Origin of the sequence: Nonomuraea muscovyensis (assembly GCF_014207745.1) — a bacterium.
GTDB classification, from domain to species: Bacteria; Actinomycetota; Actinomycetes; order Streptosporangiales; family Streptosporangiaceae; genus Nonomuraea; species Nonomuraea muscovyensis.
Genome location: NZ_JACHJB010000002.1, coordinates 2,432,674 through 2,546,122, shown reverse-complemented (window position 1 = coordinate 2,546,122; position 113,449 = coordinate 2,432,674). Strand labels below are relative to the sequence as shown.

At 73.5% G+C, this 113,449-nt stretch carries 106 protein-coding genes and 1 riboswitch (2 of these 107 running past the window's edge); of the genes, 53 read left to right on the top strand and 53 right to left on the bottom strand.

The features are described 5' to 3' along the window. On the bottom strand, positions 1–106 hold the beginning of the coding sequence (locus FHU36_RS28535; protein ID WP_246502592.1) for a neutral zinc metallopeptidase. 731 nt of this gene lie to the left of the window's left edge; only the first 106 of its 837 coding nucleotides appear in the window; it begins with the start codon at positions 104–106; its stop codon lies beyond the left edge, outside the window. A gap of 147 nt (positions 107–253) precedes the next feature. Here FHU36_RS28535 and dxs point away from each other — a divergent pair, with 147 nt between their 5' ends. Next, positions 254–2,140 (top strand): 1-deoxy-D-xylulose-5-phosphate synthase, encoded by a 1,887-nt coding sequence (gene dxs, locus FHU36_RS28530; protein ID WP_185087699.1) that lies wholly within the window; start codon positions 254–256, stop codon positions 2,138–2,140. A gap of 67 nt (positions 2,141–2,207) precedes the next feature. Then, positions 2,208–3,686 (top strand): amino acid permease, encoded by a 1,479-nt coding sequence (locus tag FHU36_RS28525; protein WP_185086867.1) that lies wholly within the window; start codon positions 2,208–2,210, stop codon positions 3,684–3,686. A 63-nt stretch (positions 3,687–3,749) separates the two neighbouring features. On the opposite strand, the gene FHU36_RS28520 is transcribed toward FHU36_RS28525, so the two are convergent. From FHU36_RS28520 to FHU36_RS28505, 4 genes are all read right to left on the bottom strand, one after another. Then, on the bottom strand, positions 3,750–4,130 hold the full coding sequence (locus FHU36_RS28520) for an SSI family serine proteinase inhibitor (protein ID WP_185086866.1): 381 nt from the start codon (positions 4,128–4,130) through the stop codon (positions 3,750–3,752). A 252-nt stretch (positions 4,131–4,382) separates the two neighbouring features. After that, entirely contained in the window at positions 4,383–6,476 is a 2,094-nt protein-coding gene (locus FHU36_RS28515) for a 3-hydroxyacyl-CoA dehydrogenase NAD-binding domain-containing protein (protein ID WP_185086865.1), read from the bottom strand. A 59-nt stretch (positions 6,477–6,535) separates the two neighbouring features. Further along, positions 6,536–7,699, bottom strand: a complete 1,164-nt coding sequence (locus FHU36_RS28510; RefSeq protein WP_312891972.1) for a thiolase family protein — start codon at positions 7,697–7,699, stop codon at positions 6,536–6,538. Positions 7,700–8,143: 444 nt separating this feature from the next. Next, positions 8,144–8,869 (bottom strand): SDR family NAD(P)-dependent oxidoreductase, encoded by a 726-nt coding sequence (locus tag FHU36_RS28505; RefSeq protein ID WP_185086863.1) that lies wholly within the window; start codon positions 8,867–8,869, stop codon positions 8,144–8,146. Positions 8,870–8,941: 72 nt separating this feature from the next. Between FHU36_RS28505 and FHU36_RS28500 the strand changes: the two genes are divergently transcribed. From FHU36_RS28500 to FHU36_RS28490, 3 genes are all read left to right on the top strand, one after another. After that, positions 8,942–9,508: a TetR/AcrR family transcriptional regulator gene (locus FHU36_RS28500; RefSeq protein WP_185086862.1), complete on the top strand. Its 567-nt coding sequence runs from the start codon at positions 8,942–8,944 to the stop codon at positions 9,506–9,508. A gap of 205 nt (positions 9,509–9,713) precedes the next feature. Beyond that, positions 9,714–10,856 carry a hypothetical protein gene (locus tag FHU36_RS28495; RefSeq protein WP_185086861.1) on the top strand — a complete coding sequence of 381 codons (1,143 nt, stop codon included), beginning with the start codon at positions 9,714–9,716 and terminating at the stop codon, positions 10,854–10,856. A gap of 253 nt (positions 10,857–11,109) precedes the next feature. Beyond that, complete coding sequence (locus tag FHU36_RS28490; RefSeq protein ID WP_185086860.1) at positions 11,110–12,102, top strand: LacI family DNA-binding transcriptional regulator; 993 nt, start codon at positions 11,110–11,112, stop codon at positions 12,100–12,102. Positions 12,103–12,174: 72 nt separating this feature from the next. Here the strand turns inward: FHU36_RS28490 and FHU36_RS28485 are convergent, their stop codons facing one another. Then, positions 12,175–12,744, bottom strand: a complete 570-nt coding sequence (locus FHU36_RS28485) for a helix-turn-helix domain-containing protein (RefSeq protein ID WP_185086859.1) — start codon at positions 12,742–12,744, stop codon at positions 12,175–12,177. Positions 12,745–12,945: 201 nt separating this feature from the next. On the opposite strand from FHU36_RS28485, the gene FHU36_RS28480 reads away from it, so the two are divergent. From FHU36_RS28480 to FHU36_RS28465, 4 genes are all read left to right on the top strand, one after another. After that, the gene (locus FHU36_RS28480; protein ID WP_221496611.1) at positions 12,946–14,049 is read left to right on the top strand and encodes an alpha/beta hydrolase family protein; all 1,104 of its coding nucleotides are present in this window, start codon (positions 12,946–12,948) and stop codon (positions 14,047–14,049) included. Between the two features lie 63 nt (positions 14,050–14,112). Further along, positions 14,113–14,895, top strand: coding sequence for a sugar phosphate isomerase/epimerase family protein (locus FHU36_RS28475; RefSeq protein ID WP_185086858.1), 783 nt, complete (start codon positions 14,113–14,115; stop codon positions 14,893–14,895). Further along, positions 14,892–15,809 carry an alkaline phosphatase family protein gene (locus FHU36_RS28470; protein WP_221496610.1) on the top strand — a complete coding sequence of 306 codons (918 nt, stop codon included), beginning with the start codon at positions 14,892–14,894 and terminating at the stop codon, positions 15,807–15,809. Before FHU36_RS28475 ends, FHU36_RS28470 begins: the two co-directional genes overlap by 4 nt. 75 nt (positions 15,810–15,884) lie before the next feature. Beyond that, the gene (locus tag FHU36_RS28465) at positions 15,885–18,551 is read left to right on the top strand and encodes a PEP/pyruvate-binding domain-containing protein (protein WP_185086857.1); all 2,667 of its coding nucleotides are present in this window, start codon (positions 15,885–15,887) and stop codon (positions 18,549–18,551) included. 194 nt (positions 18,552–18,745) lie between these two features. On the opposite strand, the gene FHU36_RS28460 is transcribed toward FHU36_RS28465, so the two are convergent. Then, positions 18,746–19,072, bottom strand: a complete 327-nt coding sequence (locus tag FHU36_RS28460) for a rhodanese-like domain-containing protein (protein WP_185086856.1) — start codon at positions 19,070–19,072, stop codon at positions 18,746–18,748. Positions 19,073–19,108: 36 nt separating this feature from the next. Here FHU36_RS28460 and FHU36_RS28455 point away from each other — a divergent pair, with 36 nt between their 5' ends. Beyond that, entirely contained in the window at positions 19,109–19,723 is a 615-nt protein-coding gene (locus tag FHU36_RS28455; protein WP_185086855.1) for a TetR/AcrR family transcriptional regulator, read from the top strand. 34 nt (positions 19,724–19,757) lie between these two features. On the opposite strand, the gene thrC is transcribed toward FHU36_RS28455, so the two are convergent. Further along, entirely contained in the window at positions 19,758–20,822 is a 1,065-nt protein-coding gene (gene thrC / locus FHU36_RS28450) for a threonine synthase (RefSeq protein WP_185086854.1), read from the bottom strand. 65 nt (positions 20,823–20,887) lie between these two features. Here thrC and FHU36_RS28445 point away from each other — a divergent pair, with 65 nt between their 5' ends. Together FHU36_RS28445 and FHU36_RS28440 are read left to right on the top strand one after the other, a co-directional pair. Next, complete coding sequence (locus FHU36_RS28445) at positions 20,888–21,721, top strand: MurR/RpiR family transcriptional regulator (RefSeq protein ID WP_185086853.1); 834 nt, start codon at positions 20,888–20,890, stop codon at positions 21,719–21,721. A 39-nt stretch (positions 21,722–21,760) separates the two neighbouring features. Then, complete coding sequence (locus FHU36_RS28440; RefSeq protein WP_185086852.1) at positions 21,761–21,916, top strand: hypothetical protein; 156 nt, start codon at positions 21,761–21,763, stop codon at positions 21,914–21,916. On the opposite strand, the gene FHU36_RS28435 is transcribed toward FHU36_RS28440, so the two are convergent. From FHU36_RS28435 to FHU36_RS28400, 8 genes are all read right to left on the bottom strand, one after another. Further along, the gene (locus tag FHU36_RS28435) at positions 21,909–22,448 is read right to left on the bottom strand and encodes a hypothetical protein (RefSeq protein ID WP_246502591.1); all 540 of its coding nucleotides are present in this window, start codon (positions 22,446–22,448) and stop codon (positions 21,909–21,911) included. The genes FHU36_RS28440 and FHU36_RS28435 overlap by 8 nt on opposite strands. Positions 22,449–22,554: 106 nt before the next feature. After that, positions 22,555–23,595 (bottom strand): NAD-dependent epimerase/dehydratase family protein, encoded by a 1,041-nt coding sequence (locus FHU36_RS28430; protein WP_185086851.1) that lies wholly within the window; start codon positions 23,593–23,595, stop codon positions 22,555–22,557. A 155-nt stretch (positions 23,596–23,750) separates the two neighbouring features. Further along, the gene (locus tag FHU36_RS28425) at positions 23,751–24,659 is read right to left on the bottom strand and encodes a sugar phosphate isomerase/epimerase family protein (RefSeq protein ID WP_185086850.1); all 909 of its coding nucleotides are present in this window, start codon (positions 24,657–24,659) and stop codon (positions 23,751–23,753) included. Further along, positions 24,656–25,819, bottom strand: coding sequence for a dihydrodipicolinate synthase family protein (locus FHU36_RS28420; protein WP_185086849.1), 1,164 nt, complete (start codon positions 25,817–25,819; stop codon positions 24,656–24,658). Before FHU36_RS28420 ends, FHU36_RS28425 begins: the two co-directional genes overlap by 4 nt. Then, on the bottom strand, positions 25,816–26,961 hold the full coding sequence (locus FHU36_RS28415; protein WP_185086848.1) for a Gfo/Idh/MocA family protein: 1,146 nt from the start codon (positions 26,959–26,961) through the stop codon (positions 25,816–25,818). Before FHU36_RS28415 ends, FHU36_RS28420 begins: the two co-directional genes overlap by 4 nt. A gap of 104 nt (positions 26,962–27,065) precedes the next feature. Continuing rightward, positions 27,066–28,280 (bottom strand): ribonuclease D, encoded by a 1,215-nt coding sequence (locus FHU36_RS28410; protein ID WP_185086847.1) that lies wholly within the window; start codon positions 28,278–28,280, stop codon positions 27,066–27,068. A gap of 45 nt (positions 28,281–28,325) precedes the next feature. Next, complete coding sequence (locus FHU36_RS28405) at positions 28,326–28,922, bottom strand: DUF3000 domain-containing protein (protein ID WP_185086846.1); 597 nt, start codon at positions 28,920–28,922, stop codon at positions 28,326–28,328. Between the two features lie 60 nt (positions 28,923–28,982). Continuing rightward, positions 28,983–29,198, bottom strand: a complete 216-nt coding sequence (locus tag FHU36_RS28400) for a hypothetical protein (RefSeq protein ID WP_185086845.1) — start codon at positions 29,196–29,198, stop codon at positions 28,983–28,985. Between the two features lie 412 nt (positions 29,199–29,610). On the opposite strand from FHU36_RS28400, the gene hemE reads away from it, so the two are divergent. Further along, entirely contained in the window at positions 29,611–30,570 is a 960-nt protein-coding gene (gene hemE, locus FHU36_RS28395; RefSeq protein ID WP_312891970.1) for a uroporphyrinogen decarboxylase, read from the top strand. On the opposite strand, the gene FHU36_RS28390 is transcribed toward hemE, so the two are convergent. Continuing rightward, positions 30,558–31,283, bottom strand: a complete 726-nt coding sequence (locus FHU36_RS28390; RefSeq protein WP_376774175.1) for a DUF4349 domain-containing protein — start codon at positions 31,281–31,283, stop codon at positions 30,558–30,560. The two genes, hemE and FHU36_RS28390, sit on opposite strands and share 13 nt — an antisense overlap. 334 nt (positions 31,284–31,617) lie before the next feature. Here FHU36_RS28390 and hemG point away from each other — a divergent pair, with 334 nt between their 5' ends. Both hemG and hemQ read left to right on the top strand, forming a co-directional pair. Next, positions 31,618–33,021, top strand: coding sequence for a protoporphyrinogen oxidase (gene hemG / locus FHU36_RS28385; RefSeq protein ID WP_312891882.1), 1,404 nt, complete (start codon positions 31,618–31,620; stop codon positions 33,019–33,021). 13 nt (positions 33,022–33,034) lie between these two features. After that, entirely contained in the window at positions 33,035–33,736 is a 702-nt protein-coding gene (hemQ, locus tag FHU36_RS28380; protein ID WP_185086841.1) for a hydrogen peroxide-dependent heme synthase, read from the top strand. Between the two features lie 65 nt (positions 33,737–33,801). On the opposite strand, the gene FHU36_RS28375 is transcribed toward hemQ, so the two are convergent. Continuing rightward, on the bottom strand, positions 33,802–33,993 hold the full coding sequence (locus tag FHU36_RS28375) for a hypothetical protein (RefSeq protein WP_185086840.1): 192 nt from the start codon (positions 33,991–33,993) through the stop codon (positions 33,802–33,804). A 270-nt stretch (positions 33,994–34,263) separates the two neighbouring features. Here FHU36_RS28375 and FHU36_RS28370 point away from each other — a divergent pair, with 270 nt between their 5' ends. From FHU36_RS28370 to FHU36_RS28360, 3 genes are all read left to right on the top strand, one after another. Continuing rightward, positions 34,264–34,932, top strand: coding sequence for a hypothetical protein (locus FHU36_RS28370; RefSeq protein WP_185086839.1), 669 nt, complete (start codon positions 34,264–34,266; stop codon positions 34,930–34,932). 122 nt (positions 34,933–35,054) lie between these two features. Further along, the gene (locus tag FHU36_RS28365) at positions 35,055–35,654 is read left to right on the top strand and encodes a hypothetical protein (protein ID WP_185086838.1); all 600 of its coding nucleotides are present in this window, start codon (positions 35,055–35,057) and stop codon (positions 35,652–35,654) included. Beyond that, complete coding sequence (locus FHU36_RS28360) at positions 35,651–36,547, top strand: hypothetical protein (protein ID WP_185086837.1); 897 nt, start codon at positions 35,651–35,653, stop codon at positions 36,545–36,547. Before FHU36_RS28365 ends, FHU36_RS28360 begins: the two co-directional genes overlap by 4 nt. 256 nt (positions 36,548–36,803) lie before the next feature. On the opposite strand, the gene msrB is transcribed toward FHU36_RS28360, so the two are convergent. Further along, on the bottom strand, positions 36,804–37,205 hold the full coding sequence (msrB, locus tag FHU36_RS28355) for a peptide-methionine (R)-S-oxide reductase MsrB (RefSeq protein WP_185086836.1): 402 nt from the start codon (positions 37,203–37,205) through the stop codon (positions 36,804–36,806). A gap of 311 nt (positions 37,206–37,516) precedes the next feature. Between msrB and ligD the strand changes: the two genes are divergently transcribed. After that, positions 37,517–38,524, top strand: coding sequence for a non-homologous end-joining DNA ligase (gene ligD / locus FHU36_RS28350; RefSeq protein WP_185086835.1), 1,008 nt, complete (start codon positions 37,517–37,519; stop codon positions 38,522–38,524). Positions 38,525–38,889: 365 nt separating this feature from the next. Here ligD and FHU36_RS28345 read toward each other — a convergent pair whose 3' ends face one another. Continuing rightward, entirely contained in the window at positions 38,890–39,882 is a 993-nt protein-coding gene (locus FHU36_RS28345; RefSeq protein ID WP_185086834.1) for a tetratricopeptide repeat protein, read from the bottom strand. Between the two features lie 18 nt (positions 39,883–39,900). Further along, the gene (locus tag FHU36_RS28340) at positions 39,901–41,340 is read right to left on the bottom strand and encodes an aldehyde dehydrogenase family protein (protein WP_185086833.1); all 1,440 of its coding nucleotides are present in this window, start codon (positions 41,338–41,340) and stop codon (positions 39,901–39,903) included. Positions 41,341–41,398: 58 nt separating this feature from the next. Between FHU36_RS28340 and pgeF the strand changes: the two genes are divergently transcribed. The 3 genes from pgeF (at position 41,399) to glgX (ending at position 44,824) form a co-directional block, all read left to right on the top strand. Further along, on the top strand, positions 41,399–42,106 hold the full coding sequence (gene pgeF, locus FHU36_RS28335) for a peptidoglycan editing factor PgeF (RefSeq protein ID WP_185086832.1): 708 nt from the start codon (positions 41,399–41,401) through the stop codon (positions 42,104–42,106). Positions 42,107–42,241: 135 nt separating this feature from the next. After that, on the top strand, positions 42,242–42,667 hold the full coding sequence (locus FHU36_RS28330) for an OsmC family protein (RefSeq protein WP_185086831.1): 426 nt from the start codon (positions 42,242–42,244) through the stop codon (positions 42,665–42,667). A 33-nt stretch (positions 42,668–42,700) separates the two neighbouring features. Beyond that, entirely contained in the window at positions 42,701–44,824 is a 2,124-nt protein-coding gene (gene glgX, locus FHU36_RS28325; RefSeq protein ID WP_185086830.1) for a glycogen debranching protein GlgX, read from the top strand. Between the two features lie 25 nt (positions 44,825–44,849). Here the strand turns inward: glgX and FHU36_RS28320 are convergent, their stop codons facing one another. Continuing rightward, the gene (locus FHU36_RS28320) at positions 44,850–45,254 is read right to left on the bottom strand and encodes a hypothetical protein (RefSeq protein WP_185086829.1); all 405 of its coding nucleotides are present in this window, start codon (positions 45,252–45,254) and stop codon (positions 44,850–44,852) included. A 131-nt stretch (positions 45,255–45,385) separates the two neighbouring features. Here FHU36_RS28320 and FHU36_RS28315 point away from each other — a divergent pair, with 131 nt between their 5' ends. Beyond that, complete coding sequence (locus tag FHU36_RS28315; RefSeq protein ID WP_185086828.1) at positions 45,386–46,108, top strand: pyrimidine reductase family protein; 723 nt, start codon at positions 45,386–45,388, stop codon at positions 46,106–46,108. Then, positions 46,105–47,268, top strand: coding sequence for an ATP-dependent DNA ligase (locus FHU36_RS28310; RefSeq protein ID WP_185086827.1), 1,164 nt, complete (start codon positions 46,105–46,107; stop codon positions 47,266–47,268). The genes FHU36_RS28315 and FHU36_RS28310 overlap by 4 nt, the downstream gene beginning before the upstream one ends. 115 nt (positions 47,269–47,383) lie before the next feature. On the opposite strand, the gene FHU36_RS28305 is transcribed toward FHU36_RS28310, so the two are convergent. Next, complete coding sequence (locus FHU36_RS28305; protein WP_246502590.1) at positions 47,384–48,733, bottom strand: ankyrin repeat domain-containing protein; 1,350 nt, start codon at positions 48,731–48,733, stop codon at positions 47,384–47,386. Between the two features lie 109 nt (positions 48,734–48,842). On the opposite strand from FHU36_RS28305, the gene FHU36_RS28300 reads away from it, so the two are divergent. Further along, complete coding sequence (locus FHU36_RS28300) at positions 48,843–49,544, top strand: DUF1707 SHOCT-like domain-containing protein (protein WP_185086826.1); 702 nt, start codon at positions 48,843–48,845, stop codon at positions 49,542–49,544. A gap of 201 nt (positions 49,545–49,745) precedes the next feature. On the opposite strand, the gene FHU36_RS28295 is transcribed toward FHU36_RS28300, so the two are convergent. The 6 genes from FHU36_RS28295 to FHU36_RS45895 all read right to left on the bottom strand — a co-directional run bounded on the left by FHU36_RS28295 (position 49,746) and on the right by FHU36_RS45895 (position 53,517). Next, complete coding sequence (locus tag FHU36_RS28295; protein ID WP_185086825.1) at positions 49,746–50,588, bottom strand: sirohydrochlorin chelatase; 843 nt, start codon at positions 50,586–50,588, stop codon at positions 49,746–49,748. Beyond that, positions 50,570–51,298: a phosphoadenylyl-sulfate reductase gene (locus tag FHU36_RS28290; protein WP_185086824.1), complete on the bottom strand. Its 729-nt coding sequence runs from the start codon at positions 51,296–51,298 to the stop codon at positions 50,570–50,572. Before FHU36_RS28290 ends, FHU36_RS28295 begins: the two co-directional genes overlap by 19 nt. After that, complete coding sequence (locus FHU36_RS28285; RefSeq protein WP_185086823.1) at positions 51,295–51,465, bottom strand: Insertion element protein; 171 nt, start codon at positions 51,463–51,465, stop codon at positions 51,295–51,297. The genes FHU36_RS28290 and FHU36_RS28285 overlap by 4 nt, the downstream gene beginning before the upstream one ends. Continuing rightward, positions 51,462–53,135: a nitrite/sulfite reductase gene (locus FHU36_RS28280; RefSeq protein WP_185086822.1), complete on the bottom strand. Its 1,674-nt coding sequence runs from the start codon at positions 53,133–53,135 to the stop codon at positions 51,462–51,464. Before FHU36_RS28280 ends, FHU36_RS28285 begins: the two co-directional genes overlap by 4 nt. Before the next feature lie 108 nt (positions 53,136–53,243). Continuing rightward, entirely contained in the window at positions 53,244–53,330 is an 87-nt protein-coding gene (locus FHU36_RS46935) for a putative leader peptide (RefSeq protein ID WP_357903709.1), read from the bottom strand. Between the two features lie 61 nt (positions 53,331–53,391). Further along, positions 53,392–53,517, bottom strand: coding sequence for a hypothetical protein (locus FHU36_RS45895; RefSeq protein ID WP_281394348.1), 126 nt, complete (start codon positions 53,515–53,517; stop codon positions 53,392–53,394). Positions 53,518–53,562: 45 nt separating this feature from the next. Here FHU36_RS45895 and FHU36_RS28275 point away from each other — a divergent pair, with 45 nt between their 5' ends. Together FHU36_RS28275 and FHU36_RS28270 are read left to right on the top strand one after the other, a co-directional pair. Continuing rightward, positions 53,563–54,360, top strand: a complete 798-nt coding sequence (locus FHU36_RS28275) for a TIGR03084 family metal-binding protein (RefSeq protein ID WP_376774159.1) — start codon at positions 53,563–53,565, stop codon at positions 54,358–54,360. A gap of 32 nt (positions 54,361–54,392) precedes the next feature. After that, positions 54,393–54,764, top strand: coding sequence for a YccF domain-containing protein (locus FHU36_RS28270; protein ID WP_185086821.1), 372 nt, complete (start codon positions 54,393–54,395; stop codon positions 54,762–54,764). 65 nt (positions 54,765–54,829) lie between these two features. On the opposite strand, the gene FHU36_RS28265 is transcribed toward FHU36_RS28270, so the two are convergent. Both FHU36_RS28265 and FHU36_RS28260 read right to left on the bottom strand, forming a co-directional pair. After that, positions 54,830–55,804, bottom strand: coding sequence for a TAXI family TRAP transporter solute-binding subunit (locus FHU36_RS28265; protein ID WP_185086820.1), 975 nt, complete (start codon positions 55,802–55,804; stop codon positions 54,830–54,832). Beyond that, positions 55,804–57,831: a TRAP transporter permease gene (locus FHU36_RS28260; protein WP_221496608.1), complete on the bottom strand. Its 2,028-nt coding sequence runs from the start codon at positions 57,829–57,831 to the stop codon at positions 55,804–55,806. The genes FHU36_RS28265 and FHU36_RS28260 overlap by 1 nt, the downstream gene beginning before the upstream one ends. A gap of 257 nt (positions 57,832–58,088) precedes the next feature. Here FHU36_RS28260 and FHU36_RS28255 point away from each other — a divergent pair, with 257 nt between their 5' ends. From FHU36_RS28255 to FHU36_RS28245, 3 genes are read left to right on the top strand one after another with little or no spacing between them, the layout of a single operon-like run. Next, positions 58,089–60,794 (top strand): nitrate- and nitrite sensing domain-containing protein, encoded by a 2,706-nt coding sequence (locus FHU36_RS28255; RefSeq protein ID WP_185086819.1) that lies wholly within the window; start codon positions 58,089–58,091, stop codon positions 60,792–60,794. Position 60,795: 1 nt separating this feature from the next. After that, complete coding sequence (locus tag FHU36_RS28250) at positions 60,796–61,455, top strand: response regulator transcription factor (RefSeq protein WP_312891968.1); 660 nt, start codon at positions 60,796–60,798, stop codon at positions 61,453–61,455. 1 nt (position 61,456) lies between these two features. Next, positions 61,457–62,416: a TAXI family TRAP transporter solute-binding subunit gene (locus FHU36_RS28245; protein ID WP_185086817.1), complete on the top strand. Its 960-nt coding sequence runs from the start codon at positions 61,457–61,459 to the stop codon at positions 62,414–62,416. On the opposite strand, the gene FHU36_RS28240 is transcribed toward FHU36_RS28245, so the two are convergent. Further along, positions 62,352–63,779: a sensor histidine kinase gene (locus tag FHU36_RS28240; protein ID WP_185086816.1), complete on the bottom strand. Its 1,428-nt coding sequence runs from the start codon at positions 63,777–63,779 to the stop codon at positions 62,352–62,354. The two genes, FHU36_RS28245 and FHU36_RS28240, sit on opposite strands and share 65 nt — an antisense overlap. Positions 63,780–63,924: 145 nt before the next feature. On the opposite strand from FHU36_RS28240, the gene FHU36_RS28235 reads away from it, so the two are divergent. Continuing rightward, positions 63,925–64,872, top strand: coding sequence for a YihY/virulence factor BrkB family protein (locus tag FHU36_RS28235; RefSeq protein ID WP_221496607.1), 948 nt, complete (start codon positions 63,925–63,927; stop codon positions 64,870–64,872). Between the two features lie 32 nt (positions 64,873–64,904). Beyond that, positions 64,905–64,979: riboswitch (ZMP/ZTP riboswitch) on the top strand. A gap of 23 nt (positions 64,980–65,002) precedes the next feature. After that, positions 65,003–66,256, top strand: a complete 1,254-nt coding sequence (glyA, locus tag FHU36_RS28230) for a serine hydroxymethyltransferase (protein WP_185086815.1) — start codon at positions 65,003–65,005, stop codon at positions 66,254–66,256. A gap of 271 nt (positions 66,257–66,527) precedes the next feature. On the opposite strand, the gene FHU36_RS28225 is transcribed toward glyA, so the two are convergent. The 3 genes from FHU36_RS28225 to FHU36_RS28215 form a co-directional block, all read right to left on the bottom strand. Continuing rightward, on the bottom strand, positions 66,528–67,859 hold the full coding sequence (locus tag FHU36_RS28225; RefSeq protein ID WP_185086814.1) for a CHRD domain-containing protein: 1,332 nt from the start codon (positions 67,857–67,859) through the stop codon (positions 66,528–66,530). A gap of 136 nt (positions 67,860–67,995) precedes the next feature. Further along, complete coding sequence (locus FHU36_RS44945; protein ID WP_185086813.1) at positions 67,996–68,763, bottom strand: anti-sigma factor family protein; 768 nt, start codon at positions 68,761–68,763, stop codon at positions 67,996–67,998. Continuing rightward, positions 68,760–69,308: a sigma-70 family RNA polymerase sigma factor gene (locus FHU36_RS28215; RefSeq protein WP_246502589.1), complete on the bottom strand. Its 549-nt coding sequence runs from the start codon at positions 69,306–69,308 to the stop codon at positions 68,760–68,762. Before FHU36_RS28215 ends, FHU36_RS44945 begins: the two co-directional genes overlap by 4 nt. A 302-nt stretch (positions 69,309–69,610) precedes the next feature. Here FHU36_RS28215 and rsgA point away from each other — a divergent pair, with 302 nt between their 5' ends. Further along, on the top strand, positions 69,611–70,738 hold the full coding sequence (gene rsgA / locus FHU36_RS28210; protein ID WP_185086812.1) for a ribosome small subunit-dependent GTPase A: 1,128 nt from the start codon (positions 69,611–69,613) through the stop codon (positions 70,736–70,738). A gap of 127 nt (positions 70,739–70,865) precedes the next feature. Then, positions 70,866–71,492: a phosphoribosyltransferase gene (locus tag FHU36_RS28205; protein ID WP_185086811.1), complete on the top strand. Its 627-nt coding sequence runs from the start codon at positions 70,866–70,868 to the stop codon at positions 71,490–71,492. Positions 71,493–71,570: 78 nt separating this feature from the next. Here FHU36_RS28205 and FHU36_RS28200 read toward each other — a convergent pair whose 3' ends face one another. Further along, positions 71,571–71,900 carry an ATP-binding protein gene (locus FHU36_RS28200; protein ID WP_185086810.1) on the bottom strand — a complete coding sequence of 110 codons (330 nt, stop codon included), beginning with the start codon at positions 71,898–71,900 and terminating at the stop codon, positions 71,571–71,573. A 257-nt stretch (positions 71,901–72,157) separates the two neighbouring features. On the opposite strand from FHU36_RS28200, the gene FHU36_RS28195 reads away from it, so the two are divergent. Then, positions 72,158–73,066 (top strand): Sco1979 family transcriptional regulator, encoded by a 909-nt coding sequence (locus FHU36_RS28195; RefSeq protein ID WP_185087691.1) that lies wholly within the window; start codon positions 72,158–72,160, stop codon positions 73,064–73,066. Positions 73,067–73,180: 114 nt separating this feature from the next. Further along, entirely contained in the window at positions 73,181–73,414 is a 234-nt protein-coding gene (locus FHU36_RS28190; RefSeq protein WP_113700679.1) for a DUF397 domain-containing protein, read from the top strand. 195 nt (positions 73,415–73,609) lie between these two features. On the opposite strand, the gene FHU36_RS28185 is transcribed toward FHU36_RS28190, so the two are convergent. The 4 genes from FHU36_RS28185 to FHU36_RS28170 form a co-directional block, all read right to left on the bottom strand. Beyond that, entirely contained in the window at positions 73,610–73,921 is a 312-nt protein-coding gene (locus FHU36_RS28185; RefSeq protein WP_101784355.1) for a WhiB family transcriptional regulator, read from the bottom strand. 101 nt (positions 73,922–74,022) lie between these two features. After that, positions 74,023–74,892 (bottom strand): sucrase ferredoxin, encoded by an 870-nt coding sequence (locus tag FHU36_RS28180; RefSeq protein WP_312891880.1) that lies wholly within the window; start codon positions 74,890–74,892, stop codon positions 74,023–74,025. Positions 74,893–75,000: 108 nt separating this feature from the next. Then, positions 75,001–76,662, bottom strand: a complete 1,662-nt coding sequence (locus tag FHU36_RS28175; RefSeq protein ID WP_185086808.1) for a glycerol-3-phosphate dehydrogenase/oxidase — start codon at positions 76,660–76,662, stop codon at positions 75,001–75,003. Then, positions 76,637–77,164 (bottom strand): TetR/AcrR family transcriptional regulator, encoded by a 528-nt coding sequence (locus tag FHU36_RS28170; RefSeq protein ID WP_185086807.1) that lies wholly within the window; start codon positions 77,162–77,164, stop codon positions 76,637–76,639. Before FHU36_RS28170 ends, FHU36_RS28175 begins: the two co-directional genes overlap by 26 nt. Before the next feature lie 32 nt (positions 77,165–77,196). Here FHU36_RS28170 and FHU36_RS28165 point away from each other — a divergent pair, with 32 nt between their 5' ends. Next, positions 77,197–78,903 (top strand): FAD-binding oxidoreductase, encoded by a 1,707-nt coding sequence (locus tag FHU36_RS28165; protein ID WP_185087690.1) that lies wholly within the window; start codon positions 77,197–77,199, stop codon positions 78,901–78,903. 125 nt (positions 78,904–79,028) lie between these two features. Here the strand turns inward: FHU36_RS28165 and FHU36_RS28160 are convergent, their stop codons facing one another. Continuing rightward, on the bottom strand, positions 79,029–79,445 hold the full coding sequence (locus FHU36_RS28160) for a tetratricopeptide repeat protein (RefSeq protein ID WP_185086806.1): 417 nt from the start codon (positions 79,443–79,445) through the stop codon (positions 79,029–79,031). Positions 79,446–79,573: 128 nt separating this feature from the next. Here FHU36_RS28160 and FHU36_RS28155 point away from each other — a divergent pair, with 128 nt between their 5' ends. Continuing rightward, positions 79,574–81,076, top strand: coding sequence for a metallophosphoesterase family protein (locus FHU36_RS28155; RefSeq protein ID WP_185086805.1), 1,503 nt, complete (start codon positions 79,574–79,576; stop codon positions 81,074–81,076). A 20-nt stretch (positions 81,077–81,096) separates the two neighbouring features. Beyond that, positions 81,097–82,746: a bifunctional 3'-5' exonuclease/DNA polymerase gene (locus FHU36_RS28150; RefSeq protein ID WP_376774158.1), complete on the top strand. Its 1,650-nt coding sequence runs from the start codon at positions 81,097–81,099 to the stop codon at positions 82,744–82,746. Between the two features lie 33 nt (positions 82,747–82,779). Here the strand turns inward: FHU36_RS28150 and FHU36_RS28145 are convergent, their stop codons facing one another. The 6 genes from FHU36_RS28145 to FHU36_RS46555 form a co-directional block, all read right to left on the bottom strand. Beyond that, positions 82,780–84,045, bottom strand: coding sequence for an MFS transporter (locus tag FHU36_RS28145; RefSeq protein ID WP_312891879.1), 1,266 nt, complete (start codon positions 84,043–84,045; stop codon positions 82,780–82,782). A gap of 79 nt (positions 84,046–84,124) precedes the next feature. Beyond that, a complete protein-coding gene (locus FHU36_RS28140) occupies positions 84,125–84,940 on the bottom strand; it encodes an MOSC domain-containing protein (protein ID WP_185086803.1) in 816 nt (271 codons plus the stop codon). Positions 84,941–85,031: 91 nt separating this feature from the next. Continuing rightward, positions 85,032–87,473: a serine/threonine-protein kinase gene (locus FHU36_RS43790; RefSeq protein WP_221496606.1), complete on the bottom strand. Its 2,442-nt coding sequence runs from the start codon at positions 87,471–87,473 to the stop codon at positions 85,032–85,034. 143 nt (positions 87,474–87,616) lie between these two features. Next, positions 87,617–89,008, bottom strand: coding sequence for a YlbE family protein (locus FHU36_RS28130; RefSeq protein WP_185086802.1), 1,392 nt, complete (start codon positions 89,006–89,008; stop codon positions 87,617–87,619). Further along, the gene (locus FHU36_RS28125; RefSeq protein WP_185086801.1) at positions 89,005–90,435 is read right to left on the bottom strand and encodes an AllF/FdrA family protein; all 1,431 of its coding nucleotides are present in this window, start codon (positions 90,433–90,435) and stop codon (positions 89,005–89,007) included. The genes FHU36_RS28130 and FHU36_RS28125 overlap by 4 nt, the downstream gene beginning before the upstream one ends. A gap of 22 nt (positions 90,436–90,457) precedes the next feature. Continuing rightward, a complete protein-coding gene (locus tag FHU36_RS46555) occupies positions 90,458–91,309 on the bottom strand; it encodes an oxamate carbamoyltransferase subunit AllH family protein (RefSeq protein ID WP_185086800.1) in 852 nt (283 codons plus the stop codon). Positions 91,310–91,440: 131 nt separating this feature from the next. Here FHU36_RS46555 and FHU36_RS28115 point away from each other — a divergent pair, with 131 nt between their 5' ends. Then, complete coding sequence (locus tag FHU36_RS28115; protein ID WP_185086799.1) at positions 91,441–93,141, top strand: PucR family transcriptional regulator; 1,701 nt, start codon at positions 91,441–91,443, stop codon at positions 93,139–93,141. Positions 93,142–93,207: 66 nt separating this feature from the next. Here FHU36_RS28115 and FHU36_RS28110 read toward each other — a convergent pair whose 3' ends face one another. Further along, positions 93,208–94,173 carry a C39 family peptidase gene (locus tag FHU36_RS28110; protein ID WP_185086798.1) on the bottom strand — a complete coding sequence of 322 codons (966 nt, stop codon included), beginning with the start codon at positions 94,171–94,173 and terminating at the stop codon, positions 93,208–93,210. A gap of 68 nt (positions 94,174–94,241) precedes the next feature. Continuing rightward, positions 94,242–96,716 carry a ligand-binding sensor domain-containing protein gene (locus tag FHU36_RS28105; RefSeq protein WP_221496604.1) on the bottom strand — a complete coding sequence of 825 codons (2,475 nt, stop codon included), beginning with the start codon at positions 96,714–96,716 and terminating at the stop codon, positions 94,242–94,244. A gap of 192 nt (positions 96,717–96,908) precedes the next feature. Between FHU36_RS28105 and FHU36_RS28100 the strand changes: the two genes are divergently transcribed. The 7 genes from FHU36_RS28100 (at position 96,909) to FHU36_RS28070 (ending at position 104,171) form a co-directional block, all read left to right on the top strand. Next, positions 96,909–97,112, top strand: coding sequence for an RNA-binding S4 domain-containing protein (locus FHU36_RS28100; protein WP_312891878.1), 204 nt, complete (start codon positions 96,909–96,911; stop codon positions 97,110–97,112). Positions 97,113–97,400: 288 nt separating this feature from the next. Next, positions 97,401–98,780, top strand: a complete 1,380-nt coding sequence (locus FHU36_RS28095; protein ID WP_185086795.1) for a uracil-xanthine permease family protein — start codon at positions 97,401–97,403, stop codon at positions 98,778–98,780. Next, entirely contained in the window at positions 98,777–99,721 is a 945-nt protein-coding gene (locus FHU36_RS46550; protein WP_185086794.1) for an FAD binding domain-containing protein, read from the top strand. The genes FHU36_RS28095 and FHU36_RS46550 overlap by 4 nt, the downstream gene beginning before the upstream one ends. Positions 99,722–99,729: 8 nt before the next feature. After that, entirely contained in the window at positions 99,730–100,209 is a 480-nt protein-coding gene (locus FHU36_RS28085; RefSeq protein ID WP_185086793.1) for a (2Fe-2S)-binding protein, read from the top strand. Further along, entirely contained in the window at positions 100,206–102,581 is a 2,376-nt protein-coding gene (gene cutA / locus FHU36_RS28080; protein WP_185086792.1) for an aerobic carbon-monoxide dehydrogenase large subunit, read from the top strand. The genes FHU36_RS28085 and cutA overlap by 4 nt, the downstream gene beginning before the upstream one ends. Positions 102,582–102,611: 30 nt before the next feature. Then, on the top strand, positions 102,612–103,670 hold the full coding sequence (locus FHU36_RS28075) for a leucine-rich repeat domain-containing protein (RefSeq protein ID WP_312891876.1): 1,059 nt from the start codon (positions 102,612–102,614) through the stop codon (positions 103,668–103,670). Between the two features lie 78 nt (positions 103,671–103,748). Then, positions 103,749–104,171: a hypothetical protein gene (locus tag FHU36_RS28070; protein ID WP_246502588.1), complete on the top strand. Its 423-nt coding sequence runs from the start codon at positions 103,749–103,751 to the stop codon at positions 104,169–104,171. 279 nt (positions 104,172–104,450) lie between these two features. Here the strand turns inward: FHU36_RS28070 and FHU36_RS28065 are convergent, their stop codons facing one another. The 3 genes from FHU36_RS28065 to FHU36_RS28055 form a co-directional block, all read right to left on the bottom strand. Then, positions 104,451–104,864, bottom strand: coding sequence for an SSI family serine proteinase inhibitor (locus tag FHU36_RS28065; RefSeq protein WP_185086789.1), 414 nt, complete (start codon positions 104,862–104,864; stop codon positions 104,451–104,453). A gap of 306 nt (positions 104,865–105,170) precedes the next feature. After that, positions 105,171–106,103 carry a cytochrome d ubiquinol oxidase subunit II gene (gene cydB / locus FHU36_RS28060; RefSeq protein ID WP_312891875.1) on the bottom strand — a complete coding sequence of 311 codons (933 nt, stop codon included), beginning with the start codon at positions 106,101–106,103 and terminating at the stop codon, positions 105,171–105,173. Between the two features lie 10 nt (positions 106,104–106,113). Further along, a complete protein-coding gene (locus FHU36_RS28055; RefSeq protein ID WP_185086788.1) occupies positions 106,114–107,457 on the bottom strand; it encodes a cytochrome ubiquinol oxidase subunit I in 1,344 nt (447 codons plus the stop codon). 293 nt (positions 107,458–107,750) lie between these two features. Here FHU36_RS28055 and FHU36_RS28050 point away from each other — a divergent pair, with 293 nt between their 5' ends. From FHU36_RS28050 to FHU36_RS28040, 3 genes are all read left to right on the top strand, one after another. Beyond that, a complete protein-coding gene (locus FHU36_RS28050) occupies positions 107,751–108,521 on the top strand; it encodes an SRPBCC family protein (RefSeq protein ID WP_185086787.1) in 771 nt (256 codons plus the stop codon). Positions 108,522–108,652: 131 nt separating this feature from the next. Further along, positions 108,653–109,549: a hypothetical protein gene (locus FHU36_RS28045; RefSeq protein WP_185086786.1), complete on the top strand. Its 897-nt coding sequence runs from the start codon at positions 108,653–108,655 to the stop codon at positions 109,547–109,549. Between the two features lie 42 nt (positions 109,550–109,591). Then, positions 109,592–110,263 carry a DsbA family oxidoreductase gene (locus FHU36_RS28040; protein WP_185086785.1) on the top strand — a complete coding sequence of 224 codons (672 nt, stop codon included), beginning with the start codon at positions 109,592–109,594 and terminating at the stop codon, positions 110,261–110,263. Between the two features lie 16 nt (positions 110,264–110,279). Here FHU36_RS28040 and FHU36_RS28035 read toward each other — a convergent pair whose 3' ends face one another. After that, the gene (locus FHU36_RS28035; RefSeq protein WP_312891874.1) at positions 110,280–110,861 is read right to left on the bottom strand and encodes a thymidine kinase; all 582 of its coding nucleotides are present in this window, start codon (positions 110,859–110,861) and stop codon (positions 110,280–110,282) included. A gap of 125 nt (positions 110,862–110,986) precedes the next feature. On the opposite strand from FHU36_RS28035, the gene FHU36_RS28030 reads away from it, so the two are divergent. The 3 genes in view from FHU36_RS28030 to FHU36_RS28020 are tightly spaced (at most 5 nt apart) and all read left to right on the top strand, a layout consistent with a single transcriptional unit that may run on beyond the window. Beyond that, entirely contained in the window at positions 110,987–111,361 is a 375-nt protein-coding gene (locus tag FHU36_RS28030; RefSeq protein ID WP_185086783.1) for a hypothetical protein, read from the top strand. 5 nt (positions 111,362–111,366) lie between these two features. Further along, complete coding sequence (locus FHU36_RS28025) at positions 111,367–113,388, top strand: hydantoinase/oxoprolinase family protein (protein WP_185086782.1); 2,022 nt, start codon at positions 111,367–111,369, stop codon at positions 113,386–113,388. Then, a protein-coding gene (locus FHU36_RS28020; protein WP_185086781.1) for a hydantoinase B/oxoprolinase family protein crosses the window boundary here: on the top strand, positions 113,363–113,449 show its 5' portion. The gene runs 1,740 nt beyond the window's last position; 87 of the gene's 1,827 nt are visible here — the first part of the coding sequence; it begins with the start codon at positions 113,363–113,365; the stop codon falls past the right edge of the window. The genes FHU36_RS28025 and FHU36_RS28020 overlap by 26 nt, the downstream gene beginning before the upstream one ends.

Below are 113,449 nucleotides of genomic sequence, written 5' to 3'. Positions count from 1 at the left end.
CCTGCTCCTTCTGGGTGACGGTCTGGGCCTGGGCTGACGTCGCCGTGCCGGCGCCCGCCAGCGTCACGATCACGCCCGCGGCCACCAGTGACGTCAGTCTTCTCATGGGGAGAGTGTTCATAGTGAGGGAAAGACTAGGTCAAGATCGGACAAATGTGAGCGGATTTGACTCGATGGAGTCAGTCGGCCCCTCACGAACTAGACTTCACCCCGTCGGTGCAAAGCAGCAGAGGGGAACGCGTCCGTGAGCGGGTTGCTGGACTCGGTAGAGGGACCGCACGACGTCAAACGGCTCGATGCCGAGCAACTCCCGGAGCTGGCGAGCGAGATCCGCGACCTGCTCGTCGACTGCTGCTCCCGCTTCGGCGGGCACCTCGGGCCCAACCTCGGCGTGGTCGAGCTGACGATCGCCGTCCACCGCGTCTTCGACTCGCCGCGCGACCCGGTCATCTGGGACACCGGCCATCAGGCGTACGTGCACAAGCTGCTCACCGGCCGGCTGGCCGGCTTCGGCGCGCTGAAGCAGGAGGGCGGCCTGTCGGGCTACCCGAGCCAGGCCGAGTCCGAGCACGACTTCGTCGAGAACTCCCACGCCTCCACCGCGCTGTCCTACGCCGACGGCCTGGCCAAGGCGTTCAAGCTGCGCGGCGAACGCGAGCGCACCGCGGTCGCGATCATCGGCGACGGCGCGCTCACCGGCGGCATGGCCTGGGAGGCGCTCAACAACATCGCGGGCGTCAAGGACCTGCCGGTCGTCATCGTCGTCAACGACAACGGCCGCTCCTACTCGCCGACCATCGGCGGCCTCGCCTCCCACCTGTCGAAGCTGCGGGTCACCCGCCGCTACGAGGACTTCCTCGACTACGTCAAGGACAAGATCGGCAACGTCCCGGTCGTCTACGACGCGCTGCACGGCTTCAAGAAGGGCGTCAAGGACATCCTGGCCCCGCAGATCATGTTCGAGGACCTCGGGCTCAAGTACATCGGCCCCGTCGACGGCCACGACGAGCAGGCCATGGAGGCGGCGCTGCGCACCGCCCGCGACTTCCGCGGCCCGGTCATCGTGCACGCCCTCACCCAGAAGGGCCGCGGCTACTCTCCGGCCGAGAACCACGACGAGGACCAGTTCCACTCGCCCGGCGCCTTCGACCGCGCCACCGGCGCCGAGAAGCCCAAGGGCCGCATCTGGACCGACGTGTTCAGCGAGGAGCTCGTCCGGCTCGGCAAGGACCGCGAGGACATCGTCGCCATCACCGCGGCCATGCTGCACCCGACCGGCCTGGCCGCCTTCGCCGACGCCTTCCCCGAGCGGGTCTACGACGTCGGCATCGCCGAGCAGCACGCGCTCACCAGCGCCGCCGGCCTGGCGCTCGGCGGGCTGCACCCGGTCGTCGCCGTCTACGCCACGTTCCTCAACCGCGCCTTCGACCAGCTCCTCATGGACGTGGCCCTGCACCGGCTGCCGGTCACCGTGGTCCTCGACCGGGCGGGCGTCACCGGCGACGACGGCGCCAGCCACAACGGCATGTGGGACCTGTCGATCCTGCAGGTGGTGCCCGGCCTGCGCATCGCGGTGCCGCGCGACGGCGAGCGGCTGACCGAGCTGCTCGGCGAGGCCGTGGCCGTCACCGACGGCCCCACCGTGCTCCGCTTCCCCAAGGGGCCCGTCGCCGAGTCCGTCGAGGCGGTCGGCAAGCTGGGCGAGATGGACGTGCTGCGCGCCGCAACCGGCGAGCCCGACGTGCTGCTCGTCGGCGTCGGCCCGATGGCGCAGTCCTGTCTGGAGGCGGCGACCCTGCTCGACGCCCAGGGCATCACGACCACCGTCGTCGACCCGCGCTGGGTCAAGCCGCTCGACGAGGCGCTCGCCCTGGCGGCCCGCGCCCACAGGCTGGTCGCCGTGGTCGAGGACAACGGCCGCGTCGGCGGGGTCGGCGACGCCGTGGCCCGCCTGCTGCGCGACGCCGACGTCGACGTGCCCGTGCGCACCTTCGGCATCCCGCAGGAGTTCCTCGACCACGCCAAGCGGGCGGCCATCCTCGGCCGGATCGGGCTCACCGGGCAGGACCTCGCCCGCCAGATCACCGAGGCGGTCGCCAGGCGCAGCCAGCAGGTCGAGACGCCGCCCGCCCGCCGCTGAGCCCGCTCGCCGCAGGGGTGCTCCGGAGGTGGCATGGACACCTCCGGTGGGGGAAGGCTCACAGATCGTGGACATCCTTCGCACCAAATCCGTTGAGCAGTCCATCCGTGACACCGAGGCTCCGGAGCACCGGCTGCGCAAGAGGCTGACCGCCGTCGACCTGACGATCTTCGGCATCGGGGTGATCATCGGCACCGGCATCTTCGTGCTGACCGGCCAGGTGGCCAAGCTCACGGCCGGTCCGGCCGTGGCCCTCTCGTTCGTCGTGGCGGGCATCGTGTGCGGTCTGGCGGCCCTGTGCTACGCGGAGTTCGCCTCGACGATCCCGGTGGCCGGGTCCGCCTACACCTTCTCCTTCGCCACGCTCGGCGAGTTCCCCGCGTGGATCATCGGCTGGGACCTGATGCTGGAGATGGCGCTGGCGGCCGCGGTGGTCGCGGTCGGCTGGTCCGGCTACTTCGCCTCGCTGCTGGAGTCGATCGGCCTGCCGCTGCCGGCCGCCATCGCCGGCGACGACCCCGTGGTGAACGTGCCGGCCATGGTGATCGTGTTCATCCTCACCGCGGTGCTGGTGGCCGGGATCAAGCTGTCGTCGCGGGTCAACACGGTGATCGTGGCCATCAAGGTCGCGGTGATCCTGCTGGTGATCCTGGCGGGGCTGTTCTTCGTCAAGGCGCAGAACTACACGCCGTTCATCCCCGCCCCGGTGCCCACGGAGCAGGTCGCCGGACTCAAGGCGCCGCTCATCCAGGTGCTGTTCGGCATCACGCCCGTGTCGTTCGGCGTGATCGGCATCTTCTCCGCCGCGGCGATCGTGTTCTTCGCCTTCATCGGCTTCGACATCGTGGCCACCGCCGCCGAGGAGACCATCGACCCGCAGCGCGACATGCCGCGCGGCATCATCGGGTCGCTGGTCATCTGCACGATCCTGTACGTGGCGGTCTCGCTGGTCGTGGTCGGCATGCAGAAGTACACCGAGCTGAGCACCTCCGCGCCGCTCGCCGACGCCTTCGCCGCCGTCGGCCAAAATTGGGCGGCCGGCCTGATCAGCCTCGGCGCCATCGCCGGGCTCACCAGCGTCGTCATGATCCTCATGATGGGGCAGACCCGGGTGCTGTTCGCCATGTGCCGCGACGGGCTGCTGCCCCGCAAGCTGGCCAGGGTGCACCCGAAGTTCGGCACGCCGGCCCGGCTCACCGTCGTCATCGGCGTGGTGTCGGCGCTGCTGTCCGGCTTCATCTCGCTGGGGGCGCTGGCCGAGCTGGTCAACATCGGCACGCTCTTCGCGTTCGTGGTCGTCTCGGCCGGTGTGATCATTCTGCGCCGCACCCGGCCCGACCTGCCGCGCGCGTTCCGCACCCCGCTGGTGCCGTGGCTGCCGATCCTGTCGGTGCTGGCCTGCCTCTACCTCATGCTCAACCTGCCGGTCGAGACGTGGCTGAGGTTCGTGATCTGGATGATCGTCGGCGCCGTGCTCTACTTCGCCTACGGCTACCGCCACAGCCGGATGGCGCGACAGGACGCCGGGCAGGCCCCGCAGGCGTGAGCACCGGGTGCGGGGTCACACCGGGCCGTGGCCACGCCCGGTGGGACCCCGCAGGGGGACGCGTCAGAAGGCGAACACGCCCGCTCCGGCCGCCTTGGCCCGGCACGCGTTGGTGAAGGTCCCGTTGTAGGTGACGTTGCGGCCCTGCCAGGTGCCCGTGACCCCCACCTTGTACGGCTGGTAGACCCACCCGCAGGAGGTGGCCGGCCCGCGCAGCCCGCCGAGCTTGCCGCCGGCGGCGCGCAGCCGGGCGCAGGCCACGGCCGCGGCGGGGTGGTCGCCCCCGTCGGGGTCGCAGGTGAGCTGGTAGGTCCGGGGCGCCTGCCCGGCGGTCGTGATGGTGATCGTCAGGGCCGACGACCGTACGTCGTCGTCGGCCACCGCGGGCGCCGCGGCGAGCACCAGGAACGCCCCGCACAACGCCGTTGCCGTCATTGATCTCATGTGTGTCCTCCATCGCCAGCGCGAGCCTGGTGTGCACGGACGTGCCAGTGTGGCCGGTGTGCACGGTATCCGCGTGTGTGTGCTGATGTGCACGGTGTGCATGGTGTGCACGGTGTCGCACGGTTTAGGTACCCGGGCCCTCGTCGGTCGCGGTCATGGATCGGTACCGGGTTCGGCCATGTGATCGGCTGTCCGGCAAAGGGCACAGAAAAGGGGACCCGCATCGCGCGGATCCCCTTCTCCCGACCGGTGTCAGGCGGGCAGCGAGGCCACACCCGGCTCCAGGAAACGCGGCCGGGCGACGCCGGCCCGGTCCAGGTACGGCGTGACGCCGCCCAGGTGGAACGGCCAGCCCGCGCCCAGGATCATGCACAGGTCGATGTCCTGGGCGGCGGCGACCACGCCCTCGTCCAGCATGATCCTGATCTCCTGGGCCAGCGCCTCCAGCACGCGCCGGCGCACCTCCTCGGCGGTGGACGGCCGGTCGCCGCCCGCGAAGAGCGCCACGGCCTCGGGGTCGAGCGAGAAGTCGGCCGCGTACACGCCCGGCTTGCCGGAGGCCACCAGCTTGGCCATGTTGGCCGAGACCCCGAACCGGTCGGGGAACGCCTCGTGCAACGTCTCGGCCACGTGCAGCCCGACGGCCGGGCCGACGAGCTGCAGCAGCGCGAACGGCGTCATCGGCAGGCCGAGGTCGTCGAGGGCGTGCTCGGCGGTCTCCAGCGGTGTGCCCTCGTCCACGGCGGCGATCACCTCGCCCATGAAGCGGGTCAGCAGCCGGTTGACCACGAACGCCGGGGCGTCCTTGACCAGCACCGCCGACTTCTTCAGCGACTTGCCGACGGCGAAGGCCGTGGCCAGCGTCGCGTCGTCCGTCGCGGCGCCCTTGACGATCTCCAGGAGCGGCATCACGGCGACCGGGTTGAAGAAGTGGAAGCCGACCAGCCGCTCCGGGTGCGCCAGGTCGGCGCCCATCTCGGTCAGCGACAGCGACGAGGTGTTGGTGGCCAGCGTGCACCCGTCGGGGACGACGGCCTCCACCTCGGCGAACACCTTCTTCTTGACCGCCATGTCCTCGAAGACGGCCTCGATGACGAAGTCGGCGTCGGCGAAGGCGTCCTTGGTCAGCGAGCCCGTCACCAGGCCCTTGAGCCGGTTCGCCTGGTCGGCCGAGATCCGGCCCTTGCCGAGCAGCTTGTCCACCTCGGCGTGCACGTACCCGACGCCCTTGTCGAGCCGGGCCTGGTCGAGGTCGGTCAGCACGACCGGCACCTCCAGGCGGCGGGCGAACAGCAGCGCCATCTGCGAGGCCATCAGCCCCGCGCCCACCACGCCGACCTTGGTCACCTTGCGGGCCAGCGACCTGTCGGGCGCGCCCGCCGGGCGCTTGGCCCGCCGCTGCACCAGGTCGAACGCGTACAGCCCGGCCCGCAGCTCGTCACCCATCAGCAGGTCGGCCAGCGCCTCGTCCTCGGCGGCGAAGCCCTCGTCGCGCGAGGCCGTCCGGGCCCGGGCCACCAGGTCGAGCGCCCGGTAGGGGGCGGGGGAGGCGCCGCGCAGCTTCATGTCCACGAGGAACCGGGCGTCGGCCACCGCCTTGTCCCAGTCGTCGCCGTCGCGGGACGGCCGCTCGACGGCCACCTCGCCCGCGACGACCTTGGCGGCCCAGCGCAGCGACTCCTCCAGGAAGTCGGCCGGCTCGAACATCGCGTCGGCGACACCCAGCTTGTACGCCTGCGCGCCCTTGATCATGCGGTTCTGCGACAGGGGGTTCTCGATGATGAGCTTGAGCGCCTGCTCCGGGCCGATCAGGCGGGGCAGGAGCTGCGTGCCGCCCCAGCCCGGCACCAGGCCGAGGAAGCACTCGGGCAGCGCCACCGCCGGCACGCCCGAGGAGATCGTCCGGTAGGTGCAGTGCAGCGCGATCTCCAGGCCGCCGCCCATGGCCGCGCCGTTCACGAACGCGAACGACGGGATCGGCAGCTCGCCCAGCCGCCGGAAGACGTGGTGGCCGAGCCCGCCGATCGCCAGCGCCTCCTCGCGCGAGGCCACGGCGGCGGCGCCCTTGAGGTCGGCGCCGACGGCGAAGATGAACGGCTTGCCCGTCACGCCGACCGCCGCGAGGTCGGTGCGCTGCGCGATCTCCGACAGCGCGCCGTTCAGCGCGAACAGCCCGCGCGGGCCGAACGTGTTGGGCTTGGTGTGGTCGAAGCCGTTGTCCAGCGTGATCAGCGCCATCGTGCCGGCGCCGCCGGGCAGCTCCACGTCGCGGACCAGCGCCTTGGTGACGACTTCGTCGGCGTCGCGCTCGCTCAGCACCGCGCGCCAGGTGTCGACCTTGCTCACAGGCCCTCCTTGGCCGGGCGCATGCCGCTGTGTCTCATCGGTTCCCTCGCTCCGCTCGCTCACGCCAGGTTCTCCCAGATCACGGTGCCGCCCATGCCCATGCCGACGCACATGGTGGTGATGCCGTAGCGCACCTCGGGGCGCTCGGCGAACTCGCGGGCGAGCTGCGTCATCAGCCGCACGCCCGAGGAGGCCAGCGGGTGACCGAAGGCGATCGCGCCGCCGAAGGGGTTGACCCGGGGGTCGTCGTCGGCGATGCCGAAGTGCTCCAGGAACGCCAGCACCTGCACGGCGAACGCCTCGTTGATCTCGAACAGGCCGATGTCGGAGATCGACAGTCCGGCCAGGCGCAGCGCCCGCTCGGTGGACGGGATCGGGCCCACGCCCATCACCTCGGGGTCCACGCCCGCGAACGCGTAGGACACCAGCCGCATCTTCGGCGCCAGGCCCAGCTCGTCGGCGACCTCGCGGGCCGCCACGACGCAGCCGGTCGCGCCGTCGTTGATGCCGGAGGAGTTGCCGGCCGTAATGTGGCCGTGCGGGCGGAACGGCGTCTTCAGGGCGCGCAGGCCCTCCATCGTGGTGCCGGGCCGGGGCGCCTCGTCCTCGACCGCGAGCCCCCAGCCCTTCTCGGCCGTCCGGACGGCGGTCGGCACGAGGTCGGGCTGGATCCGGCCGTCGGCGTAGGCCTTGGCCACCTTCTCCTGCGAGAGCACCGCGTAGGCGTCGGCGCGCTCCTTGGTGATCGTCGGGTAGCGGTCGTGAAGGTTCTCGGCCGTCATGCCCATGACGAGCGCGCTCGGGTCGACGAGCTTCTCCGACAGGAAGCGCGGGTTGGGGTCGACGCCCTCGCCCATCGGGTGGCGGCCCATGTGCTCGACCCCGCCCGCGATGGCGACGTCGTACGCGCCGAAGGCGATGCCGCCCGCGACGGTGGTGACCGCGGTCATCGCGCCGGCGCACATGCGGTCGATCGCGTAGCCCGGCACGGACTTCGGCAGGCCGGCCAGCACCGCCGCCGAGCGGCCGATGGTCAGGCCCTGGTCGCCGATCTGGGTGGTCGCGGCGATGGCGACCTCGTCCACGCGCTCGGGCGGCAGGCCGGGGTTGCGCCGGAGCAGCTCGCGGATGACCCGCACGACCAGGTCGTCGGCGCGGGTCTCCGCATACAGGCCCTTCGGCCCCGACCGGCCGAAGGGCGTGCGCACGCCGTCGACGAACACGACGTCACGAGAGGAAGGCACGGATTCGCTCCTCGTTGGCAGGCAGTTGACGAGGCCATGCTACTCGTCAGTAACTACTCGCCGCGCAAGGGCCCGCGACCGGGATCCGCCGCCCGCCACACGGGGCCTTTCAGGGGGATCTGTTACGGCACAGCCATGGACACGCCGCCCGCCGCGGGGTCTTTCGGGGGGATCTGTTACGGCACAGCCAAGGACACGCCGCCCGCCGCACGCGGCCGGGGGCCTCCAGGGAGACGGCCGCTGACCCGCACGTGGCCGGTCGCCGCGACGACCCCCAGTGGGCCGCCACCGGGGCGTGCCGGGCCATGGGGCGTTTGTGCAAAGGCGGGCTGCCGGTCAGGCAGTCAGGCGGTCAGGCGGTCAGGCGGTCAGGCGGTCAGGCGGGCTGCCGGGCTGCCGGGCTGCCGGGCTGCCGGTCTGGGGTCAGGCGGTGGTGCCGGCGTCGACGGTGATGGCCGTGCCGGTGATGTTGCGGCCCGAGTCGCCCGCCAGGTGTGCCACCGTGGCCGCGACGTCCTCGGGTGCGCAGTAGCGTCCGAGGGCGGTGAGGGCGCGCTCGTCGTCGGCCCACGGGCTGCCGGCCGGGTTCATCTCGGTGTCGGTGGAGCCGGGATGGACGAGGTTGGCGGTGATGCCGCGCGGGCCGAGGTCGCGGGCCAGGCCCTTGGTGAGCCCGGTGAGCGCCGACTTGCTCATCGCGTAGAGGGTCCAGCCGGCGTACGGGACGCGCTCGGCGAGGCTGCTGCCGATGGTGATGATCCGCCCTCCCTCGCCGAGGTGCCGGGCGGCGGCCTGGGCGAGGACGAACGCGGCGCGGGCGTGCACGGCGAGCGTCCGGTCCACCTCCTCCAGTGTCACCTCCGCCAGCGGCCCGGACGGCGCGATGCCGGCGTTGCTCACCACCACGTCGAGTCGGCCGAAGGCGCGCACGGTGTCCTCGACGGCGCCGGCCAGCGCCCCGGCGTCCGCCGCGTCGGCCCGCAGGGCCAGCCCGCGCCGGCCGGTCGCCTCGATGTCGCCGACCACCTCCGCGGCCCGGTCCGCCGCGCGGGCGTAGGTGATGGCCACGTCCAGGCCGTCCGCGGCCAGGCGCCGGGCGATGGCGGCGCCGATGCCCCTGCTGCCGCCGGTGACGAGCGCGACTCTCATGATGCCTCCCTTAACCGGAACTGATTCCGTTTGACCATAAGCGGAATCGGTTCCGGTTGGCAAGATGGCAGGATGGCGGTCGTGAAACGCGAGCGCAGCGACGCGGCGCGCAACCGGGCGAAGATCCTCGCCGCCGCGGCGGGGATCGTCGCCGTGCACGGCGTCGAGGGGCTGTCCATGGCCGAGGTGGCCGCCGCCGCGGGTGTCGGCGTCGGCACCCTCTACCGGCGCTTCGGCGACCGGTCCGGGCTGGCCTACGCGCTGATCGACGACCGCGAGCGCGCGTTCCAGGCGGCGTTCCTGGAGGGGCCGCCGCCGCTCGGCCCCGGGGCCGAGCCGCGCGAGCGCGTCCGCGCCTTCCTGCACGCGCTCGCCGACCGCACGGTGGAGCAGCTCGACCTGCTCCTGATGGCCGACTCGGCCGCGCCGCTGTCCCGCTTCGGCGGCGCCTACGCGGCCCACCACGGTCACCTGGCGATGCTGGTCGCCCGGCTGCGGCCCGGCGCCGACGCCGCCTGCCTGGCCGACGCGCTGCTCGCGCCCCTGGCCGCGCCGCTCGTCGCGTATCGGACGCGGGAGTGCGGGATCGGGCTCGACCGCGTCAAGGCCGCGCTCGACGTCCTGGTCGACGGCCTCTGATCCAGACTGTCCTGCCCTGTCGCCGTCCGGGTGAAACAGGTGGCGTGTAAGGGCTCGACAACAATTCGTGGTGATGATGTGAAATATCCGGACAACTGGGGTCGGATCTGTTAGTAAAGGTGACGTTTCGGAGTCGTATGAGAGAGGTTCTGTAGTGGCGCGCGACGAGAACGACAGGTCATACGAAGATGGCCAGGGGAGGTCGTTGAACCCGGAGCTGACCGGAGACGTCCTGTCGCCGCGGTGGAGCACGGACGACACCGACGAGCAACCCGCCATCGTGGTGTCCGGCAACGAGACGTACATCATGCCGCCCGGCGGGGGCCCGGCCGAGCCGTACGTCCCGCCGAAGGACGCCTTGGACACCTCCTACCCCGCGGTGGACGGCGGGGACGCGTTGGACACCCCCTCCTCCGCGGCCGGCGGGGTGGACGGCGCCGCCCTGGGCCAGGCGGCCGGGTACACCGGCGCCGAGACCGGGCCCCGGGTCGAGGTGGGCGGGTACGCCGACGCCGACAGCGGTGCGCACCGGGTCCAGGACGGTGCCGTCCCGTACGCCGACAGCGACAGCGGCGCCCACTACGTCACGGGCGAGATGGGCGGCTACGCCGACTCCGACAGCGGCGCGCACCTCCTGCAGGACGTCGGTCACGACGACACCCCGGAGCCGCACGACCCCGCCTACCTCCCGCTCGACAAGGGCTATGACGGTCACGACGACGACGGGTCCGGCGAGACCCGGCGCGGATTCCTCGGCTCCGGCTGGACCGACGCCGGCGACGACCGGGAGGCCGGCGACAAGGAGGTGCGCCGCCGGACCAAGGTGCTGGTGGCGGGTGCCGTCGCGGTCGTGCTCCTCGGCGTGGGAGCGGGCTGGATGCTGACCGGCACGTCCTCCGACGACCCCTGCCGGGGGGACCGGTGCGCGAGCGCCGGGCAGGTGAGCGCGCCGGCCGCGGAGTCGCCCGCTCCCCAGGAGACGGACGAGGCGATCGACGACTCCGCGGACACGCCGACGACCGAGCCGACGGCCTCGCAGACCACGGCCCCGACGCCCACCACCGTCAGGGCGCGCGTCACCCGTACGCCGACGCCCCGCGCCACCCGCACCCGGGAGACCGAGCCCACGGTCCGGCCGACCAGGAGGGCCACTCAGGAGCCGGACGTCATCGAGGACACCGGCACGGACAGGCGGCAGGCCGCCACGCAGCAGCCGGAGCCCCGGGGGACCGGGCAGCCGCAGGAGCCGACGACCCAGCCCACGCAGCCGTCGACCCAGGCGCCGGCGCCGGCCCCGACGAAGAGCAGCGGGGGAGGGCTGTTCGACATCCTGTTCCCCTGGGCCTGACCGGGCGGGACCCCGAAGACGCTCCCGCCCGCCGGGTCGGGAACCCTCCACGGCTTCAACGAACCAGGAGGCTCCCGGGGGCCGGCGCGGAGTTGACCGGCCGGACCGTGAATCTTCCTCTGGGTCCGGACGGCAGGCCGGGAACGGCTGGACACCGTGCCCGGGGTGGGCTGTCCCCCGGGCGCGCGGCATGTAAGGATGCGTTCCCGGGACAGGTCTGACAAACTTTGGAAACCGCTTTCCGGGAGGTGTCGTGGTCACGCTGGAGGACGTCGCCAAACAGGCGGGCGTCTCGCTCGCGACCGCCTCGCGCGTGCTCAACGGCAGCACCCGCCAGGTGGGCGCCGCCCTGCGCGCGCGGGTCGAACGGGCCGCCGACGAGCTGGGCTACCGCGCCAACATGGCCGCCCAGACGCTGGCCCGCGGGGCCAGCAACGTCATCGGCATCGTGGTGCACGACCTGACCGACCCCTACTTCGCCGCGCTCGCCGACGGCGCCATGCGCGCCGCGGCGGGCCAGGGCCTGCTCGTGATGGTGGGCACCACCCACCGCGACCCCGAGCAGGAGATCGCCTACGTGGCCACGATGAACGCCCAGCGCGTGCGGGCCGTGCTGCTCGCCGGCTCGCGCGTCGACGAGCCGGACGTCACGGGCCGGCTGCGCCGCGAGCTCGACCGCTACCGGGCCAGCGGCGGCCGGGTCGCCTGCGTCGGCCAGGACCTGCTCGGCGTCGACACGGTGGCGCCCGCCAACTACGAGGGCGGGGCCGCGCTCGCCCGGTCGCTGGCCGCCCTCGGCCACACCCGTTTCGCCGTGCTGGCGGGGCCGCCCCACCTGATGACCGCCCGCGACCGGTGCGCCGGTTTCATGGCGGCACTGGAGGAGCTCGGGCTGCCCGAGCCGCGTGTCGTCCACGGCCCCTTCGACCGCGACGGCGGTTACGCGGCGGCGCGGCAGACGGGCGACGCGACGTGCGTGTTCGCGGTCAACGACGTGATGGCCGTGGGCGCGCTGGCCGCCTACCGCGAGCAGGGCGTGCGGGTGCCCGACGACGTGTCCGTGGCGGGCTTCGACGACATCGCCACGCTGCGCGACCACGTGCCGGCGCTGACCACCGTGCGGCTGCCGCTGGCCGACATGGGTGCCCTGGCGCTGGACCTGGCGCTGGGCGAGGGCGACACGGCGGTCGTCGAGCACGTCGCCGGCGAGGTCGTCCTGCGCGAGAGCGTCCGCGACATCCGCTGACGCCGGGTCACCGCTCGCCCTCGCGGGCGGCGACGGGGAGCGGACCCCGTGACGGCCCCGGGCCCGGACCCGTCATCCGCTCTCGTCATCCGCTCTCGTCGTCCGCCCCTGGGGCGGCTCGTCGAGCGGGAACAGGATGGGGCTGAGCAGGTAGGGGCCGCGGTCCGGCGTGGGGGGATTCGCCAGCACGGGCGCGATCGCCGCACGCAGGCGGCTGATCATCTGGAGCAGTTCGTCACGGCTGAGCCAGACGGCGTGCTGGCGGTAGCCGACGAGGTCGGCCACCGGGTCGGCGTGGTCGCGGTCGAGGTAGGCGTCGAACTCCGCGATGAGGGCGGCCATGGCGGCGGCGAAGCCGCGCCGGTGGTCGTCGGGAGTGAGCGAGGCGATCGTGTCGTCGTCGATCGTGGCCCGGTCCTGGCGAAGCCGGTAGTGGCGCTCCACGGCGCCCCTGACGCGTCGTTCGCCGGCCACCTCCAGGACTGCGCCCCTCGCGAGCAGGTCGATGTGCCGGTAGACGGTGGCCTTGGAGACGTCGGGGATGCGCGCGCACAACTGGGCCGTCGTCAGCGTGTGCCCGCCCCGCATCGCGTGGACGATCCGCAGCCGTACCGGATGCCCGAGAAGTTCAAGAGGATCCACCCCTATACGATCTCACGTTGTGCTACCTTTCTCGCCAATTGAGAAAGGTAGGTGGGGAGATGGTGGCGTCCGAGCCGGGGGAGACCGCGCGGGCGGTGGTGAGCATGCTGGGAGAAGGACGCTTCGCCGAGGTCGTGGATCTCTTCGCGGCACCGTTGCGGGCGCTGGTGTCCGCGGCGGCGCTGGAGGAGGCGTGGGCCGGTGCGGTGGCCGGGGCGGGGGGCGGTCTCGGCCGTCGGCGAGCCGGACGGCTCGGGGCCGGCCGGGGTGAGGGTGCCGGTCACCTGCGAGCGCGGCGGGTTCGCAGTGGTGCTGTCGCTGGACGAGGCCGGGCTGCTCGACGGTCTGCGGCTGGCGGCCGCGGACTGGACGGCTCCGCCGTACGCGGATCCGGAGACGTTCCGGGAGCAGGAGGTCACGATCGGCTCCGGAGCGCTGGCCGTGCCCGGCACGCTGAGCGTGCCGCGAGGTCGCGGCCCGTGGCCCGGCGTGGTCCTGCTCGGCGGCGGTGGGCCGTTCGACCGTGACGCCACCAGCGGGCCGAACAAGCCGCTCAAGGACCTGGCGTGGGGGCTGGCCGGCCGTGGTGTGGCGGTGGTGCGGTTCGACAAGGTGACCCACGCGCACGCCGCGCGCGTGGCCGCGCTCGAGGGTTTCACCATGACCGAGGAGTACGTGCCGCACGCGGTCGCGGCGGTCCGCCTGCTGCGGGACCGGCCGGACGTGGACGCGGCGCGGGTGTTCGTGGCCGGGCACAGCATGGGCGGCAAAGTGGCGCCGCGGGTGGCGGCGGCGGAGCCGTCGGTGGCCGGGCTGGTGATCATGGCGGGTGACGCCGAGCCGATGCACCGGGCCGCCGTGCGGGTGGTCCGCCACCTCGCCTCGGTGAGCGGGGACCCGCGTGCGGCGGATCTCCTGGAGACCGTCACCCGGCAGGCCGCGCTGGCCGACAGCCCGGAGCTTTCTCCCGCCACCGCGGCGGCCGATCTGCCGTTCGGCTTGTGGCCCGGTTCCTACTGGCTGGACCTGCGCGGCTACGACCCGGTGGGCACGGCCGCGGCACTGGAGCGGCCGATGCTCATCCTCCAGGGCGCCCGGGACTATCAGGTGACCGTCGAGGACGATCTCGCACGGTGGAGGGCGGGACTGGAGCACCGGCCGGACGTCACGATCCGCGTCTACGACGCCGACGATCATCTGTTCTTCCCCGGCGCGGGCCCGTCCACGCCCGCCGACTACGCCCGGGCGCAGCACGTCGACCCCGATGTGGTGGAGGACGTCGCCCGGTGGCTGGCCGAATCGTGAGGAAACCTCCGCGATAGCGTGCGGACGGGAGAACGTGACGCGAGAACGTGATGTGGAGGCGCGGTGAAGCTGGCGGTCAGCACGCTGGGAATGCCCGGCGAGGGGCTCGACAGGGCGGTGGAGGCGGCCACCGAACACGGCTGCCAGGGGCTGGAACTGCGCCTGCACCCCGACACCGGGGTGCACGCGGGACTCGGCCCGGAGGAGCGGCGGTCGGTGCGCGAGCGGGTGGCGGCGGCCGGCCTGGAGATCGCGGCGCTCGCCGGGTACGCGGGGGTGTGCGAGCCGGGCCCCGACGAGCCGGTGGTGGAGCAGATCCTCGGCGACCTGGCCCTCGCCGCCGACCTCGGCGCGCCGGGCGTGCGGGTCTTCCCGCGCGGTGCGGACCCCGCCGTGGGAGCGCGCCGCCTGAAGGCCGTCTCCGGTGCGGCCCGTGACCTGGGCGTGCGGGTGCTGGTCGAGACGCACGACGCCCTGGCCACCGGCGCGGGCGTGGCCCGGGTGCTGGACGAGGCGGCCTGCCCGGAGACCACGGGCGTGATCTGGGACCTGCTGCACCCGTGGCGGCACGGCGAACCGCCCGCCGAGACGCTGCGGGCGCTCGGCCCGTGGCTGGCGTACGTGCAGGTCAAGGACGCCGTCTCGGCCGAGGACACCACCCCGGTGCCGATGGGGACCGGCTCGGTGCCGCTGGAGGAGTGCGGCGAGCTGTTGCGCGGGGCCGGCTACGAGGGGTGGGTGTCGCTGGAGTGGGAGCGCACCTGGTACCCCCACGTCGCCCCGGTCGAGGAGATCCTGCCGGGCGCGGCCGCCTGGGTCCGGCGCTTCGGCGGGGCCCTCCGGTGAGGCCCAAGGTCCTGGTCGTCGGCATGGACGGCCTGCGCTTCGACCGGCTCACCGCGCTCCGGCCACCGGTGCTCACCGCCCTCATCGAGGCGGGCGCGTACGGCACGAGCCTGCTCCCGTACGGGGTGACCGGCGAGCCCCGCACCGAGTCGCCCGGTGAGGTGGTCCCCGAAGGTCACCACAGCGGAGTCGCGGCAGGTGGGCGGGTCATCTCGGCGCGGACGGACTCCGGGCCGGGATGGTCGTCGGTCGCGACGGGCGTGTGGCCGGACAAGCACGGCGTGGTGGACAACGGTTTCGCGGGTGCCCAGTTCACGAAATATCCGGACTTCCTGACGCGGGCGCAGGAGGCGCGCTCCGACCTGGTCACCGGGGCGTTCTTCTCCTGGCCCGCCCTGGACGAGCACGGCGCCTTCGGCCCCGGCATCGGCGCCCGCGGCGTCTACGACGGCTACGCCACCACCTGGGGCGCGGCCGACGAGCAGGTCGCCGCGGCCGCCCTGCGGCACCTGGCGGACACGGCCGCGGACCTGTCCTTCGTGTACCTGGGCGACACCGACGAGGTCGCCCACGCCCTCGGCCCGCTCGGCCAGGAGTACGCCGACGCCCTCCGCACCCAGGACGCCCAGTTCGGCGCGCTGCTCGACACGGTCCGCGCCCGCCCCTCCTACCCGGAGGAGCGCTGGACGGTGCTGGTCACCACCGACCACGGTCACGTGGACGGGGGTGGTCACGGCGGCGTCTCCGACGCCGAGCGCACGGTGTTCGTCGTCGCCGGCCGCCTGGGCGAGGACCTGGGCGGCGTCTCGCTCGGCGCGCCACGGCCGGTGGACGTGGCGCCCACCGCGCTGGCCGCCCTCGGCATCGACCCGGACCCGGCCTGGGACCTGGACGGAGAGCCGCTGAGATACTGAAGTCATCAGGTGTTGAATTTTAGCGCGTCTCGGGTGACACTCGTAACGACGACACCGGACGCCTGGAAGTGACCTATGACCACCGTGCTGCAGTTCGCCGAGATCGACGCCGGGATGGTGGCCGAGGTGGGCGGCAAGGCCGCCAACCTCGGCGAGCTGACCAGGGCCGGCCTGCCCGTCCCGGCGGGCTGGGCGCTGACCACCGAGGCCTACCGCCAGGTCGCCGAGGCGGCGGGCCTGGCCGAGGTCATCGCCGCCCGCCGGCAGGCGGGCGGCCGGACCGAAGGGCAGGCGGCGGAGGGCCTGGCCGAGGCGGCCCGGTCGCGGCTGCTGGAGACGCCCGTCCCGGACGAGGTGGCCAAGGCGGTCGCGGCCGCGTACGAGGGGCTGGGCGGCGGTCCGGTCGCGGTGCGCTCGTCGGCGACGGCCGAGGACCTGCCGTTCGCCAGCTTCGCCGGGCAGCAGGACACCTACCTCAACGTCGTCGGCGCCGACGACGTGCTCGACGCCGTCCGCCGCTGCTGGGCGTCGTTGTGGACCGACCGGGCCGTCGCCTACCGCGAGGCCAACGGCATCGACCACGCCGGCGTGCGGCTCGCGGTGGTCGTGCAGGTCATGGTGGACGCGCGGGTGGCGGGGGTGATGTTCACCGCGAACCCGGTCACGGGCAGGCGGCGCGAGGCGGTCATCGACGCCGCCCCGGGTCTCGGTGAGGCCGTGGTGTCCGGCGCGGTGAACCCCGACCGATTCGTCGTGGACACCGTCACCGGCCGCGTCCTGGACCGGCACGAGGGCGACAAGCGCCTGGCCATCCGTGCCGCCCCCGGCGGCGGCACTCTGCGCGACACCCTGCCCGGCGCCCTGCGCGACGGGGACCTGCCCGCCGGCCTCTGCCTCACCGACACGCAGGCGCGCGAGCTGGCCGAGCTGGGCGCCCGGGTGGAGCGGCACTACGGCGCGCCGCAGGACACGGAGTGGGCGGTGGACGGCGACGGCACGCTCTGGCTCACCCAGGCCAGGCCCATCACCACGCTCTACCCGCTGCCCGAGGCCACGCGCGAGGGCCTGCGGGTCTACTTCAGCTTCAACGTGGCCCAGGGCGTCATGGGGCCGATCACGCCGATGGGTCTGGCCGCGTTCAAGCTGGCGGGCGCGGGCGCGGCCCGGCTGTTCGGCCACGGGCCGGCGGAGCTGGGTGACGGGCCGGCGTTCATGGCGGTCTCGGGCGGGCGGCTGTGGCTCGACCTGACGACGGCCCTGCGCAGCCGGGCGGGCCGGACGATCCTGCCCAGGCTGCTGCGGATCGCCGAGGCCAGGACGGCCGTCGTCGTGGACCGGCTGATGGCCGACCCGCGCCTGCCGGTCATCCACACCGGGCGCCTGCCGGTCGTGCGGGCCGCTGCCCGCTTCGCCCGCCGGATCCACGCGCCCGCCCGCGTGCTGCTGGCGCTCACCAGCCCCCGCCGGTCGCTCGGCCACGTCCGCGACCTCGGCGAGCGGATCGACCGGCGGCTGCGTGTGCCCGCCGGGGCCACGCCCGCGCAGCGCCTCGACCACGCCGAACGGGTGCTCGCCGGCACGTTCCCGCTCGCCGTGTCCGTCATGCCCATCGCCATCACCGGCTACGGCCTGTTCGGGCTGGCCTCCCGGCTGTCCGGGGTGCCCGTGGGGGAGATGCAGGACGTGCTGCGCAGCCTGCCCGCCAACCCCACCACGGAGATGGACCTGGAGCTGTGGGGGCTGGCCGGCCGCATCGAGCCCGAGCCCTTCCGCGAGCTGCCGGTGCACGAGCTGGCGCGCCGCTACCGGGAGGGCACGCTGCCCCCGAAGGCGCAGCGTGAGATCACCGGCTTCCTGGACCGGTACGGGCACCGCGGCGTCGCCGAGATCGACCTGGGGCTGCCGCGCTGGTCGGAGGACCCCGCGCACATCCTCGGCGTGCTGGCCAACTACCTGCGCACCGGCGCCGCGGGCGGCGTGCCGGCCATCGCCCCCGACGCGCTCTTCGCCCGGGGTGCCGCCGACGCGGAGACGGCCATGGCCGCCGTCGTGACCCGGGCCCGTCGCAGAGGGCGGCTGCGGGGCGCGGTCACCCGCTTCGCGCTGCGCCGGACGAGAGCGTACGCGGGGCTGCGGGAGATGCCGAAGTTCTTCCTCGTGCAGACGCTCGCCGGGGTGCGGCGCAGCATGCTCGCCGTCGGCGAGCACCTCGTCGCCACCGGGGTGCTCGCCGAGTCGCACGACGTGTTCTTCCTGACCTTCGCCGAAGCCAGGGCGGCGCTGGCCGGCGGCGACCGGCGCGAGCTGGTCGCCGAGCGGCGGGCGAGCCACGAGCGGGAGGCGCGCCGCAGGCACGTCCCCCGGGTCATGCTGTCCGACGGCACCGAACCGGAGGCCCAGGCCGCGACCACCGCCGACCCCGGCTCCCTGAGCGGGAGCGCGGCCTCGGCGGGGACCGTCACCGGCCCGGCCAGGGTGGTGCTCGACCCGGTCGGCGCCCACCTGGAGCCCGGCGAGATCCTGGTCTGCCCGTCCACCGACCCCGGCTGGACCCCGCTCTTCCTCACCGCCGGCGGGCTGGTGATGGAGATGGGCGGCGCGATGTCGCACGGCGCGGTCGTCGCCCGTGAGTACGGCATCCCGGCCGTGGTCGGCGTCGCCGACGCCACCCACCGCATCGGCACCGGGGACCTCATCACCGTGGACGGCGCCGCCGGCACCGTCACCCTCCAGGAGGACTGACCGGGCGCCCGTGCGCGGCTTCTGGACGTTTCCTGTGCGCCTCGCCCGCATCCTGGTACCGCAGCGGTACGTACCAGGACCGCCCGGCGCCCCCCTCCTCACCTCGCCGGGCCCGCGGACCGCCCGGTTCACCCTCCACGGGCCGGGCGGTCCGCCCGTCTGCGCCACGGTGCGATGCTCGACCGCCTGGTGGCTCAGGCGGACTCGGTGGGCAGGCCGGCCTCCACCCAGTCCTGGATGCCCTCCTTGTAGGTGCGGACGTTCGTGTAGCCGAGAGCGGTGAGCCGGCCGGCCACCTGGCCGCTGTTGGGGCAGGCCGGGTTGGAGCAGTAGGTGACGATGGCGGCGTCGCGGTCCGGCAGCAGGTCGGCCGCGCGGGCGTCCACCTCCGCCGGGGCGAGCGGGACGGCGCCCGGCAGGTGTCGCTGGGCGTGGTACTCGCCGCCCAGCGCGTCGACGACGGTCACCGTGCCCGCGTCGATCGCCGACCTGAGCTCCTCGCGGGTGATGCGTGCGTTCATGTCGTTCCCTCCAAAGAATCGGACTATAGTCCGGCTATGGCTCAGGACAATAGCGGACTGCGGTCCGGTTCTGCAATCCCGCTGGAACTGCTGCGCACCCCGCCCGTCAAGGAGCGGGCGGACGCCTCCCGCAACCGGGCCGCCGTGCTGGAGGCCGCCGCCCGGCTGTTCGCCGAGCACGGCGTCGAGGCGGTGTCCATGGACCAGGTGGCCGCGGCCGCCGGCGTCGGCAAGGGCACGCTGTTCCGCCGGTTCGGCGACAAGGCGGGGCTGGCGGCGGCGCTGCTCGACACGCGCGAGCGGGTGCTGCAGGAGGCGATCCTGTCCGGCCCCGCGCCGCTCGGCCCTGGCGCGCCGCCGGCCGAGCGTCTCGCCGCGTTCGTCGACGCCTACCTCGACTACCTGCTCAGGCATCTGGCGCTGGTGCGCATGTCGGAGACGGCCGCTCCCGGCGCCCGCTACCGCATAGGGGCGTACCGGTTCTGGCATCGGCACGTGGCGATCCTGCTGGACGGGACGCCCGACCCCGAGCACACCGCCCACGCCTTGCTCGCCGCCCTGGCGGCCGAGCACGTGAGCGCGGTGCTGCCCGAGCTCGGCGAGCGGCGCATCCGGGCCGGCCTGCACCGGCTGGCCCGCTCCCTGGGGTGACCCCGGGCGGCCGAGAGGCCGGGCCCCCGTCGCCTCAGGCGGCCAGGTGGAGGGCGCGGGCCACGTCCGCGGTGGCGGCCGACGTCTCCACCGGCTCGTACCCGTCGCGCAGCGCGGCGTCGCCGTCCTTGAGCCCGTTGCCGCTGAGTGTGATCACGACGCGCAGCCCGGGGGAGAGGAGCCCCCGGCGGTGCCGGTCGAGCAGGCCGGCGATGCCCGCCGCCGAGGCCGGCTCGGCGAAGACGCCGTCGTGGCGGGCCACCATCCGGTAGGCCTCGAAGATCTGCTCGTCCGTCACGGCGGCGATGAGTCCGCCGGACTCGTCGCGGGCGCCGACCGCGCCGTCCCAGGTCGCCGGATGCCCGACGCGGATGGCGCTGGCCGCCGTCACCGGCTCGGCGACGGGCGCGCCGTGGACGAGCGGCGCCGCGCCGGCCGCCTGGAACCCCCACATGCGCGGCACCCGTCCGGCCAGGCCCTCGGCGGCGTAGGCGCGGTAGCCCTGCCAGGTGGCGGTGATGTTCCCGCCGTTGCCCACCGGCAGGCAGTGCACGTCCGGCGCGTCGCCGAGCGCGTCCACGATCTCGTACGCCACCGTCCGCTGCCCCGCCAGCCGCAGCTCGTTGCGCACGGAGTTGACCAGCGCGACGGGATGGTGCGCCGCCAGGTCGCGGGCGGCGCGCAGGCAGTCGTCGAACGTGCCGGCGATCTCCACGATCCGCGCGCCGTAGCGGACGGCCTGGCCGAGCTTGCCGAGGGCGACCGCGCCCCTGGGCACCAGCACGGCCGCGGCCAGGCCGGCGCGGGCCGCGTAGGCCGCTGCCGAGGCGCTGGTGTTGCCCGTCGAGGCGCACAGCACCAGCTCCGCGCCGGACTCGGCGGCCCTGCTCACGGCCACGGTCATCCCGCGATCCTTGAACGATCCGGTGGGGTTGGCGCCCTCCGCCTTGAGCCACACCTCGCAGCCGGTCAATGCGGACAGGTGAGTGGAGCGCAGCAGTGGTGTGGCGCCCTCGTGGAGGGAGACGGACGGGGTGGCGTCGGTGACGGGGAGCCAGCGCCGATAGCGGCTGTCGATCAGTCCTTGCCAGGTGCTCATGTGCCGGACCATAACATTCGTTTCGCCAAAGACGTCAATACGGGGTTGATGTAACATTCGTCAACATGGAAGCGGACACGCCGGTGACCCGGCTGGGCGAGATGTATCCCGGGTTGCCGCCGGGGGAGCGGGCCATCGCCCGGGTGCTGCTCGACGACTACCCGTTCGCGGCCCTCGGCTCGCTGCGCGCCCTCGCCGAGCGGGCCGGGGTCAGCCCGCCCACCGCCTCGCGCCTGGTCGGCCGGCTCGGGTTCGCCGGCTTCGCCGACTTCCAGGCCGCCGTACGGGCCGGCGCCCGCGAGCACGACCGGTCGCGGCTGAGCGAGTTCGTCACCCGGCCACCCGACCCCCACGGGGCGGCCGAGGAGCTGCGCTCCGGCCTCGCGGGCACGCTCGCCGCCATGACCGGGCCGCTGCTCGACGCCGTCGCCACCCGCCTGGCCGAGGCCGGAGCGGTGTGGGCGCTCGGCGGGCCGCTCAGCGAGCTGGCCGCCGACTACCTCGTCCGCCAGCTCGCCGGCCTGCGCCCCGGCGCGCACCGGGTCCCCGAGCAGCCCGCCGCCCGCGCCCGTGTCCTGCTCGACCTGGGGCCGCCGGACGTCGTCGTCGCCTACGACTTCCGCCGCTACTCCGCCGCCACGGCCCGGTTCGTCGACGCCGCCCGCGCGCGCGGGGCCCGGCTGGTCCTCGTCACGGACGCCTGGGAGTCACCCCTGGCGGAACACGCCGAGGTGCTGGTCCGCCTGCCCCGCGAGGCGGGTGGCCCCATCGCGCCCCTCACCCACGAGATCGCCGTCACCGAGCTGATCCTCGTCGCCGCCGCGGCCCGCCTCGCCCCGGCCGCCCGCCTCGCCGACCTCGACGCCCTCACCCGCGACCTGTCGTCACCCGACGCCTGACCCTGCCCTGCCCCTGCGTCAGGGGCCGACAGCCGCCTCATGGCCGCGTCCATCGAGACCGGCCCGCCGCTGGGCCGCCCTGCCGGGATCGCCCGGTCCGTACGTGCACGTCGCACCCCCTCGGCGGCGGCTACGCGCGCCGCCCGGTGGCGGCTGATGACGCTGCTGTCCGGCCGGGCCCGGCCGGTCAGTTGACGCAGTCCTGGTTCTTCAGGCCCAGGGCCAGCGCCTCGACCTTGCCGCGCCGGTTGACGCCGAAGTAGTAGTACGCCTTCGGGTTGCCCGGCGCGGTGGCGTACCAGCCGCTCACCTCCTCCTTGACGCCCGGGTACGCCTTGCGGACCTGGCGCAGGGTGGCGCCGGTGCCGATGCCCCGGGGAGTCCGGACGCCCTTCGGCGCGAAGATGACGGCCACGCCGCGCCTGGCCGAGATGTAGAGCCCTATCTCGTCGCGCGGGTTGCGGTGGGCCTTGTAGTCCCAGCCGGAGCAGTGGTCGCGCCACTTCAGCACGATCTTGCCGGTGGCCTTGGCCTGCTTGGCCGTCATGCCCAGCCGGACACCGCCGTAGCCGTACGGGCCGAAGGTGCCCTTCGGGGCGGCGGTCGCGGCTTCGGCCGCGGCGCGTGCCGCTGTGCCGGCCGCCGCGGGTGTCGCGGTGGCCAGCAGCGCCACACCCGTCGCCAGCGCCGCGATCGCCAGCGCCGGTCGGCTCGTTCGGTGATTCATGGTGCCCCCGCATCTCGTGGCAGGTGATCTGTCCTTGGTTGGATGAGCGGGAGCGGCGGAAGGTTCGCGACATCGCGGTCGGGTCACGTCACGCCGCGCCTCCCGCCTACCGGTGCGGGGCCGTGCCCTGGTCTCCGTGTGCGCCCGTGCCCGTCCCGTCGAGGCCGAGCGTGTCGAGCAGCTCGCGCTCGCGACCGGCGCTGAGCCCGGAACGCCGTGGCCGGTCCAGGCCCTGCTCTCGTTCCCATCGCAGCGTGTCGGCCAGCACATCCGTCCGCGGCCGGTGGCGCAGGCCCGCGGCGCGCGCCGCGGATCCGTCACGGGCCGAGAACCCCTCCCAGCCCGGCTCGGCCAGCCACATCGGCAGCGACTCGGGCCCCATGTACCCGGCCACGCCGTTGGCGCGCAGCCACGCCGAGCCGGCGGTGACCATCGGCCCGGTGTGCCCGCCGACGGAGCGGGACAGCTCGACCCACTCCCCGAACGGGACGACCGGGCCGACGGCGTCGTACGTGCCGACGGTCCCCTTCTCCGCGGCGTCGAGCAGCCAGGCGGTGAGGTCTCGCACGTCCACCGCCTGCGTCGGCATGGCCGGCTCGTCGGGAACCAGCATCGGCCCCCGCGGATCCCGGGCGGCCCGCGCCACCCAGTAGCCCGAGCGCCCGCTGTGGTCGCCCGGACCGCCGATCAGGCCGGCCCGCGCGACCAGCAGGCGATCACCCACGGCGGCCGCCGACGCCTGCTCGCAGGCCACCTTCGCCTCCCCGTACGCCGCGCGATCGACCTCGCTCCGGTCGTCCGGCGGCAGAAGGGGCGCGGACTCGTCGGCGCCCGGTGTGGCATGTGAGGCGTAGGCGCTGACGGACGAGACATAAGCCCAGTGGCCGGCCCGGTCACCCAGCGCGTCGAGCGCCGCCCTGACGAAGCCGGGCTGCCAGGACACCTCGATGACCGCATCCCACTCGCGGCCGAGCAGCGGCGCGTACGCGGCAGGATCACGCCGGTCGGCGGCCACCAGCGTCGCTCCCTCCGCGACCGCTCCGCTCTCGCCGCGCGCCAGGCACGTCACCCGATGGCCACGTGAGAGCGCCTGCCGCGAGGCCTCCCGCCCCACCCACGCCGTCCCGCCCAGAACCAAGATCTCCATCCTGACATTCAAGCACCGCGGGCACCGGACGGGTGAACCTGATTGTGGACGCGGAAGGACGCCTGCACGTGGCCAAGCTGACCGCGCCCCGGAACTGCCGTTCCTGATCGGCCCGAGGTGGCCACCCGCTCACGGGACTTTCCGTGGCGATCCGGTCAGGCCGGGAGCACCACGTCGGCGTAGCGGGCCTTCATCGTGGCGAGCACCTCGTCCGGGTCGGCCGCCCACACGTCGGCGTTGAAGATCTCGACCTCGACGTCGCCCCGGTAGCCGGCCTCCAGGACCGCCCGGGTGATCGGCCGGAAGTCGATCACCCCGTCGCCCATCATGCCGCGCCCCAGCAACACGTCGGCCGGGAGCGGGTGCAGGTAGTCGCACACCTGGTAGGAGGCGATCCGGTCGCCCGCCCGGGCGATCTGCTCGAACAGCTGGGGGTCCCACCACACGTGGAAGGTGTCGACCACCACCCCCACCTGCTCCTGCGGGAACGGCAGGCTCAGGTCGAGCGCCTGGCCGAGGGTGGAGATGACGGCCCGGTCGGGGCAGTAGATCGGGTGCAGCGGCTCCAGCGCCAGCTTCACGCCCCGTTCCCCGGCGTACGGGGCCAGCTCGGCCAGCCCCTCGGCCACCCGTTCGCGGGCGCCCGCGAGGTCACGGGAGAACGGGGACGGCTCGGCCGGGCCCTCGCCCGGCGTCCGGCCGATGCGCTCGCCGAGCGGCTCGCCGGGACGCACGCCCGGCAGCCCGCCCACCACCATGACCAGGCAGGCGGCGCCCAGTTCGGCCGCCTCGTCCACGGCACGGCGGTTGTCGTCGAGCGCCTCGGCGAACGCCCGGCGGCCCTCCTCGCCGGGCAGCCCGCCCGCGGTGAGGAACCCGCCCCGGCACAGCGACGACACCCGCAGCCCGGCCGCGCGCACCAGCTTGACCGTCTCGGCCAGGCCCTGCTCGGCGACGTCCTGCCGCCACAGGCCGATGGCCTCCAGGTCGTGGCGCACGCAGCCGGCCACGGCCTCGGCCACGGACCAGCGCCTGGTCGTCCACTGGTTCAGTGACAGGCTCACAGTCCGTTCACCGCCAGCAGCGCCTTCATCCGGTGGACGGCCAGCTCGGGATCGGCGAGCAGCCCCGCCTGGTCGGCCAGGCGGAACACCTCGGCCAGGTGCGTCAGGGAGCGGGCCGACTGGGCGCCGTTCACCATGGCGAACGCGTCCTGGTGACCGTTCAGCCAGGCCAGGAAGACGATGCCGGTCTTGTAGTTGTAGGTCGGGGTCTCGAAGATCTTGCGGGACAGCGGGACCGTCGGCGCGAGGATCTCGTCGTAGGAGGCGAGCAGCCGGTCGCGCCCGGCGGTGTCGCAGGCGGCCTCGGCCGCGTCGAGCACCTGCAGGGCCGCCGCGGCGGCCGGGGCGATCGCGTCGAAGATGCCGAGCAGCGCGTGGGAGCCCGTCCTGATCAGCGACGGGTAGTTGAAGTCGTCGCCGGTGTAGAGCTTCACGCCCGCGGGCAGCGCCGCGCGCAGCCCGATCTCGTGCTGCTCGTCCAGCAGCGAGACCTTCACCCCGTCGACCTTCGAGGCGTGGGCGTGGATCAGCTCCAGGAACGACTCGGTCGCGGCCGCCACGTCGGACGATCCCCAGTAGCCGGCGAGCTGCGGGTCGAACATCTCGCCCAGCCAGTGCAGCACCACCGGCCGCTCGGCCAGCCCGAGCAGCCTGCCGTACACCTCGTGGTAGTCCTTCGGGCCGGTCGCCACCCGCGCGAGCTGACGCGACGCCATGATGATCACGCCGGCGCCCGCCGTCTGCACGGTCTCGATCTGCTCGGTGTACGCGGCGGTGATGGCGTCCAGGTCGGCGGCGCCGGGCGCGTGGTCGGTGCCGGCGCCGCAGGACACCAGCGTGGCGGGGTCGCCGTAGTCGCGTGCCTCGGCGGCGCTGCGCCTGATCAGCTCCTTCGTCGCGGCCCAGTCGAGACCCATGTTGCGCTGGGCGGTGTCCATGGCGTCGGCGATGCGCAGCCCGTACGACCACAGATGGCGGCGGAAGCGCAGCGTGGCGTCCCAGTCGACGGCGGCGGGAGAGCCGGGCGTGTTGTCGCCGAGCGGGTCGGCCACCACGTGCGCCGCCGCGTAGACGATCCGGCTGGCGGCCGGGCCGTCGGGCACCGGCCAGCTCACCCGCTCGCGCAGCGTGTAGGCCCCACCGGGCAGGTCGATCCTCACAGCTCGGGCACCTCGATCCGGCGTCCCTCGGCCGAGGAGCGCATGCCCAGCTCGGCGAGCTGCACGCCGCGGGCGCCCGCGGCGAAGTCGTACGGGAACGGCGCGTCCTCCAGCACGTGCCGGACGAACAGCTCCCACTGGATCTTGAAGCCGTTGTCGAACTCGGCGTTGTCCGGCACCTCCTGCCAGCCGTCGCGGAAGCGGGCGGTGACGGGCAGGTCGGGGTTCCAGACCGGCTTCGGGGTGGTGGCGCGGTGCTGGACCCGGCAGTTGCGCAGGCCGGCGACGGCGCTGCCCTCGGTGCCGTCCACCTGGAACTCCACCAGCTCGTCGCGGTTGACGCGCACCGTCCAGGACGAGTTGATCTGCGCGATCACGCCGTCCTCCAGCTCGAACACCCCGTACGCGGCGTCGTCGGCGGTGGCCGGGTAGGCGCGACCCTGCTCGTCGACCCGCTCCGGGACGTGCGTCACGGCCTGGGCGTAGACCGAGCGGACCCGGCCGAAGAGGTTCTCCATGACGTAGTGCCAGTGCGGGAACATGTCGAGCACGATGCCGCCGCCGTCCTCGGCGCGGTAGTTCCAGGACGGGCGCTGCGCCTCCTGCCAGTCGCCCTCGAACACCCAGTAGCCGAACTCGCCGCGCACCGACAGGATCCGGCCGAAGAAGCCGCCGTCGATCAGCCGCTTGAGCTTGAGCAGGCCCGGCAGGAACAGCTTGTCCTGCACCACGCCGTTCTTGATGCCCCGGGTCGCGGCGGCCTCGGCCAGCGCGGCGGCCTCCTCGACCGACTCGGCCGTCGGCTTCTCGGTGTAGACGTGCTTGCCCGCCTCGATGGCCTTCAGCACGGACTTGACGCGGGCCGAGGTGACCTGGGCGTCGAAGTAGATGAGGTTGTCGTCGTCGGCCAGGGCCGCGTCGAGGTCGGTGGTGTGGTCGGCGATGCCGTGCCTGGCGGCGAGGTCGGCGAGCTTGGCGGCGTTGCGGCCGACGAGGACCGGCCGCAGCGTGACCCGGCTGCCGTCCGAGAGGGTGACGCCGCCCTGCTCGTTGATGGCCAGAACCGACCGGACCAGGTGCTGGCGATAACCCATCCTGCCGGTGACGCCGTTCATCACGACGCCGATGGACCGCACGCTCATGAGGTTCCCTTTCGTGGAAAGCGCTTTCCCGAACCGTAAGGCCGCCCATATCGGGGCGTCAAGTGCCTGCCCTGCCCGGAGCCGGGCAGGGCGTGGAGCCAGAGTCAGCCTGCCAGCCGGGACAGGGCCGTGGCGAGCGGATCCGCGGTGAGGGAGACCTGCCAGGCGCGGGCGCCCAGGGCGCGCAGCCGCTCGGTCACGGTCTCGTCGGTGACCGGCTCGGGCGGCTCCCAGGTGAGCCGGCGTACGACGTCGGGCTGCAGGAGGTTCTCCGCCGGCATGTGGTGCTCCTCGGCGAGGGCCGTCACCACCGCGCGGGCGGCGGCCAGCCGCTTGGCCGCCGCCGGGTCGCGGTCGGGCCACCGGTTGGCCGGTGGGGGGCCGTCGCCCGGCGTGCTGGGCTGCGGCAACTGGCCGTCGGGCAGGGCCCGCGCCCGGTTGACCGCGTTGAGCCAGTCGCTCATGTGCCGGCGCGCGCTGCGGCCGGTGAACGCGGAGATCTCGGTGAGCGCCTTGCGGGTGCGCGGCACGTCGAGGGCGGCGGCGACGATCGCCGAGTCGGGCAGCACCCGGCCGGGGGCCAGGTCGTTCTCCCGCGCGATGCGGTCGCGCATCGTCCACAGCTCGCGGACGATGGCCAGGGCCCGGACGTTGCGCACCTTGTGGATGCCGGACGTGCGGCGCCACGGGTCGGAGCGGGGCGGCGCCGGCGGCATGCCCAGCACGGCGGCGAACTCCTCGCGCGCCCACTCCAGCTTGCCGCTCTCCGTCAGCTCGGCGTGCAGGGAGTCGCGCAGCTCGACCAGCACCTCGACGTCGAGGGCCGCGTAGCGCAGCCAGTCTTCGGGCAGCGGCCTGGTGGACCAGTCGGCGGCCGAGTGGCCCTTCTCCAGCCGCAACCCCAGCACCGTCTCGACCATCGTGCCGAGCCCCACCCGCTCGTAACCGAGCAGCCGGCCGGCCAGCTCGGTGTCGAACAGCCGCCTCGGACTGAAGCCCACCTCGAACAGGCAGGGCAGGTCCTGCGAGGCGGCGTGCAGCACGATCTCCGCCTCGGCCAGGGCCGTGTCGAGGCTCGACAGGTCGGGACAGGAGATCGGGTCGATCAGCGCCGTGCCCGCGCCCTCCCTGCGCAGTTGCACCAGGTAGGCGCGGTTGCCGTAGCGGTAGCCGGAGGCGCGCTCGGCGTCGACCGCCACCGGCCCCTCGCCGCGGGCGAAGGCCTCGACCACCCTGGTCAGGGCGGCGTCGTCGGCGATGACGGCAGGGATGCCCTCGCGCGGCTCCAGCAGCGGGACGATGGTGCGTTCTTCTGTCATGAGTCCACCGCTCTCATGACGCGGATGTGGTGTTGACTGGTGCCCTCACTTCGTTCGGTCACTCTCCGGATCATCGCGTCTACGGGGCAGGGCGGCCACATCGGGCGGGAGCGGTGGCAGCCCCGCCGCCACGCACATGAGGTCGCACCAGGCGGCGACGTGGCCGGAGAGGTCTTCCTGGGTCGGCGACCAGGACGCCCGCAGCTCGAGCTCGGTGGTGACCGGGTCGTCGGCCTTGTTGCCGAACCCCTCGGACACAGCTCTAGTCACGGTACCGCCAGCGGCGGAGTAGTCGGCGTGGTGGGCGTCGAGGGCGTCGGTGAGCCAGCTCCACGCGACCGGGCCGAGCAGCGGGTCGGAGGTGATCTCGGGCTCCATGTCGGCGCGCACGTAGGCCACCAGCCGGAACGGCCCGTCCCAGCCGCGCTGGCCGTCGGGGTCGTAGAGCAGGATCAGCCGCCCGACGGCGAGCTCGTCGTCGTCGCGGTAGACGGATGCGCCGATGGCGGCGGAGTGCGGGGCCAGCCGCTGCGGGGCGGGCAGGTCTTCGAGCTCGATCTCCGGTCTGACCTCGGCCGGCCGGAGACTCTCGACCGCGCGCCTGAACGCCGCGGGGGCCGGTGGCAGGTCACCGTGGGTCATAGCCGAAGAGTAGGTCGAGAGGGAACGGAAGGGGACCACGGGGGTGCTCATCGTAGGTGCTCAAACCGCTGCCGCTGCCAGCTGCGGGATCCGCGGCGCGGGCACCAGCCGGGCGCGCGCGGGCGGGAGCGCCGGCAGGACGTGGCCGCAGGCGAGGCACGTCAACTCCGGGCACTCGCCGGGCACGTGCCCGGCGGGGCTCGGCGGCTGCTCGAACGGCCGCTCACCCGCGCAGGAGGCGCAGGTCTCCATGCGGCGCTCTGGTGAACTCCACAACGCGGTCATCGCACCGAGGCCTTTCGTCGGATCGTCGCTCCGACGGTGGCACGCCGCGGCGACAATTCCGCGCAACGCGCTCGGCGTGTCCCGAAAGTGGATGCTGAATCGCTGCCGCGCGGGGCCTTGGTGAAGAAATGGTCCACTCAAGACCGGCCGTATGGCCCTCCATGGGAGGTGTTCGACCCGAGTGTGCGGTCCATGGCCGGTCGGCGGGTAAACATCCATTCGGCTATCTGATCATGATTTGAGCCTACTTATGAGGGTTTTTCTCGACAGGTGGACAAGGCTGGGGGAGTGCCGCGTACCGGATGCCGGGACGGGCACCGGAGCATGGCACCCTGGGAGGGTGAATCTCGCCGAGTCAACGTTCCTGCGCGCCTGCCGCCGGCAGCCCGTCCCCCACCCGCCCGTGTGGTACATGCGGCAGGCCGGCCGATCGCTGCCCGAATACCTCAAGGTGCGCGAAGGCGTGCCCATGCTGACGGCGTGCGAGACGCCCGACCTGGTCGTCGAGATCACCCTGCAGCCGGTCCGCCGCTACGGCGTCGACGCGGCCATCTTCTTCAGCGACATCGTCGTGCCGCTCAAGGCCATCGGCGTCGACCTCGACATCAAGCCGGGCGTCGGCCCGGTCGTCGCCCAGCCCATCCGCGACGCCGCGGCGCTCGACGCGCTGCGCCCCATCGAGCCGGACGACGTCTCCTACGTCACCGAGGCGATCCGGGCGCTGGTCGGCGAGCTGGGCGGCACGCCTCTGATCGGCTTCGCCGGGGCGCCGTTCACCCTCGGCTCCTACCTCATCGAGGGCGGCCCTTCCCGCCACCACGATCGCACCAAGGCCATGATGTACGGCGAACCCCGGCTCTGGCACGACCTCATGGACCGCCTGGCCGGCATCGTCCTGGAGCACCTGCGCATCCAGGTGCGGGCGGGCGCCTCGGCGATCCAGCTCTTCGACTCCTGGGTGGGCGCGGTCGCCCCCGACGACTACCGCGAGTTCGTCCTGCCCCACACGCGCCGCATCTTCGACGGCCTGGCCGACCTCGGCGTGCCGCGCATCCACTTCGGCGTCGGCACCGGCGAGTTGCTCGGCCTGCTCGGCGAGGCCGGGGCCGACGTGGTCGGCGTCGACTGGCGGGTCCCACTCGACGAGGCCGCGCGCCGCGTCGGGCCCGGCAAGGCGCTGCAGGGCAACCTCGACCCGGCCATCCTCATGGCCCCGTGGGAGGTCGTCGAGCGCAAGGCCCGCGAGGTGCTGCGCCGCGGCGAGGCGGCCGAGGGCCACGTGTTCAACCTCGGCCACGGCGTCCTGCCCGGCACCGACCCCGACCAGCTCAAGCGCCTGACCGACCTCGTTCACGAAGCCTGAGGCGCCGGCGGGGCGGGCGGGGTCGCGCGCCTGCGCACGCGCCGCCGTACGGCGAGCACGGGGAGCGCGACGAGCGCCACGATGACGGCCAGCCACGGCAGCACCGCGCCGAGCACGGTCAGCGCCACTTTGCCGAACATCACCAGCGACGCCCACCCCGCGGCGAGCCCGCCGAGGAACCCGGGCGGCTCCGCCGAGGGCGTCTTCACGACGGCGCGCGGTCCCAGCAGCTCGAGCGTGAGCGTGGCCATGCCCACCTGGGCCGACAGCTCCTTCTGCTGGGCCTGCAGCGACTCGAGGTCGGCCTCCCGGGCGGAGATCTCCCGCTCCACCTGCAGCACCTCGCCGATCGTGTCGGCCTTCTTCATCAGCGCGCGCAGCGACTCGAGCGACTGCCGGGCCGAGGCGAGCCGGCTCTCCACGTCGGCCACCCGCAGGGTGACGTCCTCGGTGTTCTGGGTGAGGGAGATCTGCTCGCCGAGGTCCCTGCCGAGGCCGGCCAGCACCTCGGGATAGCGGGCGGGCGGCACCTTGAACTCCAGCGTGGCCGAGCCTCCGCCCCGGTTTCCGGAACGGGACTCCTCCTTCGCCAGGTGCCCGCCGGCCGTCGTGACGAGCTGCTTGGCCCGCTGCGCCGCCGCCGCGACCTCCTTGACCCGCACGCTCAGCCGCGCCACGTAGATGACCTGGCGCTCCTGGCGGGCGACCTCCACCCCGGCGGTGACGCTCCGGCCCTGCTGCGGCTGCTTGCGCGGGGTCGGGACGGACGTCCCGGTCGGACCGGCCGCCTCACCGCGGGCCTCGTCGGCCGCCGCGGGCGCGATCTGTCTGTCCGACATGGTCCCGGCGTCGCCGGCGCAGCCGGTCAGGAGCAGGGCCGCGCACGCGGCCGATAACGCCACGCCGTACTGGAATGTCCTCATGCCCCTAAGACGAACCCCGCTCCGCGCGGGTTTGAAAGGGCCCGTCACGGTACGGTCACACACCCGCGACGGCCGCGTGCCCCGGGCGGAGGGGCGGGGCACGGAGGCGGTAGCGTCTGAAGGCGTGGAAGGCAATCACGCGCACGTGGTCGTCATCGGGGGCGGGATCTCGGGCCTGGCCGCGGCGTGGCACCTGCGCCACGCCCATGCCGGGCAGGGCCCGCGCATCAGGGTGACGGTCCTCGAAGCGAGCCCGCGCGTCGGCGGCAAGCTGTACGCCTCCGAGGTCGGCGGGGTCATGGTCGACGCCGGAGCGGAGTCCATGCTGGCCAGGCGGCCCGAGGGCAAGGACCTGGCCGCAGCGGCCGGGCTCGGCGGCGACCTGGTCGATCCGGGCATCACGCGGGCCGCCATCCTGAGCCGGGGCACGCTGCGGCCGATGCCGAGGTCCCAGGTGATGGGCGTGCCCGCCGATCTGGCCGAGCTGGCCCGCTCCGGAATCCTCTCGCCCGGCGGGCTGCTGCGGGTGCCGATGGACCAGATCCTGCCGGCCACCCTCGTGCGGACCGACGTGTCCGTCGCCGCCTACATCCGGGCGCGGATGGGCGGCGAGGTCCTCGACCGGCTCGTCGAGCCGCTGCTCGGCGGCGTCTACGCGGGCCACGCCGACAGGCTGTCACTGGAGGCCACGATGCCGCGGGTGGCCGCCGCCGCCCGCTCCGAGCGCTCGCTGCTCACGGCGGCCAGGCAGATCGTCCAGGACGCCTCCGGCGGCGGGGGCCCGGTCTTCACCTCGCTCCGCTCCGGCATGGGCAGCCTGCCGGAGGCCGTGGCCAAGGCGTCGGAGGCCGACGTGCGCACCGGCGTCACCGTCCGCGAGCTGCACAGGACCGCCGACGGCTGGCGGCTGGTGGCCGGCCCGGTGCCGCACCCCGAGACCATCGAGGCCGACGCCGTCATCGTCGCCGCCCCCGGCCCCGCGGCCGCCCGGCTGCTCAAGGCCGAGGTGCCGGCCGCCGCGGCCGAGCTGGCCAGGATCGACTACGCCAGCATGGCCATCGTCACGCTCGCCTACGCCCCCACCGCCTTCCCCGAGCTGCCCACCGGCAGCGGCTACCTGGTGCCGCCCGTGGAGGGCCGGCCGGTCAAGGCGGCGACGTTCAGCTCGATCAAGTGGCCCCACCTCGGCGGCGACGTGTTCGTGGTGCGCCTGTCGATCGGCCGCATCGGCGAGGAGCACCTGCTGCAGCGCGACGACGCCGAGCTGGTCTCGCTCGCCACGGCCGAGCTGGCCGGCGTGCTCGGCGCGCGCGGGCTGCCGCTCGACACCCGCGTCACCCGCTGGGGCGGCTCGCTGCCGCAGTACAACGTCGGTCACCTCGACCGGGTCGCCCGGGTGCGCGCCGCCGTCGCGCCGCAGCCGGGCCTGGCCGTGTGCGGCGCCGCCTACGACGGCCTCGGCATCCCCGCGTGCATCGCGACCGGCCGCACCGCCGCGGCCCGGATTCTGGACCACCTGTCGCGTTGAGGAGAATGGCAGCATGACTGAAGGCGCCGCGCGGCCCAGGGCCCGCGATCTCAACCAGGTGATCCGTTACACGATGTGGTCCGTCTTCAAGGCCACCGCGCCGCTGCCCGCAGGCCGCGACCAGGCGGGCGAGGAGGTCACCGAGCTGCTGGAGCAGGCGGCCCTGAAGGACGTCGTGACGCGCGGCCTCTACGACGTGGCCGGCTTCCGCGCCGACGCCGACTACATGTTCTGGTGGCACGCGCCCACGCCCGAGGACCTGCAGGACGTCTACTCCCGGTTCCGCCGCACCACGCTCGGCCGCCACAGCGCGCCCGTCTGGTCGGCGATGGCGCTGCACCGGCCGGCCGAGTTCAACAAGTCGCACATCCCGGCGTTCCTCGCCGAGGAGGAGCCCCGGGCGTACGTGAGCGTCTACCCGTTCGTCCGCTCGCTGGAGTGGTACCTCCTGGAGGACAAGGACCGGCGGGCGATGCTGGCCGAGCACGGCCAGATGGCGCGCGAGTACCCCGACGTGCGGGCCAACACCGTGGCGTGCTTCGCGCTCAACGACTACGAGTGGATGCTGGCGTTCGAGGCCGACGAGCTGCACCGGATCGTCGACCTGATGCGCGAGCTGCGCGGCGCCCAGGCGCGCCGGCACACCCGGCTGGAGATCCCCTTCTACACCGGCGCCCGCAAGCCCGTGCAGGAACTGCTCGCCGCCCTGCCCTAGCGCTTCGCGCATACGCCTGCACGGATCCGCGCCGCGAGTGACAATCGGCAGAGGATGGCAGGTCGTCACGGTCCAGGGGGCGTCGCATGGCCGGGGGTTCGGGGAAACGCAGGCGGCATCCGTACGAACGGTCGAACCTCTTCGCAGCGGCCGCGCCGACCGGCCGGGGCACCGGTGACGAGGATGACGGCGGCGACGGCGATCGTCACGGCGATGGTCATGGCGGGGGCCACCGTGATGGCCGCGATGATGGCCACGGCGGGGGTCACGGTATCGGCCACAGCGGGGGGCGCGGTGATGGCCGCGAGGACGAGCAGGGGGCGGCACGGGCCGGACGGCACGGCACTCCGGGCACGCGCGCCGGGCGCGGGGCCCGCGGCACGCACGGCAGGCAGGGCCGGCGCGCCACCTACGGCGGGCGGGGACTGCGCGGCAGGCGCCCGGACGGGGGGAGGCACCGGGACGGCGGTGGCGGTCCGGACGACGGGCGCAGGCACGCCAAGCCCGGCAGGTCCTGGGTCGGATGGGTGTCGGCGGGCACGCTGACGCTGGCCGGCGGGATCGCGCTGCTGCTCGGCACCGGCGGCCCACTCACCAGCGCCCCGCCCGGAACGGCCGGGGCCACGGACGGCGGGCAGCGAGCCCGGCCGGACGACCCGGCAGCGGCGGCACGCGGCGGCGACACCCGCGGCCCCCGTTCAGCGGGCTCCGGGCAGGAGGCCGCGGCGGCAGGTGGCACGGACGGCAGCTCGGACGGTAACGCGGACGGTAGGTCGGACGGCGGCGGGGCAGGCGACAGCGGCGCGGCTGGGAAGGGGACGGCGGGCGGCGACCCGGAGGTCTCCGCCGGCGGGCGTACCGCGACCGGGGAGGCCTCGAAGGACACCGACCACCAAGCGATCGAGTACTTCCGCGCCCGTTGGGGCTCCGGCGACGCCGCCGCCAGGCACGTGAAGGACATCCGCACGGTCGGCGGATATCTGCGCATTTACACCGATCTGCCCGAGTCGGCCGACGACTCGGCCGCCGCCCTGGCCCTGTGCGAGCGCGGCCTGGCCTACCTCGGCGAGCGGGGCACGAAAGAGCCGGTGGTGTTCGTGCAGGCCAGGCCGGGCGAGAACGGCAGCCCGGTGCTGGCGAACATCCTCGGCCCCGGCGACACGACCTGCCGGGTGACGCATCCGGACCCCGGCTAGCTAGTCCGCACCGTGCCGCGTCCTCGCCCGTGCGGCCGTCAGCCGTCGTACATGTTCCGTTGGTGTTGACTTCCCCTTTTTGGTCTTTTGGCCACCTCGGCCCGTGCCTAAATTGATCAGCCATGCGCAAGTCAGCACTCGCCCTGGTGTTCGCCATCGTGGCGGCACTCTCCGCCGGGCTCGCGGCCGCCACCCCGGTGGCCGCCAACACGTTCGGCTTCTTCGCTTACCACCCCACTTGGTGCTGCCCCAAGACGGACAACCGCGATGTCTACTGGAACGGCTCCACTCTCACCAGCAACATGATCACAGCGGCCGACTACGGGATGGCCAACCTGGACTACCAGACCGACCTGCGAATCGGCGGTTACGACAGCACCGCGGGCACGCACACCGATCTGGTGATGTTCGACGCGCGCTACGTCGACTACTGGGGCAAGGACTGGGACGGCTCGAGTACGGGCGTCAACATCACCGCCTCGACCAAGTGCGTCAGAGTGCTCGCGCAGATCGGCGGTGAGTACACCTGCGACCGTGCCGAGCTTCGCTTCGACCTGGCCGACATGACCACCGCCACCGTCCGCAAGAAGACGGCCTGCCACGAGGTCGGGCATGCCATCGGCCTGGGGCACACCAACCTGACCTCCTGCATGAAGCAGGGCACGTCCACCACCCAGAGCTACAGCAGCCACGACCGCTCGCACGTCAACGGGGCGTGGTGAGCGTGAACAAGCGCTTCTCGCTGATCCTCACCCTCGTCGCCGCCGTCGTCACCGGGACCTGCGCGGGCGCGTTACTCAACAGCCCGGAGCCCTCCTTCTGGGTGCAGCTCCGCTACGGCGCCAGCGTCTCGGACGGCGAGTATCTGTTCGACTCGGTGGCCGACATCGTCCCCGGAGCATCCGACTCCGGCGCCTTCAAGGCCGCCGGAGCGCTCATCCAGGGCACCGTCGTGGACATCGAGCCCGGCATCGCCTACGCCTCCGACGACGGGGAGAGCGGCTCGCCCGTCGTGGCCTACGACAGCGCGGACGCGGCCATGCGGTACGCCAGCCTGGTGGTGCGCGTTGACAAGGTGCTGGCCGGTCGGCTCGGCCAGGGGTACACCGACGGCACGGTCCGGATCCGGGTCGAGCAGCCGGCCACCACCACCCTCGCCGAGCTCAAGGAGTCCATCGGTACGGCGGGGACGGGCCTGATGTTCGTCCACAACCTGGCGGAACGGCAGCAGCTTCTCGGCCGCCCCGTCACCGACCCCGTCCAACTCGCCTACGCCCAGTCGGTCCACACGCCGATCGGCGAAGGACTGTTCGTCGAGGAGTCGGCGGGCAGCCCGGTGACCGCACCGCTCATGGACGGCCAGCGGGCGGCGCAGCTTCTCGGGTACACGTACGTCTCCGAGGACAGCGAGGCGGAGCCGTCTCCCACGCCCACCTGTGACGACCTCGATCCGTGCTACACGCCGACGAGCAAGCCCTCGGCCACGGCGACCTCGGTTCCCGTGGGCGGCACAGAGCCGGCTAGCACCGTCCCGCCGAGCCTGACGGCCCTGCGCTCGACGCTGGTCGCCGCGGCCTGCGCCGAGGGGACGGCGGCGGATCCCTCGTCATGCTGAGTGCCGCGGGTGCTCAACCCCCTCGGCCGCCGTAAAGAACGGCCTGGCAGCCGTTCGCGAGGCGGGCCGACCGGCAGGAAACGGCCCTGGCCCCGAGCTACCGCACGCGCACCCGGCTTCTGAAGCACCGCTCGCACCGCTGGGTGACGACCCGGCCGATGGCCTCGACCGTCACCCACCTGTGCCGGAGATGGATCAGCCTCAACCGCCGATCCCTACCCCCGGCGTGCGACCGCCACGCGCCGGGACGGCGGGCTCACGACCCGGGTTCGAGGCGCAGGGAGACCGAGTTGATGCAGTAGCGGTCGTCGGTGGGCGTGGCGTAGCCCTCGCCGTGGAAGACGTGGCCCAGGTGGGAGTCGCAGCGGGCGCAGCGGACCTCGGTCCGCGCCATGCCGAGGCTGCGGTCCTCGATCAGCGTCACCGCCTCCGACTTCGACGGCTCGAAGAAGCTCGGCCAGCCGCAGTGCGACTCGAACTTGGCGTCCGACCTGAACAGCTCCGCTCCGCACGCGCGGCAGGAGTAGACGCCCTCGGTCTTGGTGTCGACGTACTCCCCGGTGAACGGCCGTTCGGTCCCCGCCTGCCGGAGGACGTGGAACTCCTCCGGCGAGAGCTGGACCCGCCACTCGGCTTCGCTCTTGACCACCTTGTCCATACCTTCAGCGTACGAGATGTGGCAAAAAGAGATCTCCGCCGGGAGAGCATCCTTTCTGCGGCGAATTCGCGTCTTTGTAGGCAAGGGGGTGTCATCACCTCCTGCTCAGGGTGGGATCGCTCGCCGGATCGCCCGAGCGGCACAGCCCACGCCCGTGCTGGAGCCGCTGGTGATCACAGGCCGACCGGGTGGCGCGCCAGCGCCCGGACCGGCCGGTGGGCGGGTGATCGTGGTCCGTCCCGTCGAGCCCTCGGTCCCGCCACCGAGGCGGGCTCCGGGACGGACCCACCCACTCGGGGTAGGTTCGGGGCATGGCATCGCCGTTCATCGAGCTCAAGGTGGGGGAGCGGACCGTCAAGGTCACCAACCCCGACAAGGTCTACTTCCCGGAGCTCGGCGCCACCAAGCGCGAGCTCGTCGAGTACTACGTGAGCGTGGGCGAGGGCGCGCTCCGGGCGATGCGCGACCGCCCCACCAATCTCAAGCGCCATCCCGACGGCATCCACACCGAGGCCATCTACCAGAAGCGGATGCCCGCCAAGCACCCCGACTGGCTGCAGACCGTGACCGTCACCTTCCCCAGCGGGCGCAAGGCCGACTCGCTGCGGGTGACCGAGGTGGCCGCCATCGCCTACTGCGCCAACCTCGGCACCATCGACTTCCACCCCTGGCAGGTCCGCGCCGGCGACGTCGAGCGCCCCGACGAGCTGCGGATCGACCTCGACCCGCAGCCGGGCGTCGCGTTCGCCGCCGCCCGCGAGGCCGCGTTCCTGACCCGCGAGGTGCTCGGCGAGCTGGGCATGACGGGGTTCGTGAAGACCTCCGGCAACCGCGGCCTGCACATCGCCGTCCGCATCGAGCCGCGCTGGGACTTCGTCGAGGTGCGGCACGCCGGCATCGCCCTGGCCCGCGCCGTGGAGGACCGCGCCCCCCACCTGGTGACGACCGCCTGGTGGAAGGAGGAGCGGGGCGAGCGGGTGTTCGTCGATTTCAACCAGAACGCCCGCGACCGCACCGTGGTGAGCGCCTACTCGGTGCGCGCCAGGCCGGCGGCGACCGTCTCCGCCCCGCTGACCTGGGACGAGCTGCCGGACGCCGAGCCGGCCGACTTCGACATCCGCACCGTCCCGGCCCGCTTCGCCAAGCTGGGCGACGTGCACGCGGCCATCGACGACCATGCCTACTCGATCGAGCCGCTGCTCGAACGGTACGCCTCCGACGACCGCGGCGACCTGCCGTACCCGCCCAACTACCCGAAGATGCCCGGCGAGCCGAAGCGCGTGCAGCCCAGCAAGGCGCGGCCGGCCGAGGACGGCTGACACCCGGGCACCGGGTCCGCTGCCCGGGTCCGCACGGCCGGCCCCCTCCGGCCGCCGTGACGCCCGGGCTCACCGGCCGTGCGGACCCGTGGCGGCGCTGAACCGCGCACGTGCCCGGAACGTAACTCCACACGGTCACATCTGCCGCTTTACCGGGGTGAAAGACCTTCTATCTGGAGGGAGAATCCTCTGCCGCCAGGAGGGGATTTCTCCCCACGGCGGAAGTCTCCTCCGTGACGCCGGCTCCGCTGCCCGCGAGACCCGGGCGACTCCACGCACAGCACGACGACCGCGATCGGGGGCGCGGAATCCCGGTTGCCGGGCGCCGGGGCGGGCGCCCGGTCCGGCGCGGGCGGCCGGCCGCGTCAGGAGTCGCCGAACTCCAGGTCCAGCGCCCTCGTGAAGTCGGCGACCGCCTCCTCGTGCCGGTCGAGCTCCTGCAGGATCTCGCCGCGCACCCGGAACGCCCAGATGTAGTCGGGGTCCAGCTCGATGGCCCGGTCGAGGTCGCGCAGCGCGCCCTCGTTGTCGCCCAGCTCGCTCAGCACCGCGCCGCGGCTGCCCAGCGCCCGGTCGTGGTCGGGGTCCAGCTCGATCGCCCTGTTCAGGTCGGCGAGGGCCTCCTCGTAGCGGTCGATCATCCGGTACGCCTCGCCGCGCCGGCTGTAGCCGCGCACGTACGCGGTGTCGAGCTCCAGCGCCTTGGTGTAGTCGTCGATGGCCTCCGGGTACAGGTGCATGCGCTGGTAGAGGTCGCCGCGAGCCAGCCAGGAGTAGGCCAGCTTCCCGTTCAGCGCGATGATCCTGGCGTGCTCGTCCAGCGCCTCGTCCAGGCGGTCGAGGTCGGCCAGGGTGTCCGCCCTGGCCTCCAGGATCCACAGCGACTCCGGCGACAGGGTGAGCGCGTGCTCGAAGTCGTCCAGGGCCTCGTCGTGGCGGCCGAGCGAGGCGTAGGCCTGGCCGCGCGAGCCGAGGGCGTAGGCGCTGTCGGGCTCCAGCCGCAGCGCCTCGCCGAAGTCGGACAGCGCCGCCTCGTAGCGCGCGATCAGGCGGTGGCTCTCGCCGCGCATCCGCCAGGCCCGCGCGCTGTCGGGCTCCAGCGCGATCGCCTCGGTCAGGTCGGCGATGGCCGCGTCATGGCGGGACAGCGCGATGTACGACTCGGCCCGGCTGCGCAGCACGGAGGCCCGCGACCGGGCGGCCGCCTCGGGCAGCGCCTCGGGCAGCGCCTCGGGCGGTGCGGGGGGCAGGACGGCGTCGGGCGGCACGGGGGGCGGCACAGGGGGCAGTGGGCCGGGCAGCGGGCCGGTTGGGGCGGCAGGCTCGGCGCCGCGCCCGGCGATGATCTCCTCGCTCATGCCGGGAATGTATCCGAACTAGATCTGGATGACGGCCGCCTTCTCGCGGGTGTACTCCAGCACCGCGTCGTGCCCGTACCCGCTGTCCTTCACGCCGCCGAACGGCAGGCCGGGCGGCATCTGGCGGAAGGTGTTCACCCACACCGTGCCCGTCTGCAGGTCGCGGACGAAGCGGTGGGCGCGGCCCAGGTCGCGCGTCCAGACCCCGGCGGCCAGCCCGTACGGCGAGTCGTTGGCGACGCTCAGCGCCTCCTCGTCGCTCTCGAACGGGATCGCCACCGCCACCGGCCCGAAGATCTCCTCCTGGCAGACGCGCAGCCGGTTGTCGGACGTGGCGTACAGGGTGGGCGCGACCCAGTAGCCGCCCGGCAGGCGCGGCACCACCTCGGCCCCGCGCCGGCCGCCGAAGACGAGCCGCGCTCCCTCCTTCTCGGCGAGGTCGAGGTAGGAGGTGACCCGCTCGTACTGGCCCTGGGAGACGATCGGGCCCATGGTGGTGCCCGGGTCGAGCGGGTCGTCGAGCACCAGGCCCGCCGCCGCGTGCTCGATGCGTTCCAGCATCTCGTCCCAGATCGACCGGTGCAGCAGGATGCGGGAGCCGGCCACGCACACCTGCCCGGCGTTGCCCGTGTAGACGGAGTTCACGGTGACCCCCTGGGTGGCGGCGTCCAGGTCGGCGTCGGGGAAGACGATGTTCGGCGACTTGCCGCCCAGCTCGAACGTCATCGGCTTGAGCGCGTCCGCCGAGGCCCGGGTGATGACCCGGGCGGTGTCCGTGGACCCGGTCAGGCTGATCTTGTGCACGCCGCGGTGCCGCACCAGGGCGTCCCCGACCTCCTCGCCGAGGCCGCTGACGATGTTCAGCACGCCCGGCGGCAGCACCTCCGCCAGCAGCTCGCCCAGCCGCAGCACCGACACGCTCGCCTGCTCGGCGGGCTTGACGATCACCGTGTTGCCCGCGGCCAGCGCGTAGGCGGCCTTGGCGGAGAACGTCGAGACGGGGGAGTTCCACGGGATGACGCACAGGGCCACGCCGTACGGTTCGCGGCGGGTCAGGCCGAGCGTGTCGGGGCCCAGGATGACGGTGCCGCCCTTGACGGCGTCCAGGCACTGGCCGGCGGCGAGCTGCCACAGGTGGGCCATGCCGGGCAGGTCCTTGTGCAGGGTGTCGCGCAGGATCCGGCCGTTGTCGCGGGTCTCCAGCCGGGCCAGTTCGTCGGCGTGCTCGGTGAAGACGGCGGCGACCCGGCGCAGCAGGTGTGCCCGGCCCAGGGCGGGCATGGCCGACCAGCGGGGGAACGCCCGCCGTGCGGCCTCCACCGCCGCGTCCGCGTCGCGCGGGCCGCTCGCCGGCACCGTGGCCCACGCCTCGCCGGTGGCGGGGTTGACCGAGTCCATGGTCCTGCCGTCGGCCGCGGGGACGAGCCTGCCGCCGATGAGGTTGCGATAGTCAGCCACGAGACCAAGCATATGCTTGCTTGCCTTGCGGGAGCCAGAGCACCTCTAGGATCGAGGCATGCTGCTGGCTCCCGGCGTGCACGCCGCCGTCACCGACCGCCGCGGGGGCGTGAGCGCCCCGCCGTACGGCTCGCGCAACCTCGGAGGGCTGGTGGGCGACGACCCCGCGGCCGTCCGGGCCAACCGCGCCGCACTTGTGGCCGACCTCGGCGTGCGGGCCGTGGTGTTCATGCGGCAGGTGCACGGCGCGGACGTCGCGTACGTGAGCGAGCCGTTCGGCGACGACCCGCCGCCCCTCGACGGGATCTTCACCGGCGAGCCGGGCCTCGCGCTCGCCTCGCTGGGCGCCGACTGCCCGGCGGTGCTGGTGGCCGACCCGGTGGCGCGCCTGGTGGGCGCCGCCCACTCCGGCCGTCCCGGCACCGAGGCGGGCGTGGCGACGGAGCTCGTCCTGGCCATGGCGGCCAAGGGCGCGCGGCCGGAGCGGATGGCGGCGCTCGTCGGGCCCGGTGCGTGCGGCCGCTGCTACGAGGTGCCCGCCGAGCTGCGCGAGCGGGTGGCCGCGCGGGTGCCCGAGACGTGGTCCACCACCTCCTGGGACACCCCGGCCCTCGACCTGCGCGCCGGGATCGAGGCGCAGCTGCGGGCGGCGGGCGTCCCGGACGTGCGGCACGACGCCCGGTGCACGATCGAGTCGGCGGAGCTCTACTCCCATCGGCGCGAGCGCGCCTGCGGGCGGTTCGCCGGGCTCATCTGGCTGGAGTGACGGGGTCGGGGCCCGGAGAGGGCGGGAGGCGCCCGAGCATGCCACGGTTCGCCGCGAATGCCCTGACGCCCCGGAAGACGATCGTGCCGGGAACGCGCGATAGGGTCGGAGGACCACTACGGAGGGAGTTTTCGCATGGCCACCACCCGCACCGCCACCACCCAGTGGAAGGGCGCCCTGCTCGACGGTTCCGGCACGGTCTCGCTCGACAGTTCGGGCGTGGGCACGTTCGAGGTCTCCTGGCCGTCCAGGGCCGAGGCCGCCAACGGCAAGACCTCCCCGGAGGAACTGATCGCCGCGGCTCACTCCTCGTGCTTCTCGATGGCGCTGGCCCACGGCCTCAACGGGGCCGGCACGCCGCCGGAGTCACTGCGCACCAGTGCCGACGTGACGTTCCAGCCGGGCGAGGGCATCACCGGCATCGTGATCACCGTCGAGGGCCAGGTGCCGGGCATCAGCGCCGAGCAGTTCCAGGAGGCGGCCGAGACGGCCAAGGCCAACTGCCCGGTGAGCAAGGCCCTCACCGGCACGACGATCACCCTCAAGGCCTCGCTCCTCTAGCGCGATCGCGATCGCGTGCGACAATCGGGTCACATGCGCGAAGTCTGGCCTGGCGAGCCCTACCCGCTCGGAGCCACCTGGGATGGCGTGGGCACCGGTTTCTCGGTGTTCTCCGAGGTGGCCGAGCGGGTTGAGCTGTGCCTCTTCCACGATGACGGCTCCGAGGAACGCGTCGACCTGCCCGAGGTCGACGGGTTCGTCTGGCATGGCCACCTGCCGGGGATCATGCCGGGGCAGCGCTACGGCTACCGGGTGCACGGCCCCTACGACCCGTCGCAGGGCGACCGGTGCAACCCCGCCAAGCTGCTGCTCGACCCGTACGCCAAGGCGATCGACGGCGAGCTGACCTGGAACGAGTCGGTGTTCTCCTACACCTTCACCGACCCGGCCCGGCTCAACACCGTCGACAGCGCCCCGTTCATGCCGAAGAACGTGGTGATCAACCCGTTCTTCGAGTGGGGCAACGACCGGGCGCCCCGCACCCCCTACCACGAGACCGTGATCTACGAGGCCCACGTGCGCGGGCTGACCATGCGCCACCCGGCCGTTCCGGAGGCGCTGCGCGGCACGTACGCGGGCGTGGCCCACCCGGCGATCATCGACCACCTGGTGTCGCTCGGGGTGACGGCCATCGAGCTGATGCCGGTGCACCACTTCATCCCCGAGCACTTCCTGGTGGCGCGCGGGCTGACGAACTACTGGGGCTACAACACCGCCGCCTACCTCGCCCCGCACGGCCGCTACTCCAGCGCGGGCACGCGCGGCGAGCAGGTGCCGGAGTTCAAGGCCATGGTGCGGGCGCTGCACGAGGCGGGCATCGAGGTCATCCTCGACGTGGTCTACAACCACACCGCCGAGGGCGACCACATGGGGCCGACGCTCGGGTTCCGGGGCATCGACAACGCCGCCTACTACCGCCTGCACGACGGCGACCGGCGCTACTACCTCGACTACACCGGCTGCGGCAACTCGCTGAACGTCCGCTCCCCGCACGCCCTGCAGCTCATCATGGACTCGCTGCGCTACTGGGTGCTGGAGATGCACGTCGACGGGTTCCGCTTCGACCTGGCCTCGGCGCTGGCGCGCGAGTTGCACGACGTCGACCGGCTGAGCGCGTTCTTCGACCTCATCCAGCAGGACCCGGTGATCTCGCAGGCCAAGCTGATCGCCGAGCCGTGGGACGTCGGCCCCGGCGGCTACCAGGTCGGCAACTTCCCGCCGCTGTGGACCGAGTGGAACGGCAAGTACCGCGACATCGTGCGCGACTTCTGGCGGGGCACGCACTCGGCGCTGCCGGAGTTCGCCTCCCGGCTGACCGGCTCCGCCGACCTCTACGCCACCTCCGGCCGCCGCCCGGTCGCCTCGATCAACTTCGTGACGTGCCACGACGGCTTCACCCTCACCGACCTCGTCTCGTACGACCGCAAGCACAACCTCGCCAACGGCGAGGACAACCGCGACGGCACCGACGACAACCGCTCCTGGAACTGCGGCGCCGAGGGCCCCGTCGAGGACCCCGAGATCGTCCGGCTCCGCCACCGCCAGCGGCGCAACTTCCTCACCACGCTCTTCCTGTCGCAGGGCGTGCCGATGCTCTCCCACGGCGACGAGCTGGGCCGCACCCAGCAGGGCAACAACAACGCCTACTGCCAGGACAACGAGCTGGCCTGGATCGACTGGTCGCGGCTGTCCGCCGAGGCCGACCTGCTGGAGTTCGTCCGCCGGCTGTCGCGGCTGCGCAGGGAGCACCCCGTCTTCCAGCGCCGCCGCTTCTTCCAGGGCCGCCACCCCGACAACGGCAGGCGCGACCTGGTCTGGCTGACCCCGGCCGGGGTGGAGATGACGGCCGGCGACTGGCACACCGGCTACGCCAAGTCGCTCATGGTCTACCTCAACGGCCAGGCCATCACCGAGCCGGGGCCGCGTGGCGAGCGGATCGTCGACGACTCGTTCCTGCTGCTGATCAACGCCCACCACGAGGACATGACGTTCACCCTGCCGGGCGCGGAGTTCGGCGACGGCTGGCAGCCGGTGCTCGACACGACCGACGAGTCGCCCCGCGACGACCTGTTCCCCGACGAGCGGTGGCCGGCGGGCGCCCTGGTGGCCGTCACCTCGCGCTCCATCCAGGTCCTCCGCCAGCCGCTCCCCTCCTGACGGCCCACCTGCCTCCGCCGCGCGCTCAGGGCTCCCCTGGCGCGCCGGCGGTGAGCAGGAGCAGGACGAACGTGGCCACGCCCGCCACGCCGTGCAGCGCCACCGCCACCACGGGGAAGCGGCGCTCGGCGCCCCGGGCGTGCCGCCCGCCCCCCAGCCAGCGGGTGAACATGACGAACCCGAGCAGGGCCGCCGCCGCGAGCACCCCGAACGCCGTCCAGGCCAGCGTCCGCGACCCCGTCAGGAGGTGGCCGGCCCAGCAGGCGAGCGCCGTGACGGCCAGGGTGGGATGGGACAGGACCAGCGTCAGCGGGAAGCGGGTGACCTTGGCGGCCTGCTGGCGCAGTCCGCCGCCCGACAGCCACAGGTAGAGCAGGTAGATCCCGACGAGCGCGGTGAACGCCCATGTCACCGTGGTGACCAGCCCCACTGGGCCTCCTTCGGTCCCGATCTCTGCCGAGAACGTTATGCCGATTACTCCCTGTATGCCAGCAGATACGGCAATACCGGCCAGGGCGGGCATGCCGCCTGGTTGTCGGGGGTGTGTGCCAAGGTAGAGGAGTGCGTCGCATCTATCCGGACATACAGGACGATCCAGACATTTCCTGGGCTTACGCCTACCCTGAGGGGCGGCCGTGGCTGCGCGTCAACATGGTCGCCAGCGCCGACGGCGCCACCTGGGTCGAGGGCAGGTCAGGCGGCCTGTCCAGCAAGGGCGACCGGCGGATCTTCGGCGTCCTGCGCGGAATGGCCGACGTGATCGTCGCGGGGGCCGCCACCGTGCGGGCCGAGGGCTACGGCGCCGTCGAGCCGCGCGAGTCGTGGCGGGCGCTGCGCGAGGGCCGGCCGCCCGTGCCGCCCATCGCGGTGGTCACCCGCAGCCTCGACCTCGACCTCGACGGCCCGCTGTTCGAGGGGGCGCTCGCCCGGACGATCGTCCTCACCTGCGAGGCCGCGCCCCGTAAGCGCCTCGAGTACGCCGCCGAACGGGCCGACGTGGTCGTGGCCGGCGACGCCGAGGTGGACCTGACGGCGGCCGTCCGAGAGCTGCACGCCCGGGGGCTGACCAGGGTGCTGTGCGAGGGCGGGCCGCGGCTCAACGCCCAAATCGCCGCCGCCGGGCTGCTGGACGAGCTGTGCCTGACGATCAGCCCGATGCTGGTCGGCGGCGGGGCGGCGCGCGTGCTCGACGGCGAGCCGGCCCGGGCCGAGCTGCGCCTGGGCCACGTGCTGGAGGAGGACGGCGTCCTCTTCTGCCGCTACACGAGGGGAACCGACGCATGACCGACGCCACCACACCCACCTCCGGGCCCACACCAGCGCAGGTCGAGCCGGAGCCGGTGCCCAACCTGCCGGTGCGCCCGCCCGTGCCGCCCATGCTGGCCAAGCCGGTCAAGGCCATGCCCAAGCAGGACGGCACCCTGATCTACGAGCCGAAGTGGGACGGCTTCCGCTGCATCGTCTTCCGCGACGGCGACGAGGTCTACCTGGGCAGCCGCAACGAGCGGCCGTTCACCCGCTACTTCCCGGAGCTGGTCGAGGCCGTCCGCGCCGAGCTGCCCGACCGGGTGGTGGTCGACGGCGAGATCGTCCTGCCGCGCGGCTCCCAGCTCGACTTCGAGGCGCTCCAGCAGCGCATCCACCCGGCGACCTCCCGGGTGCGGATGCTGTCGGAGCAGACCCCGGCGTCGTTCGTGGCCTTCGACCTGCTGGCGCTCGGCTCCGAGTCCCTGATGGAGACGCCCTTCGCCGAACGGCGCGAGCGGCTGGAGGGCATCTTCGGCGCCGCCGGCCGCTCGATCCGCCTGACCCCGGTCACGCGTGACGACGGGCAAGCGGCCGAGTGGTTCGAGACGTTCGAGGGGGCCGGGCTCGACGGCATCATCGTCAAGCCCGGCGACCAGCCGTACGTGCCCGACAAGCGCGCCATGTTCAAGGTCAAGCACGAGCGCACCGCCGACGTGGTGATCGCCGGTTATCGCGAGCACAAGACCGGCCCCATCGTGGGCTCCCTCCTGCTCGGCCTCTACGGCGACGACGGCCGGCTCCACCACGTGGGTGTGGCCGCGTCGTTCCCGATGGCGCGCCGCGCCGAGCTGGTGGAGGAGCTCCGGCCCTACCTCGCCGACCTGGGCGAGCACCCGTGGGGCCACTGGGCCGAGCAGGCGGCCGGCACCGTCGGCCGGCCCACGCCGAGCCCGGCGACGGGCGGGCAGCGGGTGCCCGGCGCGGTGTCGCGGTGGAACGCCAAGAAGGACCTGTCGTTCATCCCGCTCCGGCCCGAGCTGGTGATCGAGGTGGCCTACGACCAGATGGAGGGCGACCGGTTCCGCCACACCGCGCAGTGGCGCCGCTGGCGGCCCGACCGCACCCCGCGGTCGTGCACGTACGAGCAGCTCGAACGGCCCGTCTCCTACGACCTCGACGACATCCTCGCCCGCTGACCACACCCGGCCCAGGCCGCGACCCACACCCGCGCCGGCTCAGGCTCGCCGGCCCAGGCCGCGACCCACGCCCGCGCCAGGCTCGGGGCACGGGCCGGGTCAGGCTCAGGCCGGGTCAGAGCTTGGCCAGGGCCTCGGTCACCAGATCGCGGGCGTAGTCGTCGTCGCTCTCCTTGAGCACCCGCTCCGCCCCCCGCCTGGCCCGGTCGTCGCCGCGCTCGGCCAGGCCGCGGGTGGCCTCGGCGACCGTGCGCATGTCGGCGTCGTCCAGGCGGGCGGCCAGCGCCTCGCGGATCCGCGGGGTGTCGGCCTCCAGCGAGGCCAGGCCCGACGTGGCCCAGTCGCGCACCTCGTCGTCGGCGTCCTCCGTCATCGAGATGAGCAGCTCCAGGCCCTCGGCGTGGTCGGCGGGCAGCACGTCGGCCAGCGCGATCGCGTCGGTCATCGTGCGCTGGTGCCCGGGCCGGCCGATGATGTCGAGCACCTGCGGCAGCGCCCGCGGGTCGCCCTGGTGGCCGAGGGCCGCCAGCACCGAGCGGACCACCTGCGGGTTGCTCTCGGTGGTGGCCATCCGCTGCAGCAGGGGCAGCGTGCGCTCCCGGTAGGGCTTGGCGTCCTCGGTCACCCCGAACTGGGCGATCGCGTCCACCCCGAACTCCCGCTCCCGGGCGTCCTCGCTCACGCACAGCGCGGCCAGCGCCTCGTAGGTCTCGTCGTCGGCCCGCTTGCCCAGCGTGTCGGCCACGATCCACCACGTCTCGGCGTCCTCGTCGGTGTCGCGATGCGCCAGGGCCCGCGCGACCAGCCGTTCGACCGGCGGACGGGCGTCGGTGGCCTCCTCCAGGAGCGTCGCGACGGCGGCGTGGCCGCGCTGCGCCTGCACCTGCTCGGTCTCGGTGCCGTCGGGGGAGCGGCCCGCCACGGTGACCAGCTCGGTGCCGTCCTTGGCGAACTGGCGGCCCACGACGTACTCCCAGCCCTCCTGGCCGATCTGGTCGAGCAGAGCGCTCTCCAGGTGCACGCCCACCCAGTCGACGGCGATGTCGAGCGGGGTGTCGCCGTCGCCGTCGTACTTGGCCGCGTCCGCCCCGCTGTCCAGCAGGACCCGCACCACGCCCAGCGCGCCCCGCCGGGCCGCGAGCGTCAGCGGCGTGTCGCCGTCGTCGTTCGCGGCGTCCACCTCCGCCCCCGCCTCGACGAGCAACTCGGCGGCGTCGGCGTGGCCGTTGGCCGCCGCCCACAGCAGCGCCGTCCAGCCGCCGCTCTCACGGCCGTTCACCTCGGCGCCGGCGGCGAGCAGCGTCCGGATCACCTCCAGACGGTCCCACGCGGCCGCCGCGCACAGCGGCAGCCCCTCCTCCTCGCCCTCGGCGACCTGATTGGGGTCGGCGCCCCCGGCGAGCAACTCGCCGACCTCGTCCTGCTCGCCGTTCAACGCGGCCCGGTAGAGCTTGTCCTCATGCATGCATCGGACCCTAGCCGAGCCGTGCCCGTCCCACGGACTACGCCGCCGCCCGGGGAGGTTCCTCCTCCCGGAGGAGCCGGTTCGCCCCGAAACGCGATATGTTGCGTTCATGACTGACCCTGGTGGCGTTCGCGCGTCCGACGCCGAACGTGAGGCCGTCGTCGAGCGGCTCCGCGTCGCCTCCGTGGACGGCAGGCTCACCCTGGCCGAGCTGGCCGACCGCACCGAGGCCGCCTACACCGCGACCACGCGGGCCGAGCTGGCCGTGATCACCGAGGACCTGCCCGCCGCCGACGCCGCCCCCGGCGCTGTGACCGGTTCGGCGCCGGCCCGGCCGCGCGACGGGCGCAGGCGGCGGTGGTTCGTCGGCATCATGGGCGACACCAAGCGGCGCGGCACCTGGCGCGTCGACGAGGAGCTCGGCGCGGTGGCCGTGATGGGCGACGTCGTGCTCGACCTGCGCGAGGCCGAGGTGCGCACGAACCTGGTCGACATCACGGCCGTCTCGGTGATGGGCGATGTGAAGATCATCGTTCCGGACGGCGTCCACGTGGACCTCGACGGGATGGCCGTCATGGGGAGCAAGCGCGTGGACGTGCAGGAGGCCCCGGCCGGGCAGAACGTGCCGGTCGTGCGGGTGCACGCCTACGCGGTGATGGGCGACGTCAAGGTGCTCGGCGACTCCCGGGCCGAACCGCTGCGGCGCGGGCTGGCGGCCTGGCGCGAGCACTGGAACCGTCTGCACGGCATAGCCTCCCCGCCCCACCATCCGATGCCAGGCCCCGACGCCCTCCCCCGCCGCGACACCTGACCCCCTCACCCGCGCGCCCCGTCTCCGGCCTCACCCGTCTCCGGCCCCGTCACGCCCGCGGCCCATCCCCATCCCCAGCTCTGCCCGCCGGCCGGGCCGCGACGCCTGACCGCCCCGCCACCCGGTGGAGGCGGGAGTGCGGGCCCCCGGGCGGAGTCCGGCGTCAGGGGATGCTCGGGGAGGCAGCGGGGCGTGCCGCGGCTACGAGGCGGCGGCCCCGACGGGGGTGCGCAGGGCCGCCGTGTAGCGCTCCAGGAGGACCTGGGCCAGCTCGGGGGCCGGGCCCAGCACGTCGGCGACCACATCGGCGCCCGCCGCCAGGCTCGCGCGGCGGACCTTGTCGGAGAAGTGGCCGGGCGCCAGCAGGTAGGGCGCGACGGCGACGCGCGGCGCGCCCGCCGCGCGCAGCGCCGCGACCGCCTCCTCGGGCACCGGCCCCGCCGCCGACGCGTACGCCGCCGTCACGGCCCACCAGCCCGAACGGGCGGCCCACGCGCGGGCCAGGCCCGCCACGACCGCGTTGGCACGGGCGTCGCTCGAACCCGCCGACACCAGCACCACCGCCGTGTCCGGGTCTCCCGCCGCCACGCCGGCCTCGGTCAGCCGGCGTTCGAGCGCCGCCGGCATCAGCCGGTGCGGGCCGAGGGTGGACCCGTAGTGGACGCGCAGCCGCGGGTCGCGCGCCCGTGCCTCGTTGAGCGCCGCGGGCAGGTCCACCCGCGAGTGGTACGCCTCGGTGAGCAGCAGCGGCAGCACCACGGCCTCGCCCAGCCCGCGCAGGGCCAGGCCGAGGGACGGGGCGGCGTGGTCGAGGTAGGCGGTGCGCACCGGCAGGCCGGGCCGGGCCCGGCGCACCTCGTCCAGCAGCGCCTCCACGGTCGCGGCGGCACGCGGATCACGCGACCCGTGCGCCACGGCGACCAGCGGCACGTCACCGGCACGTCCGGCGCGGTCCGCTCCCACGGCGGAGCCCGCGGCCGGGCGGCCGGCCTCGCCTGCCGGCGCGGCCGGCCGGATGCCGGGGACTACAGGTGAATGCCGCATTCGACCTTCCCCAGCCCCGCCCAGCGGCCGCTGCGCGGGTCCTCGCCGGGCGCCACCTGGCGGGTGCAGGGGGCGCAGCCGATCGAGGGGTAGTTGTCGTAGTGCAACGGGTTGATCAGCACGCCGTTGTCGGCCATGTAGTTGTCGACGTCGTCCTGGGTCCAGCGGGCGATCGGGTTGACCTTGACCATCTGCCGCTTGGCGTCCCACTCGACGACCTTGGTGCCGGTCCGGGTGGGCGACTCGTCGCGGCGGATGCCGGAGATCCACGCCAGGTAGGGCTCCAGCGCCCGGTTGAGCGGCTCCACCTTGCGCAGGTAGCAGCACAGGTCGGGGTTGCGGCCGAACAGGCGCGGCCCCAGGTCGCGGTCCTGCTCGGCCACCGTCCGCGACGGCTCCACGTTGATCACGTTGACGTCATAGACCTGCTGGACCGCGTCACGGGTGCCGATCGTCTCGGCGAAGTGGTAGCCCGTGTCGATGAACAGCACGTCCACCCCGGGCTTGACCCGGCTCACCAGATCGATCAGCAGCGCGTCGCTCATGGAGGACGTCAGGCACAACCGGTCGCCGAACGTCGCCGCCGCCCAGCGGATGATCTCGCGGGCCGAGGCCTCCTCCAGGAACTCGGCGGCGGACGCCACGATGTCCTGCAGGTCGAGAGTGCCGCGCTGTTGTCCCAGACCGATCTCGATGTCGACCAGCGTCATATCTTCACTCCGATTCCGAGGAACTTCAGCTTGAAAGCGCGGGCACAGGAACGGCAGTACCAGCCGCCGTGCGCCGCGGGCCCGGCGGCGTCCGGCTCGCCCTCGTAGGGCTCCAGGTCCTCGTCGCCGCAGTAGGGGCAGTGGAACGGAACGGCCCGCGTGCTCATCGCAGGTCCGTGTCGTCGGCGCGCTGCACCCAGTCGGCGAAGGACTCGCCTTCCTTCTTCTGGGCGTCGTAGTGGGTGACGACCCGCTCCACGTAGTCGGGCAGCGCGGCGGCCGTCGTCTTCAGGCCGCGCACCTTGCGGCCGAAGCCCGCGTTGACGCCGAGCGAGCCGCCCAGGTGGATCTGGAAGCCCTCGACCTGCTCGCCGTTCTCGTCGACGACGAGCTGGCCCTTCAGGCCGATGTCGGCCACCTGGATGCGGGCGCAGGAGTTGGGGCAGCCGTTGACGTTGATCGTCAGCGGCTCCTTGAAGTCGGGCAGCCGCCGCTCCAGCTCGTCGATCAGGTCGGAGGCGGTGGCCTTGGTCTCGACGATGGCCAGCTTGCAGTATTCGATGCCGGTGCAGGCCATCGTCTGGCGGCGGAACGTGGACGGGTTGACCTGCAGGTCGTTGGCCTCCAGCTCGGCGACCAGCGAGTCGACCCGGTCGGGCGCCACGTCGAGGATGACCATCTTCTGCTCGACCGTCGTGCGGACCCGGTCGGAGCCGTGCCGCTCGGCGATGTCGGCGATCAGGTGCAGCCGGTCGCCGTCGAGGCGGCCCACCCTGGGCGCGAAGCCGACGTAGAAGTTGCCGTCACGCTGCGGGAAGACGCCCACGTGGTCACGGCGGGAGTTGCGCGGCTCGGCCGGGGCCGGGCCGTCGGGCAGCGCCTCCTTGAGGTATTCGGTCTCCAGCACCTCGCGGAACTTCTCCGGGCCCCAGTCGCTGACCAGGAACTTGAGCCGCGCCCGGTGCCGCAGCCGCCGGTAGCCGTAGTCGCGGAAGATGCCGATCACGCCGCCGAAGACGTCACCCACCTGGTCGGGCCGGACGAAGACGCCGAGCCGCTTGCCGAACATCGGGTTGGTCGACAGGCCGCCGCCGACCCACAGGTCGTAGCCCTTCTCGCCGGTCGGCAGCTCCACCCCGACGAACGCCACGTCGTTGATCTCGTGGACGGTGCAGTGGGCCGGGCAGCCGCTGACCGCCGCCTTGAACTTGCGCGGCAGGTTGGAGTAGGCGGGGTCGCCGATGAAGCGGTCGTGCACCTCGCGGATCTGCTCGGTGGCGTCGAGCACCTCCTCGGTGTCGATGCCGGCCAGCGGGCAGCCCAGGATCACGCGCGGGGTGTCGCCGCACGCCTCGGTGGTGGACAGGCCCACGGCCTCCAGCCGCTCCCAGATGTCGGGCACCGACTCGATGCCCACCCAGTGGAGCTGCACGTTCTGCCGGTCGGTCAGGTCGGCCGTGCCCCTGCCGTACTCGTTGGAGATGTCGGCGATCGTCCGCAGCTGGCGCAGGTCGAGCTGGCCGCCGTCGATCCTGACCCGCATCATGAAGTAGCGGTCGTCGAGCTCCTCGGGGTCGAGGATCGCCGTCTTGCCGCCGTCGATGCCGGGCTTGCGCTGGGTGTAGAGGCCGTACCAGCGCATGCGGCCGCGCAGGTCGGCGGGGTCGATCGAGTCGAAGCCGCCCTTGGCGTAGATGTCGATGATGCGCTGGCGGACGTTGAGGCCGTCGTCGTTCTTCTTGTTCTCTTCGTTCTTGTTGAGCGGCTCGCGGTAACCGAGAGCCCACTGACCCTCGCCGCGCGGGCGCTTGTGATGCCGGCTGGCAGGAGTGCTCATTGCGCGTCCTTCGGATCATGGGCGCGCGCAGGCTTCCTCCCGCCTCGACGTCGAGTGCGGGGGTGTCAGGAGAGATGCGACGCGCTCAGGGTGACAAACAGGGGTCGGTCAACGGGCGTCGCGACAGATGGCGCTGCGGACACGCTGGAGGTCGACGTGGCGTCGACCGACGAGCATGGGGTCCGCTGGCAACATGTATACGAAGATACGCGAGCCGCCCGGGATGTCCAACAAGGGGTCCAGAGTCTGGACGTGATCATCCCTGCCGCGGCCAGTCGAGCGGCGACTCCTTGGCCTCCGGCGCGCTCTGGTGCTGGCAGTCGCACCAGGAGCCGCCACGGCAGTCGTCGTGGCGCCGGTCCTTGCAGTCGTCGCAGATCACACCTGCATTATTCCCCGTAGAACGGGGTTCGGTTAGGGTGGCGGCGTGGTGGATCTCATGGCCGGGCTGCTCGACGACCTGCGCGCGGAGAGCGCGTCCCTGGAGCTCCTGCTGGAGCCGCTGCGGCCGGAGCAGTGGGAGCTGCCCACGCCCGCCGCGGGATGGGCGGTGCGCGACCAGGTGAGCCACCTGGCCTGGTTCGACGACGCGGCCCGCACGGCCGTGACCGACCCCGGGGCCTTCCGCGCCTCGCTGGCCGCGCTCACCTCCGTGGACGACCTGGCGCTCCAGGCGCGCGGCCTGGCCGCCGGCGAGCTGCTGGCCTGGTTCCGCACGGCCCGCGCCGCGAGCCTGGAGGCGTTCGCCCGGCTCGGGGCGCGCGACCGGGTGCCGTGGTACGGGCCGGACATGTCGGCCGCCTCGTTCGTCACCGCCCGCCTGATGGAGACGTGGGCGCACGGCCAGGACGTGGCCGACGCCCTCGGCGTCGTCCGCGAGCCCACGGCCAGGCTGCGCCACGTGGCCACCATCGGCCACCGGGCGCTGCCGTACAGCTTCGCCGTGCGCGGGCTGCCCGTGCCCGCCGAGCCGGTGCGGGTGGAGCTGACGGCGCCCGGCGGCGAGCCGTGGACGGCCGGGCCCGCCGGCGCCGCCGACGTGGTGCGCGGCCCGATGCTCGACTTCTGCCTGCTCGTCACGCAGCGCGTCCACCTGGCCGACACCGCGCTCCGGATCACCGGCCCGACGGCCCGCGCCTGGATGGCGATCGCCCAGGCGTTCGCCGGCCCACCCGGGAAGGGGCGCGCCCCGAAGTCGGGGAACTCTCAGGGGGATGCCCGATGATCCGCTCGCGCGACCGGTGACATGCTGAGGTCATGCGGACGCTTCTGAACGTCATCTGGCTGCTCTTCGCGGGAATCTGGCTCGCCCTCGGCTACGCGGTGGCCGGGGTGATCTGCTGCATCCTGATCATCACGATCCCGTTCGGCATCGCCTCGTTCCGGATCGCCGCGTACGCGCTGTGGCCCTTCGGCAGGACCGTCGTCCGTGACCCCGACGCCGGCGCGTTCTCCCTGCTCGGCAACATCATCTGGTGCCTCGTCGCCGGCATCTGGCTGGCCGTCGGGCACGTGCTGACCTCGATCCCGCTGTTCATCTCGGTCATCGGGATCCCGCTCGGCGTCGCCAACATCAAGATGGTGCCCGTCTCGCTGCTGCCGCTGGGCGCCCGCATCGAGGACATCTGAGAGGACCTCTGAGAGGACCTCTCAGCCGTCCCGGGCCCCGGAGCGTTCCGGGGCCCGGGGGGCGGTCAGGGCTGGAAGTACTTCTTGGAACCGTCGTGCAGGGGGACCGGGTCGGTCTTCGGCGCCTCCTCGCGGCTGATGTTCTTCGCCTCCGGGTGGACCTTCGCCAGCTCCGCCTGCTTGTCGAAGAGGATCTTGGTGAGGTTCCCGGCGAGGTCGGCCGGCATCTTGTCCGACACGATCAGCAGGTTGGGCACGGCGATGGTCGGCACGTCGGCCGCCGTGGCGTACACGTCCTTCTTCAGCGTGCTGGCCTGGTAGACCGGCCCGTACTCGGCGACGAGCTTGGGCAGCAGGTCGTCGATCGGCACGAACACGACGTCGTCCTTCAGGCTCGTCGTCAGGTCCGTGACGCCGCCCGTCGGCAGGCCGCCCGACCAGAACAGCGCGTCCAGGGTGCCGTCCTTGACGCCCTGCACCGTCTCGGGCAGCGACAGCGCCTGCTTCTTGATGTCGGAATCGGGGTTGAGCCCGGCGGCCTTGAGCAGGCGCAGGGCGATGTTCTCGGTGCCCGAGTTCGGGGAGCCGGTGGAGACGCGCTTGCCCTTCATGTCGGCGACGGTGCGGATGCCGGCGTCGGCGCGCGCGATCACATGGGTGTAGTTCGTGTAGATCCTCGCCAGCGCCCTGATCGGCTGCGGGCTGTCGAAGGCGCCCTTGCCGGTCGCGGCGTCGCTCGCCGCGTCGGCCAGGGTGAAGGCGATGTCGGAGTCGCCGCGGACCACCCGCTGGATGTTCTCCACCGAGGCGCCGGTGGCCTCCGCCGTGACCTGGTAACCCTGCAGGTTCTTGGTGACCAGGTCGGCGTAGCCGCCGCCGAGCTGGTAGTAGACGCCGGTGGTGTTGCCGGTGGCGATGGACAGCCGCCCGCTGTTGTAGAGGGCGCCATCGCCCGCGGCGGTCTGGCGCTCGCCGCCGCACGCCGTGAGGCCGGCCACGAGGGCCAGCGCGGCGGCGCCGAGACGGATGACGGATCGCATCAGGTTCCTTTCTGCGTACCTTGTACGGGAACGGGGCGGCGCAGCGCCAGGTGGACGAGCAGCGCCACGGCGAGCAGGGCCAGTCCGGCCACGACGCTCACCGGTTCGAGGAAGAGCAGGGCGACGGCCGCGCCCGCCGCCAGGACACGCTCGGGCCAGCCGGCCCGCCGTACCATCCAGCCGCCGGTGGCGGCGGCCAGCGCGGCCACGGCGACCGCCGAGACCGCGAGAGCCAGGAGCACCTCCGGCAGCGGGGCCTGCAGCAGCAGGGCCCGCCCGGCCGGCGCCAGCACGAAGGCGAACGGCACCAGGAACGCCGGCAGGGTGTACTTCCAGGTCATCATCATGGTCCGGAAGGCGTTGCCGCCCGTGATGGCCGCCGCGGCGACCGCCGCGAGCGCGGTCGGCGGCGTCACCTCCGACAGGACCGCGTAGTAGAAGATGAACATGTACGCCGCGTCCGGCGGCACCCCCAGCGTCTGCAGGGCCGGGCCGATGATGACGGCCGCGATGATGAACGACGCGGTCACCGGCACGGCCAGACCCAGCAGCAGCACCGCCAGCGCCGCCACCAGGGCGGTCAGCGCGAGGTGGCCGCCGGCCAGGTCCACGATGATCCGCGACGCCTTCAGTCCGAGCCCGGTGAGCGTCACCATCGCCACGATCACCCCGGCCGCCGCGGTGGTGGCCGCCACGGGCAGCACGCCGAGCGTCCCGGCCGACAGCGCCTGCGCCGCCCGCCGCGGCCCGAGACGGTGCTCGCGGTCGAGGAACGACAGCAGGAAGGCCAGCACGGTGGCGTAGACGACCGCGCGGAACGGCGACACCCCGAAGGCCATCAGCACCACGATCGCGACCAGCGAGGAGAAGTGGTAGCCGAACCGGCCGAGCAGCCGCCAGGCCGAGCCGGTCTCCATCTCGACGCCGTGGGTGCCGAACCGGCGGGCGTCGATCTCGACCGCCAGGATGATCCCGAGGTAGTACAGGACCGTCGGCACGGTCGCGTACAGCAGCACCGTCAGGTAGGACACCTTGAGGTACTCGGCGATGATGAACGCCGCCGCCCCCAGCGTCGGCGGCGACAGGATCGCGCCGATCCCCGCCGCGGCGAGGATGCCGCCGCCGTGCTCGCGCGGATAGCCGGCCCGCCGCAGGATCGGCCAGGCCACGCTGCCCAGCGACACCGCCGTGGCCGTGCCCGACCCCGACACCGTGCCGAGCAGGAACCCCGCCAGCGTCACCGTACGGCCCGGCGCGGCGGCCGAGCGGCGGAACGCCGCGAACGAGATGTTGACGAAGAACGCGCCCGCCCCCGAGTACTCCAGCACCGCCCCGTAGATCGTGAACAGCACGATGTACGTCGCCGCCACGTCCAGGGGCACCCCGAACAGGCCCTCGGTGCCCATGTAGAGCTGCACCACGATCCGCTCGATGCCGTAGCCGCGGTGCCCGAGGACGGAGTCCACCGGCAGGTAGCCGCCGTAGTAGGCGTAGGCCAGGAACGCCACGCAGATCCCCGGCAGGATCGGCCCCACGGTGCGGCGCGTGGCCTCCAGCACCAGCAGCAGACAGCCGGCCCCCATGACGAGGTCCAGCGTCGAGGGCTCGAAGGTGCGCCGGATGAAGTCGTCGAACCCGAACAGCGGGTACGCGCACACCGCGAGGGACAGCGCCGCCAGCACCCAGTCGGAGACACCGGGCACGTCGCGCCTGGTGACGGGAGGCGCCCCGTCCGGCTGCGCTGCCGCCGCCTCGGCCCGCCGGCGGGTGAGCCACCGAGGCAGGCCCGGCCGGTAGGCCAGGAACGTCAGGGGCAGCACCGCCGCCAGGAAGCTCATCCGGTACGGCAGCACGGACATCGGGTTGAACACCACGTAGAGCGCGTAGAGCGAGACGCCGAGCGCGATCGCCCCGACGACGATCGCCAGCCGGCCCGTCAGGTGCCGCGCCGGCCGCTCGGCGTCGTACTCGGCGATGAGCTCTTCGGCACTGCGTGCCGGGGCGGCGCCCTGGTCGGCGGATGTCACCTCTAACCTCCTCACGTCCGCGGCACACCGGCCGCCGGTTGCGTGAAACGTAGATGTGACCTGGCCCACCCATGAAGGTCCGGACGCCTCTATTTGATGAACTCTTAGGAAAGCCGCGCGGTTGTGTTAAGGGCAGATCAAATCCTGATGTCCGTCCATGTTCGTGATGTGACCCATGCCACTAAGGTGCGCGCAAGCCACTCGTCCGCGCACGCGGTCCGGGCGGCGCTGCACTCCCCGAACCGAGGTACGTCAGCATGGCGCTCAAAGTCCCGATCTCCCCGCGTCCCTGGAGGTGGTGGACGGTACGAGCGCGGCTCGGACTCCTCGTCGCGCTGCCCGTCCTGGGGCTGCTCGCCTTCGCCGTGACGCAGGCCGGCACCGTCATGGGGGTGGCCGACGGCGGCCAGCGCACCCGCGACCTGGCCTCCCTGTCCACCGCCACCTCCGGCCTGGTGCACCAGCTCGAACGGGAGAAGGCGGAGGCGCAGGCGCTGACGGCGCGCGGTGGCACCAGCGGCCGGGTGCTGGTGACGGCCGCCCGGCAGCGCACCGACGCCGCGCGGCGGGCCTTCACCGAGGCCGGCCGCACCGCCCAGGAGGCCGCGCCCGGCCTCGCCGCCGCCCTGCGCGGCGCCGAGCAGGCGCTCGCCAAAACCCGCGACGGCGCCGCGCAGGACGCCGCGGGCGAGGACCGCTACGGCGCCGCGGTGACCGCCCTGCTCACCGTCGCCACCGCGCTGCCCCGCCAGATCGACGACCAGCGGCTGGCCAACCAGGCCCACGCCGTCGCGGAGCTGGCCGGAGCCAAGCACGCGCTCGCCGAGCAGCGCGAGCTGCTGCGCGGCGCGCTCACGCGTGGGCGGCTCCGGCCGGCCGAGGCCCGCGAGCTGGTACGGCTGGCGGCGACCGAGGCGGCGCACCTGCGGGGGTTCGAGGCCGCGGCCGACCCCTGGGCGCGCGGCCGGCTCGCCTCCCGGTTCGCCGGGCCCGACGTCGAGGCCACCCGCGCCACCCGCGCCGCCATGGAGCGCACCCTGGGCCGGACCGGCGCCGCCACGGGCGGGCAGGACCCCGCGACGGGCCGGACGGACCCCGCGAGCGGCCGGGTGCTGATCGCCGACGCCGACGCCTGGTACGTGGCCGCCTCGCACACGATCAAGCGGTTGCACGACGTCGAGCTCGACCTCACCGAACGGCTCGACGCGACCGCCGCCGAGGTGCTGGGCGACGCCCGCCGCGGCCTCGTGGTCACCATCGGGCTGACGGCGGGCGCGCTCGCCCTCACCCTCGGCGTGACGGCCCTGGTCGCCGCGGATCTCGCCCGCCGGCTGAGGCGGCTGCGCGCCTCGGCGCTGGCCCTGGCCGACGTCCGGCTGCCCGAGGCCATCAAGGCCATCGGGGCCGCCCCCGACCCCGTCGCGGCCCGTACCGACCAGCTCGCCCGGCACGCCCTCGGCGAGCAGCACGGCCCCGACGAGATCGGCGACGTGGGCAGCGCGCTGACCGTCGTGCACGCCCGCGCGCTCGACCTGGCCACCGGGCAGGCGCTGCTGCGCCGGGACTCGGCGGCCGTGTTCGAGGCGATGGCCCGGCGCGGCCAGACGCTGGTCGCCCGTCAGCTCGACCTCATCGACCGGCTGGAGGCCGGCGAGACCGATCCCGACACGCTCGGCTGGCTCTACCAGCTCGACCACCTGGCGGCGCGGATGCGCCGCAACGACGAGAGCCTGCTCGTGCTGGCGGGCGGCGAGCCGGTCCGCAGGTTCGGGTCGGCCGTGCCGCTGTACGACGTCGTCCGCGGCGCCCTGGCCGAGATCGAGGAGTACCGGCGGATCCAGCCCATCGCCCTGGCCGGGACGCCGGTCGCCGCGGAGGCCGTCGGCGACCTGGTGCACCTGATCGCCGAGCTGCTGGAGAACGCCACGCACCACTCGCCGCCCGACACCCCGGTCGTGGTCCGCGCCTACACCTCCGGTGACGGGTGCACCGTGACCATCCAGGACCAGGGCACCGGCATGGACCCCGTGGCGCTCGACCAGGCCAACACCCGCCTCGCGCGGCCCGACGCCCCGGTGGCCGGGCTGGGCGGCACCATGGGGCTGCTCGTGGTCGCCCGGCTGGCGGACCGTCACGGGGTCACGGTCCGGCTGTCCAGCCGGGGCCGGGGCGTCATCGCCACCGTCCTGATCCCGCCCCCGCTCCTCGCGGCCACGTCCCGCCGGGCCGGGACGGGGACCGCGGGCGGCCCGGGCGCGGTCGGGACGCCCGGCGGCCACGGGACCGGGACGTTCGGGAGCCTCGGGGCCGGGGCGCCCGGGGGTCTTCCCGCCGCGATGCCGGCGGAACCCGAGGCGCCCGGCGGTCACGAGGTGGCGGGGGTGCTCAGGGGGCGCTCGGCGGCGACCGCCGGCGGCCACGAGGCCGGGATGCTGGCCGACCGGCTCGGCTGGCTGCTGACCCGGTTCACCAACCAGGTGCCCGGCGTGGCCCACGCCGTCGCCGTCTCCGCCGACGGGGTCGCCCTCGCCTCCTCCGGCGCGCTGTCCCGGGAGCGCTCCGTCCACCTGGCCGCGGCCGTGGCGGGCATCGCCGGGCTGAGCGCCGGCACCGCCCGCTCGCTGGCGACCGGTCACGTCCGCCAGACCGCGGTGGACATGGACGAGGGCGCCCTCCTGGCCTTCGCCGCCGGTCCCGTCCTGCTGGGCGTCCTGACCCGCGGCGACACCGACTACGGGGACGTCGCCTACGAGGCCGGCCGGCTCGGCCTCCAGGTCGCCGACCTCCTGGGCACGACGGACCCCGCGACCGGCCCCGCGACCGGCCCCACGACCGGCCCCACGACCGGCCCCACGACGGACCCCGGGGGACCCGTACGGGACATCGGCGGGTACGGGACCGAAGACGGCGACGGCGGTCCATGGCACGATGGGATGCGCCCCAGCAGCCGAACCCAGGCGTGAGATCATGCGCGTGCTTGTCGTGGAAGACGACTCCCGAGTCGCCGCCGCCCTTGACGCGGCGCTGTGCCGCCACGGGTTCGAGGTGCACCGCGCCGCAGGCGCGGCCGAGGCGCTGGCCGCGCCCCCCGTCGACATGATCCTGCTCGACCTCAACCTGCCCGACGGCGACGGGCTCGACCTGTGCAGGAGGCTGCGCCGCGACGGCGCCGAGGTCGCCATCATCGCCGTCACCGCCCGGGGCGAGGAACGCGACCGCGTCGCCGGGCTGCGCTCCGGAGCCGACGACTACCTGGTCAAGCCGTTCTCGATGGCCGAGCTGGTGGCCCGCATGGAGGCCGTGATGCGCCGGGTGCGGCCCGCCCCGCGCCCCGCCGCGCAGATCGGCGACCTGCGCGTCGACCTGGCCGCCCACACCGTCAGCCGCAAGGAGGAGGCGGTGGTGCTGACCCGCAAGGAGTTCGACCTGCTCGCCTGCCTGGCCCGCGACCCGGGCGTCGTCGTGCCACGCGAACGCCTGCTCATCGAGGTCTGGGGCACGGCCTGGCCGGGCGCGGGCCGCACCCTCGACGTGCACATGGCGACCCTGCGCGCCAAGCTCGGCGAGCCCGTCGTGATCGAGACCGTCCGCGGCGTCGGCTACCGGCTGGCCACGGCCGCCTGACATGACGCGACTGCGGCCGCTCCGGCTCCTCCTCATGGCCGTGCTCGTGACCGTGCTGCCGGCGAGCGGGTGCGCCGCCGCCGACGTGCCGGCCGTCCCGGAGGGCCCCGTCAGGATCGCCACGGGCGCCGAGGGCGGCGTCTACGAGGTGTACGGCTCGGCGTACGCCCGGGTGCTCGGCGAGCGGTTCCCCGCTGACGCCGAGGTCCTGCCCTCGGGCGGCAGCGTGGACAACATCGAGAGGGTCGTGTCCGGCCGCGCGGAGACGGGGTTCACGCTCGCCGACGTGGCGGCCGACGCCCTCGCCGGCCGGGAGGAGTTCGGCACGCCGCGCCCCGTCGTCGCCCTGGCCCGGCTGTACGACAACTACGTCCAGCTCGTCGTGCGCGACGACGGGCCCATCCGCAAGGTCAAGGACCTCAGGGGGCGGCGCGTCTCGGTCGGCGGCGAAGGGTCGGGCACGGCGGTCGCCGGCGAGCGCATCCTGCGCGTCGCCGGGCTCACCGACGACGTCGAGCTGCGCCGTCTCGACGTCGTCGCCTCGGCCCGGGCGCTCGCGGCCCGGGAGATCGACGCGTTCTTCTGGAGCGGGGGGCTGCCCAGCGCCGCCATCACCGACCTGCGCCGCGGAACGGACATGCGGCTGATCGACCTCGGCTCCACGATCGAGCCGCTGGTCCGCGAGTACGGCGACCTCTACACCAGGACCACCGTGCCCGCCTCCGTCTACGGGCTGTCCAACGCGGTGACGACCGTGAGCGTGCCCACCTACCTCGTCGCCCGGCGCGACCTGCCGCCGGCCACGGCCTACTGGCTCACCCGGCTGCTCTTCGAGGGCCAGCCCCGGCTCGCCGAGGTCCATCCCGAGGCCCGCCGCCTCGACCCCGGCTCGGCGATCATGACGTTCCCGCTGGAGCTGCACCAGGGCGCGGCGCGCTGGTACCGCTCGGCGCACCGCTGACGGGCAGCGTGAGGAGCACCTCCAGCCCGTGGGGCCGGGCCGTCGCCAGCGTCATCGACCCGCCGCTCCGCTCGGCCAGGGTCCGGGTGATCGCCAGGCCGAGGCCCGTGCCGGGCACGTTCTGATGCCGCGGGCTGCGCCAGAACCTGTCGCCCGCGCGGGCCAGCTCGCCGGCGGGCAGCCCCGGCCCGCCGTCCCGGACCCGGATCTCCACCGCCTCGCCCCGAAGGCGGGCCGTCACCTCCACCGGGCTGCCCTGCCCGAACTTCAGCGCGTTGTCGAGCAGCGCGTCCAGGGCGTGGTCGAGCAGGTCGGGCACACCGGTGACGGTCAGCCCCTCCGGCACGTCCACCGCCAGCGGCGTCGCCGAGCTGTCGTAGGCGGCCCGCCACGCCACCGCGCGCCGGTGCACGGCGGCCGACACGTCGAGCGGGCCGGGCTCCTCGTGCGTGGACTCGGCCCGGGCGAGCTGCAGCAACGCGTCCACGCTCTCGCCGAGCCGGTCGGCCTCCTCCAGGGCGAGCCGCAGCTCCTCCCGCCCGTGCGGGTCGGAGATGGTGGACTCGGCGTTCTCCACGCGCAGCCGCAGCGCCGTGAGCGGGTTGCGGAGCTGGTGCGAGGCCTGGGCGACGAACGCCTGCTGCTTGAGCACGGCGGCGGCGACGCCGTCGGCCATCACGTTGAAGCTCGCGGCCAGCCGCCGCAGCTCGGGCGGCCCGGTCCGGTCGGACACGTGGGCGGTGTGCCGGCCGGACCCCACGGCGTGCGCGGCCTCGTCCAGCTCGTGCACCGGGCGCAGCACCCACCGCACCACCGGAACCGCCACCGCCAGCGCCACCACGAGCAGCGCCACCACACCGCCGAGGGCGAGGTAGGCGAGCCTCCCGGCGACCTCGTCGCGCGCCCGGTCCGTCGGCGAGATCGTCACGGCCGCGCCGAGCACCCGGCCGTCGCGCACCACCGGCTCGACCACCACATACGGCCGGTCGTCCCACGGCCACAGCACGTGCGGCCGCTGCGGCGGCCGCCCGGCGAGCCCCCGCAGCAGCGGGAGGCGCACCTCGTCCTGCTCCGGGGACATCCCCTCGCGGGAGGAGGCCACCACCTGACCGTCGGAGTTCACCACCATCACCGGGGTGTCGTACAGCGCGTCGTAGCGCAGCAGGTCGGCCGTCAGGCGCCGGGTCCGGCCGGTGGACAGCGCCGCCTCGGCCACGTCCGCGAACCGCGCCGTGTCGTCGGCCCGGCTGATGAACAGCTCCTGCGACGCCTGGTCGGCGCCCGCCACGGCCAGTGGCAGCCCGAGCGCCGCCACCAGCCCGGCGACCAGGCCGATCACGATCACGAGCAGACGTCTGCGCACCGGACCTCCCTTTCCGCTGAGGAGATTGTCACGGCGCGGCGGGCCGAGGGGAAGCGGCAGCGGTCCCGCATGGCGGAGACGGGGCAGGGTAGTGCACTGCGGACGTAAGCTGTGCTGAACGTTTCTGCGAGAACACCTGGATGCCATGACGTCCACCGACGCTCCCGTGCGGCCGAAGAGGCGGCTCGCCGCCAATGTGCGGGCCGGCCTCAACTGGGTGTGCGACACCAAGCACTTCGCGATCCTGCGCGCGGCCACCAACGCCGGCGTCACCTACCGGGTGACGGGCCTGGCGGGCGAGGCGGCGTTCTTCGCCCTGCTGTCGCTGCCGCCCTTCGTGCTGGGCCTCATCGGCGTGCTGGCCAAGCTGGGCACCTGGCTCGGCAAGGACCGCGTCGAAGAGGTCCACCGGTGGGTGATCGACCAGGCGGGCGTGCTGTTCACGCAGGACACGATCATCACCGTGGTCGACCCGCTCATCAACGACGTGCTGAGAGACGACGCCAGCAAGGTGTCGATCATCTCGCTGGGCTTCCTGCTGTCGCTGTGGTCGGGTTCGCGGGCCCTCTACGTGTACGTCGACCTCATCTCCGTCGCCTACGGGCTGGGCGAGGAGCGTGGCATCGTCCGCACCCGGCTGATGTCGTTCGGCCTGTACGTGGTGGGGCTCGTCGTCGGCATCATCGTCATGCCGATCCTCGTCATCGGGCCCACGCTGCTCAAGGACGCCCTGCCCGGCGAGTACGGCGTCATGATCGACCTGCTCTACTGGCCGGTCGTGATCATCGGGTCGGTGCTGTTCCTCACCGTGCTCTACCACGTGAGCGTGCCGCTGCGCACCAGGTGGTTCCGGGAGCTGCCCGGGGCGATCCTGGCGCTGATGCTGTGGATCGCCTGCGCCGCCGTGCTGCGCGCCGTCCTCGCCGCGTGGTTCTCGCCCGTGTCGGTGTACGGCTCGCTGGCCGCGCCGATCGCCCTGCTGCTGTGGCTGTACATCACCGCCCTGGCCGTGCTCATCGGGGCCATCCTGAACGCCGAGGTGGACCGGCTGTGGCCGGGGGTCGGCCGGCTGCCGGTCGTGATGCCGAAGTGAGCCGGCCCACCACTTCCGATAGGGTCGGAAGCGACGCGACTGGCGCATGAAGGTGGACCACCACCAGGGAGCGAAAGGAGCGGAGGCCGTGCGCCTGGGTCTTCGCCATGTCAATGATGACAGGAGAGTCATGAGTTCTCTCGCTAGCGTCGACCCGCAGATCGCCGAGCTCATCCAGGCCGAAGAGCGTCGCCAGGCCGACACCGTCAAGCTGATCGCTTCGGAGAACTACGTCTCCAAGGCGGTCCTCGAGGCCACCGGCACGGTCCTGACGAACAAGTACTCCGAGGGCTACGCGGGCAAGCGCTACTACGAGGGCCAGCAGGTCATCGACCAGATCGAGACCCTCGCGATCGAGCGGGCCAAGGCGCTGTTCGGCGTCAACCACGCCAACGTCCAACCCTACTCCGGCTCGCCGGCCAACCTCGCCATCTACCTGGCGTTCATGCAGCCCGGCGACACCGTGATGGGCATGGGCCTGCCGTTCGGCGGTCACCTCACCCACGGCTGGTCCGTCTCGGCCACCGGCAAGTGGTTCAACCCGGTCCGCTACGGCGTGCGCAAGGACACCGGCCGCGTCGACCTCGACGAGGTGCGCGAGCTGGCTCTGGAGCACCGGCCCAAGGTGATCTTCTGCGGTGGCACGGCGATCCCGCGCACGATCGACTTCGAGGGCTTCGCCTCGATCGCCCGCGAGGTGGACGCCGTGCTCGCGGCCGACATCGCGCACATCGCGGGCCTGGTCGCGGGCGGTGCGCACCCGTCGCCGGTGGGCCACGCCGACGTCATCTCCACCACCACCCACAAGACGCTGCGCGGCCCGCGCGGCGCCATGCTGATGGCGACGACCGACGAGCACGCCACCGCGCTCAACAAGGCCGTCTTCCCCGGCCTGCAGGGCGGCCCGCACAACCACACCACCGCCGCCATCGCCGTGGCCCTGCACGAGGCCTCGACGGACGACTTCAAGGCCTACGCCCACCAGGTGGTGGCCAACGCCAAGGCGCTGGCCGAGGAGCTCGCGAGCCGCGGCTTCGACCTGGTGTCCGGCGGCACCGACAACCACCTGATCCTCGTCGACCTCACGCCCAAGGGCATCGGCGGCAAGCCCGCCGCCCAGGCGCTCGACCGGGCCGGCCTGGAGACCAACTACAACGCGGTGCCGTTCGACACCCGCAAGCCGTTCGACCCGTCCGGCATCCGCATCGGCACGCCGTCGGTCACCTCGCGCGGCATGCGCGAGCCGGAGATGCGGCAGATCGGCGCCTGGATGGACGAGGTCGTCACCGCCCTGGCCAAGGGCGACGCCGAGGACGTCATCGCCCGGGTGCACGGCGAGGTCAGCGAGCTGACCGCCAGGTTCCCGGCGCCCGGCCTGTCCTAGACACCGAAGCGACCGGAAACCGGAACGACCGGACACCCGAGCACTCGGACACCGGGACGACCGGACACCCGAGCACTCGGACACCGGGACGACCGGACACCGGAGCACTCGGACACCCGAGCACTCGGACACCGGAGTGAGAGGACGCCCCGCCGCACAGGCTGCGAGATGTGCGGCGGGGCGTCGCCGCTCCCGGGGGTGGGCCGGTGGCCGGGAGCGGGCGGGGGGAGTGGCCGAGGGGCCGGACCCCGGCGGGGGACGCTCGTCCCCGTCAGCCGAGGAAGAGGTAGTCGGCGCCGAACGGCACCAGCGCCTTCGTGCCCGGCCTGCAGGAGCCGGCGGGCGGCAGGCCGCCCTCGGCGTTGACCCGCAGGATCTGCGTGGTGTGCGACAGCAGGCCGCCTCGCCCCGACGGGGCCGCGGCCAGCAGCAGCACCGGGAGCCTGCCCCGGCCGTCCGCGGTCCGGGCGACGGGCCGGCCGCGCACCGCGCTGCCGTCGGAGGCGGCCCATCTCGGCGAGCCGCCGGGGGCCAGCGTCAGGGAGATACCGCGCCGCAGCTCGGCGGCCGCCCCGTGCGGGCGGGTGAAGGCGTGGCCGCCGCCCCGCTGCCTGGCGCAGGCGTACACCTGCCTGCCGCGCAGCACGTCGGCCGTGAGCGCCCGCGGGTGGTCGAGCCGGCCGCCGGCGAGCCTGCTGCGGACCGCGCCGCCGCCGAACTCGGTGGTGTGCAGGTTGGTGTAGTACCCGCCGGGGTTGGCGGCGATCCGCCTGACCACGGCGGCGGGCACCCGGGCCTCGCCGGCCAGGCCGATCAGGTTGGCCGGCAGCCCCTTGGCGGGCGCGCCGAGCAGGTCGGCCACCACCGGGCCGTTCCGGCCGGGGCCGCCCTTGTGGATGTGGCCGCCGGTCACCGGGGCGAGCCCCTCCCACAGGGCCGTGTACCCGATGGCCGACCCGTGCGGGCGCAGCCACCAGGCGCCACCTCCGTCGGGGTCGCCGCGCTTCATGCCGTCGTCCCCGCGTACCTCCTGCGCCCCGTCGGCGTGCGCGCCGAGCGTCGCCTGGTTGCTGCCGTGCAGCACGCCGCGCAGGTCCACCGGCCGGGCCAGCCGGTGGAACTGGCCGCGTACGGCGCCCTGCGGGTGCTTGGCGTTGTGCAGGTTGGCGTAGAACCCGCTCGGGTCGCGCACCAGCGAGCCGAGGAGCGCGGCGTCGGCCTCGACCGTGCCCAGCACGCCCAGCGTCGTCCTCGGCGGCGCCGCCGTGAAGAACGGGATCTTCACGGCGCCGTTCGTGCCCCGGGCGCCCAGGTGGACGTGTCCCGCCGAGGGCAGGTCGATCCTGTTCCACCGGATCGCGAACGTCACCCGGTTCCCGCTGATCTTCAGCACGACCGTCGAGCGGCCGTCGGCGTCCCCCTTGGCACCCACCTCGTTGGCGCCGCGCAGCCCCGCGGCGAGGTAGACGGCCCGGGGCGTCTCCCGCGTCCCGGCGGCCGTCGTGCCGGTGGGGGAGGCGGTGACGGCCGCCGGAGCCAGGGCGCAGGCCAGCAGTCCGGTGGCGAGCGCGGCACCGGTGAGTGCGGGTCGGGAAAGCGGCATCGGGAACCTCTCGGGGGCTGGGGTGTTCCGGCTCGTATGGCAGGCAGTACGGGGCCCGCCCCCCGCCGGGTTCAACGCCGGGCCCCGGAACCGCAAAATGCCCCCTCACCTCAGGTGAGAGGGCATCTCCGAGAGCTCAGACCTCCACGGTCAGCAGCTTCTTCCCCGTCGTCGTCACCACCTCGAACCGGTCGATCTCGGCCAGCGGCGACGGGCTGCCCCCGTGCATGTACAGGGGCTGCGGCTGCCCCGGGACCCCGTAACCGGCGGGCGGCACCGACCACCCCGTCATGACCCGCCGCACCCCCGCCTTCGACACCGACACCAGCTCACACTCCAGCGGCCCCTTCACCCCGGCCAGCCGGAGCGCGGCATGGGTGCCCCACGCCTTCGACTCCACGACGAGTCCCCCGTTCACCCCGCCGACGCCGACGCCGGCCACGGGGCTGCCGTCGGCGTAGAACTGCTCGGCGGGCCCCATGTGCGGGTCCTGCCCTGTCGCGACCTGCGTCGCGGACATGCCGCCGCTCAGCTGCATGCCGACCGTCAGCCCCCCGGCCACCAGCGTCACCGCTGCGGCCAGGCCGATCACGACCGTGCCCCGGCGGGTGCGCCGGTCGGCCGCCCGCCTGCGCCGCATGAGGTCGACCACCTCAGCCTCACCGCGCGTGTCACCGCGTGCGTCACCGTGCGGCTCGCTCCGCGTCCCCGCGCGGCGGACCGGCGGCTCGTCCTCCAGCGGGCCGAGCCCGTCGAGCGCCATGGCCACCCCGGCCAGGTCCTGCAGCTCCGCCCGGCACGCCGGGCACACGTACAGGTGCGCCTCGAAGGCCCGCTTGTCGTCCTCCTCCAGGAGCCCGAGGGCGTAGGCGCCCACATCGGTGTGCTCCACGCGCGACGTCACGCCGTCACCCCTCTCTCCTCCAGTGCGATGCGCAGGGCGCGCACCGCGTAGTAGACACGCGACTTGACCGTGCCGACCGGGATCCCGAGGGCCCGCGCGGCGTCGTTGACCGACCGGTCGCGCAGGATGGTCTCGTTGAGGATCTCGCGGTGCGCCGGCGACAGCGCCCTCAGCGCATCGGTCACGACCACCTGGTGCAGCATTCCGTCCACCTCGTCGGGCATGGGCACGCTCTCCAGCGGCCCGTCACTCGACTCCCGGGGGCGGGCGTTCCTGCGCCGCCGGTCATCGATCACGATACGTCTGGCCACGGTGGCGAGCCAGGGCATCAGGGAGACCGAGGCGGGGTCCAGCCGCTCCGCGCTGCGCCAGGCGCGGATCATGGTCTCCTGGACGACGTCCTCCGCCCACTGCCGGTCGCCGCCGGTCAGCCGGGCGACGAAGGCCAGCAGCGGCCGGTGGTACTCCCGGTAGAGCGCCGAGACGACGAGGTCGTCATCCGGTCGTACGCGCCTGATCCAATGGCTCAGTCGTGGCTTTCCCATCGGAGCGGCTCCCTCGGGCGAGGGCGGGGGATACGTGCTGGTGCGCATCATTCCCCTTTCTCGAGTGCGTCGGCAGGGGGTACGGCCGGGGCCTCGGGCGGGGTTCAACCAGGCGCGCAGAAAAATGGGATTGCGGCCGGGAGGCAAGTGTGCGTAGAGTCTCCGCGACGAGCCGAAGAGCGCGTCCGTCGAGAAGCGGGGAGGTGGGGACTATGCGGGTCTGCTTCAGCATGCCGTCCGTCCACCTCCGGGTGCCTGCCTGAGCCACCCGGTCTTCCTTCTCGACCAGAGGACTCACCGCGTTGTCTTCCGACCTTTCGTCTTCCGATCTTTCGTCCTTCGATCTCTCCCTGCTCGGCTGGACCGGCGCCCGCGCCGCCGAGCTGCCGTCCGGCACCGTTCCCGCCCGGGTCGCCCGCGTCGACCGCGGCTCCGCCGAGGTGATCGCGGCCGACGGCCAGCACCACGCCCGCTACGCCGCCCACATCCGCCGGTCGGCCGCCGCCGACCCGGTGGCGTTGCCGTGCGTCGGCGACTGGGTCGCGCTGGCCGCGCTGCCCGAGGGCCGCTACGAGCTCGACGCCGTGCTGTCGCGGACCACCGCGTTCGTCCGGGGCGGCGTCAGCCGCGACTCGCGCGGCGGCCTGTCGGGCGACGGCCAGGGCCAGGTGCTCGCGGCCAACGTCGACGTCGTCTTCGTGGCCGAGCCGTCCATGCACTCCACCGACTTCGCCGACCTGGGCCGCATCGAGCGGCTCGTCGCGCTGGCCTGGGAGTCGGGCGGCACGCCCGTCGTGCTCATCACCAAGTCCGACCTCTTCGAGGACGGCCTGGACGACCTGCTCGCCGACGTGCGCGCCGCCGCGCCCGGCGTCGACGTGCACGCCGTCTCGTCGCTGCTCGGCGACGGCGTCGAGCTGGTACGCGGCTACCTCGACGGGTCCCGCACCGCCGTCGTGCTCGGCCCCTCCGGCGCCGGCAAGTCCACCCTGGTCAACGCGCTGGCGGGCGGCGAGGCGATGGAGACGCAGCAGGTGCGCGCCGCCGACGGCCGGGGTCGTCACACCACCGTGCACCGGGAGCTCATCCCGCTGCCGGGAGGCGGGCTCGTCATCGACACCCCCGGCATCCGCCGGGTGGGCCTGTACGAGATGCACCAGGGCGTCGACCTGGTCTTCTCCGACATTGAGGAACTGGCCGCGCAGTGCCGCTTCCACGACTGCGGGCACGAGAGCGAGCCCGGCTGCGCGGTGCTGGAGGCGCTCGACAGCGGGACGTTGCCCGAGCGACGGCTGCAGAGCTGGCGCAAGCTGCAGCGCGAGGCCGCCTGGATGGCCGCACGCACCGACGCGCGGCTGCGCGCCGAGCAGCGCGACAAGTGGAAGATCATCCACAAGGAGATGCGCCGCGCCGGCCGCAACCGCCCCTGACCGCGCCGGGTGTGGGAGCGGTCGTCCGACGACCGCTCTCGCATCGGCGGGGGCGGTCGTGCCGGGGTTCGCGCGGCTGCCACGCCCGTGGTGGCGAGGAGGGGCGCGGGGCGGGTAGGACCAGGACATGGACGTGTTCGCCGACCGCGCCGAAGCCGGGGCCCTGCTGGCCGAGCGGCTCCGGCACATCAGCGACCCGGTGGTGCTGGCCCTGCCGCGCGGCGGTGTGGCGGTGGCGCTGCCGGTCGCCCGGAGGCTGGGCGGCGTCCTCGACGTGCTCGTCACCCGCAAGATCGGCTATCCGCCGTCCCCCGAGCTGGGCGTCGGCGCGATAGCCGAGGGTGGTGAGCCGGTGCTCGACCTGGGCCTGCTGCGCAGGCTGGGCATGACGTCCGAGTCGGTGGCGGGCGTGGTGGCGGAGGAACGGCGGGAGCTGGCCCGCCGGGTCGAGGTGTACCGGGGCGAGCGCCCGCTGCCCGACCTGGCCGGACGCGAGGTGATCGTGGTGGACGACGGGCTGGCCACCGGCGGCACGGCGCGGGCCGCGCTCAGAGCCGTCCGGGCGCGCGGGCCGGGCCGGCTGACGCTGGCGGTGCCCGTCGGGGCGCGGGAGACCGTCGAGGCCATGCGGGAGGAGGCCGACGAGGTGGTGGTCCTGATTGTGCCCGCCGACTTCCGCGCGGTAGGGCAGTGGTACGAGCGCTTCGAGCAGTTGACCGACGCCGACGTGCTGAGCCTGCTGGCCGAGGCGTGAAGCCCGCGCGGACCTGGGACCGTCATCCGTATCAGGACCGGTGGCCGGTCGAGGGCCCGGCACGCCGGCGCCGGCTGCCTAGGCCGCCAGCACGGCCCAGACGAGCTTGTCGCGGGTGCCGGCGATGATCCAGCCCCAGTTCGTGGACAGGGCCTCGACCAGCCGCAGCCCGCGGCCGAACTCGGCGAAGATGTCGGGGGAGGCGGCGATCGGGGGCACCCGGCTGTGGTCGGTCACCACGCAGGCCAGCTCGGGTCCGTGTCCGAGCAGGCGGAGCTGGACCACGCCGCCGCCGTGTCGCATCGCGTTGGTCACCAGCTCGGAGACCACGAGCTGCGCCTCGAAGGCCACCCGGTCGGCTCCCCACCCGGTCAGTGTGCGGTCGACGAACCGCCTGGCCGACGCCACACACGCGGGCTCCATCAGTCCTAACTCGGCCGACGGGAAGATCGCGTCGCACGAAGCGTGTCGCCCGTCCAGCAGAATGGCGGACAGCCATCCTGGCGGCCGGGCACCAGAGGGGGCTTGCGGCCGGGCGTCGAAAGTCGTCATGCAAAGGCCCCCGAAGCGCGGTCTTAGGTGATCCAGACACATCTTTACGGGATGCGCTAACCAATGCAAGACTTTTCGTCGTTTACAGATGCAAATCGCATCTGCACGTGCAGATGATCTGGGAGACAGTGGTGAGCGCACAGAGTGCGGAGGGGAACATCCTCGGCTATTCGCAGGGGAGTCCCACGGTCCTGCGCATCCTGCTGGGCACCCAGCTGCGCAGGCTCCGCACGGAGAAGGGTATCTCGCGAGAGGACGCCGGGTACGCGATTCGCGCGTCCCATGCCAAGATCAGCCGGTTGGAGCTCGGCCAGGTCAGCTTCAAGGAACGCGACGTGGCCGACCTGCTGACCCTGTACGGCGTCATCGACGAGGCCGAGCGGGCTCCGCTGATCGGGCTGGCCCGGCAGGCCAACGCCCCCGGCTGGTGGCACAAGTACGGCGACCTGCTGCCCGGCTGGTTCGAGGTGTACATCGGGCTGGAGGGCGCGGCCTCGGTCATCCGTACCTACGAGAACCAGTTCGTGCCCGGCCTGCTCCAGGAGCCCCGCTACGCCAGGGCGGTGATCAGGCTGGCCCACGAGCGCACGCCGGAGGAGGAGATCGACCGCCGGGTGACGCTGCGCACCACGCGGCAGCGCCGGCTGGCCGGCGAGCACGCGCTCACCCTGTGGGCGGTGATCGACGAGGCCGTCGTCCGGCGCAGCCCCGGCGGCCCCGAGGTGATGCGCGCCCAGATCGAGCACCTGCTGGAGATGACGGCGCAGCGTAACGTCACCGTGCAGCTCATGCCGTTCGACCGGGGCGGGCACGCGGCGGCGGGCGGGGCGTTCAGCATCCTGCGCTTCCCCGAGCGCGAACTGCCCGACGTGGTGTACATGGAGCAGCTCACCAGCGCCCTCTACCTCGACAAGCCGGCCGAGTCGGAGCACTACATGCAGGTGATGGACCGGCTGAGCATCCAGGCCGAGTCGCCGGCCGACACCAGGAGGTACCTGGAGCGGCTGCTCCCCTCACTGTGATTCACCCCATACCCGCATTTTTCGTCATGTGGCATATGGCCAGCTCCGAGACGTCGTATCCTCACGTCGCAAAGCACGGATGCACGTGCATTTGTAAGCCGAGGAGCTTCTTCCATGCATGAGTTCCGCAACGGAACGCCCGCAGGTCACCTCCCCGTCGTCTGGCGCAAGAGCAGGCGGAGCAACCCCAACGGCAACTGCGTCGAGGTGGCGACCCTGCCCACGGGGGAGATCGCGATGCGCAACTCCCGCTTCCCGGACGACCCGGCACTCGTCTACACGCGGGCCGAGATCACCGCGTTCGTCCTCGGGGCGAAGGACGGGGAGTTCGACGACCTGATCGTCTGACAGAGGACCGGAGGGGGACGGACGTACAAGAGCCCGGCGTCGAGGGTGACGCCGGGCTCTTCGCGTGCTCGGGGGTTGAGTGTCGCCTGATCAGGCGGTTGTCCCGACCGGGTTCGCCGAGGACTGGACGTGGCTGGCCAGGACTCGGTTCATCGGGACAACTACGGGATCACGCGGTGCTCGGTCTGCCGGGTGTCAGGCGGCGGAGATGCCGGCGCTGGCGGCGCGGCGCATGCGACGGCGACGCTCGGAGGCGCGCTCGTCCTCGTTCAGGCCACCCCACGTGCCGTACTTCTCCGGACGGGACAGCGCGTAGTCAAGGCACTCGGTGCGGACGGGGCACTGGGCGCAGATGGCCTTGGCCTTGCGCTCGCGTACGTCACGCTCGGGCTGCCGCTCCCCGTCGGGGCCGAAGAAGAGCACGAGGTCCTCACCCCGGCACGCGGCATCATCCTGCCAACCCCAGCTGGGGCGCGGGCGGGCGAGCTGCCGACGTACCTGAGACATGAGAAAACCACCTTCGTGAGAGGTATTTCGGTAATTGGGCCGCATTGGACGCTTTAGGCGTCACTGTTCCAACGCAAGGCGGGGCCGTGATGTTCCCTTGGTCAGGTGAGTGCCGGCGTGGCATACCGCACAGGCGTGAGCCTGTCCAGCGAAACCAGCCGGTAGGTAGTGATCGTCTCGGCGCAAGCCGTGCCACACGGCGCTCGGAACGCCGATGGCTCAACCACAACCTGCAGCCGGGTGTCGCCGCAGCGCACGATGGCTTCGGTGACGTCCCCGTCCGACCTGGAGGATTCCACGGCCACTGCGCCGACGGAACACTCTCCCGTATGGGCTCGGGCGAAGTGCTCGACGGCTTGCAATGGCTCAGGGATGCCTGCGCGTCCCCGGAAACGGTCGAGGATGACCTCGCCCGACCGGTACGCGTTCGCCGCTGCGATCGCAGCAGCCTGAGACATGCTGCCGTAGAAAATTCCGTGTGGCAAGCACACGAGGTTGGCGGCGTACCGATCGCCACCAACGTGTGACGTTTCCCATACCCGGCCGGGCAGGTTTTCCGCCAGGGTCCGGGCGAGGGGTAGTCCAATGCGGGCACAACACGCATTGCGCTTGGCGTGCGTGCAGACCAGAAATACCGGCTCGTCTTCAAGTATGCAGGACTCCGGGACCACTCCCGCCACCAGCGCGTCCAGGTCAAGATCGTCCGGACCTGCGACGAAGCCCGAGGCCAGCCACGGGGCGGGGCCCTCGCCGTGGGCGACTAGCACACGCATCCCCTGCTCCCGCTGGCGGGCCCGACGTCCGGGGCGGCGGATGAGCTGGGGTCGGACGCCGCGGTCCAGGGCCCGCCGGACAAGCTCGGAAACGTCCTCGGGGAGGTCGAAACTCTCCAGATGGGACGGCCACGGGCCCGCGTACTCCACCAGCAGCCACAACCGGGCCCCCACGGTGGCACTGGCCAGCGTGGGCACGGCGCCGGTATGGCAGCCGTCCGGATGTCCGCAACTCCTGGCCAACGCTCCCCCTTCGCGAGATTAGGTAAGACTAACCTAACGGTTTGGGGGTTGAGATGTGGCGGTTCAGCCCAGCGTGTCACGGGCGGCGCGCAGGGCACCCTCGCGGTCCTCGGGGACGAGGCCGATCCTCGTGCGCCGGTCGAGCAGGTCGCTCTCGTCCAGCGCGCCCTCGTGCAGGACGGACCAGAGCAGCTCGCCCTTGGTGAGGCCGAGGCCCACCTCCTCCGGGTAGGCCCGGACGAGGTCGTGGACGGCCGCGGCCTCGCAGCCGTAGCGCTCGGCGAGCCGCGCCGGGACGCCCTCGCCCTCGGCCCGCCGCCTCCCGCGGCCTCCCGTGCGGAGCCCCGTCCACACCTCCGCCCACCTGCCCGCACGCAGATCCGCCCCCAGATCCGCCCACCTGCCTCGCCCGGCCGCGTGCCGCGCGCGCTCGGCGCCGGGCGCGCCGACGAGCGGGAGCCGGGCCGTACGGCAGGGACCCGCCGCGAGCCCCGCCTCCGCGACCGCCCGGTCCACCGCGTCCTGGGCCATGCGGCGGTAGGTGGTCAGCTTGCCGCCGACGACCGTGACGAGACCGTCGCCGGACAGGACGGCGTGCCGGCGCGACAGGTCGGCCGTGCGGCCCGGCGCACGGCCGGTCGCGCCGCGGGCGTCGCGGCCGTCGGCGGCAAGCAGCGGCCTGAGGCCCGCGTAGGCCCCCGCCACCGCCTCCCGGCCCACCGGCGTGCCGAGCACCCCGTTGAGGACGTCCAGGAGCGCTCTGACGTCCTCCTCGGGCACCTGGGGGACGTCGGGCACGGGCCCGTCAAGGGGTTCGTCGGTGAGTCCCACGTACGCGCGGCCGTCGGGCTGGGGCAGCAGCAGCGCGAACCGGTTGCGCTCGCCGGGCACGGGAAGGTGCAGCCCGGCGGTGAGCCCCGGCACGGTGCCCGGCCGGAGCACCAGGTGGGTGCCGCGGGAGGGGCGCAGCCGCACGCGCGGGTCGAGGCCGCCGGCCCACACGCCGGTCGCGTTGACGACGACCCTGGCCCGGACGCCGAACTCCTCGCCGGTCAGCTCGTCGCGGACCCGGGCGCCGTGGCCGGTCAGCTCCAGGGCCCGGCAGCGGGTCAGGATCTTCGCCCCGTGCGCGGCGGCCGTCCGGGCGACGGCCACGACCAGGCGGGCGTCGTCCAGCAGGCGCCCGTCCCATGACAGCAGGCCGCCGCGCAGGCCGTCCGGCTCCAGGAAGGGCGCCAGGCGGCGCGCCCGCGCGGTGTCGAGCCGCGCCGGGCCGGGCAGCAGGTGGCGCGGCGTGCGGGCGGCGGCGCGCAGGCCGTCGCCGATGCGGTAGCCGGCCATCACCAGCGCCTCCTGGCCGCGGGAGACGCCCGGCGTGAGCGGCAGCAGGTAGGGGTGCGCCTTCACCAGGTGCGGCGCGGTGTGACGCAGCAGGACGCCGCGCTCGACCGCGCTCTCGTGGGCGACGCCGACCTGGCCCCTGGCCAGGTAGCGCAGGCCGCCGTGCACCAGCTTGGAGCTCCACCTCGACGTGCCGAACGCCAGGTCGTGCGCGTCGATCGCGGTCACGCTCAGCCCGCGCGAGGCGGCGTCGAGCGCGGCGCCCGCGCCCGTGACGCCCAGGCCCACCACGAGCACGTCGACGCGCTCCTCGGCGGCCCGGCGCAGCTCGCGGGCCCGGCGCGTGGCGTTGAGCGAGCTAGCGGGGTCGATCGGGCTGTCCAAGGTATCCCTCCAGCAGTGCCGTCAGTTCGGCGTCGAGGTCGTCGAGCGTCACGGGTCCGGTCATGGTCGGGGCCGACATCAGGAACGCCTGTGCCACCAGCAGCACCGCCCTGGCGCGGGCGGGGTCGCCGACGGCGCGTTCGAGCACGCCCAGGACGGCCTCGTGGGTGGCGCCCCGGCGGTGTAGCAGGTACGGCAGGAGCAGCTCGGGGTCCGCCTCCACGATCTTGCGCCAGAGCGGGTGCCCCCGCAGCCGCCGTACCCCCTCGACCACGGCGGCCACCGGATCGGCCAGGTCCAGGTCCTCGACCGCTCGCAGCCACTCGCGGGTCATCAGGTCGGCGACCAGCGAGCGCACGTCGGGCCAGCGGCGGTAGAGCGTCATCCGCGACACCCCCGCCCGGCGGGCCACCTCGGTGAGCGTGGTCCGCCGCACCCCGTACGCCAGCACGCACTCCAGTGCCGCGTCCAGGACGCCGTCATTGTGACGAATCGACGTCATATGTCACAGTGTAGGGCGTGACACGTGAACCCATGCTGTGGTCCGGCTGGGGAGACCCCGCCCGCGCCCGCGAACTGCCCGAGCCGGTCAGGGCGCTGCTGCGCGACCTGCTGGGCGTGCGCTCGCCCGAGACGCCTCCGGTCCCCTTGGAAGATGTACGGCTGGCGCCGGTCTCGCTGTCCGCCGCCCTCCTGGAGGAGCTCGGCGGCGTCGTGGGCGGCCCGCACGTGCTGACCTCGCACGAGGCCCGGGTCCGGCACGCGCGCGGCAAGTCCACCCCCGACCTGCTGCTGATGCGCGCCGGCGACGGCCTCGACGCGCCGGACGCCGTCGTGCTGCCCGGCTCGCACGAGGAGGTCGCCGAGCTGCTCGCGCTGTGCGCCCGCGAACGGATCGCGGTGGTGCCCTTCGGCGGCGGCACCTCCGTGGTGGGCGGGCTGGTCGCCTCCCGGGCCGGGTTCGCCGGAGTGGTGGCGCTCGACCTGGGCCGGATGGACCGGCTGCTCTCGGTGGACGCCGAGTCGATGGTCGCCGCGTTCGAGCCGGGGCTGCGGGCGCCGGAGGCCGAGCGGCTGCTGGCCGCGCACGGGCTGACCCTCGGGCACTTTCCCCAGTCGTACGAGTACGCCACCCTGGGCGGTTTCGCGGCGGCCCGCTCCAGCGGGCAGGCCTCGGCGGGCTACGGCCGGTTCGACGACATGGTCGCCGGCCTGACCGTGGCCACCCCCACCGGCACCCTGGAGCTCGGCCGGGCGCCCAAGTCGGCGGCCGGGCCCGACCTGCGGCAGCTCGTCCTCGGCTCCGAGGGCGCCTTCGGGGTCATCACCTCGCTGCGGCTGCGGGTGCGGCGCGCGCCGGCCGAGAAGGTGTACGAGGGCTGGCGGTTCGGCTCCTTCGCCGAGGGGACGGCGGCGCTGCGGGCGCTGGCCCAGGAGGGGCCGCTGCCCACCGTGGTGCGGCTGTCGGACGAGACCGAGACCATGGTCGGCCTGGCCAAGCCGGACGCCATCGGCGCCTCCGGCGGTCACGGTGCTGACGGCGGGACCGGTGTCGGCAGCGGTCACGGTGCTCACGGCGGTCACGCTGCCGACGGCGGTCACGGCAGTCGTAGTGCTGACGGCGGTCATGGTGCCGACGGCGGGACCGGTGGGAGTGGGAGCGGTGGCGCGCCGGGAGGGTGCCTGGTGATCGCCGGTTACGAGGGCGCGTCCGTGGCGGCGGTGCGGGCCGGGGCGGCCGCGGTGCTCACCCGGCTCGGCGGCGAGCCGCTCGGCGAGGAGCCGGGACGGTCCTGGGAGCACGGCCGCTTCTCGGCCCCCTACCTGCGCGACTCGCTGCTGGCCGCCGGGGCGACGGTGGAGACGCTGGAGACGGCGGGGTTCTGGTCGGGCCTGCCGCGCCTGTACGACGCGGTGCGGCTCGCGTTGCACGGGGCGCTCGGCTCGCCGCTGGTCATGTGCCACATCTCCCACGTGTACGAGACCGGCGCCTCGCTCTACTTCACCGTGGTGACCGCGCAGCGCGGCGACCCGGTGGAGCAGTGGGCCCGCGCGAAGGAGGCGGCCACTGCGGCCGTCGTCGAGGCAGGCGGCACCGTGTCGCACCACCACGGCGTGGGACGCGACCACCGGGAGGCGTACGCGGCCGAGCTGGGGCCGGTGGGCGTGCAGATCCTGCGGGCGGTCAAGGACCGGCTGGACCCCGCGGGCATCCTCAACCCGGGCGTCCTGATCCCCTGACGGGCGCCGCCACCGGGCGCCCCCACCGGGCGCCCGACGCCCGCGCCGGGCGCTCCGGGGTCTCCGGGTCGCGCGCGACGTTCGCGGGCCAGCGTCGGGGGAGTGGCCCGCCGTCGCCGGTGCGGTCAGCCCGGGTCGGCGCGGGCCGTCGTCTCGGCCTCCCGGTGGGCCGCCGCCGCCTCGTCGTAGCGGCGCAGCGCCCGGTAGACGTCACCCAGGCACACCAGGCAGACCACCAGCGGCGCCCCGCCCGCCGGCCTGGTGAGCGCGACCGCCTCCGCCGCCGGCGGCAGCGCCTCGCCGGGCCGCCCCCGCTTGAGCATCAGCCAGGCCGCCGCCCGCAGCGAGCGGGCGAGCAGCGGGGTGTGCCTGCCGGGGTCGGCGCCCGCCAGCGCCCGGCTGCGCCGGACCGCCTCCCTGACGCTCCCCACGGCGGCGCGGCTCCAGCGTGACCGCGTCTGGGCGTACGCCAGCAGCCCCTCGATGGCGTCCACCTCCTGGAGGTCTCGCCGCGTCGCATCGTCCGAACCGTTCCGGGCCATGGCAGCCCCTCCCGCGGCCGACAACCGCTTGCTTGGGCCGTGAGGCTACACCATAGTGAACCTTCTGTGTCCACCACAGCACGCAGCGTTCGGATGCGAGTGGGGAAGATCGCCGTAAAGATATGGACATGGTGGACGTCGCGGCCGAACGTGGAAAGCAGCTCTCCTCCCGGGTCTCGGAGGAGGGCGCCGGATGGCGCTGTCAGCAGATCGGCACGTTCGAACGGCTCAGACCCCATCGGCGGGGCTTCACCTGGCTCAGCCCGCGCACCCTGTGGCGCTCACGCAACGAGATCGTCGCCGGCCTGTTAGGCGACCCCTCGGGCGAGGTGCGCGAGCGGTGGGTCACCGGGCAGCAGGCGCGCGGCGCCGACCCCGGGCAGCGCATCCGCCCCGGCCTCGGCGAGAGCTTCGACTTCCTGCTGCTGGGCGACACGGGCGAGGGCGACGCCTCCCAGTACGCCGTGGTGCCCGGCATGCTCAGGGCGGGGGAGGGCACGGCGTTCGCCGTCGTGGCCAGCGACGTCGTCTATCCGGCGGGATCGGGCAACGAGTACGGCGACAAGTTCTTCCGGCCGTACCAGGACTATCCGGCCCCCATCTACGCCATCCCCGGCAACCACGACTGGTACGACGGCCTGGGCGGTTTCATGCGCGTCTTCTGCGACGCCCCCGCGCTGCGGCCGGAGCCCGACAGCGGATGGCTGCGCGGGGTGCTGTGGCGCAAGCCCGAGCCCGTCGACGAGACGCGGCTGGCCGAGGCGCGCAAGCTGCGGGCGCAACCGGCCCAGCAGGCGGCCGGGCCGGCCGCGCAGCCGGGACCGTACTGGGTGATCGAGAGCGACAGCCTGCTCATCGTCGGCGTCGACACCGGCATCCGCAACACGATCGACCGGCGGCAGGCGGCGTGGCTGCGCGAGGTGTCGCGCGACCCGCGGCCGAAGGTCCTCCTCACCGGCAAGCCCATCTACACCGGCAACGTCCACAAGCCGTCGTCGCTGGAGGACGGCGGCACGATCGACGACATCGTGCGCGACCCGGCCCACCGCTACGTCGCCGCGATCGGCGGCGACGTGCACAACTACCAGCGCTATCCGGTGCGGGTGGGCGACCGGGTGATCCAGTACGTCGTCTCCGGCGGCGGCGGGGCGTTCATGCACGCCACCCACACCATCCGGCGGGTGGACGTGGCGGGCGTGCGGGAGGACGACTTCAGGTGCTACCCGCTGCGCGGCGACTCGCTGTCGTTCTACAGCCACATCTACGCCCGGCGGCTGCGGATGAAGTGGCTCTCACTCACCCCGGCCGAGGCCGCCTGTGTCACTGCCCAGCACGTCGGCAACACCCCGGTCCGTCCCGTCGAGGGCCCGGTGCGGATCACCCGCCGCATGCGGTGGGCGGCGCGACTGCTCGGGGCCTGGCCGTGGCCGTTCCGGCTGCCGGTGGACAGGGTGTTCCAGCAGTATCTGTCCGAGCTCTCCGACTGGGACGAGCCGCCGTTCTTCAAGCAGTTCCTGCGGCTGTCGGTGACGCCGCAGACGCTGACCATCCGCTGCTTCGCCGCGACCGGCTGCCTGGCGCAGGAGGTGGAGCCGCCGGTGGAGGACGAGGTCGTCATCAGTCTGTCGTAGGCGCCTGGCACGCTGGGGTCGTGTACGTGGTGCTGGCGGGAGAGACCGTCCTCCCGGTTCCCTCCGCCCCTGCGGGTGTCACGGGCCCGGCCCCGGCCGGAGAGGGCGCGGTCCGGCGGCCCGCCCACCTGGCGCGGGCCGTCCGCGAGCTGGAGGCGGGGGCCGGTCCGGCCGCGGTGTCCGGAGGCGGGCCGCCGGCCGGGCGGCCGCGATGGGTGTGGGCCGACACCCGCGAGGCCTACCCGCCGCTGCTCGACGCGGGCGTGCGCGTCTCGCGCTGCCACGACCTCGCGCTCACCGAGGGGCTGCTGCTCGCCTGCGAGGGCCGCCACGGCGAGCCCCGCTCGGCCAGGGCGGCCCACGCCCGGCTCCACGGGCGGCCGGTGCCCGACGAGCAGCCCAGCATGCCCGGCACGCTGTTCGCCCCCGAGCCGCTCGACGCTCCCGCCGTCGCCGAGGTGCTGGCCGACCAGCTCCGGCGCGTCGAGGCGCTGCCCGACCCGGGGCGGTTCCGGCTGCTGGTCGCCGCCGAGTCGGCGGGGGCGCTGATCGCCGCCGAGATGGGCCACGACGGCATGCCCTGGCGGCGTGACGTGCACGACGCGTTGCTGACCGAGCTGCTCGGGCCGCGCCCCGTGCACGGCATGCGCCCGGCCAGGCTGCAGGCGCTGGCCGACGAGGTGGCGGCCGCCTTCGGCCACGTGGTCAACCCCGACTCGGTGCAGCAGCTCGTCAAGGCGTTCAAGGGCGCGGGCGTGGCGCTCAAGACCACCCGGTCCGGGGAGCTCAGGCGGCTCGACCATCCCGCCGTCGAGCCGCTGCTGGCCTACAAGGAGCTGGCGCGCCTGCACAGCTTCCACGGCTGGGCCTGGGCCGACCAGTGGGTGCGCGGCGGGCGGTTCCGGCCCGAATACGTGGTGGGCGGCGTGGTCTCCGGCCGCTGGGCCACCTCGGGCGGTGGGGCGCTGCAGATCCCCAAGGTGATGCGGCGCGTCGTCGTGGCCGACGACGGCTGGACCCTCATCGTCGCCGACGCCGCACAGCTGGAGCCCCGGGTGCTCGCCGCGATGGCCGGCGACGTGGGGCTGGCCAGGGCGGCGGGCGAGATCGACCTCTACTCCGCGCTGGCCCAGGCGTTCGGCGGCGACCGCGACAACGCCAAGATCGCGATGCTGTCCGCCATGTACGGCGGCACCAGCGGCGACGCCCCCAAGCTGCTGGCGATGATGCGCCAGCGCTTTCCCCAGGCCTACCGGTTCGTCGAGGACGCCGCCAAGGCCGGCGAGGATGGCCGGCTGGTGCGCTCCTGGCTCGGGCGCACCAGCCCGCCGCCGTCCGAGCGGTGGAAGGAGCTCGTCGCCGGGCCCGAGGGCGGCCGGGCGGCGCGCGACCGCGGCCGCTTCACCCGCAACTTCGTCGTCCAGGCGACCGCCGCCGAGTGGGCGCTGGCGCTGATGGCGGTGCTGCGCGGGCTGCTGCCCGAGCCGGCCCGGCTGGTGTTCTTCCAGCACGACGAGGTCATGGTGCACTGCCCGCTCGACCAGGCGCAGGAGGTGATCGACGCCGTCTCGGCGGCGGCCGCCGAGGCGACGCGGCTGATGTTCGGCGCGACACCGGTGCGCTTCCCGATGGAGGCCGTCGCGGTCACCTGCTACGCCGACGCCAAGTGACGGCGGCCAGGTGAGCGACGCCGGGGCCCGGGATCAGGCGGCGCGGCGGTGCGTGGCGGCGAGCCAGAGGCCGGTCGCCGCCACCATCACGCCGACCACCATGCCGAGCGTGCCGTACGAGAGGCGGTCCACGATGGCGCCCGCGGCGACCGTGCCGGTGGCGCCGCAGACGTTCATCAGCAGGTCCGACAGTCCCTGCACCGCGGTCCGCCCCTCGACCGCCACCGACTCGCTGACCAGTGCCGACCCCGCCACCAGCCCGCACGACCAGCCGAGTCCCAGCAGCACCAGCGCCGCGGTGATCTGCCGGACGTCGTGGCCCGCCGTGCCGGCCAGGACCGCGGCGGCCAGCAGCAGCGACATGCCGATCAGCAGCACCGGCACCGTCCCCGCCTTGTCGGCCAGCCAGCCGACCACCGGCGACATGACGTACATGCCGGCGATGTGCAGGCTGATCACCAGGCCGATGACGTCCAGGTTGGACCCGTCGTGGTGCAGCTTGACCGGCGTCATCGACATGACCGAGACCATCGCGGTGTGGCTGACCGCGATCGTGACCAGCGCCTTGCGGGCCATCGGCGTGGCGCGCAACGTCTTCCAGGCCCGCCGGAGCGTCCTGCGCCCGGTCGCCGACGCGGGCGGCGCGCCGTCGCGCTCGCGCGCCAGCTTGAGCGGGTCGGGCCGCAGCCCGGCCACGATGATCAGCAGGGCGAGGGCGAACGCCAGCGCGGCGAACGCGAACGGCCCCGCCTTCGCCACCAGGCCCGCGTCCACGCCGATGCGGTCGGCCGGCTCGGCCAGGTTCGGCCCGGCGACGGAGCCGACGGTGGCCGCCCACACCACCAGCGACAGGTGCCGGCCGGCGTGTCCCCGCGGTGACAGGTCGGTCGCCGAGTAGCGCGCCGCCAGGTTGCCCGCGCTCCCGCCGCCCACCAGCACCAGCCCGGCCAGCAGCAGCGGCCAGTTGTGGATCGTGATGGCGGCGACGGACAGCGCGCAGCCCAGCAGCGCCGCCACGTACGCCAGCGCCAGGCCCATCCGCCGGCCGCCCCGCCCGGCCGCCTTGGCCGTGGGGAGCGCCAGCAGCGCCGCGCCCAGCACGGTGGCGGTGCCCGCGAACCCGCTGATGACCGTGGACCCGGACAGCTCGTCCACCACCACGGAGCTGAGCGCCAGGCCCACGGCGACGCCGACGCCTCCCACGATCTGCGCGGCCGACAGCACGGTCAGGGTGCGGCGCTGGACGGTGCGGATGCGGTCGTTGGACGAAACTGCTGACTTCGTGGGGGCGCTCGTCACGCGTGAAGTCTCCCATAGGCCCTGAGATCCTCCCAAAGAGGACATGGGCCTTTCCTGATGCGCCCGCCGCCGGGCCGGGTCAGAGGACGGTGACCGGGTCGCCCTGCGCGATGACGCCGCGCGCGTCGGGGATGAGGTTGACGCCGAACCACACCTTGCCGTCCCACCTGCGGTGCCGGGCGAGGGTGCGGGTCGGCTCCTTGCCCGGGGCGAGCGTGACGGGGTCGATCGTCGGCAGGACGCACCGGTCGCAGCCCTTGGCCACCCGGAAGTCCACCTCGCCGATCCGGACCCGCTTCCAGGAGTCCTCGTCGAACGGCGTCTCCACGCCGTCCACCACCACGTTCGGCCGGAACCGGCGCATGTCCAGCGGCGTGGGCGGCTCTTCGCCGCGTTCGGCGGCGGTCTCGGCGATCCAGTCGTCGAGCCGGTGGAGCGAGGCCGTCGTGGTCAGCAGGAGCGGAAAGGCGTCGGCCAGGCTGACACGGTCGCCGTCGCGCGCGTAGTCCGGGTTGACCGGCCGGCGGGTGGGGTCGTCCAGCCAGGCGAGCCGGGCGGGCCGGTCGAGCAGCGCCGACAGCCACGCGGCGGCCTCGTCGCCGCAGTCGGTGAGCTCGACCTGGTTACGCCAGACCTCCACCGTGGACCGGCCTGCCGTGGGGACGACCCGCAGCGGCGGCGCGTGCGGGCCGGTGAGGACGAGCGTGTCGCCGTCCAGCTCCGGAACGCAGGCCAGCAGCCGGGGGTGCTTGCGCGCGGTCAGCATCGCGCCGTGCTCGTCCACGACGAGGTGGCGCCGGTCACCGGCCAGCCCCCAGGGCTCCACCTCGGCCCGCGCGAGGGCGTGCCCGGTGGTCGACTTGACCGGATAGCGGTGGATACTGGCCAGCCTCATGGGCCGACCGTACCCCACCCGGCTCCGGCGGGATATCCGGCCCCGATCACGTGGTCCGGCGTCTGGTGGTCCGGCGTCACGTGGTCCGGCGTCACGTGGTCTGGCGGAAGGTGTCGAGGAAGACCTTGCGCGCCTCGGCCTGGTCGTCCCAGGCCAGCTCCGGCATGTCGAACGTGATCTTGAAGGCGGTGCCGTCGTCGATGGTGACGTAGCGGGTCATGGCGTGCATCGGGACGCCGTTGGACCGGGTGTAGGTGTACTCCCAGTCAGCCGCCTTCCAGGTGCGGAACTGCGCGGCCTGCAGCCGTACCTGGATGTAGCTCTCGACGCCGCCGTCCGCCTCGGCGCGGGTCAGCTCGGCCAGGCCGCCGTCGGGCTGGGGCGTGGCCTGCTGGACGAGGAAGCGCACGCCCGAGTCCTTCGGGCCGGTGAACGTGGCCTCGTCCCCGGACGTCGTCGCCTTCCAGCCGTCGGGCACGGCCGCGGTGAAGCCCGCGGCGGCGTGCTCCTTGTAGCCGTCCGGGACGGCCACCGCCTGCAGCGGCTGGGCCGGGGCCTCGGCGCTGGCCGAGGGGGTGCCCGCCTGCGGGGCGGGGTCGCCGCCGGAGAAGGCGAAGAAGACCGTGGCCGCGGTGACGGCGCTCACGGCCGCGACGGCGGTGACGATCAGGCGCGGTGTGGGCCTGCCGTCGCGCACCCAGCCGTTGCCCTGCTCCCCGGGTACGCGCCTGCCCTTGGCCGGGCGGTCGCCTGCGGAGGGCGGCGCGGCCAGGCGGCCACCGGAGACCTCGCGCGACAGGTCACGCGAGTGGTTGCGCAGGTCGTCATCCGAGGGCAGCGGCCACAGGGCGGCGCGGCTGCCGGTGGTCAGCGGCAGGATCGGCGGCGGCGAACCGGCCGTCCCGGGGCGGCCGGGGGCCGGGAGAGCGCCAGGGGAGACGGGCGGGTCCGGTGGCAGGTCCGGTACGACCCGCAGCCCCGGCGACGCGCCGAACGGCGAACCGCCGGCCGGCCCCGGACGCGCCCCGGCGGACGGGTCCCGCGACGGGTTCGCGCCGGCGGTGAGGTCGTGCGAGGGGTACGCGCCGGAGGCGTGGTCCTGCGAGGGGTACGCGCCGGAGGTGAGGTCGTGCGACGGGTACGCGCCTGAGGGGAGGTCGTGCGAGGGGTAGGTCCCGGAGGGGAGGTCGCGCGATGGGTACGCGCCGGAGGCGAGATCGTGCGACGGGTAGGTCCCGGAGGGGAGGTCGCGTGAGGGGTACGCGCCGGAGGAGCGGTCCTGCGAGGGGTAGGCGCCGGAGGGGAGGTCGCGTGACGGGTAGCCGCCCGTGGTGTGGTCGTGGTCACCCGGCGGGCCGGTCAGCGGTCCCCGGCCCGGTTCGTGCGGGCCGTCGGGCGACTCGGGCAGGCGCAGCGGCCCCGACGCGCTCGCGAACGCGTCGAATCGTTCCGCGGGGCCGGCCGCGGCCCCGGACAGTCCCTCGTACCCGTCCGACTGCCCCTCCAGCGGGTCGTACGGCACCCGCACCGGCCCGGACGGCGTCTCCACGATCCGCGACGGCATCGGCCCCGACGGCGCCTCCGGCAGCCCGGCCGGCAGGTCCTGCCGGCTCGGCAGCGGCGCAGGGGCGTCGGGGGTGCGCGGCCGCGCGGAGCCGTGGACGTGCAGCACCCGTTCGAGGGCGTCGCCGACCTGCTCGGCGGTCAGCCGTTCGGCCGGGTTCTTGCGCAGCAGCCCCTCGATGACGGGCAGCAGCCCGCCGGCGCGTTCCGGCCTGGTCGGCTCCTGCGTCAGCACCGCGCCGAGCACCGCGATCGCGTCGGGCCCCTCGTACGGCGGCCGCCCCTCCACGGCCGCGTACAGCGTCGCGCCGAACGACCACAGGTCGGCCGCCTGCGTGATCGGCTGGCCGGACAGCCGCTCCGGTGGCACGTAGGCGGGCGACCCCATGAGCAGCCCGGTCTGGGTGATGGTGACGTCACCCTCGATGGCGGCGATGCCGAAGTCGGTCAGCACCACCCGGTCGGAGGTGAGCAGCACGTTGCCCGGCTTGACGTCGCGGTGCAGGATCCCGGCCGCGTGCGCGTGCCGGAGCGCGTCCAGCACCCGGATGCCGATCTCGGCGACCTGGAGGACGGGCAGCGGGCCGCTCTGCCGGACGGCCTGCTCAAGGGACCACGCGCGGACCAGTTCCATGACGATCCACGGCCGGCCGTCCTCCTCGACCACGTCGTGCACGGTCACGATGCCGGGGTGCGTCAGCCGCGCGGCCGACCTGGCCTCGCGCAGCATGCGCCGGTGGGCGACCTGCTTGCCCGCGTGGTCGAGCCCGAACGGCAGGATCAGCTCCTTGACCGCGACGGCGCGGTCGAGCAGCACGTCGTGCGCGTGCCACACCATGCCCATGCCGCCCCGGCCCACCGGCGACATCAGCCGGTAGCGCCGGCCGATGAGGCGCCCCGTGCCGGTCGCCGGGCTCTGCGCCGCGTTCCCCTCCGCGCCGGGCCCGCTGAGCACGCGGTCGGCTGCCATGTCCGCCCCTATCTGCCGCCTCGTCGGTCACGTGCGTCGCGCCATACTTCCCGATTATGAGGTTCGACACGATATAGGCATGCTATTCGGGAACGGAAGCCGACCACTCCTGACAAGTGACTTGACGTGCGGAAATATCGCTACTAAAGGGGATCTTTCGCCGATTCGGCGAGGGCCAGCAATGCCGCGGTAAACGCTTCCACCGGCGGTCTCACCAGGCCCGCGCCCACCTGGCCGGTGCCGGCCAGCCGCCCCGCGATACCGGTGTTGACCACGGGCAGCAGGCCCGTCCTGGCGACCAGCGTGACGTCGATCCCGACCGGCGTGCCGCGGAATCCGAGCCCCGGGATCTGGAACGCCGGATGCTCGGCAAGCGTGATCTCGTACATGGATCGCGTGGCCGCCACCGCGTCCGCCACCTCGCCGCCCACGAATCGCACGATCGCCGGGGCCGCCGCCATCGCGAATCCGCCCAGCCCCGACGTTTCGGTGATCGTCGAATCGCCGATGTCGGGATTGGCGTCCGCCGGCCCGTACGCGCCGAGATAGAGCCCGTCGGGCACTCCCGCCGGCCCGGTGAACCACCGGTCGCCCAGCCCCGACACCTGCACCCCGAAGTCCGTGCCGTTGCGCGCCATGGCGACGACCAGCGACGAGCCGGGCACGCCCCGGGCCGCGTCCGTGGCCACCTTGCCCGCGGCCATGCCGGCGTTGAGGAAGAAGTGGTCGTTGCCGCCGACGAACCTCAGCACCTCGGCGGCGTCGCGCGGCGAGGCGTCCACCACGGCGGGGGCCAGCTCGCGCAGCAGCAGCGAGGTGGCGGCGCGGTTGCGGTTGTGCAGCTCGTCGCCCATCTGCAGGGCCTGCGCGATCATGCCGCGCAGGTCGATCGGCCCGGCCAGCTCGATCGCGGCCGACAGCACCGGGCCGAGCACGCGGTCCATCCAGCCCAGCCGCTCCAGTACCTCCGGGCCGTACGCGCCGTAGCGCAGCACCTTGCCCAGGCCCTCGTTGAGCGAGCAGTACGCCACCCCGCCGTGCTCCGCGTCGCGGACCTCGAACATCCACATCGACGGGCTGACCACCCCCGCCATCGGCCCGACGGTCCCGTGGTGGTGGCACGGCTCCAGACGCACCTCCCCGGAGGCCAGCCTGCGCTCGGCGTCCTCCTCGTCGTGGGCGTACCCCTCCAGCAGCATCGCGCCGATCAGCGCGCCGCGCAGCGGCCCCGAAGCGCGCTCCCAGGTGATGGGCGGCCCGGCGTGCAGGAACGTCATGCCGCCCAGCTCCAGGACCTCAGACGCCCGCCGCACGGCCGACAGCACGGGACGCGCGGAGATCAGCCGGGCGACGGCCCGCTCGTTGGCGGCGGGCAGCCGCGGATCGGCCAGCACCCGCGCCAGGGCCCCCTCGGTGCCGGGCAGCGGCGGCCGCCAGTCCACCGGCGTCGTCGTGACGGCCTGGGCGGCCAGCGACTCGCGCAGCAGTCCCGCGCCGACCGTGATCACGTGGGGCGGGCCGGAGAGCAGCGTCATCGCGCGTCCTTCGCGTACCGGGCGGCCTGGGCGTTGGAGGCGAACACGGTGGCCCCCGCCCGCGCGAGCGCCTCCGCCTGGCGGTGCAGCCCCTGCGGGTCGCCCTCGGTGCCGACCAGCGCGACGACGGCCGTCGCCGGGCAGCGCGCGAGGGCGGGCGCCAGGGCCGCGGCCGGGTCGGGGTCGGCGCCGTGGCCGAGGACCACGTCGAGCAGCACCACGTCCCCTGGCTCGGCGCGGGAGAGCGCCTCCAGACGCAGCGTGGGGTCGATCATCGGGTGGGCGCGGCCTCGCGTGTAGGCGTCGTCGCCGTAGTCGGTGAACTCGCCCCGTCCCGCGATCAGCCGGGCCTCGGTGCACAGGGTGCCGCCCGCGTAGACGCCGAGCAGCCTCCCGCCCCGCTCGCCCTCCGCCCGTGACCCGTTCCGGCCTGCCGGCCGTGGCTCGTCACGGCCCTCCGGCCGCGACCCGTGCGTGCCCGCTGCGGGCGGTCCGGCGGGCCAGCGCGGCCAGGCGGGCACCGGCCGGCCGAGCGCGCGCAGCGCCTCCTCCGCCGCCGCCGTCAGGTCGCGCTCCCCGGCGAACGCGGTCACGACCGGAGTGCCCAGGCCGGCCACCGCTTCCCGTACGGCCCCGGCGACGGACGGGTCGGGCGGTTTGGAGACGAGCACGATCAGCTCGGTGGCCGGGTCGTCGTCCAGCATGCGCAGGGCGCGCAGCGTCGAACGCCCGCCCACCTCGGCCGACAGATCGCGCCCGCCGACCCCGAGCACGTGGCCGGTCCCGACGCCGGCCAGGTCCAGCAGCGAGGTGACCTGCTGGGCTCCGGTGCCGGACGCCGCGACGACGCCGACCGGGCCGGGCCGCAGCACGTTGGCGAAGCCGAGCCCCACGCCGGCGACCACGGCGGTGCCGCAGTCGGGGCCCATGACGAGCACGCCGCGCTCGTCGGCCAGCCGCTTGAGCAGGACCTCCTGGTGGACGGGCACGCCGTCGCTGAAGACCATGACGTCGAGCCCCGCCAGCACCGCGTCCAGCGCCTCGGCGAAGGCGTGCTCGCCGGGCACCGACACCAGCACCAGGTCCGCCGGCTGCCGGGCCGCCGAGCGGGTGGTGCGCGGCGGCTGCTCGCCCCCGCCGCCTGCCTCCCGGGCGCGCGCGCCGGACAGCGGCGCCAGGCGGCGGTCCAGCTCCTCGGCGGCGCCCTCCAGATCGCGGCCGCGCAGGGCGACCAGCAGGTCGCCGGGACCGGCCGCGGGCAGCTCGAAGCCCAGGTCGCGGGCCAGCGCCAGGTTGAGCTCCGTGGCCATGGCGACGAGCGCCACCTCCATGCCCGGCAGCTCCCGCATCGACCGGCTCACCCGCATGAGCGCCACCGAGTCGTGATAGACACCCGGCCGCACCAGGACCACGTCGGTGAGGGTCATCGCGGCGCCCTCCCGCGCGGGCTCATCCGGCGGCGCCCAGGGACAGGACGGCGTCCACCCCGATGCCGATGCCCTGGGCCAGGTCCGAGCCGGAGGTGTGGCCGAGCTGGTGCAGCCGGTGCACCGCGGGTTCCAGCGGCTGCAGGCCCGCCAGGCCGCGCAGCACGGCGACCACCTCGGGACAGGCCTCGCCGCGCGCGGCGCAGTGCAGGAGCGTCGCCGAGATAGGCGTCGTCCGGGTACGGGCGTCGAAGGCGACGGTCGCCGCCAGCCAGCCGGCCAGCCGCACGGCCCGCCCGGCTCCCGTGGCCGCGCCGAGCCCGCGCAGCGTCACCAGCAGCCCGGCCAGCACGTCGTCGCCGCTCGGCGTGAGCCCCGGCCCGAGGCCCATCAGCCGTTCGGCGGCCGTCAGCACGCCCAGCAGGTGGCCGCTCGCGCAACTCGCCGCCAGCAGGTCGACGGCCGGGTCGCCGGCCAGCCCCGGGGTGCCGGCGCCCAGGTGGGGCGCGGCCTCGCGCAGCCGCGCCGGATCGACCCGGCCGAGCGGCGGGGTGGGGTCCCACCAGCGGCGGGCGCGCAGGCTCAGCCGTCCCAGGTGGATCACGCCGTCGCCCACCGCGGCGTCGTCACCGACCGTGACGTGCGGCAGGTCGCCGGCGAGCAGCACGGAGTTGGGCAGCCGGGTCGCCTCGCCGGTGATGACGGCGATCACGGAGGGCTCCAGATCCGTCCGGACCTCCAGGTACACGCCGGCGGGGAACGCGGCGAGCACGCGCGCGGGCCGCCGCGGCGCCTCCAGCACCGGCCGCACGGCCGCGCTCGCCGCACCGGTCACGTGCGTGCGGGGCCGTCTCGCATGGGTACCGACGGTCACCGGACCTCCTTGTCGCGCCTGGACCTGACCGTAGAACGCCCCCTCAACCCTCCGTACGGAGAAATTTGCCAACAGTGCGCGAGAAGGTTGGCTCTTCCTGACAGACAGCTTCTGGGGTCACAATCGACCCCATGGAACCCCCCGTCCGACTGGCCAGTACGGGAACGATCATTCATGGCGTGTCCGTGGGCGAGGTGCTCGGCGTGTCCACCCTCGCGCAGGCGCGGCTGATCGCGGGGGAGAGCGGGCTGGGCCGCATCGTGCAGCGCCTCAACGTCATGGAGGTGCCCGACATCCTGGCCTGGGTCAAGCCGCACGAGCTGCTGCTGACCACCGGCTACCCGCTGCGCAACACCCCGCAGTCGCTCGGCCGGCTGGTGGCCGACCTGGACGAACGGGGACTCGCGGCGCTGGCGATCAAGCTCGGCCGCTACGTCGACGAGCTGCCCGCCGAGATGGTGGAGCAGGCCGACCGGCTCGGGTTTCCGCTCATCCTGCTGCCGAACGACGTCGGCTTCGACGACATACTCAACCAGGTGCTGACCGACATCCTCAACCGGCAGGCGGCCGTGCTCGCCCGCGCCGAGGAGGCGCACCGGGCGCTGGTGCAGGTGGTGCTGGCCGGCGGCGGGCTGGACGAGGTGACCGAAGGGGTGGCCGGGCTGCTCGACGTCGCGGTCGCGGCGGTGGACGGCGGCGGGCGGGTGCGCGCGGCGGCGGGCCCGCCCGACCACGTGACGGTCCTGCGGGAGTCGATCCGCCGCGAGAGCCCCGCCACGACTCCGGCGCGCCGCCAGGGCGTCGCCACGACCCCACCGCGCCCCCAGGGCGTCGCCACGACCCCGCCGCGCAGCGAGAATCCGGCACCGGCCCGCCGGGCGGCCCCGGGGGGCCGGGGGCGGACCTTCGTGTCGGTGCCGGTGGTCGCGGCCGGGCACCACCACGGCCGGATCGTCGCCTACAGCCCGTCGGGCGCGATCCGCGACAGCGACATCGGCATCCTGGAGCGCGCGGCCACCGTCGCCGCGCTCGTCGTCACCCGGCAGGAGGCGGTCAACGCCGTCGAGAGCAAGTACCGCGCCGACTTCCTGCGCGACGTCCTCACCGGCCGCGCCGGCGGTGCCGAACGGCTCACCACCCGGGCCAGGACGTTCGGCTGGGACCTCGAACGGCCCGTCACCGTCCTCGTCGCCGAGCTCGACCCCGACGGCGACGAGCGCAGCGCCCAGGACCGCCTCGTCACGAGCTGGACCGCGGCGATCCGCAGGCACGACCCGCGTGGCGCGGTGGCAGGCTTCTCCCACGAGGTGGTGGCCGTCGTCGGCGCGACGGTCGACGCGGCCCGGCTGGCCAAGGACGCCGCCTCCGCCTTCGCCGACTCGCCGCCCGTCACGTTCTCCACCGGCACCTCCCGCCCGTCGCCGGGCGCCGACACGCTCCCCGAGGCGTACGCGCAGGCGCTCAAGGCGGCGCGCGTCGGCCGCCAGCTCCATGGGCCCGGGGCGGTCGCCCACTTCGACCAGCTCGGCGTCTACCGGCTGCTGTCGCTGGTGAACGACACCGACGAGCTGCACGCCTTCGTCCGCGAGACCCTCGGCCCGCTGGCCACCGACGACGACGCCGAGAACGCCGACCTGCGACGCACCCTCCAGGTGCTCCTGGAGACCAACCTCAACGTGGCCGAGACGGCCCGCCGGCTGCACTTCCACTACAACACGCTGCGCTACCGCATCGGCAAGCTGGAGCGCCTGCTCGGCGGCTTCACCGACGACCCCCACCTGCGCCTCAACCTGACCCTCGCCCTGCACGTGCTGCGCATGCGCGGCATCTGACGGGCGCTGCGGCACGGGGACGGCCCCGGGCCGGCGCGTCGCCCGCACCGGCCCGGGGCCGGCGGGTCAGGTCCGCACGATGGCGACGGTGTCGATCCCGTTCCACGCGAGGTTGGCGTTGTCCAGCAGGAGCTCGTCCACGTCGATGGAGTGCTCGCTCGCGTCCGCCGGGTCGGCGACCTTGAACGTCGAAGGATGCACCGATCCGTCGGCGTGCACCACACCGCCGTATCCGTGGATGGTCAGGTAGTGGCGGAGGAGGGGGCCGGCGCTGGTGTTCCACGGCAGCCTGCCCGGGATCACCAGGATCATCACCGGCCTGCCGCGGGACAGGGACGCGACGATCCGGTTGATGCCGGCCTCGTAGGTCTGGCCGTTGGAGACCGCTATCTCCTCCCACTTGTACTGCCAGTCGGAGTCCGGGATGTAGGAGTTGATCGCGGCGGGGATCTTGCCCGGCATGGTGACGCCGAAGAGCATCTCGTCGGTGTGCAGCCTGGCGGCCAGGTCGGACTGCGGCGGCGCCGAGTAGCCCATCGTGGCGAGCGTGGTCTGCACGACGCCCGGGCCGCACCAGTTGTCCCGCTCCTGTTCCTTGGCGGACAGCCTCATGTCCAGGGCGCGGACGGGAAGCTGCCACGTGCCGGCGATGCCGAATGTGGCCTCGGTGACGACATAGGGGCGCCGCAGGTCGGTGAAGGCGGTGTAGCAGGCCCTGCTGGCGTTCGTGGTCATCGTCGGGCACGAGTCGCTGATGTCCGGGCCGCCCCCGCCGAACCGCAGCCGCAGGTTGACCTGGAAGTTGGTGTACGCCCCCGGGTTGATGAAGGCGATGGAGCGCACCTGGGTGCGGGCGGAGTTGAACTCCAGGCACACCTGGTAGGCGGTGCCGTTGTAGACCCTGCTGTCGCTGCAGGTCCTGTTGGCGGGGAACGGGTACTCGTGCCAGATCCCGGCGTGGGCGGGCAGCGCAGGCGCCACGACGACCGCGAGGACCGCCCCGGTCAGGACCGAGAGTAACGCTCTGAACATTCTTCGCACCTGCGTGCTTCCTTAGGGGTCGAGGCGTGCGAGACGCCCGTTATCGGTTCAGGCCGAAATTACGGCCATGCGACGAGCCGGAAGAGGCGCTCGTTGATCTTGTAGTAGAGGTGGCCGAAGCGGTCGGCCGTCAGCCCCTCCATCCCCGGGGCCGTCAGCAGCACGGTGAGCGCCTTCGTCGACCTGTCGATGCGGAAGATCTGGTCGCCGGCCGTGCCGTACACGTGGCGGGGGTCCTGTGCCACGGTCAGCAGCACCCCGTCGCGCCAGGCGAGGCTGGGCCTGGCGGCGTAGTCGGGGTCGGGGAAGAGCCGGTTCACCGTGATCTCCTGGGGCCGGGCCGGATCGAGGGTGAACAGCGACCCGCCCGCCAGACCCCAGAGCCGGCCGTCCACCTCCGCGAGGGCGGTGACGGCCTTGGGCGCCGGCAGCGGGAGCGGATGGGGGCGCACGGCGCCGGTGCCGGGGTCGTAGGAGAACAGCGTGGCCGACGCCCCCGGAGCGTAGACGGGATCGACGCCCAGGGCGCCGCGCGTGGACGTGCCGCCGAACAGCGTGCCTCCCGCGAAGGCCAGCGACACGACGGCCTGGTCCGCCACCACGCAGAGGGTCCGTCCCGGCGTGCCCTCCTTCCAGAGCGTGAGTGCGCCGCTGCGCTTGCCGTACTTGGGCACCGTGCCCATGTAGACCGTGCCGTCCGGCCCGCCGGCGAGCGCGTAGGGCCGGTCCTGCGGCGGCGGGCCCTTGCCCGGCTCGCAGTCGTCGGCCTTGCTGCCCGCCTCGCCGCCGGTGTAGCGGAGCCTGGGCGGCCAGGGGTCCGCCGGGTCGTGGCTGTAGAGCTTGGCCGACGGGTAGGCGCCGATGTAGAGCCGGCCGTCGTGCGCCAGCAGGCTGTCGGTCTGGCTGAGCCCGGTGCGGGTCGGGGTGTCCGGCCTGCCGTCGTCGCCGTCTCCCAGCAGCGGGTCGTGGACGCCGGTGCCGCCGGTCAGGTAGCCGCCGGTGTAGATCCTGCCGTCGGGCCCCGTGCCGAGCGCGTTGATCGCGGCGGGCAGGACGGGGGCGCCGGAGACCACCCGGCTGCTCCACTGGCCGTTCGCGGGGTCGTACTTGAAGATCCTGGTGCCGTCCTCGGCCGCGCCGAGACCCACCAGCGTGCCGCCGGACCAGGTGTAGCCGGTGACGTCCAGCCCCGGCCGGACGGAGGTCGCCCGCACGGTCGCGGTGGCCACCTCGTAGGAGTGCAGCAGCCCCTCCCTGACGAACCAGACCCTTCCGTCGCGGGCCGGCGAGTGGTGCAGGTCCACGTCGGTGATCGCGGCGTCGGTCACGGCGGTGTGGGAACCGTCGGCATCGCGCACCACGCGCAGGACGAGCAGCGTGCGGTCGATCCAGGCGAACAATCTGCCGCCCGTCCAGGTGAGCCCGCCCACCATGGAGTTGTGCGCGTAGGCCGCCGGAAGGAGGTGGTCCACGCGTCCCGTGAGGTTGTCGAACCTGATCAGCGCGGCGTTCGTGCCCGTGCCCAGGTACGTGGCGTCGGCCGCCGGGTCGTGGGCGAGGCTGCGCACGTACTGCGCGCCGGTCACGACGGGCACGGCGCCGATCGTGGTGAAGGCGCCGCCGCCGTAGGTGAAGTAGCGGCCGTCGTTGTAGGTGCCGCCGTGCACCTTCCCGTTCGCCCCGGGCTCCAGGTCCCAGATGAACGAGTAGCCGCCCTCCGCCCGCCCGAGGTCGGTGACCGTGGACTGGCCGGGGACGTGCCGGTAGAGCTTGGAGTTGGGATAGGTGCCGAGGTAGACGCTGCCGTCGGTGGCCGTGGCCGCGGCCCAGCCGCCGACCGTGGGCGTGGCCGCCGTGTCGGGAATGGTGATCTTCCGGGTCACCTTCTCGCCGGCCACGTCGATCACGGCGAGTTGCGGGTTGGCGTCGGCTGTGCCGGTGTAGAGGGCATAGGCGCTGCCGCCCGCGAAGGTGGTGGCGTTGGGCGCGCTGCTCTCGATCTGCACGCCCAGATCGGTCCTGTCCCCGGTGATGAGCACCTCGTCCCAGTAGGCGGTGCCCACGTCGGCCACACCGGAGTAGATCAGGGCCGAGACGGTGGCCGTGCCGGTGGGCGCGATGCCCGAGGTGGTGAGGTGGTTCCATCGCCGTCCCGTGGCCGAGGCGTTCGCGCCGCCGCCGAGGAGACGGCCGGAGGCGTCCCTGAAGCGCACGTACAGGTGCGCGGCGCCGCTGTCGGCCCACACGTCGGCCGACAGCGTGTAGCGCCTGCCCGCCGTTGCGGGCAGGCCCGGCAGGCTCTCCCTGCCGTAGGCGGCATCGGGATCGGCGTCGGCGACGCGCGCGGTGGTGCGCCCGTCCCAGACCACGGCGGTGACGCCGCCCGGGCTGTGCGACCCGCTCCAGCCGGTCAGCCCTTCGTCGAAGCCCCCGTTGGCGATCCGCAGGTCGGCCGCGGACGCCGGCGTGAGCGGCGCCGCGAGCAGCGCCGCCAGGAACGCCGTCGCCACCGCTCCCCGCAGGGCGCGCCTCACGCGCCCCCGCCCGTCCCGCGGGCGGGCCCGCGTCGGGCGTGCCGCCGGATCGGCCAGGCTGAAGGACCCTCCAGGAGAGTCGGCACGACCCCACCTCCACGTGGTGTGTCCGTCGTTCTTCAATTTTGGTCCAGACCGTAACCTGGCGGGCGTGGCGCGTCAATGGTGCGGCGGTCCTCTAGCCTTGGTGCCGTGGACTTCGAACTGCGCTCCGACTACATCCCGCTGTGCGACCTGCTGAAGTACTGCGGGATCACCGAGACCGGGGGGATGGCGAAGATGCTGATCGCCGAGGGCATGGTGCTCGTGGACGGCGAGGTGGAGCTGCGCAAGACGTGCAAGATCCGGTCGGGGCAGCTCGTCACCGGGGAGGGCTTCGCCATCCGCGTGGTCTGACCCGGACACCCTTCACGAGAAGTCGTCACATCGATTCCCTGAGTCGGGCGCGGGCGGGACGGGGGCTCTACCACCGGCCGCCCTGCTGGAACTGACCGCCGGAACGGGCGCACGTTCGCAGGTGCAGCCGCGTGAGTGAGGGGAACGCTGGTGAAGGAGGGGAATTTGGCAGATCATGCCCGTGTAGCAAAGAGCCGGCGGGCCTAATGTGCCCGCAACGGAAAGAACCGCCGCGGAGGAGCCTGCGGGGCGGCCACCTGACCGACGGCCCGGTTGAAGAGGGGTCTCATGGGTTTCGGCTGGACCAAACACGGTGACGGCAAGCATCTGGCTCCCGGCGAGGTGGTCAGACCTGACGAGCGGCTCACCTGGCCGCGCATGGTGGGGTTCGGGGCGCAGCACGTGGTGGCGATGTTCGGCGCCACGTTCGTCTTCCCGCTGGTGATGGGGCTGGACCCGAACGTCGCGATCATGATGTCGGGCGTCGCCACGATCCTGTTCCTGTTGATCGTCAAGGGCAGGGTGCCGAGCTATCTGGGCACGAGCGCCTCGTTCGTGGGCGGGGTGCTGGCGATCCGGGCCATCTTCGGCGGTGACACGGCCGGGGCCGACGCCATCGTCACCGGGGCGATCCTGGTGGCCGGGCTGGTGCTGGCGCTCGCGGGGCTGGCCGTGCACGTCCTGGGGGTCCAGGTCATCCACCGGATCTTCCCGCCGGTTGTCACCGGGGCCGTGGTCATGCTGATCGGGTTCGGGCTGGCGTACGTGGTGGCCGACGTCTACTGGCCGCAGGACCAGTGGATGGCGCTGGTCACGATGCTCGTCACGTTCGTCGTCGTGGTGGCGTTCAAGGGGTTCGTCGGGCGCATCGGCATCCTCCTCGGCCTGGTCGTCGGCTTCGTGCTGTCGTGGGGGGCCGACCGGGTCTTCGGGCAGGTGCCCGCCTACAACGACGGCACGCTGAACATCGCGCCGCACTACCGGGTGGACCTGGGCAAGGTCGCCGACGCCCCCTGGGTCGGGCTGCCGGACTTCCACCTGCCCGACTTCAGGATGTCGGCCGTGCTGCTCGTGCTGCCCGCCCTCATCGCGCTGATCGCCGAGAACATCGGCCACGTCAAGGCCGTCGGCGAGATGACCCGCACCGACGTCGACCCGTACGTGGGCCGCGCCATCGCCGCCGACGGCGTCGCCACCGTGGTCACCAGCGCGGTGGGCGGCTCGCCGACCACCACCTACGCCGAGAACATCGGCGTCATGGCCGCCACCAAGGTCTACTCCACCGCCGCCTACTACATCGCGGGCGTCATCGCGATCCTGTTCGGGCTCAGCCCCAAGTTCGGCGCGCTCGTCTCCGCCACGCCGTCCGGCGTGCTGGGCGGCGTGACCGTCATCCTGTACGGCATGATCGGTCTCCTGGGCGCCAAGATCTGGATCGAGAACAAGGTCGACTTCGCCGACCCCGTCAACATGGTCCCGATCGGCGCGGGCATCATCCTGGCGATCGGACCGGTGAAGCACCTGATCGGCGGCGACTTCCGGCTGGAGGGCATCGCGCTCGGCACCATCGTGGTGGTGGGCGGCTACCACCTGCTGCGCGCCATCGCCGGCAGACCGCAGCCCGTCGCGGCGGGCAGGGAAGCGACCGGGGAGGAAGCGACCGGGTGAAGCCGCCGCCGTTCGCCTACCACGCGCCCCGGGACCTCGGCGAGGCCCTGGAGACCCTCGCCGGGGTGGACGGAAAGGTGCTCGCCGGGGGCCAGAGCCTCATCCCCATGCTCAACATGCGGCTGGCCGCGCCGGAGCACCTGGTCGACATCAACCGGCTGGCGTCGCTGGCCGTGCTGGAGGCGGGGCCCGCCGGCGTCACGGTGGGGGCCCTGGCCCGGCACGCGCAGGTGGGCCGCGCGGCCGCCCACCCGCTGCTCGGGCAGGCGCTGCGGCTGGTCGCCCACCCGGTCATCCGCAACCGCGGCACGGTGGTGGGCAGCCTCGTGCACGCCGACCCGGCCGCCGAGCTGCCCGCCGTGCTGGCCGTCCTGGACGGGTCGGTGCGGCTGGCGCGCCACGGGGCGGGCGAGCGGGACGTCCCGGCGCGGGAGTTCTTCCTCGGCCCGATGGAGTCGGCCGTCCGGCCCGGCGAGCTGGCCGTCTCGGCGTTCTTCCCGGCACTGCCGGCCCGGTCCGGGACGGCGTTCCACGAGGTGGCCCGGCGGCACGGCGACTACGCGCTGGCAGGGGTCTGCGCCGTGGTGACCCTCGACGAGGACCTGCGCGTCGCCGCGGCCCGGGCGGCGTGCGTCGGGGTCGGCCCGGTGCCCGTCGTGGCCGACGTGACCGGCGCGTGCGGGCGCCGCCCGGCGGACACGGGCGACTGGGCGGACGCGGCGCGGGCCGTCCAGGACGTCACCGAGCCGGAGGGCGACGTGCACGCGAGCGCCGCGTACCGCCGGCACCTCGTCGGCGTCCTGGCCGCGCGGGCGCTCGCCGAAGCCGCCCGGACGGCCGCCCGGAGCGCCGCCCAGCGGGACGCCCAGCGGGACGCACAGAGCGCCGCCCAGCGGGACGCTCGGGCGGCCGGCGAGGGGGACCGGGAGCGCGCGCGGTGAGGAGAGACGTGGAACACGAGATCACCCTGGTGGTGAACGGCGTCGCGCGGCGGGCGCGGGTGCCCGCGCGGCGCCTGCTGTCCGACTGCCTGCGCCACGACCTCGGCCTGACCGGCACGCACGTGGGCTGCGAGCACGGCGTGTGCGGCTGCTGCACGGTGCTGCTGGACGGCGAGCCGGTGCGCTCCTGCCTGACGTTCGCGGTGACCGTGGACGGCCGGGAGCTCACCACGGTGGAGGGGCTGGCCGGGCCGGAGGGGATGTCGCCGGTGCAGCGGGCCTTCGCCGAGTGTCACGCGCTGCAGTGCGGCTTCTGCACGCCCGGCTTCCTGTGCACGGTGACCGCGCTGCTGCGCGAGAACCCCACGCCGTCCGACGAGGAGGTGCTGGAGGGCATCTCCGGCAACCTGTGCCGCTGCACCGGCTACCAGAACATCGTCAAGGCCGTCCACCGGGCCGCCGAACTGCTGGCGGAGGAGGGGCGATGAGCACCAGGCTGTTCGGCGAGCCGGTGCCACGCCGGGAGGACGGCAGGCTGCTCACCGGCCGGGGCCGCTATCTCGACGACCTCGGCGCCGGGGCGCTGGAGGTGGCGTTCGTGCGCTCGCCGCACGCGCACGCCCGCATCCGCGACATCGACGTCTCCGCCGCCCTCGACGTGGACGGCCTGGTCGCCGTCTACACCTGGGAGGACCTGCCCGAACGGGTGGGCCGCCCGCTGCCGCTGCTCATCCCGCACCCCGCGCTCACCCACGGCCGCACCGCCCACCCGCTGGCCCGCGAGGTGGTCAGGCACGTCGGCGAGCCGGTCGTCATGGTGGTGGCCGCCGACCGCTACCTCGCCGAGGACGCCTGCGCGCTCATCGAGGTCGACTACGAGGTGCTCGAACCGGTCGTCGGCCTGGAGGAGGCGGCGCGCGGCGCGCACCTCGTGCACGAGGACGTGCCCGGCAACGTGGGCGCCCGCCTCGTGCAGGAGGTGCCCTCCGCGACCGGCGCGAGCGCCCGCGAGGCCGTCTCGGCGGCGCCGCATCGGCTGGCGTTCCGGCTCGACATCGAACGCAGCGCCAGCATGCCGCTGGAGGGCCGTGGCGTGTACGCCCGATGGGACGGCACCGACCTGCGCGTCTACTCCAGCACCCAGACCTCGACCAGCGTCCGCATGGCCGTCGCCGCCGCGCTCGGCGTGCCGCTGCCGCACGTCGAGGTGATCGCCCCCGACGTGGGCGGCGGGTTCGGCGTCAAGATCGTCCACCCGTGGCCGGAGGAGATCCTGGTGCCGTGGGCGGCGATGCTGCTCGGCCGGGAGGTCAAGTGGACCGAGGACCGGCGCGAGCACTTCGTCGCCTCCGCCCACGAACGTGCCCAGGTGCAGCACGTCGAGGTCGGCTTCGACGACGAGGGCCGGGTGCTCGGGCTGGACGTGACGATCCTGCACGACCACGGGGCGTACACGCCGTACGGGATCATCGTGCCGATCATCACCTCCACCCAGCTGCTCGGACCGTACCGGATCGGCGCCTACCGGGTGGAGTTCAGCTCGATCTACACCAACACCGTGCAGGTCACGCCGTACCGGGGGGCCGGACGGCCGCAGGGCGTGTTCTGCATGGAGCGGACCATGGACAAGATCGCCCGCAGGCTCGGCCGCGACCGCACCGAGGTGCGCCGGGTCAACCTCATCGAACCGCACGAGTTCCCGTACGACCAGGGCATGACGTTCCAGGACGGCCGGCCGCTGATCTACGACAGCGGCGACTACCCGGAGATGCTCCGCATGGTCAAGGAGCTGATCGGCTGGGACGGCTTCGAGCGGCGGCCCGGCCGGGGCATCGGCATCGCCTGCTACGTCGAGGGCACCGGCGTCGGGCCGTACGAGGGCGGGCACGTCATGGTCACCTCCGACGGGCGGGTGCACGTCTCGACCGGCCTCACCTCGCAGGGGCAGGGCCACGAGACGGTGTTCGCGCAGATCGCCGCGACCGAGCTGGGCGTGCCCCTCGACCGCGTCTCGGTGGTCACCGGCGACACGCGCCGCTTCGGCTACGCGGTCGGCACGTTCGCCTCGCGCGCGGCCGTGATGAGCGGCAACGCGATCGCGCTGGCCTGCCGCAAGGTGCGCGAGAAGGCGCTGCGCATCGCCGCCGACGCGCTGGAGGCGGACCCGGCCGACCTGGAGATCTCCGACGGGCTCGTGCGCGTCTCCGGGCTGGGGGCCGGCACGCCGTCGGCCTCGATCCCGCTGTCCACGGTCGCGGTGCTGGCCAACCCGCTGCGCTACGCCTTCGACGACGAGGCGGCCAGGGCCACCCAGTTCGCCGGCGCCACCTCGCCCGACCGGCCGCCCGTGGCGGAGGGCGAGGAGCCTGGACTGGAGGGGCGCGACTACTACTCGCCGGTCAGGTCCACGTTCGCCGCCGGGATGCACGCGGCGATCGTCGAGACCGACCCGCTCACCGCCGAGGTGCGGATCGTCCGCTACGCGGTCGTGCACGACTGCGGCAGGCTGATCAATCCGATGATCGTCGAGGGCCAGATCCACGGCGGGGTGGCCCAGGGAGTCGGCGGCGCCCTGTACGAGCGGATGGTCTACGACGAGCACGGGCAGCTCGTCAACGCCTCGTTCATGGACTTCCTCATGCCGTACGCCACCGAGATCCCGCGCGTGGAGACCGCCCACCTGGAGACGCCCTCGCCGCTCAACCCGCTCGGCATCAAGGGCGCCGGGGAGGCCGGGGTCATCCCGGTGTCCGCCGTGCTGGCCTCGGCCGTCGAGGACGCGGAGGGCATCCCGATCGACCGCATGCCGATCTCGCCGTCGGAGCTGTTCGAGCTCAGGAGCGGCCACTCCGGCACCTGAGCTCCCCGGCGGGCTGGCATGATCGACACCGTGACGACGGGTGGAGAGGGCGAGCTGCGTGCGCCCGGCCGGGGGCTGACACGCGTGCCCGGCACAGCGGACGACCTCGCCGGGGTGCGGCTGATCGACCTGGCCTGGAACGACCTGGCCGAGCTGCCGCCGTGGCTCGGCGGCCTGCCGTCGCTGGCCGAGCTGCGGCTCGACGGCAACCGGCTGGGCGCCCTGCCCGACCTCACGGGCCTGACCGCGCTGCGCGCCCTCCACCTCGACGGCAACCGGCTGACGGACGTCCCCGCCTGCCCGCCGGGCCTGGAGACGCTCTTCCTGTACGGCAACGCCGTCGCCGAACTGCCGCCCGGCCGGCTCGGCGCCCGGCTGCGGCACCTGTCGCTCGGCGGCAACCGGCTGACCGGCGTGCCCGGGACGCTCTGGGAGCTGACCTGCCTGGAGTCGCTCAACCTGGCCGAGAACCGGCTCACCGAGGTGCCGCCGGCCGTCGGCGGGCTGACGGCCCTGCGGATGCTCGACCTGGCCCACAACCGGCTCACCACCATCCCGCCCGAGCTGGGCGACCTCGGCCTCACCGACTACCTCTACCTGGGCGACAACGCCTTCACCGAGGTGCCGCAGGCCCTCGGGCGGCTGGACCGGCTCGCCTACCTGGGTCTGGACGCCAACCGGCTGACCCGCCTGCCCGGCTCCCTCGGCGCGATGGCGGGGCTGACGGAGCTGCGGCTGTCCGGCAACCGGCTGGAGGAACTGCCCGCTTCCCTCGGCGACCTGGGCCGGCTGCGCGAGCTGCACCTGCGTGGCAACCGGCTGACCGCGCTGCCGCCGGAGCTGGCCCGGCTCGGCGAGCTGCGCCACCTCGACCTGCGCGACAACCTCCTCGGCGCGCTGCCCGCCGGGATCGCCCGGCTCACCCGGCTCGCCCACCTGGACCTGCGCAACAACCGGCTACGGGAGCTGCCCGCCGAGCTGGCGGACCTGCCCGCCCTGGCCAAGCTCGACCTGCGGTGGAACAAGCTCGACGGCGACCCCGAGCCGCTGCGGCGGCTGCGGGAGCGCGGCTGTGCCGTTCTGGTGTGAATCCGGGTGAACCGGCCCGGGGAGGGCTGCGTATCTCGGCACATGACGACATTTGCACGTCTGGCCGCTTCTGCGCTCTTGGTCGCATTCGTCGCCGCCTGCTCGGGCGGCGGAGGCGGCGGGACCGGCGGCGCGCCCCTCGCGGGCGGAGCGGACCAGCCCATCCCGGACCCCACCGAGCTGCAGGTGTTCAGCGTCGAGGAGCTCTCGGCCAAGGTGGGGTGCAAGCCCCGCATCCAGGTCGACGCCAAGGACATCCGGACGGGGTACTGCAAGACCGAGCACGGCGAGTTCTTCGTCAACACCTTCCTGTCGGAGCAGGACAAGGACGTCTGGATGGACCGGGCGCCCGAGTACAACCCCCACCTGGTGGGCTACCGGTGGACCGTGCTGTCCAAGCTCGAGGTGCTGCGGGCGCTCAAGGGGCCGCTCAACGGCGACCTGCACCTGAACGACCACCGGACCAAGTCGCCGCAGCCGGCCCAGCCCGCCGGCTACTGACGGGGCCCGGTGAAGGGCCACCCGGCAGGCCGCCGACGGGCTGTCGGCGGCCTGCCGGCGGCGTCAGGGGAGGAGGCGCGCGCGACCGGCGCGCACGGTCGGCGCCCGCGTCCCCGGCCGGCCGAATATCGCCGAATATGTCGATGAGGCCGAGCGGAAAGCAGGCCCGGCATCACTGGAGAAAATGTTCCCCCGGTCTTTTCGGGGCATCCCGAAATGCGGTCGGCCGTTCATCGGACAGTCGCCGCGAGCCACCCCGGGTTAATGAGCGGTTACGCCTCAGAATGCGAACAGTATGCCGCCGGTGGCGCGTATCGCCACGCACCGGTTGGCAAATGTCCGGGCGTATTCGCGGCGCTGCCCGCGCCACATCCCGACGGCGCCGACGCGGACCGGGGCGTATTCGCGGGTGCACGGCCCCGGGTCCTCGGGGATGCGCTCGGCTCGGCCCTGGGTGCGGCGCAACTGCCCGCAGGCCGCCGCCGCCGCGGCGTGCGCGCCGCCGTCTGGGCCGCAGAGCAGCGTCGACGACGCCAGGGGTTCTGCGGTGGTGCCGTCGTCGGGGGTGACGGTCAGCACGTAGACGCCGACGGGGTCGTACGGGGTGACGGACGTCGCGGTGGCCGGAGCAGCGCCCAGCAGGAGCGCCAGGCCGGCCGCGGCGGCCACGGGCATGGTTCGCCGGAACAGCATATGGGGACCTCCTTGGTCTCTATCGCGATGGCGATAGCGGGGTGGAGGGGCGGCCCTTTTCCGGGACCCGCCCCCTGATGCGGAGGAGAATACGCACGGACTTATTGCCGGTGGGCCGTAAATCCTTGCGCCCCGTGATGCTAGAACGAGAAATACTACGGAGCAACCCGCGCGTCCGGCATCGGTGTGACCGTAAAACGGACCCTTTCCCGGTGGCGGCGATCGTTTCGGCAGGGTGGGCGTCAATCGTCTGACGCGATCTCCTGACGACCTTTACTATTTTTAGTGACCTACATCACAGCCTGGTCAGTGAGCCAGTGAGACGCGCTTCCGGAACACCCAGTAGGTCCACCCCTGGTAGACGAGGACGAACGGCAGCGCGATCAGCCCGATCCAGGTGAGCATGGTCAGCGTGTAGGGGCCGGAGGCCGCCTCGGCCAGCGTCAGGCCGGGCAGCGGCACCACGCGCAGCACGGTGAAGACCGACACCGAGGTCAGCGCGATGGCCGTCGCCGTGGCGGCGAACGCCCACCCCTCGCGCCGCCGCCAGATGAGGGCCACCGCCGCCGCCAGCGCCCCCATGGCCGCCAGCGCGGGCACCGACCGCGCGTCGAACACCGGGCCGGTCTCCGGCAGGCCGGCCGCGCCCGCGCCGAAGGCGAGGTTGGCCAGCGCGACGACGGCGAGCGGCAGCGTCACCGCGCCCGCGGCCAGCGCCGCCGCCCGGGCGCGCCGCCGTACGGGGCCGTCGGTGCGCAGCGCCAGGAACACGGCGCCGTGCAGCACACACAGCGCCAGCGTGAACACCCCGCCCACGACGGCCGCGAGCGCGGTGCCGAGCACCATGTTGGCGAAGACCGCGCCCCACAGGAACGCCGGCAGTGCGCTGCCCACCACGATGCCGAGGTCGCACCAGACCGGGTCGGTCACCTTGCCGCGCCACTCCAGGCCGACGCCCCGGACGATGAGGCCCACCAGGACGAGCACCACGGGCAGGTAGAAGGCGCTGAAAACGCCGGCATACCAGGCGGGGAAGGCCGCGAACATGGCGCCGACCGCGGTGATCAGCCACACCTCGTTGCCGTCCCAGACCGGCCCGATCGTCTGCAGGCTCTGCCGCTGCTCGGTGTCGTCACGGCTGACGAACGGGGCGAGCAGCCCCACGCCGAAGTCGAAGCCCTCCAGCATGAAGTAGCCGGTCCACAGGAAGGCGATGATGACGAACCACAGGTCGATCACTGTTCACACCTCAATACATCAGGGACGGCTCTAGCCGCTCGGCCGCGGGCGCCGGCTCGGACTCCTCGGGGCCCCGGCGCACGTGCCTGGCCAGGAGGACGGCCTCGACCACCGCCAGCGCGCCGTACAGCAGGGTGAAGATCGTCAGCGAGACGGCGACCTCGGTCAGGCTGACGCCGGGGGAGACGCTCGCGGCGGTGAGCAACTCGCCCGTGACCGTCCACGGCTGGCGGCCGATCTCGCTGAGCAGCCAGCCCGCGGTCACCGCGAGCAGCGGCAGGGGCAGCGCCAGCACGAACAGCCTGGCCAGCCAGGGCGGCAGGTCGCGGCGGCGCCGCGTCAGCCACAGGCCGAGCACCGACAGGCCCACCGTGGTCAGTCCGAAGCTGATCATCACCCGGTAGGACCAGAAGACCACGGCCTGGTCGGGCCGGTAGTCGCCGGGGCCGAACCGCTCCTCGTAGCGGCGCTGGAGGTCCTCGGTGCCCTGGACGGTGGCGTCGAAGTCGCCGGTGGACAGGAAGCTGAGAAGCTTGGGGACCTCCACGCCGGGCACGATCGTGAACGGCGCGCCCGCCGTGTCGCGCTCCAGCCCCTCGGCGGAGGCCAGCTTCATCGGCTGCTGCTCGTGGGTGAGCTTGGCGGACAGGTCGCCGCTGCCCGCGACGACCGCCCCCGCGACGGCCGTCATCACCAGCGCCGCACGCGCCGCGCCGCGCCACATGGGGGCCCTGGTGCGCAGCAGCCAGTAGCCGCTCACCGCCAGCACGAAGCCGCCCGCCACGATGAAGGCCGCCCCGACCACGTGGGGCACCTGGGCCAGCGCCGTGGAGTTGGTCAGCACCGCCCACAGGTCGGTCATCCGGGCCCTGCCGTCCACGACCTCGTAGCCGACCGGGTGCTTCATCCAGGCGTTGGCCGCGAGGATGAAGTACGCCGACAGGTTGGAGCCGATCGCGGCGGCCCAGATGCACGCCAGGTGCACGCGCTTCGGCAGCCGGTCCCACCCGAAGATCCACAGCCCCAGGAACGTGGACTCCATGAAGAACGCCAGCAGCGCCTCCAGTGCCAGCGGGGCGCCGAACACGTCACCCACGAAGGTGGAGTACTCGCTCCAGTTCATCCCGAACTGGAACTCCTGCACGATGCCCGTGACCACCCCCATGGCGAAGTTGATCAGGAACAGCTTGCCGAAGAACTTGGTCAGCCGGAGGTAGTGCTCCTTGCCGGTCCGGTGCCACGCCGTCTGCAGCCCCGCCACGAAGACGCCGAGGCCGATCGTCAGCGGCACGAACAGAAAGTGGTAGACGGTGGTCACGCCGAACTGCCACCGCGCTAGGTCGAGTGCGTCCATTTCCCCCTCGCCGGCTTCGGATGCTCTACAAGCCGTAGAGCACCTACACTCAGTAGTACTACAGCTTGTAGAGCAATGTCGTGGAGATCTTCGTCACAGCGCGCCATCCCCGTGCTGTCGAGGATGTCGCACGAGGTCAGGGCGGCGCGTCAGCCGGTGGGCTGATTCCCGCGTACCTCCCGCGGCGGACCTCGGGCGGCCCCGCCCCCTGTCAGGTCGTGATCGCGACACGGACGCGCCGTCTGGCAGGTGTTGCCCTTATCCGTAGCGCCGGTCGTCCCTAGAGTGGCCGTGTGAAGGTCGCAGGGAACGCCGTGATCGGCGTCGACAGAGATCGATTGTGGGCCGCGCTGCGGGACCCGGCGGTGCTGGTGCGCACGATCCCCGGCTGCGAGCGCCTGGAGGAGACCGGCCTCGACACCTACCGGATGACCGTCAACGCGGGGGTGGCGTCCGTCAAGGGCGTCTACCAGGGCGAGGTGGCCCTGGGCGAGCCGCACGCCCCCGAGCGCTTCGTGCTGCGGGCGCGCGGCCAGGGCGCCCCCGGCACGGTGGACGCCACGGTCCGGGTACGGCTCAGCGAGGTCGACGGGGGCACCCGGGTCGACTACGACGCCGACGCGGTGATCGGCGGCATGATCGGCGGGGTGGGGCAGCGCATGCTCGGCTCGGTGGCCAGGCGGACGGCGGCGGAGTTCTTCTCGGCCGTCGAGGACCACCTGCTCGCGCCCGCTTCCGGGCCCGAAGGGCCCGTGGCCTCCGGAGTCCCCGTCCCGCCGGAAGTCCCCATCCCGATGGAAGGCCCCGTCCCGTCGGAAGGCCCCGCCGCGCCGGAAGGTCCCGCGGAGCCGGGGGCGCCGGCGTCGCAGGCGGTGGCCACCGCCGTGCCGCCGGCTGCCGGGCGCGCGCCCGCCGTCTACGAGCGGCCCGCGGCGACGCGCGCCGACGGGCGGCGCACGGAGACCCGCCCGTGGGTGATGCTGGCCTCGTTCGGCATGGGCGCCGGCGTGGCCCTCGCCGGGGCCGCGATCGGCTGGCTGTTCGGCCGCGCCGGCCGCCGCTGATCCGGCGGCCCGGTCGGCGCCGCGGTGTCGTCCTGGCGGGGAGGCGCATTCCCCTGTTCAGCGCGATCGGCCGCCACGAAGCCGGGCGGCGTGCCCTCGCGGAAGAGGATCTCCGGGCGTAGCGTGGTCGTATGCGGCAGGCACACGCTGAAGACGCCAGGACCGAGGCCAGGCGGATCGTCTCCGCCCTGCTGGGCGAGGAACGACCCACCGCCGAGGCGTTGCTCGCGGACGCGCGACCCGTGCTGGGCGACGAGCGGACCGGACGCTGTCTCGACCTGGCGCTGGGCGCGTCGCTGACCAGACGCTCGGCCGAGCTGTCGGCGATCGCCGGGCTCCTGGTCGGCACCCGCGACCTCGGGCCGGAGTGGTGGACGCGCGGCAGGGGCGGCAAGCTGCCCGCGCCCGACGAGGTGCTGGTGACGGCGGTGGCGATCGAGCCGTGGACGGACCTCACCGCGCTGGAGATGCTGGCCGCCTGGATCGCCGACGACGCGGCCGACGCGCTGTGGGGCGCCCCCGTGGCCGAGGTCGACCTCAACTCGTGGCAGGCCGAGGACCGCTTCGCCCTGCCACCGGACGTGCGGCCGGGGCGGCGGCTCGTCGTGCACTTCGACGCCGGAGGCCGCCTCGACGCGGTCGTCACCCGGCGGGCCGACGACGAGCTGGGCTCCAACCTCGACTTCCAGTCGCTGCGCTACTCCCGGCCCGCCGAGGCCCAGTGGAGCTGGGGGGTGGCCGCAGGGCTCGGCCCGCACCCGCTGCCCGGTGACGAGCCCGACCCCTACGCCCGCGAGGTCGATCCCCGCGCGGCCGGCATCCTGCGCGACTGGGCGCTGCGCCACGGCGCCACCCGTGAGCAGATCGGCGAGGGGTGGCGCCACGTGGGCGACGTGGTGTCCGCGATCGAGCGGGTCGACTGGATGTGGCGCAGCGGCGAGTGGTTCGGCTGGTGGCGCGGGGCGTCGGCGCTGGTGGACGACTCGGCCTACCTGCCCTACCGGCTGGAGGAGCTGGCCGCCGGCTGAGCCGCAGGAATGGGCGGGGCCGGGCGGCGGTTGGCGACGTACATGAAGGTTGAAATATTTTCGGACGTCGCCTGCCCCTGGTGCTACATCGGGCACGCCCGCTTCGCCCGCGCGGCCGAGCGGTTCCGCGCCAGGGGCGGCCGGCTGGAGGTCACGATGCGGCCGTTCCAGCTCAACCCCGACGCCCCGGCGGAGGGCGAGCCGCTGCTCGGCGCGCTTGAGCGGAAGTTCGGCGCGAACGTCGCCCAGATGACCGAACGCGTCGCCGGGGTGGCCGCCGACGACGGGCTGGAGGTGCGCTTCGACCGGGCTGTCAGCGCCAACACCTTCGAGGCGCACCGCCTGATCGAGCTGGCCACCCGCCAGGGACGCGGCGAGCAGATGGCCGAGCGCCTGTTCCGGGCCCACTTCACCGACGGGCTCAACGTCGCCGACCCCGGTGTGCTCGCCGGGCTGGCCGCCGAGGCGGGCGTCGACGACACCGGCGAGGGCGCGGCCGAGGTGCGCGACCAGCTCGGCCGGGCCGGCAGCCTGGGTATCACCGGCGTGCCGCTCTTCCTGTTCGAGGAGAAGTTCGCCGTGTCGGGGGCGCAGCCGGAGGAGACGTTCACGGCCGCCATCGACGAGGTCGCCGAACGCACCGGCCAGACCCCGATCACCACGCTCGCGGCCCCCGCCGACGGCTGCGACGACGACGGCTACTGCGCCGTCTGAGCGCCCGCCGGTCGCCTCAGGTGCCCTCGCCGAGGAGACCGGCGCGGTGGTGGCGGCGGCACAGCACCTGGTAGCGCACGGGCGAGTCGTCGGTGTCGCCGATCACCACCTGCTCGCCGGTGCGCACCAGCTCCCCGCCCACGATCCGCCCGTTCAGCAGCCCCGGCCGGCCGCACCAGCACAGCACCTCGACCTGCAGCCGGCACACCTCGTCGGCCAGCTCGAACAACCGCTGCGCCGCCGGGAACATCACGGACCTGAAGTCGGAGGCCAGCCCGAAGGCGTAGACGTCGATCCCGTGCCCGTCCACCAGGTCGGCGAGCTGCTCGATCTGCTCGACCGAGTAGAAGCACGCCTCGTCGCAGATCAGGTAGTCGAGCCCGGTCTGCCCGGTCACCAGCTCCACCAGATCGAGCGAGTCGACGACCTCGACCGCCTCCAGCCCGAGCCCGATCCTGCTGGTGACCCGGGCGCCGCCCGACCGGTCGTGCTTGGTCAGCACCAGGCCGCGCCGGCCCTGGCGGCCGTGGTTGTAGTTCATCTGCAGGGCGAGCGTGGACTTCCCGCAGTCCATCGGGCCGAAGTAGAACTTGAGCACGGCATCACGGGTGCCACGCGGCACGGGAGACAAAGCAGACACCACAGTCACGGGGGGCCAGCTTAGCGGCTTGGCGCAATCCCTGAGCTCATGGGAGATTTCTCCCCTGAGCATCAGGAGGCAGCGTGGTCACAGACAATCCGCAGGGGCCGCTCGACGAGCTGATGAAGCCCGACGACATCACCGCGGCGCAGGCGGACGCCGCCAGGTGGCGTTACGGGTTCTTCGTCGTGCTGGCGGGAATCGTGGCGATCCTGGTGGCCTTCGGCGCCGCGGTCTTCGCCACGGGCCAGTTCGCCGCGCTGTTCGCCGGGGTCGCCGGCGTGATCGGCACCATCATGGGCGCCTACTTCGGGGTGCAGGCCGGCCAGTCGGGTAAGGCCAGAGTGGAGGCCGAACTGGCCAGGTCGCAGGAGATGGTCGTGCGGCTGGCGGCGTACGTGGGCACGGCCAACGCGCCCCGCGTCATCGAAGAAGTGCTGGGCCGGCGCCGGAGCTGAGGATCATGCGAAGCGTCCGAATCGGAGTCGACACCGGGGGAACGTTCACCGACGTCGTGGCGGTGGACGAGCAGACCGGTGAGATCGTCACCACGAAGACCCCCTCCACGCCCGCGAACCCGGCCGAGGGGTTCGCCGCGGGCATCGCCAAGCTGGGCGAGCTCGACGTGACCGCCGTCGTGCACGGCACCACGGTGGCCACCAACCAGCTTCTCGAAGATCGGATCGCCGGCCTCGGGTTCATCACGACCGAGGGGTTCGAGTTCGTCCTGGAGATCGCCAGGCAGAGCGTGCCCGACGGCTACGGCAACTCCTACTTCTGGGTCAAGCCGCCCCGGATCGTCCCCGTCCACCTGGTACGGACCGTCGGCGGGCGGCTCGACCACCTCGGCGCCGAGGTGTGGCCGTTCGCCGAGGAGCAGGCCGTCGAGGTGGCCCGCTGGTACCGGGCCCGGGGCATCACCACGATCGGCGTGTGCTTCCTGCACGCCTACGCCAACCCCGAGCACGAGCGCCGCATGCGCGACGTGCTGGCCCGCGAGCACCCGGAGGCCGTGGTCTCCATCTCCAGCGACGTGCTGCGCGAGTACCGCGAGTACGAGCGGTCCGTCACCACGCTCGTGGACGCCGCGGTCAAGCCGGCCATGCGCCGCTACCTCGCCGACGTCTCCGCCCGGCTCGGCATGCCGTTCTCGGTCATGAAGTCCAACGGCGGCGTGCTGTCGGCGCGCGAGGTCGCGCACCAGCCGATCACCACCGTCCTGTCCGGGCCGGCGGCGGGCGCGCTCGGGGCGGCGCTCATCGCCTCCACGGCCGGTCACCCGTCGGTGATCACGCTCGACGGCGGCGGAACCTCCACGGACGTCGCCGTCGTCATCGACGGCGAGCCGTCCATCACCACCGAGGGGTCCGTCGGCCGCTACCCGTGCAAGATCCCGATGATCGACATCGTGACCGTGGGCGCCGGCGGCGGCTCGGTCGCGTGGATCTCGCCCGAGGGCACGCTCAAGGTCGGCCCCCGCTCGGCGGGCGCCGACCCGGGCCCGCTCTGCTACCGCCGCGGCGGCACCGAGGTGACGGTCACCGACGCGCACGTCTACCTCGGCCGCATCCCGCCCCACCTGCTCGGCGGCGAGATCCCGCTCGACTACGACGCCGCCCGCATGGGCGTCCAGGCGCTGGCCGACAAGCTCGGCCTCACCCCCGAGCGGACCGCGACGGGCATCCTGGAGATCAGCGCGTTCAACCAGAGCAACGCGATCCGCCGGCTGACCGTCAAACGCGGGCTCGACGTGCGCGACTTCCCGCTGGTGACGTTCGGCGGTTCGGGGCCGCTGCTCGCCTGCCGGCTCATCGACATCCTCGGCCTGCCCGCCGTCGTCGTGCCGCCCGAGCCGGGCAACGTCTCGGCGTTCGGGCTGCTCACGGTGGACGTCAAGAACGACTACGTGCGCACGTACGTCACGCGCGAGTTGTCCCTGCAGGCGGCGGCCAGGATCTTCGGCGAGCTGGAGGGGCGGGCGGCCGAGGAACTGGAGCGCGAGGGCTTCGCCGAGCCGGTCTTCGCGCGCAGCGCGGACCTGCGCTACTACGGCCAGGCGTACGAGGTGCGCGTCCCCGCCCCGGCGGGCGGCCTCGACGAGGAGTGGCGGGCCGAGGTGCTCACCCGCTTCCACGACGCCCACGAGAAGCTGTACGGCTACGCCTACCGCGACGACCCGCGGCAGGCCGTCGAATGGGTCAACCTGCGCGTCTCCGGCATCGGGCCGATCAACCGGCCGGCCATCCGCCGCGACCCGTACCCGAAGACCGAGGCCCGGACGTCGACCCGGCGGGTCGTCTTCGAGGAGCCGTGCGAGGCACCCGTCCACCAGCGGGCCGCGCTCGACGCCGGCACCGTGGTCGAGGGTCCCGCGGTGATCGAGGAGTACGGCTCGACCATCCCCATCCACCCGGGCTTCACCGCGACGGTGGACGAGTACGGCAACGTGGAGGTGCGCCGTGGACCGGCCGAAGAACGCGGCTGACCCGATCCTCGTCGAGATCGTCGAGGGCACGCTCGCCTCGGTGGAGCGGGAGGTCGAGACG

Coding starts and splice junctions, on each gene's coding strand:
- FHU36_RS28520 (WP_185086866.1), bottom strand. CDS start 4,130: ATGAGATCAATGACGGCAACGGCGTTGTGCGGGGCGTTCCTGGTGCTC.
- FHU36_RS28505 (WP_185086863.1), bottom strand. CDS start 8,869: ATGAGAGTCGCGCTCGTCACCGGCGGCAGCAGGGGCATCGGCGCCGCC.
- FHU36_RS28500 (WP_185086862.1), top strand. CDS start 8,942: ATGGCGGTCGTGAAACGCGAGCGCAGCGACGCGGCGCGCAACCGGGCG.
- FHU36_RS28465 (WP_185086857.1), top strand. CDS start 15,885: ATGACCACCGTGCTGCAGTTCGCCGAGATCGACGCCGGGATGGTGGCC.
- FHU36_RS28460 (WP_185086856.1), bottom strand. CDS start 19,072: ATGAACGCACGCATCACCCGCGAGGAGCTCAGGTCGGCGATCGACGCG.
- FHU36_RS28455 (WP_185086855.1), top strand. CDS start 19,109: ATGGCTCAGGACAATAGCGGACTGCGGTCCGGTTCTGCAATCCCGCTG.
- thrC (WP_185086854.1), bottom strand. CDS start 20,822: ATGAGCACCTGGCAAGGACTGATCGACAGCCGCTATCGGCGCTGGCTC.
- FHU36_RS28445 (WP_185086853.1), top strand. CDS start 20,888: ATGGAAGCGGACACGCCGGTGACCCGGCTGGGCGAGATGTATCCCGGG.
- FHU36_RS28440 (WP_185086852.1), top strand. CDS start 21,761: ATGGCCGCGTCCATCGAGACCGGCCCGCCGCTGGGCCGCCCTGCCGGG.
- FHU36_RS28435 (WP_246502591.1), bottom strand. CDS start 22,448: ATGAATCACCGAACGAGCCGACCGGCGCTGGCGATCGCGGCGCTGGCG.
- FHU36_RS28430 (WP_185086851.1), bottom strand. CDS start 23,595: ATGGAGATCTTGGTTCTGGGCGGGACGGCGTGGGTGGGGCGGGAGGCC.
- FHU36_RS28415 (WP_185086848.1), bottom strand. CDS start 26,961: ATGAGCGTGCGGTCCATCGGCGTCGTGATGAACGGCGTCACCGGCAGG.
- FHU36_RS28410 (WP_185086847.1), bottom strand. CDS start 28,280: ATGACAGAAGAACGCACCATCGTCCCGCTGCTGGAGCCGCGCGAGGGC.
- FHU36_RS28405 (WP_185086846.1), bottom strand. CDS start 28,922: ATGACCCACGGTGACCTGCCACCGGCCCCCGCGGCGTTCAGGCGCGCG.
- hemQ (WP_185086841.1), top strand. CDS start 33,035: ATGACTGAAGGCGCCGCGCGGCCCAGGGCCCGCGATCTCAACCAGGTG.
- FHU36_RS28365 (WP_185086838.1), top strand. CDS start 35,055: ATGCGCAAGTCAGCACTCGCCCTGGTGTTCGCCATCGTGGCGGCACTC.
- msrB (WP_185086836.1), bottom strand. CDS start 37,205: ATGGACAAGGTGGTCAAGAGCGAAGCCGAGTGGCGGGTCCAGCTCTCG.
- ligD (WP_185086835.1), top strand. CDS start 37,517: ATGGCATCGCCGTTCATCGAGCTCAAGGTGGGGGAGCGGACCGTCAAG.
- FHU36_RS28345 (WP_185086834.1), bottom strand. CDS start 39,882: ATGAGCGAGGAGATCATCGCCGGGCGCGGCGCCGAGCCTGCCGCCCCA.
- pgeF (WP_185086832.1), top strand. CDS start 41,399: ATGCTGCTGGCTCCCGGCGTGCACGCCGCCGTCACCGACCGCCGCGGG.
- FHU36_RS28330 (WP_185086831.1), top strand. CDS start 42,242: ATGGCCACCACCCGCACCGCCACCACCCAGTGGAAGGGCGCCCTGCTC.
- glgX (WP_185086830.1), top strand. CDS start 42,701: ATGCGCGAAGTCTGGCCTGGCGAGCCCTACCCGCTCGGAGCCACCTGG.
- FHU36_RS28310 (WP_185086827.1), top strand. CDS start 46,105: ATGACCGACGCCACCACACCCACCTCCGGGCCCACACCAGCGCAGGTC.
- FHU36_RS28305 (WP_246502590.1), bottom strand. CDS start 48,733: ATGCATGAGGACAAGCTCTACCGGGCCGCGTTGAACGGCGAGCAGGAC.
- FHU36_RS28300 (WP_185086826.1), top strand. CDS start 48,843: ATGACTGACCCTGGTGGCGTTCGCGCGTCCGACGCCGAACGTGAGGCC.
- FHU36_RS28295 (WP_185086825.1), bottom strand. CDS start 50,588: ATGCGGCATTCACCTGTAGTCCCCGGCATCCGGCCGGCCGCGCCGGCA.
- FHU36_RS28290 (WP_185086824.1), bottom strand. CDS start 51,298: ATGACGCTGGTCGACATCGAGATCGGTCTGGGACAACAGCGCGGCACT.
- FHU36_RS28285 (WP_185086823.1), bottom strand. CDS start 51,465: ATGAGCACGCGGGCCGTTCCGTTCCACTGCCCCTACTGCGGCGACGAG.
- FHU36_RS28280 (WP_185086822.1), bottom strand. CDS start 53,135: ATGAGCACTCCTGCCAGCCGGCATCACAAGCGCCCGCGCGGCGAGGGT.
- FHU36_RS46935 (WP_357903709.1), bottom strand. CDS start 53,330: ATGTTGCCAGCGGACCCCATGCTCGTCGGTCGACGCCACGTCGACCTC.
- FHU36_RS28270 (WP_185086821.1), top strand. CDS start 54,393: ATGCGGACGCTTCTGAACGTCATCTGGCTGCTCTTCGCGGGAATCTGG.
- FHU36_RS28265 (WP_185086820.1), bottom strand. CDS start 55,804: ATGCGATCCGTCATCCGTCTCGGCGCCGCCGCGCTGGCCCTCGTGGCC.
- FHU36_RS28255 (WP_185086819.1), top strand. CDS start 58,089: ATGGCGCTCAAAGTCCCGATCTCCCCGCGTCCCTGGAGGTGGTGGACG.
- FHU36_RS28245 (WP_185086817.1), top strand. CDS start 61,457: ATGACGCGACTGCGGCCGCTCCGGCTCCTCCTCATGGCCGTGCTCGTG.
- FHU36_RS28235 (WP_221496607.1), top strand. CDS start 63,925: ATGACGTCCACCGACGCTCCCGTGCGGCCGAAGAGGCGGCTCGCCGCC.
- glyA (WP_185086815.1), top strand. CDS start 65,003: ATGAGTTCTCTCGCTAGCGTCGACCCGCAGATCGCCGAGCTCATCCAG.
- FHU36_RS28225 (WP_185086814.1), bottom strand. CDS start 67,859: ATGCCGCTTTCCCGACCCGCACTCACCGGTGCCGCGCTCGCCACCGGA.
- FHU36_RS28215 (WP_246502589.1), bottom strand. CDS start 69,308: ATGGGAAAGCCACGACTGAGCCATTGGATCAGGCGCGTACGACCGGAT.
- FHU36_RS28205 (WP_185086811.1), top strand. CDS start 70,866: ATGGACGTGTTCGCCGACCGCGCCGAAGCCGGGGCCCTGCTGGCCGAG.
- FHU36_RS28195 (WP_185087691.1), top strand. CDS start 72,158: ATGATCTGGGAGACAGTGGTGAGCGCACAGAGTGCGGAGGGGAACATC.
- FHU36_RS28190 (WP_113700679.1), top strand. CDS start 73,181: ATGCATGAGTTCCGCAACGGAACGCCCGCAGGTCACCTCCCCGTCGTC.
- FHU36_RS28185 (WP_101784355.1), bottom strand. CDS start 73,921: ATGTCTCAGGTACGTCGGCAGCTCGCCCGCCCGCGCCCCAGCTGGGGT.
- FHU36_RS28170 (WP_185086807.1), bottom strand. CDS start 77,164: ATGACGTCGATTCGTCACAATGACGGCGTCCTGGACGCGGCACTGGAG.
- FHU36_RS28165 (WP_185087690.1), top strand. CDS start 77,197: ATGCTGTGGTCCGGCTGGGGAGACCCCGCCCGCGCCCGCGAACTGCCC.
- FHU36_RS28160 (WP_185086806.1), bottom strand. CDS start 79,445: ATGGCCCGGAACGGTTCGGACGATGCGACGCGGCGAGACCTCCAGGAG.
- FHU36_RS28155 (WP_185086805.1), top strand. CDS start 79,574: ATGGTGGACGTCGCGGCCGAACGTGGAAAGCAGCTCTCCTCCCGGGTC.
- FHU36_RS28140 (WP_185086803.1), bottom strand. CDS start 84,940: ATGAGGCTGGCCAGTATCCACCGCTATCCGGTCAAGTCGACCACCGGG.
- FHU36_RS43790 (WP_221496606.1), bottom strand. CDS start 87,473: ATGGCAGCCGACCGCGTGCTCAGCGGGCCCGGCGCGGAGGGGAACGCG.
- FHU36_RS28130 (WP_185086802.1), bottom strand. CDS start 89,008: ATGACGCTGCTCTCCGGCCCGCCCCACGTGATCACGGTCGGCGCGGGA.
- FHU36_RS28125 (WP_185086801.1), bottom strand. CDS start 90,435: ATGACCCTCACCGACGTGGTCCTGGTGCGGCCGGGTGTCTATCACGAC.
- FHU36_RS28115 (WP_185086799.1), top strand. CDS start 91,441: ATGGAACCCCCCGTCCGACTGGCCAGTACGGGAACGATCATTCATGGC.
- FHU36_RS28110 (WP_185086798.1), bottom strand. CDS start 94,173: ATGTTCAGAGCGTTACTCTCGGTCCTGACCGGGGCGGTCCTCGCGGTC.
- FHU36_RS28095 (WP_185086795.1), top strand. CDS start 97,401: ATGGGTTTCGGCTGGACCAAACACGGTGACGGCAAGCATCTGGCTCCC.
- cutA (WP_185086792.1), top strand. CDS start 100,206: ATGAGCACCAGGCTGTTCGGCGAGCCGGTGCCACGCCGGGAGGACGGC.
- FHU36_RS28065 (WP_185086789.1), bottom strand. CDS start 104,864: ATGCTGTTCCGGCGAACCATGCCCGTGGCCGCCGCGGCCGGCCTGGCG.
- FHU36_RS28055 (WP_185086788.1), bottom strand. CDS start 107,457: ATGGACGCACTCGACCTAGCGCGGTGGCAGTTCGGCGTGACCACCGTC.
- FHU36_RS28045 (WP_185086786.1), top strand. CDS start 108,653: ATGCGGCAGGCACACGCTGAAGACGCCAGGACCGAGGCCAGGCGGATC.
- FHU36_RS28040 (WP_185086785.1), top strand. CDS start 109,592: ATGAAGGTTGAAATATTTTCGGACGTCGCCTGCCCCTGGTGCTACATC.
- FHU36_RS28025 (WP_185086782.1), top strand. CDS start 111,367: ATGCGAAGCGTCCGAATCGGAGTCGACACCGGGGGAACGTTCACCGAC.